The following is a 113596-nucleotide window of genomic DNA, read 5'->3' as shown; positions in this document are numbered from 1 at the left end:
TGGTCCCTCCCCTCACGCCCGGCCGGCTGCGGCGTCGCGCCGCCCGACCTGGATGGGACGCCGGCGGCGCCGGTCCGGTTCCCATCGTGCCCCGGCTCACTGTGAGCCTCCCGCAAGTCGCGGAGGGCGAGCGCCATCCGGGCGCGCCCGCGGGCGCAGCGGCTCTTCACGGTGCCCTCGGCGATGCCCAGCATGGCGGCTGCCTCGGCCACCCCGTAACCCTGCACGTCGACCAGCACGATCGCGGCCCGCTGCTCGACCGGCAGGGCGGCCAGCGCCTCCCGGACCAGCAGCACGGTGTCCTGGTCGGGGGTGGGCGCGACGGGTTCCGGGGCGGACCGGCGGTCGTCGCCGGAGTGGTGGTCGGGCAGCGGGACGGTCGGGTGGGCCTGGCGGCGGCGGATCCGGTCGAGGCAGGCGTTCACCACGATGCGGTGCAGCCAGGTGGTGACCGCCGAGTCGCCGCGGAATCCGGCGGCCGCGCGGTGCGCCGACAGCAGCGCGTCCTGCACCGCGTCGGCGGCCTCCTCCCGGTCGCCGGTGGTGCGCAGGGCGACCGCCCAGAGCCGGTCCCGGTGCCGGCGGACCAGCTCGGCGAACGCCTCCCGATCGCCGGCCACGTGGGCACGGACCAGCTCGGCGTCACTCGGCACGGGATCGCCCGCGCCGAGGCCGCCGGGCGGTACGTCCCGGAGTGTCACGCCAGCAATCTATGCCATCGGGCCGGCCCCCGGCGTTCCCCCACGTCACGTTCCGGCATCCGCCCGCCGGAAACGCTCACGGCACTCGTGAGCGGGAGCCGGGACCGGGCGCGAGGGAACGCGTGAGGGGCGGCTCCCCGGCAGGAAACCGCCCCTCACTCAGCGCTGTTCAGCGGCTCAGTACCCGTACAACTCAATCTCGTTGACGTTGACCTGGTAGCCCGGGGTGTCCTCGTTGCGCGGCAGCTTGGTGAGGAAGACCAGCACGTACTGATATTTCTTGTCCGGGTCGAAACCGTTCAGGATCGGCTGGTCGCCGGTGCTTACGTCGGTGCTGTCCGCGTCACTGAGCTTCTTGTACGTCTTGACGATGGTGTCGTCGCCGGCGCTGTTGTCGCCCGGGTCCTTGTCACCGACCCGCAGGTCGAGGACCGCGCCGGGGGCGGAGAGCGAGACCCGCACCTCGGACAGCGCCCGCGGCTCCTTCAGGTGGATCAGCACGCCCATGCCGGGCTTGCGGCCACCGAAGTTGGGCTGCAGGTAGTACGAAAGCTTCCAGGCGGTGTCCGGGTTGCCGTCGACCACGGCGTCGGACTCGCCGGAGTCCTTCCGCTCGCCCTGCGGCGGGTCGACGATGCGGACCATGTCGGCGGTCAGCGGGATCTTCTTCGGCTGGCCCAGCGGCGCGCCGCTGGCCGTGCCGGCGCTGCTGGGCTGGGCGCCCGCACCGGCCTGGACCGGCGACGACGGCGACGCCTCGGGATGGCTCGACTTGTTGATCGCGCGGATGCCGAAGACCAGGCCGACGATCGCGATGATCACCAGCGCGCCGACCCCGACCAGGATCTTGCGGGTGCTCCGGGCCGGCTCGGTGGGTGTGCCACCGCCCTGCACGAAGCGCAGCGGCCCGACGTCCTCGAAGTCCTCGTCCTCGGCGGCGGCGTCGAGCCGGCCGAGCTCGGCGGTGAGCGCCTCGGCCGGCGGGGCGGCGATCCGGCCGTCCAGCAGGTCCATGGTGAGGTCGTCGAGGTAGGCCGGGACGCCGGCCCGGGCCTGCCGCGGGGCGGCCGGCGCGCCGGAGCCGTCCCGGGTGGCGTCGGGCAGCGCGGACCGGCCGACCTCGGCGTGCGGCCAGCGTCCGGTGAGCGCGAAGTAGAGCAGGCCGCCGACCGCCCGGACGTCGGCCTCCGAGCTGTCCGCGGCGTCGGCGCGGGCGTCGGCCAGCACGACCCGGCCGTCGTCGCCGATCAGTGTGGTGCCCGGGTGCACATTGCCGTGGATCATGCCGGTGGCGTGCACCGCGGCGAGCGCGTCGGAGACCGAGTGGGCGATCGCGATCGCCCGGGCCGGGTCGAGCGGGCCCTCGGAGGCGATCAGATCGCGCAGCGACTCGCCGTCGACCCACTCGCGCACCACGTACGCCCGCTGTTGCTCGTCGATGGCGTCGTAGACGCCGACCAGATTGGGGTGGATCACCCGGCTGGCCGCAACCGCGGCCTGCAGCATCTCGGTGGCCGAGTCGCCGCCCGGGTGCCGGAGCACGACTGCGACCGGCCGGCGCAGCACCACGTCGATCCCGCGCCAGACCTGCCGGCCGGCGCTGTCGTTGTTGACGTGCTGCTCCAGCTGATAGCGCTCGGCCAGGATCTCCCCGACGGCGGGCTCACCGAAGGTCAAGACCGGTCCGGCCTCGTCGGCCGCGGTCTCGTGGCCTTCGCCGACCTGGGTCACCAGTCCTCCCTAGGTGGTACATGACTCGGTGCTCGGGGCAAGGGTGCTCCCGAGCACATGCCGACAACGACCATACCCGCACTCGGCCATGGACCGGCAGGTCGTCCCCCGGCGCGGCATTGGCGCGGCCTTGTACGAACGGGTGGTTTTCCGGGCAGCTCGGTGGAATCACTGCTGTTCCGGGCGGTGCGTGGCGGTGCGGCGGAGAAAAGGGAGTGGGATCAGCGGCCGAGCTTGCGGCGCACCATGCCGATCACCTGACCGACCTCCGGCACCCGCAGCAGCGTCGCGGCGATCACGAACGCGCCGAGGCCGAGCACCCCCTCCACGGCCAGCACCACCGCGGTCAGCGGGAAACTGTCATGGAGGTGCGGGGTGACCGTGTGGTGGATCAGGAACACCACGAGCAGGGTGGCCAGGCTGGCCAGCCCGGCCTTGGAGATCACCCGGAACAGCGCCCCGCCGCCCAGCCGGCCGAGTCGCCGGCGCAGCACGACGACCGAGATCACGCAGCCGCAGGCCCACGCCACCCCCTGCGCGCCGGCGATGCCCAGCACGACGTCGGCGGTCGGCAGGACCCGGGAGAGCAGGAAGGCGGTGAGGCCGCCGACGCCGGTCGAGCCCAGCGCGATCATCGCCGGGGTCCGGGTGTCGCCGAGCGCGTAGAAACCGCGCTGCAGCAGCTGCAGGACCGCGAACGGGGTGAGCGCCACGGCGAACACCCGCAGCACCCCGGCCACCATCGCGGCGTCGGCCGGCGACGACTTGCCGTGCGCGAAGACCACCAGACAGATCTCGCCGGCCGCGCCGAAGAGCACGGCCACCGCCGGCAGCATCAGGGTGAGCGACAGGCCGAGCCCCTCGCGCAGCTCGGTGACCAGCCGGTCGAAGCGGCCCTCGGCGGCGCTCTGGGTCATCTTCGGCAGGATCGCCGTGATGATCGAGATGGCGACCACGGCGTACGGCAGCTGGAAGAACATGTAGGCGTTGGTCCACGGGGTGAGGCCGACGCCGTACCTGATCCCCTCCTTGACGCCCTGCGCGCCGGCCGCGTTGGCCAGGTTGGTGTAGACCAGCAGCGCGACCTGCTGGGCCAGCACGTAGACCAGGGTCCAGCTGGCCATCCCCCAGATCTGGGTGAGCTCGGCGCGGCGGAAGTCGAAGCGCAGCCGCCAGTTGAAGCCCATCCGGTGCATCGCCGGGATCAGGCCGAGGGCCTGCACGGCCACGCCGGCGGTCACCCCGATGCCGAGGTAGGTCACCTGGCCGTCGGTGATGTTGTCCGGGGTGAGCTTGCCGTGCGTCACCGCCATGAAGGCGCCCAGCACACCGATCACCACGACGTTGTTCAGCACCGGGGTCCACATCGCGGCGGCGAACCGGCCGCGGGAGTTGAGCGAGGCGCCGGCCACGGCGCTGAACCCGTAGAAGAAGATCTGCGGCAGGAAGAAGAGCAGGAACATCGACGCGACCCGGTGCTGGGCCGGCGGGAACCTGCTCGCGTACAGGTCGATCAGCCACGGGGCGGCGATCATCGCGCCCGCGGTGATCAGCGCGAGCAGGCCCAGCAGGATGGTGAACAGCCGCTGCTCGAACTCCTCACCGTACTCGGCGGACCGGTTGCGGGCGCGGATCAGCAGCGGCACGTGCGCCGCGGTCAGCACGCCGCCGAGCAGGATGTCGTACACGATGTTGGGCATCGTGTTGGCGGTGTTGAACGCGTCCCCGAGGGCCGCGCTGCCCAGCGCCGCGACCAGCAGCGTGGTGCGCAGGAAGCCGGTGACCCGGGAGGCCAGCGTGCCGATCGCCATGATCGCGCTGGAGCGCAGCAGGCCACCACCACCCGCCTCCGGCGCCTCGGGCACCTCCGGCTCGGCGACCGAGCCGTCGGCCGGCATCGAGCTGTAGCCCGCGGGGCTCGGCGGGACGGCGTCCGCGGACGGGGGCAGGCCCGCGGAGTGGGCGCTGCGGTAGAGACCGTCGTCGCCCCGGGCCGTGTCGCTGCCGCGGTACAGGCCGCCGTTCACTGATGCCTCCAGAGCCGTACCGAGATTGTTGGAAGCCACCATAAGAGAAAAGGTCACACGTGGTGCTGCTGGAGGGTGCCCGGTTCAGCTCCGGCGAGGGTCTCCACCACCCAGCATGCCTCCAGCGGGACAAGGGGCTCACTCAGCGCGTCGAGGATCGTCGGATGATCACAACCGGCCTCGGTCAGCGCCGCCAGCAGATCGGGCACCGCGTCCAGGTGCCCGGCGTGCACCATGCGGCGGGCCAGCGGGCTCACGGCGGCGTACCAGGGTTGCAAGGGGAGGTGGGCCAGGTGTGTGGTGGCACGGCGGATCAGGTCCGTCAGATCCTCATGCGGGAACCGTCGGTCCGCGCGGACCTGGTCACCGATCTCCCCCGGGCCGCTCAGGGCCGCGATGGCGGCCTCGTCCAGCACCTGCGGTGACGGCACGGGCGGCGCCGGCCACCAGCGGTCGTCGGTGAACAGCGGCAGCGGCGCCTGCTCCGGACCGGACGGCGGCGGCGGTGGCACCGCCCGGCGCAGCGACCGGTACGCGGTCTCGCGCATCGCCGCGATCAGCGGCCCCTCGTCCGGCGCGGCGGCCGGGGCGAACGGTCCGAGCAGCGCGACCACCAGCCCGGGATGCGGCAACGTCGGGTCGGCCAGCGCGATCACCCGGGCGCACACCTCCAGCTCGGGCCAGCGCAGCGCGGCCGGGAACGGGCCGCCGCCGGGCGCCGAGCCGAGGTGGACCGGATCGCTGGCGGCCGGCCGGCGCAGGCCGAGGGCCCGCTCGTCGCCGGGCAGCTCGATCTCCAGGACGAACGCGTAACCGTCGAGCACCGGCAGCGACACCCGGAGGAACTCGGGTTCGGTGAGTTCACCGGTCCAGAACAGCGGGTCGAGGCTCAGCCGGCTCAACGCCTCAGAAACGGGCACGGGCCCCATCGTGCCCGGCGGCACTGGCGGTCACCAAGCCCGATACCCTGGTAATCCCATGTCTGTGTTGAACAATGCGTCTGTGTTGAACGAAGCCCAGCAGAACGCGGTCGCCGAGTTGCTCCGCGTCTCACCCGTCGCCGACGAGCTGGGGCGCCGCTTCGGCGCCGCCGGCCACGAGTTGCACCTGGTGGGTGGCTCGGTACGGGACGCGCTGCTCGGCCGTCTCGGGGATGACCTCGACTTCTGCACCGACGCGCACCCCGAGCAGACCCTGGCCGTGGTGAAGAGCTGGGCCGACGCGATCTGGGAGACCGGCCGCGAGTTCGGCACGATCGGCATCCAGAAGAACGGCCTGCGGATCGAGATCACCACGTTCCGCGCCGAGGCGTACGACGGGGTCACCCGCAACCCGGTGGTGTCCTACGGCACCTCGCTGCTCGACGATCTCTCCCGCCGTGACTTCACGATCAACGCGATGGCCGTGTCGGTGCCCGGCCATGATTTCACCGACCCGTTCGGCGGGCTGGCCGACCTGGCGTCCCGGGTGATCCGGACGCCGGCCGCGCCGGAGCAGTCCTTCGGCGACGACCCGCTGCGGATGCTGCGGGCCGCCCGCTTCGCGGCCAAACTGCAGTTCACCGTCGCCGAGCCGGTGATCGCCGCGATGCGCGACATGGCGGCCGACCTGGACCGGATCACCGCCGAGCGGATCCGGGACGAGTTCACCAAGCTGATGTGCGGCACCGACCCGATCGCCGGCCTGCGTCTGCTGGTCGACACCGGGCTGGCCGACCGCTTCCTGCCGGAGATCTCCGGGCTGAAGCTGGAGATCGACGAGCACGCCCAGCACAAGGACGTCTACGAGCACACGCTGATCGTGGTGATGAACGCGATGCGGCTGGAGGGCGACACCGCGCCCGACTTCGCGCTGCGGATGGCCGCGCTGATGCACGACGTCGGCAAGCCGGCCACCAAGGCGGTGGGCCGGGACGGCCGGGTCAGCTTCCACCACCACGAGGTGGTCGGCGCGCGGCTCACCAAGCAGCGGATGAAGGCCCTGAAGTACCCCAAGGACGTCACCTCCGAGGTGGTCGGGCTGGTCGCCCTGCACCTGCGGTTCTACGGGTACGGCCGGGGCGAGTGGACCGATTCGGCGGTGCGCCGCTACGTCACCGACGCCGGCCCGCTGCTGTCCCGCCTGCACAAGCTGACCCGATCCGACGTGACCACCCGCAACCGGCGCAAGGCGGCCCAGCTGGCCGCCGACTACGACGCGCTGGAGGAGCGGATCGCCCGGATCGAGGCCGAGGAGGACCTGGCCAAGGTCCGCCCCGACCTGGACGGAAACGCGATCATGGAGCTGCTCGGTGTGCCGCCGGGCCCGATCGTCGGCCAGGCCTGGCGCCACCTGAAGGAGCTCCGCCTGGACCGGGGGCCGCTGGATCGCGACGAGGCCGAGGCGGAGCTCTTCCGATGGGCCCGCGAGCGGGGCCACATCTCCTGACCTACTCGACGCCGAAGGCGACGTCGCGGTCGGCGAAGTCGTCGGGCAGTCGCATGCCGGCCAGCTTCTTGCCGGTCAGGTCGTAATAGTTCAGGTCCAGCCCCTCGGCGGTCAGGATCCGGTCGTTGCCGATGAATCGGATCTGATCGCTGACCGCCGGGTAGTCGAACCGGAAACCGGGGATGGTGCCGACCACCCGGCCGGTCGCCGTCTCGATCACCCGCAGGCCGTCCGGCTGGCTGGCGTCGGGCAGCACGACGACGTATCGGCCGTCCGCCGACCAGGCCGCCGAGCCGGCCGGGACGCCGTGGACCGGCAGCGTGCGCGACAGCTGACCGGTCGACGCCGAGTAGACCTTGACGCTCCCGACCGTGTCGGGCCGGTCCTCGGACTGCGGGACGGCCGGATCCACCTGCCCGATGGCGACCTCCTTCTCCCCCGGCAGCCAGGTGTAGAAGCAGTAGTCCGGGCAGCCGGTGTCCGGGATGGTCACATCGGTCTCCTGGCCGGTCTTCGCGTCGATGGTCCGGATGCCGCCGGCATTGAGCGACAGCAGCATCCGCTGGCCGTCGGCGGACCACTGCATGGCGCCACTGCCAGTGCCGTGGTGAAGCTGCCGGACGCCGCCGGTCTGCACGTTCAGGATGCCGACTCCGCCAACGGTCCCGTCGACCCGCACGTATCGACCGGTCGGCGCCGCGACGAACTCCTGATAGTCGATGGGGTAGACGCGGTAACGGCCGGTGGCCCGGTCCAGCGCCACGTTCCCCTCGTGCACCGTCCGGCCCGCCGACGCGGGGATGCTGTCCAGGCTGTTGAACGAGCCACGCCGGCTCACCGAGGTGATCACCACGCCGCCGGGCAACGTGATCGGCGCCTTCCACCAGTCGGTGCGGATCGCCGCGACCGGCGGCGGTGTGCTGCTCGGTGTCACACTCGGCACGACGGCCGGCGGGGCCGGCTCGGCGTGCCGCCGGAAGACGGCGAACGGCGTGATCGCCAGGCCGGCCAGCACCAGCACGGCCGCGCCGAGCGCGGTCTGCCGGCGGCGGCGGATCCGGCGGCCGCGGATCCGGGCGACCATGGCGAGGTCGTTCAGCGGTGGCGCTCCGGCGGCCAGGTCGGCGACGGTGACGCGCAGGTCACGATCCAGGTTCCTCATCGGGTGGCCTCCGTCCAGTCGTCGACGCCGAACACGTCGCGCAGCTTGGCCAGCGCGCGGGACGCCTGACTGGCCACCGTCCCGGGCCGGCAGCCGAGCACCTCGGCCGTCTCCTCGACGGTGCGGTCCTCCAGGTAACGCATCACCAGCACGGCGCGTTGCCGGACGGGCAGTGAAAGCAGCGCGGCGCGCAGTGCCAGGCGCGAGGTCACCTCCTGCTCGTGCCGTCCGGCCTGCGGCCGGTCCGGCACCTCGGCGACGGTCACCTCGTTGCGGTTGCCGGCCCGGCGCCAGGTGGAGATCCGGTCGTTGTAGATGATTCTGCGTACGTACGCCTCGGCCTCCCCGTGAATCCGCGGCCACCGTGCGTATGCCTTGGCGAGCGCGCCCTGCACCAGGTCCTCCGCGGCCTGCCGATCCCCCGTCATGGCGTGCGCGATCCGGAGCAGGGCCTGCCCCCGATCCGCCACGAACGCGGTGAACTCAGCTTCGAGCGCTTGTTTCACCGGTCACCTCCCCCCCGAATAGACGCCGACGCCCGCGAAAACCTTGCATGAGTTTCAGATCACAGCCAGTGACCAACCGGGCAGCCGTCCAGCAACGGAGCAAATGCCGTCGGGTAGCCGGGCAGGAATAGCAATAATTACCCCTTAATCGGCTCATATTCGATGTGTCTGAAAGGTTGATGCAATGCCGTTCTGAGCCTCCCTAACCTGCACTCCTGCCCGCGTCACCTGCTATTTCGCGGCGCGGGGGAAGAGGGGGGTCGAGCGGCGTGGCGGAAGAAACGGTAAGCACCGCCGCGAGACTGCTGAGCACCGGGCAGAAGGCGCTCGCCGGTGCGGCCCTGGCCGTGCTGACCGCCGGCCTGGTCGTCGCCCCCCGGGTCACCGCGGCCGTGACGGTCGGCGCCTGCGTGCTGTTCTATCTGCTCTTCGCCCTGTTCAAGGTGCTGGTCACGACAGCCGGGCGCGGGCACCGGATGCTGCTCACCGAGGTCCTGTCCTCGTCGACCCGCCAGCTGCCGCACTACGGCGTGCTGCTGCCGGTGCACCGCGAGGCGAACATGCTGCGCCGTCTGGTGGCCCGGGTCAGTCAGCTGGACTATCCGCGCGACCGGCTGCACGTCTATCTGCTGATCGAGCACGACGACGAGAAGACGCTGGCCGCCGCGGCCGCGATCGGGCTGCGCGTGCACGGCGACGGCACGGCCGCCGAGGGCCCGCTCGGCCACGTTGTGGTGGTGGTCGTTCCGCCGGGCGGCCCGAAGACCAAGCCGAATGCGATGAACGTGGCATTCCCCATTCTGGTTGCGGACGGTTGCCGCTACGTCACCATCTATGACGCCGAGGACCGGCCCGATCCGGAGCAATTGCGGCTGGCCGTCGCGACATTCCGTCTAGCCCGTCGTGACGTTGTGTGTCTGCAGGCCGAATTGGTCTTCTGGAACGACGACACGAACTGGGTCTCCGCTCTGTACTGGGTCGGTTACAAAGTGCATTTCCGGCACTTCCTGCCCGGCCTCGCCCGGCTCGGCCTGCCCGTGCCACTGGGCGGCACGTCCAACCATTTCAAGGTCAACGCGCTGCTCGAGGTGGCCCTGCCGGGCGGCCTGATCTGGGATCCGCACAACCTGACCGAGGACGCCGACCTGGGCGCCCGCCTGGCCACCGCCGGATACCGGGTCGACCTGATGGCGTCGGTGACCCTGGAGGAGGCCCCGGTCTCCAGTCGGGTGGTGGACAAGCAGCAGCGCCGCTGGAAGGGCGGCTATCTGCAGACCGCGCTGGTGCACAGCCGCCGGCCGTGGCGCGCGGCGGCCCGGATGGGCGTGCACCGGTGGCTGGCGTTCCTGCTGATGACCTACGGCACGCCGCTCACCTTCCTGCTCAACCCGCTGTTCCTGGCGCTGGCCGGGGTGTGGTTCGCGAGCGGCTCCGAGGTGATCGTCGACCTGTTCCCGGCGCCGGTCTACTACACCGCGACCGGGCTGCTGGTGGTCGGCAACTTCGGGATCATGTTGGAGCTGGTCCAGACGACGCTGGCCGAGGCGTCCCGCACCAGGGGGCGCTTCGGGCTGCTCAAGTACATGTTCATGGCCCAGGTGATGTGGCTGTGGATGAGCTTCTCGACCTACGTGGCGGTGTTCGAGATGGTCACCGGCAAGCGGGGCTGGCACAAGACGCCGCACGGGCATGCCGAGACCGACGACGACCTGGTGCTCGTGCTGCAGGGCGCGTCGTGAGAGCCCGTACGCGGATGATCGCTCTCGTTCTCGGGGCGACGCAGCTGGCGGCCTGCGGGCGGCTCGCGCCGAGCATCCCCGCGGCGCCTCCCGTCACCACGGCGGCGGCGCCGGCGGCGTCGGTCTCCCCGGCGGTGCGGACTCCGGCGCAGCTGGGTGTGCAGATCTTCTGGCACGACGTCAAGCCGGAGCAGCTGCGGGAGAACGCCGGCCGGCTGCTCGACTACGTGGCCGGGCTCGGCGCGAACAGCGTCGGGCTGACCTTTCCGATCTACACCGACGGCCCGAAGCCGACCCGTGTCTACATCAAACCGGGCAATACGCCGACTCCGGCGGACATCGCGGCGCTGACCGCGGCGGCGCGCGAGCGTGGCCTGCGGGTCCTGGTCCGGCCGCTGTTCGACGAGGTCAACCTGCGTCCCGCCAAGGTGTGGCGCGGCTCCATCAAACCGTCCGATCCCGACAATTGGTTCAAGTCGTATTCGACCGTGTTGGCCCCGTACCTGACCGCGGCACAGACCGCACATGCGGACGGCTTCGTCATGGGATCCGAACTGGACTCGATGACCACCCACCCGGCGCAGTGGCGGACCGCGATGGCGGCCGCCGGCACCCTGTTCCGCGGACGGCTGATGTACGCCGACAACTGGGGTGCCTGGATCGCCGGCCGGGGCGGGGTGCCCGGAGCGGACCCTGGCGTCGACGCGTACCCCCGCTTCGATCTTCCGGACACGGCCAGCGTCGCCCAGCTCACCGACGCCTGGACGAACTGGCTGCGGACCCGGCGGGACGGCCGGCTCGGCGAGACCGTGATCCAGGAGGTCGGGATCACCGCCACGCCCGGCGCGTACGCCAAGTCGAACGCCTGGCCCGAGCCGGGCCAGAAGCTGGTGCCGCAGATCCAGGCGAACTGGTTCGCCGGCGCCTGTGCGGCCGCCCGGTCGCTGGGGATGGCCGGAATCTACTTCTGGACCCTGGGCGAACCCGGCCGACGCCACCGGGTACGACGCCGGCTCCTTCATCGGCCGTGGCGATCAGGCGATCAAGGAGTGCTTCGCGTCCGGATGGCCGGGCCGGTGAGCACCACCGAGCGGCACCTGTCGCTGACCCAGGAGATCCGGATCCGCAACGTGCAGCGGCTGCGGCGCGTCGAGGACCGCCGGACCCGCCGGCGCGCCGACCCGGCGATGATCGGCGTCGGGCTGGCCGCGACCGTGCTGGCCGTCGCCGCGTGCGTGTACTTCTACCGCGCCGGGCGAATCCTGGGATACCACGACACGTACTCGCACCTGGAGATCAGCCGGCGCCTGCTGGTCGGGCGGACCACCGGCATCGCCCAGCTCGGGGCGATCTGGCTGCCCCTGCCCCACCTGCTGCAGGCGCTGTTCGCCTGGAACACCTGGCTGTACACCACCGGGCTGGCCGGCTCCATCGTGTCGATGACCGCGTACGTCGCCTCATCGGTGCTGATCTACCGGATGGTGCGGGTGTACAGCCCCGGGCGGGCGGCACCGGCGGTCGCCGGCGCGGCCGTCTTCATGCTCGGCGCCAACGTGCTGCACCACCAGTCGACCTCGATGGACGAGCTGCCGTTCTACGCGTTCGCGCTGGCCGCGACATACGGGCTGATGCGCTGGGCGGACAGCCGGCAGCCGACCTACCTGCTGCACGCGGCGATGGCCAGCATGCTGGCCATGCTCTGCCGGTACGAGGGATGGTTCCTGGCCGGGGTGTTCACCCTCGCGGTGCCGGTGATCGCCCGCCGTCTCGGCCACTCCTGGCCCGATACCCGGGGCCTGACCGGCATGTTCGCCGCCTTCGGGCTGTTCACCTCGGCCGCCGGTTGGATGCTCTACAACTGGATGATCGCCGGCTCGCCGCTGAACTTCCTGACCGGACCGAACTCCAGCGCCGACCAGATGTCGCGACGCACCACCGACGTGGAGACCGGGGATCTGGGCAGGACCCTGCACGCGTACGCGGGGGCGCTGGTCGCCGACCACGGATTCGTCGTGTTGGGCCTCGCGGTGGCCGGACTCGTCGCCTTCCTGCTCGGCGAACGGCTGTCGGCGCGATCGCTGCCGGTCTTCGCGCTCGGCTCGGTGATGCCGTTCTTCCTCTACACGATCTATCGCGGGCAGGCCCCGATCGGCATGCCGCCGGTCAACGAATACGTGCTCAACGCGCGGTTCGGCTTGATCGCGGCGCTGCCGGCGGCGGTGCTGGCCGGATATCTGATCGCCCGGCTGCCGGGGCGGACGGCGCTGGCGGCGTCGATCCTGGTGATCGCGGCGCTCGGTGGGCTGACCACGGTCACCTTCCGGCAGGACGCGCTGGTCAGCGTGCGGGAGGTGACCGACGACCTGTCGTCGCAACAGGACCAGGTGCGGGTGGCCGCCTTCCTGGCTGGGCACACCAGCGGGCCGATCATGCTGGACCTGGTCGGGAACGAGCGGGCGGCGTTCCCGGTGCTGGACCGGGTCATCTACGACGGTACGAAGGTGGGGCGGCGCAATGTCTGGCGGGAGGCGCTGACGTCGCCGCGGTCGGTGGGTGCCGAGGTCGTGCTGATGCGCGGATCCGGGGCGCGGGGCCGGGACGCCGTCTACAACGCGCTGCACGACGCCTCGGCGATGCAGGGATACCGGGCGGTCTACGAAGCGGACGGATACACCGTCTACCAGTTGTCGTGACCTCGAATCTGTCGTACCGGCGAGGCAGACTGGGGGCATGTTCGTCGTCGAGTCACCGATCGGGCCGCTCGGCGTCGCCGTCGAGGGCGATGTCGTGGTCGGGGTGCGCTTCGGCGCGGCGCCCGGGCCGGCCGCCGAGCATCCGGCTGCGGCCCAGCTGACCGCCTATTTCGCGGGCGAGTCGACCGCCTTCACCGTGCCGGTGCGGATGCGCGGCGGATCCGATTTCGAGCGCGCCGTCTGGACCGAGATCGCGAAAATCCCCTACGGCGAAATGATGACGTACGGCGCGATCGCCACCGCCCTGGGCGACCCCGGTGCGGCGCGCGCGGTGGGCACGGCCTGCAACCACAACCCGGTGCCGGTGATCGTGCCGTGCCATCGGGTGGTCGGCGCCGGCGGCAGGATGGTCGGCTTCGGGGGCGGGCTGGAGCGAAAACGCCGGCTGCTGGAGCTGGAGGCGCGGGTGGCGCTGACGCGCGCCTGGAGCTGAGGGAGCGGGGTGGTGGCTTGCTGACGACGTACAGGCAAGCAAATGTTTTGATCTTGCCTCGGATAACCTGCTCGGGTGCATAGATCCGTTGCGGGGGCCCTGACGGTGGCGATGATGGTGGTGGCCGTCGCCGGATGCGACGGCGCCAAGGGCAAGCCACCGGCGGCGGTGCAGCAGGATCCGGCACAGCTGATCGCCGAGCTGACCAGGGGGATCTCCCCGTCGAACCCGTATCGGGATCCGAAGGCGGACGAGCGCACCACGATCCGCCAGGCGGCCCGGGCGATCGCCGATCAGGACGCGAACGGCAACCGGGACAGGCTGTTCAGCGATCTCGGCTTCGTCGTGCACCGCGGGACGGACCCGGCGACCGGCCGCGCCTTCGACATGTACATCGCGACCGGCACCGACAAGCGCACCTGGGGCGCGGTGCTGATCGACACCACCAGGAAACCCGGCATCGTGCTGGAGGTGCCGCACACCGGCTTCGACCTCAACACCGAGAAGCTGGGGCTGGCCCTGCACCGCGAGGTGGACAGCAGCGTGCTGCTGGTGGCCGGGGCGCACCGGCAGGCGGCCGGCGGCCTGGGCGACGTGGCCCACAACGACAAGTCGCTGTTCCACCTGTTCGCCACCGAGCTGGCGGGCAAGGGGCTGGAGCAGTTGCAGCTGCACGGCTACGCCGACAAGAACCTGCCCGACTCCGAGGCCGTGGTGTCGACCGGAAAGGCCCGAGTCGGCCCGCTGGCGCGCGAGGTGGCCGACGCTCTGGCCGACGCCGGCGTCGACATCTGCCGGGCCTGGAAACGCAGGTGCGGTGAACTGGAGGGCAAGACCAACGCGCAGGGCAGGGTGGCCTCGCTGGAGGGCGACCAGTTCGTGCACGTGGAGATGAGCTACTCGATCCGGCGCGACCCGGGCTCCTGGGACCGGCTGGTTCCGGACCTGGCCGCCCGGATCAACGAAGGCTGACCCGGGCGGCCGGGCGTCAGATGCGCCGGGCGGTGCGCCAGAGTTCGGCCCAGTGACCGGTGCCGTCCAGGATGGACTCGCCGCCCGCGTCGCCCATGGTCGGGCCGTTCGCCTTGGTGCGGCTGGAGATGAAGCGGTAGTGCCCGCGGTCGTCGACACCCAGGAACATCCCGGAGTGCTCGATGTGCGTGCCCTTGATCGGACCGGCGTTGAAGAACACCATGTCACCGGGGAGCAGCCGGTCCAGGTTCACCGCCCGCTTGCCGGTGTTCGGCATCAGCAGCGTGCCCGGCCCGACCGCGGCCAGCCCGGCGGCCTGACGCGGCAGACCCGGACCGGGGTTGTTGGTGCCGCGCAGCGGGTAGCCGAGCCGGTAACCGTAGACCATCCGCAGGAAGCCGGAGCAGTCCAGGCTGCGGATGTGGCTCGCCGACGGCTTCTCCTTCTTGTCCGGGAAGGTCCACGGGACGCCCAGGTAGTCGTAGAAGTCGGAGTTCTCCGCGCGCCCGTCCGGGTCGATGTCGGACAGCGGGCCGAACGCCGCGTCCCCGGAGTACTGCCGGCCGGTGGCGTCCTTCTTCGGCTTCGCGGTGTACGTGTACTCGAAGGCGAGCGCCAGCACGTCCGGTGACCGGTCGGTGCGCGCCTTGGTGAACCAGTCGACGAACCACTTCTCGGTCTCGGCGCCCTTGTGCCAGGGTTTCGGGGCGAGCCGCACCCAGTACTCGGTGACCAGCTTGGCCTTGGTGAACCGGGCCTCGGCGAAGGTGCGCTCCGGCCCGTTCAGGTGCACGGTCCGCGAGGTGTCGGTCATGGTCGCCATGACCTTGCCGGTGGCGTCGAGGAATTCGGTGCGGGCCGGATCCACGCCCCGCCGCACCCGGTAGCCGAGTCCGGCCGCGACCGAGCCCTGGTCCTCGGAGCCGAGACTGATCTCGACCGCCTCGGGCATCGTCGAGCGGGCCGCCGCGTACGCGACGGAGCCACCCCCGACCAGCACCAGCAGGATGGCCAGCGTGACCAGGGTGGCCTGGCTGCGCGTATAGGTCTGGTAATTCATCTCGTTCCCGTCAGGTCGTCGGCACGAGACCGGCCACGATGCCGCTGAACGCGACGCCGTAGGTCATGGCGGTGACCAGGCCGGTGGCCAGCAGTGTCGCCTTGGGCGGCTGCCGGACCAGCTGATAGGTGATCAGGCCCGGGGCGACGAAGCCCAGGGTCTGGTGGGCGAACAGCAGTGGCAGGTCCTGCTGGACCAGCACGAAGAGGGTGAGCTGCAGGAAGACGCTGAGCAGCACGATCGCCGCGAACAGCCGCTTGCCGTAGAGGATCACCATGCGCTGCAGGACCTTGGTGAGCGTGTAGGTGACCACGGTCATCCCGACGATCACCGCGGCGTGCATCTTGTCCTCGATCAGGGCCAGCGCGATCCACCCGGGGGTGATCATTCCGCCCGGGGAGAGGTTGGTGGTCAGGTAGCAGAGCAGCGCGAAGACCAGACCGATGCCGAGGCAGGCGGTGGAAAGCTGGGCACTGAGTTCTCCCCCGAAGGTCACCGGTGGGTCCTTTCCAGAAAAACTGTCTCGGCGAGCACGTCGAAGCCGGGCGTGGTGGAGACCCGCAGCATCGAGTCGGAGCGGCCGCTGCCCTGCGGCTCCCAGCTGGGCAGCGCCGCCAGCTCGTGCAGCAGCACCTCGCCCTGGCCGTGGATGTTGCCGACCGCGACGATCGACGCGTCGGGGCCGACCACCGCCATCAGCTCGGCGAGCATCCGGTCGCCGGGCATCTTGCCCAGATCGGTCACCCGGTCCTGCAGGCCGGCCGGGACGGCGACCTTGGCGCTGCGGGTCATCTCACCGATCAGCACGATGTGCTGCGGTTGCACCCGCTCGGCCAGGGCGCCCATCTGCCCGTTGCGCTCCACCCGGTCGGGCCGGCAGTTGATCACCATGGTCAGTGGCCGGGAGATCAGGCCCTGCTTCTCCAGTTGCGCGATGTTCATGAACGTCGACTCGGGGTCGTTGGCCGCGAAGATGTTGGCGAACCGAACCCGCTTGTCCCGGTACAGCACCCGGGCCACCGACAGCACGCCCGGGTCCGGCGGTGCGGCCCACATGCCGGCCAGCGCGCTCTGCCGGTCGACGCCGAGCTGCGCGGCGACGGCCAGCGCGATCGCCACGTTCTCCTTGAAGGTGATCCAGCCGAAACCGGCCATCTCCCGGTCCGTCACCGACTCCGGGTCGACCGCGATCAGCCGGCACTTCCGCTTGTCCGCCTCCTCCTGCAGGATCGCCAGGCGGTCCTTCTCGGCGGTGATGCAGACGCCGCCCTCGGGCATCGAGCGGCTCAGTGAGCGGGCCACGTCGTCCAGGGTCGGGCCCATCTCGGCCAGGTGGTCCTCGCGCACGTTGCAGAGCACCCCGATGTTCGACTGGATCAGCTTGCTCTGATTGATCTCCTGCAGTGCCGGCATGACCGCCATGCACTCGATCACCAGCGCGTCCGGGTGGTACACGGCGGCCCGCCGGACGATGCCGATCTGCTCCACCACGTTGGCGATGCCGAACTTGCGGTGCACCGGCTCCTCGCTGGCGTCCGGGAAGATGAAGCGGGCCGCGGTCCCGGTCGTCTTGGCCACCACCACCTTGTTGCCGCCGCGCAGCGCGCCGGCGCAGAGCCGGGTGATCGAGCTCTTGCCGCGGATGCCGTTGACCAGCACCCGGCTCGGCATCAGCTTGAGGTTGCGGTAGTGGTTGCGTTGCTCGATCACGCCGGCCGCCAGCAGCGCCAGGCAGCAGACCGAGAAGACAGCGTAGAGATACAGCACGATCAGCCCTTCGACGAGCGGCTGTGGGACCGGACGGCGCGGTCGGCGAGGGACAGGACGGTGGTGCGGTCCGGGCCTTCGCCGCGCAACCGGAGCGCGCCGCCGAAGCGGGCCGAGCCGGTGTGCCGCACCTGACGGCAGATCTCCAGGCAGATGGCGACCGCGCCGATGTCGTCGTGGCGCTGCGGCGGCACCGGGTGGTCCAGGTCGCCGCTGCTCATCTTGTCGGCGAAGAATGCCAGGCGGCGCAGCGGCACCACGAAGATGTAGAACTGCCACATGTGGGTGACCAGCACGATGCCCACCACCACGGCGGCGACCAGCAGCAGCCAGCGGTGCTCGACCATCTCCGGCAGCCGCACGCCGGACACGTCCTGCTCGACCACCACGGCCCACTCCAGGTGGGCGACGCTGGCCGGTTCCACCATGCCGACCGCGGCGGCCAGCTCCGGGTGACCGTCAGCGGCGGCGCCCCGGCCGACGGTCACGCCGGGCAGCGCCTCCACCGCGACCTCCCGGGCCAGCCGGCCGGTCAGCGGCTGGTAGGCCACGTAACCCCGGGAGTCGAGCAGCGTCCGCAGCTCCGAGTCGACCACCCGGACCCGGCCCTTGACCCGGCCGATCTGTCCGAGCAGACGGTCCGGGTCGAACTCGCCGATCACCGCGTACCCGCTGGGCAGCTCGTTGTAGGCGTAGACCACCGGCAGCCGGCCGATCGCGTCGTCGAGGTGGATGCCCACCTCGCCGGGGACCGGCACCGGGGTGCGCAGCGGCTGCCGGCCGGTCTTGCTGAGCACCTCGCCCTTCTCGTCCACCAGGTACAGCGCGCGCAGCCGGTCGTCGTCGGCGAGGGCGCGCTGCAACGTGTGGCCGGTCGCCGCCAGGTCGTCGGTCTTCACCAGCCGGGAGGTGCGGGAGACGGTGGCCAGGCCGTCGTCGAGGAAGTGGCCCAGGGTGAACCCGGCGCTCTCGGCCCGGGTCTCGCCGTCCCGCACCAGCTGCGCCGGCAGTTGCGGGTCCGGGGACCGCCAGACCATCGCCACCGCGGCGGCCGGCCAGAGCAGGGCGATCACCGCGGCCAGCGCCAGCCCCTGGGTCACCGACGGCCGCCACCGGCGGCCCTCCGGGAACTCGGCGCCGACGGTGGTGGCGAGCGCCTTGGCGATCCGGTGCGCCTCCCGGACACCGAGCGGCCGGCGTTCCCTGGTGGTGGCCCCGCTGGCGTCCTCCTTGGCCTGGTTGAGCAGCTCGCGGACCGGGCGGACCAGCGACTTGCGCATGATCAGGAAGCTGAGCAGGGCCACGGCGAGCAGGCTCGCCCCGATCAGGAGGCCCTTGGTCACCGTGGTGCCCTTGGCGACCGGGGCGGTCAGCAGGGAGACCACGACCAGCCCGGTGCGACCCACCGGGGCCGCCGCGGCGATCAGCCGGGTGTCCGGCCACTCGTCGACGATCACCTCGCGGACCTTGGACGAGGTGATCCCGTACAGGCCGTCGAACACCTTCGCCTGGTGCGCCACGTCGATCGCGTGGGCGCCCTGCAGCAGGCTGCTCTTGCCGTCCCCGGTGAGCAGGTGGATGCCGTGCTTGGCGTCCGGGTTGAGGCGCAGCGTGCGCATGAAGATCGGCTGGACGGCCAGCAGCGACTGCGTTCCGTCCAGAGCCGCGCTGTAGACCAGCATGGGCCCGTCGGCGGTGGTCACCGCGACCGGATGGCCGGACGGCAGCGGGTTGGGCAGTGCGTCCAACGGCACGGCGTCACCCTTGGCGACGACCGACTTACGCGTTGTCATGTCCACAATGGCGGCGCCGGTCACCCGGTTGCCGTCGGCGATCGCGCGCACCAGCAGATCGGCCTGCGAGAGGCTGCCACGGCTCTGCAGGATCCGGTCCAGCACCGTGGTCTCCTGGTGGATCTCCGCCTCGAAGCCGTTGGCCAGCTTGATCGCGATGTCCCGCTGCGAGTCGGCGATCGCCGGCAGGGCGCCGGTGTGCGCGTTGACGGTGAGCCCCAGCACCGCGGCCACCACCACGAAGAAGCTGGCCCAGAGGTACGCCAGAGACGGCGCGCTGGTGCCGGCCGGGAAGGCGGCCGCCGGCAGTTGCTGAGTGAGCGCGCGGCGCCGCCAGGCCAGCAGCTCTTCCTGCTCCTGAGCGAGCTCCGCCGCCCGGGACGTAACGGTTTGAGCCGACCGGCTTGACACGAATCCCTACCATCCCCGCTGACCTGGCGCTCGCCCTGACGAGCCGCCAGATGCTAGCAACCTTCGGCTTTCCCGGGGCTCAGGAGGATTTACCGGTTCCGTGGACGATCAGCCCTGCGGCACTGGCCCCATGGGTCAGGAGATTACCGTCGATGCGATCGACGGCCGCCTCGTAGATCTTCCGCTGCGGGGCCGAAAGATCGGGTTTCGCCAGTTCGCGCGGCAGGTCGACGAGCCGGATGTTCGGATTGAGGTCCACAAAGGTGGGAATCGCCTCCAGAGCCATCACCTTCCACCGGCCCGGAACCGAGGATGGGCCGAATGTGACCTTCATCATCGCTCCGTCTCGATTGGAGTTGATCGGCTCGGCATGCCGGGCGATCTGGTTGCCCATGCCATAGATGATCCAGGTATTTCCGATCTTCTCGACCGGCTGTACGACGTGGGCATGGTGACCGAAGACGATGTCCACGTCCTTGATCTGGGCGATGGCCCGGGCCCAGGTCTGCTGGTCCACGTCGGGCTCGTGCTCGTACTCGGTGCCCCAGTGCATGCTGACGATCACGATCTGTGCACCGGCCTTGCGCGCCGCCGCGGCGTCCTTACGGATCTTCGTGACGTTGATCTGGTTGGCCACCCATGCCTTGCCGGCCGGCGGCTTCAACCCGTTGAAGTCCTTGGTGTAGCTCAGATGCGCGATCTTCACGCCCTTGGCCGTGTAGATCTTCGGCTTCGCCGCGTCGGCCGCGGTCCGGTAGCTGCCGGTGTGCCCCAGGCCCGCCGCGTCCAGCGCGTCCAGGGTCCGCTGCACGCCCTCGAAACCCTGGTCGATGCTGTGGTTCGACGCGGTGGAGCAGCCGTCGTACCCGAGGCTCTTGATGCCCTGCACGACCTCCCGGGGGACGCTGAACTTCGGGAAGCCGATGTACGGCCCGCCGGGTGGCGCCACCGCGGTCTCCATGTGGCACAGGGCCAGGTCGGCCCCGGAGACCGTCTCCTTGGCCGAGGCCATCATCGGCGCGAAGTCCATCGTCCCGTTGCCGTCCCGGCGAGCCTGGTCCCACAGTTCCGGATGGGCCAGGATGTCCCCCGCGGCGAGCACCGACACCGTACGGCCGGGCACCGACACCGGCGGGTCCAGCGGGCGGGCGGCGCTGGCCAGGTCCGGAGTGTCGGCTGACCAGGGTCCGAACGCGTAGAGCGCACCGGCCGAGACCGCCACCGCGGTCAGGCAACTGAGGACCGCTTTGAGCGGAGAAGTCGACTGGGGGTTACTCGCCACCGCGACAGGTTAGATGGATCATGCCGGGAACAGAAAAAGCCGGCCCAGGGACGGGCCGGCTTCCGCTGTCGGGTCGGAGAGCGGGTCAGCGCTCGGTCTCGCCCTTGATGAACGCCTCGACGGCGTTGTGCGCGTCGTGGTCGCTGTACTGCACCGGCGGGGACTTCATGAAGTACGACGAGGCCGACAGGATCGGGCCACCGATGCCGCGGTCCTTGGCGATCTTCGCGGCGCGAACCGCGTCGATGATCACACCGGCCGAGTTCGGCGAGTCCCACACCTCGAGCTTGAGCTCGGCGTTCAGCGGGGTGTCGCCGAACGAGCGGCCCTCGAGCCGGATGTACGCCCACTTGCGGTCGTCGAGCCACGGCACGTGGTCCGACGGGCCGATGTGCACGTCGCTCTTGATCATCTCGTGCGGGATCTGGGAGGTGACCGACTGGGTCTTCGAGATCTTCTTCGAGACCAGGCGGTTGCGCTCCAGCATGTTCATGAAGTCCATGTTGCCGCCGAAGTTCAGCTGGTACGTGCGCAGCAGCTCGACGCCGCGGTCCTCGAACAGCTTCGCCAGCGCGCGGTGCACGATGGTGGCGCCGACCTGGCTCTTGATGTCGTCACCGACGATCGGCACACCGGCGTCGGCGAACTTCTGCGCCCACTCCGGGTCGGAGGCGATGAAGACCGGCAGCGCGTTCACGAACGCCACACCGGCGTCGATCGCGGCCTGCGCGTAGAACTTGTCGGCCTGCTCGGAGCCCACCGGGAGGTAGGAGACCAGCACGTCGACCTCGGCGTCCCTGAGCACCTGGACGACGTCGACCGGCTCGGCCTCCGACTCCTCGATGATCTCGCGGTAGTACGTGCCCAGACCGTCGAAGGTCGGGCCGCGCTGCACGGTGACGCCGGTCGGCGGCACGTCGGTCAGCTTGATGGTGTTGTTCTCGCTGGCGACGATCGCCTCGCTCAGGTCCATGCCGACCTTCTTGGCGTCCACATCGAACGCCGCGACGAACTTCACGTCGGAGACGTGATAGTCGCCGAAGGTCACGTGCATGAGACCCGGGACGCGGTCGTTGGGGTCGGCGTTCTTGTAGTACTCCACGCCCTGCACGAGGGACGAGGCGCAGTTACCCACACCGACGATGGCGACGCGGACGGAGCCCATCGCGTTTGCCTCCTTGTTGTTCATCACGGCCGGTCCAGGTGCGGACGCGGTGGTTCCGAGGGGGATTCCGCAGCCGGGTGGGCGGCGGAGTCGGGGTAAGCGCCGGCCAGGCCGGCGCGTTGGCGGAATGCCGGGGTGCGGCCGGAGCGCTCGTTGGTGATCAGCTCCTCCAGCCAGCGGACCTCGCGCTCACACGCGTCCAGTCCGTGCCGCTGCAGCTCGAGCGTGTACGCGTCGAGGCGGTCGGCGGCGCGGGCGAGAATCTCCCGCAGCCCCTCCCGGCGCTCCTCGACACGCCTCCGCCGGCCCTCCAGGATCCGCAACCGGGTAGCCCGGTCGGTGCGGGAGAAGAAGGCGAAGTGCACCCCGAAGCCGGCGTCGTCGTACGTCTCCGGTCCGGCGGTGGCCAGCAGCTCGGAGAAGCGCTCCTTGCCGTCCGCCGTGATCTTGTAGACAACCCGGCCCCGTTTGCTGGTCATCGGGGGAACAATTTCGTTGTTGTTCGCCACGGCTTCGCTGATCCAGCCGGCCAGCTTCAACCGCTTCAGCGTCGGGTACAGCGTCCCGTAGCTGATCGCGGCGCGCAGCGTGCCGAGTTTGGTGGCCAGCTCCTTGCGGAGCTCGTAACCGTGCATCGGGGCTTCCTGCAGAAGCCCGAGGATCGCCAACTCCAGCACCTCGACCCTCCTCCAGTGTGTGCCCCGATGTATCGGCCCGATACATCGTCACCGTAGATCGGGATCCGGTGAGGCGCAACTCGGCCATCCCTGCGCTGTCGCCACGCCACGCTCAGTGATGACGGTCGCCGTGCGAGCGGGGACCGCGTACTCTCTTCGCCATGCGCACGCAGCGACAGGTGGTGGACTACTCGCTTCAGAGGCGAGCTGTCCTGCGTGACGTGCGCAATGGCCGGATCAGTCCCCTCGAGGTCTGCGACGCCTCGCCGTACCTGAAGAACGCTGCGACGTTCCACGGCGAGCCGACCGATGAGCGGTGTCCGATCTGCCGCCGGGAGAACCTGACGCTGGTGCACTACGTCTATGGCGACGAGCTCAAGCAGTCGGCCGGCCAGGCGCACAAAGCCGCCGAGTTGCCGGTCCTTGCGATGACGCTGCGTGAGTGCCAGGTGTTCGTGGTGGAGGTCTGCCGCTCCTGCTCGTGGAACCACCTGATCGAGCGCTACGTCCTGGGTAGGGACGCGCTCGATGCGGACGAGCCGCCCATGCAGTGGAAAACAGGTTCGGTGTCACACGTCGGGGAGGGCCGGCGGTGAACCGGATCGATGCCAGTAACGTGGACATGTTCAGGACCGACTCGGGCAGCCAGCGCCGCAATCGGTCATTTCAGACGAACGCCCGCTCGTGGCACGGTCGCCCGGGAGATTTCCCGGACAGCCCGGCCGCGCCCCCGCGAACGGTAGGTGTGAAGGAATGAATCCGTACGGCGAACCGCAGAATCCGCGTGCCCGGGCCCGAGTGCCCGGGCCTTCCGCTGCTTCCGGACCGGACGAGCAGGACCGCCCCGCCCCGGACGCGTACCGGCGGTCCGCCGGTTCCGCGGCGGTCGGTGGCCGCGCCTCGGTGGGAGCCGCCTCCGTCGGTGCCGCTTCGGTCGGCGCCGCGTCGGTGGGTTCGGCCGCGGTCGGTGGCCGCGCGTCGGTCGGGTCGGCCTCGGTGGGTGCCGCCTCCGTCGGCTCGGCGGCGGTCGGTGGCCGCGCGTCGGTCGGATCCGCCTCGATCGGCGGGCGTGCCTCGGTGCCCCCGCCGCCGCCCCCGGGTGGCGGCGGCTCAGGCGGGTCGGGTGGCGGTGACGGCGGCGGCGGCAAGCGTCCGCGCACCAAGGCCGACAAGAAGTACCGCCGGGCGAACATCCTGACCGCCGCGGCCGCGGTGCTGGTCATCATGATCGGCGCGGGCATCGTCGGCGGCACGTACTTCTTCGACGACGTCGAGCTGCCGGTCCCCAAGCCCGAAGCGCAGATGAACCTCATCTACAACGCCACGGGCGGTCTCCTGGCGCAGGAGGGTGACCCCCGGGTCAACGTGCCGTACCAGGACATCAGCGACAACATGGCGCACGCCGTCGCCGCCGCTGAGGACAAGAACTTCTACACCCACAACGGCATCGACCTGAAGGGCATCGCCCGCGCCGCCTGGAACAACTTCACCGGCGGCGACAAGCAGGGCGCGTCCACCATCACCCAGCAGTACGCGCGGCACGTCGCCGACCTCAAGGCGATCAGCTACAGCCGCAAGCTGCGCGAGGCGGTGATCGCCCGCAAGCTGGAGTCGAAGTACAACAAGGCCCAGATCATGGGGCTGTACCTGAACTACATCGACCTCGGTGAGGGCCGGCTCGGCGCGGAGGCCGCGGCCCGGGGCTACTTCAACGCCACCATCAAGAAGGGTGGCGACGGCAAGCTCAAGGAGATCACCCCGTACCAGGCCGCGGTGATCGCCTCGATCATCAAGCAGCCGTACCCGAACTCCGTGCACAAGGGTTACGACCCGCTGGTCAACGAGCCCGCCTCGCGGGACCGGTGGGAATACACCATGAAGAACATGCTGGACATGCACTGGATCAACCAGCAGCAGTACGACCAGCGGCAATACCCGAAGGCCCAGGCGAAGACCCCGGCCTGCAAGACCTGTGCCGACGGCAAGCCGGTCGGCATGATCATGCGACACGTCACCTACGAGCTGCACCAGCTCGGCATCACCGACGACATCATCCGCAAGGGCGGCCTGTCGATCACCACGACGATCGACCCGGACATCCAGGCCGCGGCCGAGGCGGCCGGCTCCCGCAACAGCGCGACCTCGCCGTTGCACACCCGGCCCAGCACCTACCAGTCCGCGGTGATCGGCATCGACCCGACCGACGGTGAGGTGCTCGGCTACTACGCCGGTGACGATCCCGAGGGCATCGACTACGGCGGCTACATGGCCGGTGACGGCAGTGGCGTGATGGAGAGTGGTGGGCAGTCCCCCGCCTCGTCCTTCAAGATCTACACACTGTCCGCGGCGCTGAAGGCGAACTACTCGTTCAACACGCTCTGGGACGGCAACAAGGAGCGCGTCGGCGGCGGCAAGATCAGCAACGCCGGCCAGGACGGCGGCAAGACCTGTAACGACAACGGCCACAGCGTCTCCAGCTGTGACCTGGAGCAGGCCACCGTCAAGTCGTACAACTTCCCGTTCTACTGGATCGCCGACCAGCTGCACCCGGACAAGGTCGTCGCGGCCGCCAAGGCGGCCGGCATCCACTACATCTGGAACAACGACGGCAAGCGCATCGACCTCGACCACACCGACGCCTCGACCTGGGACAAGTACTTCAGCGACGAGATCGGCTTCGGTCAGTTCCGGGTGCTCCCGCTGGACCACGCCAGTGGTGTCGCGACCATCGTCGCCCAGGGCGTCCGGCACCAGACGCACTTCATCAAGGCGATCAAGTCGGTCGACCCGACCAGCGGCAAGCAGACCAACCTGAAGACCATTCCCAAGGACGGCACCCGGGTCTTCGACGCGGCCCAGATGTCCGACCTGACCGCGGTGCTCAAGAGGATCCCGGGGCACGCCAACCACACCCTCGCCGGTGGCCGCGAGGCGGTCGGCAAGTCGGGTTCCTGGGAGCTCAACCAGAAGGAGAGCACCAAGAACGGCGACGCCTGGTTCGTCGGCGGCATCCCGCAGCTGGCTGCCACGGTCTGGGTCGGCGGCAAGAAGAACCGGGTTCCGCTGGTCAACGGCAACGGCGGCAAGATGTTCGGCGCCAACGAGCCGGCCGCGATCTGGAAGAAGTTCATCGACGCCGTCGCCGAGAAGAAGAATTGGGAAAAGAAGGACTTCCCGCCGCGGCAGCCCGGTGGCGACGACAGCCTGGGCAACGGCAAGCCCCTGCCGGTGCAGCAGCCGACGCAGGACAACAGCCAGGTCTGTGGTGCGCTGTCGTTCCTCTGCGGTGGCAACAACAACGGTGGCGGTAACAACAACGGCGGTGGCAACAACAACGGTGGTGGCAACAACGGCGGTGGCAACAACAACGGTGGTGGCAACAACGGCGGTGGCAACACCGGCGGCGGCCCCGGCACCGGCCCCGGCGGCACCGGCACCGGGACGACGAACAACGACGGGACGACGACCAACAACGGCGGTTGATGTCCTGACCGACTGACGACGGCGCCCACCTCATCGAGGTGGGCGCCGTCTTCTGTTCCGGTCCACTCGGTGCGCCGCGTCCGGGTGAGGTCCGATCTCCGGGCTTCATGCGGCATGATGCCAAGACATGAGCGCGCAACCGTCCACCGACCGGCCCGACGTCCCGAGCGCGACCTCGGACGGTTTCGTGCGGGGACTGTCGCAGATCATCGGCGGGCCGCTGGGCTCGCATGCGACCCGCCCGGACGCCCGGCCCCACCGATTCTGGACCGCCCCGCGGTTCGTCCTGGCCCTCACCTGCCTGATCCTGGCGCTGTCCTGGGTGCAGAAGTCGCCCTGCATGAGCGGCGACTGGCAGAAGAACATGCAGTACACCCGGTTCTGCTACACCGACGTGCTGGCCCTGTACTACGCCGAAGGGCTCAGCGACGGCCAGGTGCCCTACGTCGGCCATGAGGTGGAGTACCCGGTCGTCACCGGCTACTTCATGGGCGCGATCGGGCTGCCGGTGCACTGGTACGGGACGACGCAGAACACGAAGATCAATCAGGGCAGCTGGTTCTACAACATCAACGCGCTGATCCTGTCGATCCTGGCGGTCGCCACCGCGGCGGTCCTGCTCGCCCTCCGCCGGCGACGACCATGGGATGCGGCGATCTTCGCGCTCTCCCCCATCCTGCTGGTCACCGCAACGGTCAACTGGGACTTCCTGGCCATCGGGTTTGCCGCCGTCGGGCTGTACCTGTGGGTGCGCCGGCAGCCGGCCTGGGCCGGCATCCTCCTCGGGCTGGGCGCGGCGGCCAAACTGTGGCCGCTGTTCCTGCTCGGGCCGCTGCTGGTGCTGGCGATGCGCAGCGGACGGATCCGGGCGTTCGTGGAAGCGGCGCTCGGAACGGTCGCCGCGTGGGCGGTGGTCAACTTCCCGGTCTGGTACTGGCATCACGAGGCCTGGCTCAAGTTCTTCCGGCTCAACTCGGAACGCCCGGTGGACTGGGGCACACTCTGGTACGTCGGGCGATACCTGGACGGCAAGTGGAAGAGCGGGGCGGCCGGCGACCAGGGCCCGTTCCAGTGGCTCAGCGACCACGTCCCCACCCTGAACTGGGTGACCTACGCGCTGTTCGGGCTGGCCTGCCTCGCGCTCGTGGCGGTCGGGCTGCTCGCCCCGAAGCCGCCGCGGCTGGCCCAGATGGCGTTCCTGGTCGTCGCGTTCTTCCTGCTGACCAGCAAGGTGTGGTCGCAGCAGTACGTGCTCTGGCTGCTGCCGCTGGTGGTGTTGGCCCGGCCCAAGTGGGGGGCGATCCTGGCCTGGACGGTGGCCGAGATCGGGTACTTCGCCGCCTTCTACGCCGAGCTGATCGGTGCCGGCGGCAAGCCGGTCATCCCCGAGGGCACGTTCGTGCTGGCCTCCGCGCTGCGCCTGATCACCGTGGCGGTCCTGTGCGGCCTGGTGATCCGTGAGATCTGGCGGCCCGAGCTGGACGTCGTCCGGCAGACCTACGGCGGGGCGGATCCGGACGCCGGCGAGCTGGACGGGCCGGACGCGCCGTGGATCGAGCGGATGCGGCTCGGCTTCGGCTTGATCAAGCCGACCGGGCCGGTCGAGCTGGTGCCCCCGGACGACCCGGTCGTCATGAAGGCCTAGCAATCCTCATGGAGCGGGGCGCACCGTCAGGTGCGCCCCGTTCTTTTCGTCCTGCGGCGCCCGCTCTCTCGTTGTGTGGCGCCCGCTCTCTCGTTGTGTGGCGCCCGCTCTCTCGTTGTGTGGCGCCCACTCTCGCTCCGGCGGAATCCGGTCGTTCGGTTCTGCGGCGCGCCGGTCCGGCTCTGCCGGGGCCGGTCAGTCCAGGTGGAAGACCACGGCGTCGGGCAGGTCCTCGCGGCGGATGCCGAGCGAGTCGACCGGCAGATCGCCGGCCTGCTCCCATGGCGTGCCGGCGACCTCGGAACGGATCAGCAGCACCGTGCTGATCTTGTTCGACCGCAGATATTCGATGCTGGTCAGATCGGGGAACGAGGCGACCTTTCCACGCATCTCCGCCTGGCGGACCGCCGCGACCCGGCCGCCGCCGTTGGCCACCTGCTGATAGCGCGAGGTGGTCCAGAGCTGCACGGTCTGATCGGTGACCTCGGCCGTCGGCAGCACCAGCAGGGGGCCACCCACGGTCCGCATCGCGGCCGGCTGGGCCGGGGCCACCGGGTGCGCGGTCGCGTTCCAGCCCTCGAGGATCACGAGCAGCAACGGTACGAGGGTGGCCAGGCGCAACCAGGGGCTCGGCCACGGCGGGGTCCGCTGCGCGGCGAAGTGGTCGATTCGCCGGACGAACTCGTCGACCGCCCCGGCCGCCAGGATCGCCAGCACCAGCGTCACCCAGATCATCAGCCGGCCGGGCACCAGCAGGTCGAACGAGGCCGGCAAATGCCCGAACAGCGGAAGGTACGTCCAGCGGCCGGCGAAGAATGTCGTGCCCAGCGTCAGGATCATCGCCACGGCCAGTCCGAGGATCAGGAACAGCCGCTGCCGCCACCGCCAGATCGAGAAGATCAGCCCGGCCAGTGCCAGCGCGTACAGCATGAACCCGGGAAGCAGCGACATCTCCGCCGCCGCACCGAGCGAACCGCGCGGGGTGGCGTGCGCCGTCCCCCAGATCCGCGACTCGGCGGGCCCGATCAGCAGGCTGCGCACCGGCGGCGAGAGCAGCCCGATCTGCTTCCACCGCTCCGGCACGTCCGGCACCCGCAGATACGGGATGGCGAGGACCACACCCATCCCGGCGAACAGCAGTACGCCGAGGAAGTCGGCCAGCAGAAGCCGCCATCCGAGCACCGCGTGGCTGGGCCGGGCATTCTCCTTCCGATGCCGCGCCCCCCGCCGCCTGCGCCGCCCGCCCGCTCCAGCCCGCCTACCGCGACGCTTACCGACGTCCTTCGTCCCGGCTCCGGCGTCCTTCCCGGCCCCGGCGTCCTTCGTCCCGGCTTCAGCGTTCTTGCCGGCTTCAGCGTTCTTGCCGGCTTCAGCGTCTTTGCCGTCCTCAGCCGTCTTCCTCGCGCCGCCCGCCTCAGCCCCGGTGTCTTTCTTGCCCTCCGCGCCCGCCTCCGCGGCATTCCCCGCCTCAGCGCCTGTTGCCGCGCCTGCGGCCTTCTCCGCCCCGGCAGGCTGCTTCGCCTCCGGGGCCTTCTCCGTCTCGGCAGGATTCTCTACGCCCGGGGCCTTCCCCGACTCACCGGCGGTCGTCGAGCCAGCGGCCTTCTCACCGACAGAGCCTTTGCCGGCGTCATCGGTCCTGCCGGCGTCATCGGCCTTGGCATCCGAGCCGGCCTTGTCACCGCCATCGGCCTTGATCTCATCGGCGGACGCGACCTTGACCCTGCCGCCCGCTGCCGTGTCCTCGGCCCCCGGCTGCTCCCTGTCGACCGCATCCGCCTTGACGCCGGTTTTCGCGAGTGTCACACCCTCGCTGGCAACCGCGCCCTTCTTGTCATCCGCGGCGAAACCCGGAGCTGCCGGAACCTCCCCGCCCTCAACCGGATCTTCTCCCGTTTCGGACTTCTCGTCGGCCGCGGGCATGTCGGTGGCCTTGGCGGGTCCCTTCGCGGTCGCGGGATTCTCGCCGCCCGCGGCCTCGGAGCCAGGCAGGGCATGTTCGCCGCCAGCGGAGTCCTTAACGCCGGCAGGGTCCTCAACGCCGGCAGAGTCTTTGGCACCCGCAGAGTCTTTGGAACCTGCGGAGTCCTTGGCACCGGCAGAGTGTTTGGTACCGGCGGAGTCCTTGGCACCGGCAGAGTCTTTGGTACCTGCGGAGTCCTGGGCACCTGAAGGATCCTTGCCGTCCGCAGCGGTCTTGCTGACTGCGGCCTCCGCACCGGACACGGCGGGTTTGCCGGTGTCGACGCCGCTCTCCCCCGCCGCCGTCGCGGTGGCTGCCGCGAGCGCCGCCGCCTTCTTCCGGCGGCGCCGCTGCACCAGCCGTCGGATCGGCACCGCCACCAGCATGAACAGCACCACAGCCGCCAGCACGAAGGCGAACGGCAACCCCAACGAGAAGCCGAGACTGAGCTGCCAGACCGCCACCAGCCAGCCCAGCGCCGCCCACCCGGCGTGCCGTTTCCCCGGCCGGAACCCGTACCGGATCGACCATCCGTGCCCCCGGGCCAGCAGCGCCAGCGCCAGCGGGATGGCCCCCGCCGACACGATGTCGAGGTGCCCTTCCTGGGCAAGGCGCCACGGCGCGTACGCGAAGGCGGCCGCCCCCACCGCCGCCCCGGTCGGCCGGGCGCCGAGCTGCCGCACCAGCGCGTACGCCCCGAACAGCAGCAGTGCGTGGGCCAGCACGAAGAGGATGTTGTAGCGCAGCACCGCCGACTCGGGCCCGGCGCCGAGCAGCCCGGCCGGCGCATAGCCCAGCAGGCTGTCGCCGTAGGCGAAGCTGTCCCCGGTCGGGAAGTACGCGTTGGACTGCCAGATCTTGACGGGATTGGTCCGCAGCACGTGCCCCAGCCAGGCGACCTGCCACGCCTGCCGGGACGGGTCGCCGAGGTCGTGCGGCAGGGTGTGCAGCGGATATCGCAGGGTGGGCCAGGTCAGCCCGACCGCCAGCAGCGAGCAGGCGTAGATCGCCAGCCGGTATTCGTGGATGAACCACCGCCCGGTCGCCCGCAGTCCGCGGCGGATCCGGCCGGGCGGTTTCTCCGGGATGGCAGCGAATGCGCGCCACGGGTCCTGGGGCACTCCGGGTGGGCGCGTCTCGGGCAGCTCCTTACGCTTGCGCGTCCCCTGTGGAGTCGCGGCGGCACTCTTCGCGGCCGTCCCGTCCGCTTCCTGCGTACCGCCGCTGTGCTTGTGGTCCGTCGAGTCCGCGGACCCGGCGCGTTTTTCGTCGGTCTTGCCGTCCCCGTCTTTTCCGGCGATCTCGGCCCCGGCTTCATCGGCGACATCGGCTGAAGAAGCACGCTTTTCGGTTTGTCCGGACGCCGGCCCGTCCGGAGCCGGTGCATCGGCCGATTTCGGATCGGAGGCCTCGGCGGCCGCCGGCACCGCTGCGCCGACGGCTTTCCCGTCCCCCGCCGCATCGACATCCTTGATCGCCTCGGCGCCACCCGAAGTGGCCGGCTCCGACGCGATCGGGAGCGGGGCCGGAGCCGGTTTCCCCTCCGGTGCCGAAGCCGGTTGTGCAGGTGGCGACGGAGTCACGCCCTTTTCGTCGGCGCGCTTGGACCCGAAGATCCCGAAAAGTCGCTTCCTCCTCGGCTTCCCCGACCCCGGCGTTTCCGCGCCGTCGTCAGCGGATGTGGTCGAGAGCGGTTGCGGCTGCTCGGTCATGACCCTCCCCGGACCCAGGTATCTCAGGAGCCCGACCGCTCCCGCAGTAGGGCGATGTCGGCGCTCTGCCCGGCCACCCCGCCCGGAGTCTCCACAATGGCCGTGGCCCCGGAGGCGCGGATGGCGGCGACCACCAACTCGGGGTCGATCTTCCCACTCCCCAGGTTGTCGTGCCGGTCCTGGCCCGAGTCGAAACCACCCTTGGAATCGTTGGCGTGGATCAGGTCGATCCGCCCGGTGATCGCCTTGACCCGGTCGACGATGCCGGTCAGGTCCTCCCCGCCGGCGAACGCGTGGCACGTGTCCAGGCAGAAACCGGCCCCGAACGAGCCGACCGCGTCCCACAGCCGGGCCAGGTCGTCGAACCGTCGGGCGCACGCGTTGTCGCCGCCCGCGGTGTTCTCGATCAGGATCGGGAGGGGGAGGCCGCCGTCCTTCTCCGCGTACTCGAAGGCTTTGCGCCAGTTGTCGAAGCCGACGGTGAGATCGCCGCCCTCGACGTGGCCGCCGTGCACGATCAACCCTTTCGCCCCGATCTCGGCGGCCGCGCGGGCATGCGTCATCAGCAGCTTGCGGCTCGGGATGCGGATCCGGTTGTTGGGCGAGGCGACGTTCAGCCGGTAGGGCGCGTGGATGTAGATGTCCACCTCGGAAGCGCGGAGCTGCTCGACGTCGGCACGGGGTGCCGGGTTCTTGTAGCTCTGCGGGTCGGACAGGAAGAACTGCACCGCCTCGGCGCCGCGGGCGGCGGCCTCGGCCAGCGGGTCGGCGGAATCGACATGGGCTCCGATGCGCATGGGACGAGCCTACGACGCGGGTCCGACACTTTCCGGCGAGCGTCACCGGGCTCCGCCACGCGTCGTTAGCCCCATCGATCACGTTTGACCGATTCCGGTCCCGGCCGGTGACGTACTGGGGAGATGGTCGATGTCGCGGCAGTTCCGATACCGGATGGCGGCGCTGGTGGCCAGCGGTCTGATCTTCGGCGTGCCGCTGCTCACCAATGGCACGGCGAACGCCGACCAGCTCGAACCCGGGGCGCGCCGGGTCACCTTTGACGGTGGCATGCTGGGCCTGTCCTGCGGCTCGAAGCCGAGCGTGGAGAGACTCCGGGTGCCGGCCGAGAGCACCCTGCACGTGGTCAACCGGACCGGGCACAACGCCCGGCTGGAGCTGGCCGGCGCGCCGCGTGGCGTGATCCCGGAGAACGGCGCCGCCGAGGTGGTGTTCCGCCGCGGCACCACGCCGGTGGTCCTCGACCCGGACTGCGCCGGCTCGGACGACCCGGTGCCGATGCTGGTCACCGCGGTGCCCTCGACCCCCTCGGCGCTGCCTGACCCGGCGCCCGGCGGCTCGAACGCCGGCACGCTGCCGGCGATCGTCGCGGGCTCGGCGGGGCAGTCGGTGGCCGGCTCGGCCCTTCCGGACGACGACGCCACCGGGTCCCGGCCCCCGCATCAGGTAGCCGGCCCGCGCGGGGTCCGCGATCCGGACCGGCGCCGGACCGCCAAGGTGCACGCCGCCGGCGAAACGCCGCGGCAGGATACCGATCAGAAGGTCAAAAACGATGGATCGCGTACGTCGGTAGCGGGCGGACCGACATTCGCGGGCATGCCGCCGGGGGAGCGCAAGACCGTACTTCCGGCGGACCGCGCCGCGGTGGTGACCGCCTCCCCGGCCGGTACCGCCCCCGCCGCGGAGTCTCCCGCGGCAGCCGAGCCGCCCATCCTCACCGAGCCGGCGGCGGAACCGGTGGCCGCGATCCGGCCGATGCGGACCACCCATCCGATCGGTCTGCTCGGACTCACCGCGATCGTCTGCGTGCTGGGGGTACTGACCGCCGCGATTCGGGCAATCGTGTCGCAACGTGCATCTCGGTCAAATCTGGCGTAAGATTCTTGTCGTAAGGCTCCGCGGGGCGACCGCGTCCACCTCATCGGTGTGGTCGTTCCTCCCCAGGTCCCACCCAACGAACCGGACCGGACGCCCCGCGGCTCTGCGTCACGAAGACCCCGTCCACCCGGACGGGGTCTTCGTTTTGGGCTGTGCACCCGACCTGGGTATGCTGGCTCGGTTCGCAGACTGTTCGCCGTGGGGCGTGATGGTTCCCACGGCTTTCTTCTGCGTGCGGCACAAGACCTCCTGCCACGGAAAGACCGTGGCCGTATAGCCCACAGGAGGTGAATGTCTTGCGTCATTACGAACTCATGGTGATCCTCGACCCTTCGCTCGAGGAACGCACCGTGGCCCCGTCGCTCGACCAGTACCTGAACGTGATCAGGACCGCGGGTGGCTCGGTGGAGAAGCTCGACGTCTGGGGCCGTCGCCGGCTCTCGTTCGAGATCAACAAGAAGGCCGAAGGCATCTACGCGGTCGTCGACCTGCAGGCGACGCCCGAGGCCGTGGCCGAGCTGGACCGTCAGCTCCGGCTCAACGAGTCCATCCTGCGGACCAAGGTCATCCGTCCCGAGACCCGCTGAGGCGTTTTTGTCAGAGGGTCCTGAGACCCTTTGCGTCAACGACTTGAGCGGCGAGGAGAAGTTTCATGGCTGGAGAAACCGTAATCACCGTTGTTGGCAACCTTGTCAACGACCCTGAGCTGCGCTTCACCCAATCCGGGGCGGCGGTCTGCTCGTTCCGCATCGCCTCCACTCCGCGGACCTTGGACCGGCAGTCGGGCGACTGGAAAGACGGCGAGCCACTCTTCCTCTCGTGCAGCGTCTGGCGTGACGCGGCCGAGCACGTCTCCGAGTCGCTGCAGCGCGGCGCCCGGGTGATCGTGCAGGGCCGGCTGCGTCAGCGGTCGTACGACACCAAAGAGGGAGAGAAGCGCACCGTCATCGAGCTCGAGGTCGACGAGATCGGTCCGTCCCTGCGCTACGCCACGGCGAAGGTGCAGAAGGCGAGCAGGTCCGGCGGCGGCGGGGGTGGCTTCGGCGCCTCCGGCGGCGGTGGCGGCGGCAACCGGCAGTTCAGCGGTGGCAACAACAGCGGGGGCGGCGGTGGTCGGGGCAACAGCAACGACTACGACGACCCGTGGGCCACGGCAGCACCGGCCTCCAGCGGCGGCCGCTCCGGCGGCGGCAACTCCTCGTTCGACGACGAGCCTCCTTTCTAAGCCCCACCAGGCTTCCACTGCCGGCGGTCCGCCGCCGGCAAGGATCACCACTTCAGGAGTTCTGAGCAATGGCTAAGGCTGCTGCGCTTCGCAAGCCGAAGAAGAAGGTGAACCCGCTCGACAAGGACGGGATCACCTACATCGACTACAAGGACACCGCGCTGCTGCGCAAGTTCATCTCCGACCGCGGCAAGATCCGTGCCCGCCGCGTCACCGGGGTGACCTCTCAGCAGCAGCGGCAGATCGCCCGCGCGGTCAAGAACGCCCGCGAGATGGCGCTCCTGCCGTACACGGCGACGGCGCGCTGAGGAGGATCACCCAAATGAAGATCATCCTCACGCAGGAGGTGTCGGGCCTCGGCACCCCCGGCGACATCGTCGAGGTGAAGAACGGCTACGGCCGTAACTACCTGCTGCCGCAGGGCTTCGCCATCCAGTGGACCAAGGGCGCCGAGAAGCAGGTCGCGGTCATCAAGCGGGCCCGCGAGGCGCGCGAGATCCGTGACCTGGGCCAGGCCAACGAGGTCAAGGGCCAGCTGGCCGGCCTCAAGGTCACGCTGAGCGCGCGGACCGGCAACGGCGGCCGCCTGTTCGGCTCGATCACCCCGGCCGAGATCGTGGACGCCGTCAAGACCGCCGGTGGCCCGTCGCTGGACCGCCGTCGTCTCGAGCTCCCGGGTCACATCAAGACCACGGGCTCGTACAACGTCCAGGTCAAGCTGCACCCCGAGGTGACCGCCACGTTCCCGGTGAACGTGGTCGCCGCCAAGTAAGTCCTTCCGCACCACCACAACGGCATGCCGGCCCGCCCGGCATGCCGTTCGTGTTTCTCCACCCCTTTCGTATCGCCACGCTCCGCCTCTCCGCCCTGCCGCCGCGGTCTTGCGGGGGTCGCTCCGCTTGTTCTCGCGTCGCGCTCGCTGGTGCCGGCCCGCGCCTCCTGCTTCACCCGCGCCCATCCGCGCTGATTGCCCTGCCGGCCCGTACCCCGGCGCCCGCCCCGCGTCCGCCCGGTCCGGCGCTCGCGGCCTTGTGTCGGTCTGGTCTTGTGTCGGTCTGGCCTCGTGCCGGTCTGGCCTTGTGTCGGTCTGGCCTCGTGTCGGTCTGGTCTTGTGTCGGTCTGGCCTCGTGTCGGTCTGGTCTTGTGTCGGCCTGGTCTTGTGTCGGCCCGGCCTCGTGCCGGCCCGGCCTTGCGCCTGCGACCATGTGGGCACTCGGCCCCCGACGCCTGCCTGACCTTGCGGCCCGCGCTGGCCGGCCCGGCCCGCGGCCTCGCGCCGGCCCAGCCTCGCGCCGGCCCAGCCTCGCGCTTGTCTGGCCTCGCGCCTGTCTGGCCTTAAGCGCGACCGGACTCGCGCGCCAGTCTGCGCCGAGGTGGTGCGAGAAGTCGGTCTGCGCCAAAGTCGGGCGCCGGCGAGGTGTGCGTCGAGGCGGTGCCCCTGAGGCGGGTGTATTCCAGAGAGGGTGCACCAGGGCCGGTCTGCGCCGCGGCGGGTGCGCCGAGCCGGCCTGTGTCGAGCTGGGTGCGCCGGAGCGGTGTGAGCCGAGGTGGCTCAGTGGGGCCCGCGGCGGAGCCGGTGAGGTGGGGTCAGCTGAGGCTGTTGCCGGTGATGGCGGAGCTGAGGACGGTGGCCAGGCCGCCGCCGACTACCGCGGCGGCCAGGCCGACGCTGGCGGATTTCCATGAGCTGGTGGCGAAGCGGAGACCGAAGGCCACGATGATGCTCAACGTGAGCGAGATGCCGAATTCCGGGGCGGCGTTGGCCAGGGTTTGCAGGGCGTGGGCACGCTGGCCGCTGTTGAGCAGGAGCATTCCGGCGATGAACAGGACGACCGGGACGCCGTACCAGACGACGGTGTAGCCGACCGCGGCCAGCGGGCTGCTGGAGGTTTCCGGCTCGTCCTCGTCGTCCGGGTTGAGCAGGTCGTTCTGGCGGCTGGAGAGCACGCCGCTGCTGACCGGACGGCGCTCGTAGGAGCCGGTGTTCTCGAACAGTGCACCGCTGACCTGGCGGCGCGGCGGCCAGGAGGTGTCCTCTTCGACGGCTGCGGTGCCGGCTTGGCGGCGTGGCGGCCAGGAGGTGTCCTCTTCGACGGCTGCGGTGCCGGGCTGGCGGCGTGGCGGCCAGGAGGTGTCCTCTTCGACGGCCGCGGTGCCGGCTTGGCGGCGCGGCGGCCAGGAAGTGTCTTCCTCGGCGGCCGCGGTGCCGGGCTGGCGGCGTGGCGGCCACGGGGTGTCCGCGGTGAGGGGAGCCTCCGCGGGGCTGGCCGGGGGGACGGCGATCACCGAGGTGGCGCTCAGCGCCAGGTTGGCGGCGCCCTCGACGGCGGCGGAACCGCTCGGCCGGAAGGGCGGGAAGTCGGAGGTGCTGAAACGCTGCGGATCGCCGTCGGCGGGGGCGGACTCGCGGGCCATCTCCCGGCGCCAGTCGTCGGCCGCGGGAGCCGGGGTGCCGGGTGGGCGGTAGCCGGTGGCGCCGGAGACCGGGGCGGTCGCGCCCACGGTCGGAGCGGCGCCCATGTCGGCGCGCCAATCGGTGCCGGCCGCGGCGGAGGCCCGGTATCCGGCGGCGCTGGACGTGGGGGCGGCCGTCGAGCCGTTCATCTGGGCGCGCCAGTCGGCGACCGGAGCCGAGCCGGCACCCGGAACACTCGACGTGGGGGCGGCGCCGTTGAGCTCGGCGCGCCAGTCGCCGGCCGGTCCCGGGACGGAGGCGGCGGGTGGCGTTGCGGCGGCACGGTAGCCGGCCGTCCCGGAGACCGGAGCGGCGGTGAGCGAGGTTCCCCCTGCGGGGCCGGTGGTTACGGCGGCGCCACCATCATGGCCGGCGCCGCCGTTGAGGTCCGCGCGCCAGTCACCGCCCGGACCGGCGGGGCGATAACCCCCGCCGCCAGTGTCGGGGCCGGTGCGGTAACCGGGGGTTCCGGGGGAGACGTCCCGGCGATAGCCGCCGGATCCGTCCCAGGACGAAGGTTCGGAGCCGTTCCAGGCGGACGGGCGCCGATCGTTCTGGCCACGGCCGCCGGTGCCGCCGTACGGCGGGTCGTCACGGTCGTCGCGGCGACGCGGATCGGCGTACCGTCCGGGTTCGTCCTGGTAGTCATCGGTGCCGGGCCAGGGGGTCGGACCGCTGGGAAGTTCGCGCTGCGCGCCGTAGGCGGGTTTGCGCGGATCCCGCGGCTCGCCGGACGGCGCCCGGTCCCGGGTCGGCTCGCCGTAACCGTTCGACCGCCAGGAGGTGTCGTCGTCCCGCCGCTCCGGGGCCGCGGGCAGCTCTCGCATGCCGTAGGACGGCTCGACCGGCACCGCCCGCGCCCCGCTCACCCGGCGGGTGTCGGACCAGCCGTCGCCGTCGGGCGCACCACCGCGGCGCGAGCCACGCCCGGACGCGTCGTCGGGCCGGCCCGCGCGGCGGGTGCCACCCCAGCTGCCGGTATCCGCACCGCCGCGACCCGCGTCGTGCCAGCCGCCGGTGTCCGGGCCATCAGCACGGCGCGGGTCGCCCCAGCTGCCGGTGTCCGGTGCGCCGCCGCGACGGGAATCGTTCCAGCTGCCGGTGTCGGAGCCGTCGGCGCGACGGGAGCCGGGCCACGCCGCGTCGTCGGGTCCACCGGCTCGGCGGGCGTCGCTCCAGTCGCCGGGGTCTGCTCCACCGGCACGGCGACGGTCCCTCCAGTCACCGGTGTCCGATCCACCGGCACGGCGTGAGTGGCCCCGCGAAGCCTCGTCGGGCCCGCCGGCACGCCGCGAGCCATCCCAGCCGGGCCCCTCGCCACGGCCGGAGTCTCCCCAGCCGGCGAAAGCCGCACGCCCGGGGTCGTTCCAGGAGGCACCGTCGCCACGCCCGGACCCGTTCCCGGTGGCACCCGCGCCGCGGCCGGGGTCGCTCCAGGAGGCACCGTCGCCACGCCCGGGGTCGCCCCAGGTGGCACCGTCGCCACGCCCGAACCCGTTCCAGGAGGCGCCGTCGTCGCGGCCGGAGTCACCCCGGCTGGCGTCCGGCTGCCCGGCGCGCCGGGCGTCGCCCCAGCCGCCGGCATCCGGACCGTCGGCGCGGCGCGGGTCGGGCCGGCCGCCGGGCACGTCGCCGCGGCGCGCGTCGGTCCAGGCGGCGTCAGCGGGGCCGGTGGACCGCGGGTCGGACCAGCTGTTGCCGACCGGGTCAGCGGACCGCGGGTCGGACCAGCCGGCGTTGCCACCGGTGGCCCGACGCAGATCGAACGTCCCGTCCGTCTCCGGGGCGCCGGTCCGGCGCGGCGTCTCGTATCCGTACTGCCGGGCGCCGTAGCCGGCCTGCTCCTGGCCGCGATCCGGCCAGCTCTGCTCCGGGGTGGTGGAGCCGGACGGCCCGGCCGGAAGCTCACGCGGGCCGGCCTGCTGCGGCCAGCCGGAACGCCCGGCGGGAAGGGCGCGGGGCGGCATCGGTCCCTGCCGCCGGCCATCCGCGGCGTAGTCGTCCTCCGGACCCGTGGGGCGGCCCTGCCGGGCGTCCCAGGACCCGCTGTCGGCTTCCGGGGCGCGCCGCCGGCCACCGCTGTCGTACTGCTCGGCACCGAAGCGTCCGGGGCCCTGATCGGCCCGGATCCGCCCGGAGGTGTAGGCGTCGGGCTGGTCCGCGTGGATCCGCCCGGACGAGTAGGGATCGGGCTGGTCGGCGCCGTTCCACGGGGCGCCGCCGGCCGCCCACCCGGCGCCACCGCTGGACGGCGTCGCGCTGCGCTGCGACGGCATCGCGCTGCGCTGGGAGGGCATGGCACTGCGTTGAGACGGCATGGCGCTGCGCGGCGCCGGCATGGCGCTGCGCGGCGCCGGCATGGCGCTGCGCGGCCGCGACCCCGGCCCGTCCGGAACGGCACTGCTCGGCAGCGGCCCGCCGGGCACCCCACCGATCGGCCCGCTCGGCTCGTCGTCCCACTGTCCGCGCCGGCCGCCCCAGCCCACCGCACCGTCCGGCGTGGGCTGCTCGCCCCGGCCCGGCTGCTCATCGGCGTCGCCCTGCCGCATCTGGTCCCGGCGGGCCGCCTCGGCGCGCCAGGCCAGCACGCGCGGATCGTCCTCGGCCCGGCTCCACTGCCCGGTGTCCGGGTCGCGGGTCCAGTTGCTGGTGTCCGGTTCGGCGTCCCAGGACGCGGTGTCCTCGCGCCAGTTCGTCGGGTTGGCGTTGTACCGCTGCGGGCCGCGCCCACGGCGGCTCTGACCCCGCTGGCGTTCGGGCTGACCCGCGGAGGCGGCGCCGGTGTCGATCGGGCCGCTCGGGCCCTCGTCGGGCGCGGCGCGGCGTGACCCGGGTCGTACGCCGAACTGAATGGGGGTCTGCCCACGCTGCGCAGCAGCGGCGTCGTCCGGCGGCGGAGGCTGCGGGCCGCGGCGCACCGACCGGCTGCCGAAGGAGGGTGCCGAGGTCGGCGCGTACGAGATGTTGCCGGTGTCGGCGTGGCCGGCCCAGTTGTCCGTCTCGTCGCCGCTGGACCAGCCGGAGCCGCCGGAGGGCTGCTCGTCGGGCTCGGGCGCGCGACGACGGCCGCGCCGGGTGGACCACTCGGTGTCGGCCTGCCGCCACGCCGCCCGGTCGTCCTCGCGGACGTAGTGCCGGCCGTCGTCGCGCGGACCGCTCTGCCAGCCGGAGCCGCCGGAACGGTCCCAGCCGGCGACGTCGGTCGTGTTCTCCCCGGGGGTGCGGCGGCCGCTGTCCCACGAGGTGGCGGGCTGCTGCCAGGACGGGGTCCCGGAGCTGCTCCAGGTCTGCTCGACCGGTTTGGTCGCGGACCAGCTCGACGACACGTCCCGGGTGTTGTCCTCGGGGGTTGGCCAGGCGGTGCCGGAAATGGTCGGCTGCTGCTGTTCGTCGTCGTCGCCGGGCTGCCAGGCCTCGGTGGTGGAGCGCCAGACGTGTGAGCCGGTCGACGAGCGCCACTCGGTGGTCTGCCGCCAGCGCGCCCCGGTGGCCCGCCACTCCGAGGTCTGGGTGCGCCAGCCGGTGCCGTCGGCGGGGAAGGTGGGCCGGCCGGTGGCGGCCACGTCGGACCACCGGTTGGCCGGCTCGACGGCCTGGCCGCCACCGCCCGAATACGGCTCGATCTCGCTCTGCTGCGCCCAGGCGTCGGCGCGGCGCTGCCAGGTGAGCGCCTCCGGGCTGGGCGTCATGCTGCCGGTGTCGGTGAGGGCGGACCAGCGCGGCTCGGCGTCGTCGATCTCCGCTTCCCGTTCACGGGTGAGCCAAGGGTCCGCAGCACGCCTCTCGCGTGACATGCGGGCACCGTAGTCCCACTCCCGTTGGTCCACCTGAAAAGGGTGACGTGCCGGAGGCGGAATCGCAACGCCTCACAGCGACGGCCTGCTCACCCGACCAAGTATTTCTGCAGATCCATCAGCTTTTCTGCCCTCCACAGGAAGCGGCTGGAAAAGTGCTGCTGAGGCTCTTTCCCCAAGAGTTGTCCACATGCTGTGCACAGGCCTGCCCACAGGTTCCGGGCCCCCTGTCCACAACTTGTCCACGACTCGTCCACCGCGGCAGTTGGGCAGGTGGCGGCCAGGTTCGTAGAGTGGGCGAGCCCGCTGATCGACCGCTTCTGCTGAAGTCGTGACGGGACCGGCCGAAAGGTCGGGTGAGGGCGGTCCGATCGTGATGGCGGCATGGTCAGTTTGGGGGGATGTCCCGGTGTCGATCACCGATGACGCACGACCGGATCCGCGGCCACCATCTCAGCCGTCCGGGGGACCCCAGAGTGGCGGATCCGGCCGGTCCGACGCGCCGACCGGCGGTTCGTTCGATAAGGCGCCCCCGCAGGACGTCGCCGCCGAGCAGGGCGTGCTGGGCGGCATGTTGCTGTCCAAGGACGCCATCGCCGACGTCGTGGAGATCCTCAAGACCGGCGATTTCTACCGCCCGATCCACGCCACCGTCTTCGACGTCATCCTCGATCTGTACGGGCGCGGTGAGCCGGCCGACGCGCTGACCGTCGCGGCCGCCCTGGCCGACAGCGGTGACCTGCAGCGCGTTGGTGGCGTACCCTATCTGCACACCCTGATCGAGAGCGTGCCGACCGCGGCGAACGCCTCCTACTACGCCCGGATCGTCGCCGACCGGGCGATCCTGCGTCGCCTGGTCGAGGCCGGCACCAAGATCGTCCAGTTGGGCTACGGCGCCGGCGGCAACGGCGGCCGCGACGTCGACGACATCGTCGACCGCGCCCAGCAGGCGATCTACGACGTCACCGAGAAACGGGTCAGCGAGGATTTCGCGGCGCTCGGCGACATGCTGCAGCCGACTCTGGACGAGATCGAGGCGGTCGGTGCCTCCGGCGGCGTCATGCAGGGTGTCCCGACCGGCTTCCAGGATCTGGATCGCCTGCTCAACGGTCTGCACCCGGGCCAGCTGATCATCGTGGCCGGCCGTCCCGGTCTCGGTAAGTCGACCGCGAGCATGGACTTCGCGCGCAATGCGGCGATCCGGCACGGGTGCGCCAGCGCCATCTTCTCGCTGGAAATGAGCAAGATCGAGATGGTGATGCGGCTGCTCTCCGCGGAGGCGCGGGTGCCGCTGCACACGCTGCGGTCCGGCCAGCTCTCCGACGACGACTGGACCAAACTGGCCCGCTGCATGGGTGAGATCAGCGAGGCCCCGATCTTCGTCGACGACACGCCGAACATGAACCTCATGGAGATCCGCGCGAAGGCCCGCCGCCTCAAGCAGCGGCACAACCTGAAGCTGCTGGTCATCGACTATCTCCAGCTGATGTCCTCGCCGAAGAAGACGGAGAGCCGCCAGCAGGAGGTCTCTGAGCTGTCCCGTGGCCTCAAGCTTCTGGCCAAGGAGGTGGAGTGCCCGGTGATCGGCGTCAGCCAGCTGAACCGTGGCCCCGAGCAGCGCACCGACAAGCGCCCGCAGCTGTCCGACCTGCGTGAGTCCGGCTCGATCGAGCAGGACGCGGACGTGGTGATCCTGCTGCACCGCGACGACTACTACGACAAGGAGTCGCCGCGCGCCGGCGAGGCCGATTTCATCGTCGCCAAGCACCGTAACGGTCCCACCGACACGATCACGGTCGCGGCGCAGCTGCACCTGTCCCGGTTCGTCGACATGGCGATCTAGGCGAGGTCCGCCGCTGGTCCCGGCCCGCTGCCCGGCGCGGCGCGGCGCCGGCTCCGTCAACTGCTTGCGGCGTACGTCGATAGCCCACCCTGCCGTGACCAGGCTCCGCGCCGTGGGCCGAGCCCGCCTGCCTGCCCGCTGCCGATGGCCGTGGCGTGGCATGGCGTGTGGTCGGTGCGGCTGCTCCGGGAGGGTTGGTGATGCCCGGCACGCCGGGTCGCGGTCGGTGCCGCGGCCCCCGTCCGGCGTGCGACGGGCATCGGGATGAGCCGTCGTGTCCGGCGGCTCGCGGTGGGGTCAGGCGGTCTCGTCCGGCGGGCGGTGCGTGGTGACCAGCTGTTCGACCTGGCGGTGCTTGCCGGCGGACGCGTGCTGCACCGTCTCGACGATCACCCGGGCCAGCGTCTCCACATTCCACTCGCGGCAGGCCTGCTGGTCGAGACGCAGGTCGACGAGGTCGCCGTCGGCGTTCACGGTGGCGCGCACGAGGCCGTCCGGGGATGTGGCGCTCACCTGCATCGTGGCCAGGCTGCGCTGTAGTTCGTCCACTCCGGAGCGTAATTCTTCGTAGCGGCCGTAGACGTTTGCAAGATCGTTCCGCAGCGCCTGGTCAGCCGCACGATCAGTGGTTTCAGTCACGGTTCTTCCTCCGTTCGCCGCGACAGGGGGCGACGTGACAATACCCAAGATCCGCGACGTTGCGTATTCCAGCGACTTCGTAACGCGAACGTAAAGAGAGCCTTATCGAAATAGCTCGCTTTAAAGTGACGGGATGACTCCGGTTTGTGGTCACCGAGCGTGACGAATGCCACTGTGGCTGGTCGAGGTGCTCATCAGCGTCGACCCTGCGCTGATCAGTAGTCGCAGGTGACGGCGCGAGAACCGGTGGCATCGGGACGGGCCGCCCGCGGCGCCGCGCCGTTGCACTCCGTCAGTGCCGCACGGCTCGTTGGTCTCAGTGACATCTCGCGCCCGTCCCCATTCGCGGGCAGACGAGTCCCGCGCGGCCCGGCCGGAAACTGTCGAATGGGCTGGTGAGTGGCCTGTCGGCCGATCCGTGCCGATTCGGGTGACACGTCGGCGCCACGGCCCGTACGGCCGATTCGATGATCAGGGCAGTGAACGGTGAGCGGGGGTGGCCCGAGGGGCTGGCCCCGGGCGGCCAGGTCCGGATGGCACGAGGGGCCCGCGCCGAACCCGGGCCGTCGGTGGTCACGACTCGGCGAAGCCCGGATGGCCCGAGGGGCCCGCGTCGAACCCGGGCCGTCGGTGGTCACGAACTTCGGCGAAGTCCGGATGGCACGAGGGGCCCGCTCCGGATGGAGCGAGCCCCTCGTGGAGGATCAGCAAATGAGCTAGCCGTCAGACGGAACGGATCCCGGCGCCGGCGACCGCGCCCGTCAGTCGAACAGATCGTGCAGGAAGCTGCGCCGGTGGTGGTAGTGACCGTGGTAGCCGTGATGCCGGTAATGACCGTGATGTCCGTAGTGCACCACCGGCTGGTGGATCACCGGCGGCGGGTAGTGCGCGGCTGGAGCGTGGTGCACCGGGGCGCCGTAACCCGGCGGCGGCGGGGGCGGGGGCGGCGGCGGGTAGCCGTGACCGCCACCGTGCACCGGCGGCGGCGGGGGAGGCGGCGGCGTGTGGGCCGCCGGCCCGGGCGCCTGCGCCGGACGGTTGTTGTAGGTTGCCTCGGCCGCGAAGAGCTTCTCCAGCTCGCCCCGGTCGAGGAAGATGCCGCGGCACTCCGTGCACTGGTCGATCGTGACGCCGCTGCGCTCGTAGACCCGCATCTCGCCGTGGCACTTGGGACAGGTCATCTGCATTCCATTGACGGTACAAGGCCATGTCATGCCATGGGGCGGAAGGACCTGTGCGTCTCCTGAACGGGATCGGCGGCGGCGACCCCGGCGTCGGCGGTGGCGCCGGGATCGGCGGCGGTGGTGGCGGCGGTGGCGCCGGGATGGGCGGTGGTGGCGGTGGTGGCGCCGGGATCGGCGGTGGTGGAGCCGGGATGAGCGGTGGTGGCGGTGGTGGCGCCGGGGTCGGCGGTGGTGGAGCCGGGATGAGCGGTGGTGGCGGTGGCGGCGCCGGGATCGGCGGTGGTGGCGCCGGCATTGGCCGTGGCGGCTCCGCGATCGGCCGTCGCATCGCCGGGCCGCAGGGTATGTGCCCACACCAGGAACGCCGCCGGATACAGCAGGTAGCCGAACCGGGTCGTCGGCATCAGCAGGATGGCCGCGAGCAACCCCCACCCGCAGTATGCCGCGGCCGCCCCCGCATCCCGGGGCGGCCGCCGCAGGAGCAGCCATCCGATCACCAGCACCGCCCCGCCCAACAGCCCGGCCGCCAGCACGTGACCGGCCGGCAGATGCTGCGCCACCAGATATCCGGGGAACGGCGACTGCGCCGGGCTGGTCACCAGCCCATGCCCCAGCGGGAACCGCAGCACGTTCTCCACCAGCGAATCCGCGTTCACCAGCAGCGGCGGCACCAGGGCCAGCAGTGGCAGCCCGACCGCCCCGGGCAGCAGCCGGCGGCCGCGACCGCTGACCAGGGCCAGCACGGCGAGAACCGCCACCACCGGGAAGGCGAACAGCTTGGCGCCGGCCGCCGCGCCCACGGCGATTCCGGCCCACCCGAACCGGTCGGTGGCGGCCAGTGCCAGGGCGAGCAGGCAGAGGGCGAGCACCGGAATGTCGTCGCCGCCGGTCGCCAGGGTCAGCGCCGTCACCGGGAGCACGGTGGCCGCCTGCAACCCGCGTACCGGGAAAGGGTGTGCGGCGCGGAGGACCGCGACGGCCGAGCCGACCGCGAGGATCGCGGTGATCGCGAACCAGACCCGCGCATCCGTCCACCAATGGTCACCGGCGATGGCCCGCGGAAGCCCGAAGACCGCCATGCCTGGCTGGTACGGCCGGTAGCCCAGCAGCCGCTCGTCGACCGGCAGCGCGGCGATGCCGGCCCGGCTCAGATACGGCGTGCCGTGGTCGAGCAGTGACCTGCCCATCGCCTCGACGACCAGCACCTCGTCCTGGGCCCGGTCGGTGCGCCCGCCGGCCCGCTGCACCGCCTCCACCACCAGGGGCACGAGGGCGACAGCGGCCCAGGTGAGCCACGCCTGCCAGGTGCGGAACCGATCGGACACCGGCCGGCCGGTGAGAAGTTGCCCGGCGACCATCAGGGTGGCGGCCAGGTAGCCCCAGAAGGCGGTCAGGCCCCATCCGCGATGCGGCGACAGTGTCGAGGTCAGCCCGGTGACCAGCGCGAACGCCGCAGAGATCAGATAGAGGCCGAGGTCGGCCGTGAGTCCGTCGGCGCGTTTGGTCACGCCGGCAAGTGTGGCAGAGATGATCCGGCGACCCGGCGGGCCGGCATCCGGACCACCGCACCGACCTCGTGCAACGCCGTGGCGAGCACGCCGGGCCGGCCGCCGGAACCGCGCCGCAGGGTACTCAGGAAGCGGGCCGAGGAGAGCGGCCGGGCGAACAGGTGGCCCTGCCCGGCGAGGCAGCCGAGCTCCCACAGCGCCCGCCGCTGCGGCTCGCTCTCGACACCCTCGGCGACCACCGTGAGCTGCAGGTTGCGGGCCAGGTCGACGGTGGTCCGGATGACCGCGGCGGCCTCGGCGGAGGTCTCCACCGCGGCCACGAACCCGCGGTCGATCTTGAGTTGGTGCACCGGGATCCGGGAGAGCACGGAGAGCGACGACACCCCGGTCCCGAAGTCGTCGACGGCCAGCCGCACGCCGGCGTCGCGCAGCTCGGCGAGGGTCCGCTCGACCACGTCGATCTGGCTGAGCGTGAGCGTCTCGGTCAACTCCAGCACCAGCTGCCCGGGCGGCACGTCGTGGCGTTCCAGCCGGGCCAGCACGGTGGCCGGGAAGTGCGGGTCGAGCAGGCTGCGCGGCGACACGTTGACCGCCACCGGCAGGTCGAATCCGGCCGCCCGCCACGCCTGCATGGCCAGCAGCGATTCCTCCAGCACCGCGTCGGCGAAGGCCGGCAGCTGCCCGGAGCGTTCGACCGCCTCGAGGAACCGGCCAGGGGAGAGGTCGCCCTGGTCGGGGTGCCGCCAGCGGGCCAGCGCCTCGGCCGAGACCACCTCGCCGCTGCCGAGGTCGACGATCGGCTGGAAGTCCACAGTGAACTCGTGCTCGCTGACCGCGCGGCGCAACTCGCCGGTCAGCATCAGCCGCTCGACGTCCGCGGTGTCCCGCGCGTGTGCGTAGATCGTGGTCGGCTCACCGGCGCGTTTCGCCTGGTACATGGCGATGTCGGCGCGGCGCATCAGCTCCTCGACGCCGCCCGCGCCGGCGGCCAGTGCGATCCCACCGGCCGCCTCGACGGTGATCATCATGCCCTCGACCTCGATGCCCGGCTCGAGTGCGCCCAGCATGGCGGCCGCCCGGTGGCTGGCCAGCGCGGGCGTGGGCAGGGCGGTGAGCAGCACCGCGAACTCGTCGCCGCCGAGCCGGGCCACCAGGTCGCCGGGCTCGGCCGCGCCGCTGAGCCGGCGGGCCACCTCGCGCAGCACGTCGTCGCCGGCCGCGTGCCCGAGTGTGTCGTTGACCTCTTTGAAGTGGTTCAGGTCGATCAGCAGGAGCGCGGCCAGGCCGTCGTGACCGCCGTCGGCGAACAGGTGGCCGGCCTGCTCGTAGAGCTGGCGCCGGTTGGGCAGGCCGGTGAGCGGATCGTGGGTCGCGGCGTGCGCGTTCTCCGCGGCGATCCGGGCGAGTTCGGCGTACGCCTGCGCGTTGCGGATCGCGGTGCAGACGGCCGACGCGAAGGTACGCAGTTTGTACTGCTCCACCTCGGTGAGCCGGACCGTGCCGCCGAAACGCAGGCGCAGCACACCGACGCGCAGCCCACCGTCGTGGGCGACCAGATCCACAGTGGTCTCGTCGGGCAGCGTCGGGCCGGCCGTCCGGGGGCTGTCGGTGAGCACGTGCGCCCCGGTCGCGCGTACCGTCCGATCGGCTCCTCCGGCCGTCAGGTCGATGGCGGCCTCGGCCGCCGAGAAGATCTGCGCCGCGCGGGTCGTCGCGGAATGCAGCACCTGGGTCAGGTCGACCGCGTTCAGCTCGTCGGTGGCCTTGGCCAGGCGTTGCCAGGACTCGCGCTCCTGCCGGGTGCGGGTGGTGCGCGACTGCCAGAGGTGCATGCAAGCCACAACGAGCGGGACGACCAGCAGAAGCATGACGTTCGCGTCGGTGGCCAGCACCCAGAGCACGAGCAGGCAGGCGACGAACTGGCCGAGGTGGCTGATCACCTTGCCGAGCAGATTCTGCCGGGCGGCCTGCAGGATGCCGATGTGCGAGTTGGTGGCCACGATCGGGGCGAAGACCAGGTCGTCGACGAACGCGTAGGCCAGCAGGCCGGCGGTGATGGCGAGAATCGGCAGGGCCGGGGCGGTCAGGTCGGGCCGGATCCCCAGCGCCAGAAAGGCGGCCGCCGCCGCGCTCACCGCGAGCGTCTCCTTGGCGACCGCGAACGCGGTCTTGCGCAGGCCGGCCCGCACCGCGATCCGCAGGATGGCGTGCCCGGCGGCGGCGCAGAGCAGCAGCCACACCGGGGGGATCAGGGTCAGGCCGACGAGGACCGGAACCTCGTCCCAGGCGGTGCCGAAGAAGTTGGACCGGATCCGGACGAAGACCCGCAGCTTGTTGGTGGTCACCACGGCGGCCAGCAGGAGCGCCAGGACGAAGAGCGGGGGGCGGGGCTGCGGGGCGTGGTACGCGTACACCGCCCAGATGGCGCCGACGCCGGCAGCCAGCATGACGACGAGACCGACGAGCAGCTGGAGCCGCTGATCGGTCGCGTCGTCGTTGGTGCCAGTCTCAGACATGGTGTCCCCGTCGCTCTGTCCTGCCGGCTGGGTCCTGATTGCCGACCGCGACTGAGTGGTAGCTCAGGGTTCAAGGCTATTCATGCGCGCCGCTCCGCGCATCCCCGTCTTTTTCAGCTCCAGTCGTTGTTGCTGCGCATGGCGCTACTCCTCACCGTTGGCGTCAGGTGGCTCCCTCGTCCCCCAACGACTCTTGATGCGGTCCGTCGCGACAGGGCAGAACGCTAGGCCGCGTTCATTCCCTTTTCCAGTGGATCGTGTCGTTATGAGCATAATGCGGGAACAGATTCGAGGATGGTCACTGACGGTTTCCGAATGGCAACTGAATGCGATCAAAATGTGCTGCCGGATACAATTTTCATTGTCATTGCAGGGGCCCTGGCCAGTGCGGGAACCCTGCGGAGCCGGTATGGACAAAGTGTGAAGCCGATCTGCCGGAGATGCGAACGCGTGTCCCCCGATCGCTCGATAAGCTCCCGATATGCCCCAGGAATCGCATCTGACCCACGTCGACGAGTCGGGCGCCGCCCGGATGGTCGACGTGTCCGGCAAAACGGTGAGCGACCGCCGTGCCGTCGCCGCCGGCGCGGTGCACACCACCGCCGAAGTGATCGACCTGCTCCGGGGTGACAACCTCCCCAAGGGCGACGCCCTCGCGGTGGCCCGCCTCGCCGGGATCATGGGCGCCAAGAAGACCCCCGACCTGATTCCCCTCTGTCACCCGATCGGGCTGCACGGCGTCAAGGTCCAGCTGGAACTCGGTGCCGACGTCGTGCACATCACCGCCGTCACCAAGACCGCGGACCGCACCGGCGTCGAGATGGAGGCGCTCACCGCGGTCGCCACCGCCGGCCTCGCGATGATCGACATGATCAAGGCGGTGGACCCGGCCGCGAGCCTCGACGCGGTCCGCGTGCTCCGCAAAGAGGGCGGGAAGACCGGCGACTGGGTGCGACCGGAGAACCGCCCGTGACCATCCGGGCCCGGGTCATCGTCGCCTCCAACCGCGCGGCGGCCGGCGTCTACGCCGACACCAGCGGCCCCCGCCTCGTCACCGGCCTGCGCGAGCTGGGCTGCGAGGTCGGCGAACCGGTCGTCGTCCCGGACGGCGAGCCGGTCGCCGAAGCCCTGCGCGCCGCCGTCGCCGACCGCATCGACGTCGTCCTGACCAGTGGCGGGACCGGGGTCACCCCGACCGACCGCACCCCGGAGGCGACCCGCGGCCTGCTCGACTTCGAGATTCCGGGCATCGCCGAGGCGATCCGCGCCTACAGCCGTGACCGGGTCCCGGCCGCCGCCCTCTCCCGAGGTCTTGCCGGGGTCGCCGGCCGCACCCTGATCGTCAACCTGCCCGGCTCCACCGGCGGCGCCAAGGACGGCTTGGCCGTCCTCGGCCCCCTGCTGGCACACACCGTCGACCAGATCCGCGGCGGCGACCACTGAGTCCTGTCCCGCGCCGGGGTGCTGTCCCGTGCGGATTAGGCTCGACCGGTGAGCACTCCTGCGATTGGCTGGGACCGGGCCCGCGAGCTCGCCCACCAGGCCGGCCTGACCGCCGCCACCGGCGTCGAGCGGATCCCGCTCGCTGACGGCGACGGACGCACCCTGGCCGAGCCGCTGCGCGCCCTGACCGCCCTGCCCGCGTTCGCCACCTCCAGCATCGACGGCTGGGCGGTCCGCGGCGACGGCCCCTGGCGCCGGGCCGGTCAGGTGCTGGCCGGCGGCACCCCGCCCCCGCTCACCGAGGACGGCACCTGCGTCGAGATCGCCACCGGTGCGATGGTCCCGGCCGGCGCCGCCGCCCTGATCCGGGTCGAGGAGTCGGAGATCGGCGCTGACGGCACGGTCACCGGCACCCCTCGTCCCAGCCCGGAGTGGCGCCTGCCCGGTGAGGAGGCCGCCCTCGGTGAGGAACTCCTGCCGGCCGGCACGCCGGTGGACCCGGCGGTCATCGGCGTCGCGGCCACCTGCGGTCACGAGCTTCTGGCGGTACGCCGTCAGCCCCGCGCCGCCCTGCTCGTCTTCGGCGACGAACTGCTGACCTCGGGCCGGCCCGGCGACGGCCGCGTCCGCGACTCGCTCGGCCCGCAGGTCCCGTCCTGGCTGCGGCGCTGCGGCGCCACGGTCACCTCGGTCAGCGGCCCGGTCAAGGACACCCTGGACGCCCACGTCGAAGCCGTCCGCGCCGCCCTGGACACCGCCGACCTGATCTGCACCACCGGCGGCACCATGCACGGCCCGGTCGACCACCTGCATCCCGCCCTGACCGAGCTCGGCGCGGAGTACGTGGTCAACACGGTCGGCGTCCGCCCCGGCTTCCCGATGCTGCTGGCCCGGATCCCCGGCCCCGACGGCCGCCCCCGCTTCCTGGCCGGTCTCCCGGGCAACCCGCAGTCCGCGGTGATCGCCCTGATCAGCCTGGTAGCCCCACTGCTCACCGGCCTGGCCGGCCGCCCGTTCCGCGCCGACCTTCCGCTGGTGACCGCGGCCCGGCCGATCCCGGGCCGCGGCCGCGACACCCACCTGGCCCTGGCCACCCTGGATCACACCGGCCGCATCGCCACCCCGGCCGGCCACGTCGGCTCCGCGATGCTGCGTGGCCTGGCCACCGCCCACGGCTTCGCCGTGATCCGGCCCGGCGTCCGGGTCGAGGCCGGCGACGACGTCCCGTTCCTGCCTCTCCCGCTGCTTCCCGGCGAGCGCCCGTGACCACCCTGAACCGCCGATTCCTTCCTGGAGAGCGCGCATGACCAGTCCCGCAGCGGCCACGCCGGAGACCGGCCCGGACGTCGAACCGGTGGACACCGCCGAACGGCGGTCACGGGTCGTCCTCGCCGAGGTGCTGGACACCCCACTGGATCTGGCCGCGCACGAGGCCGCCGTCACCGACCGCCGCGCCGGCGCGGTCGTCTCCTTCCAGGGCGTGGTCCGGGACCACGACCACGGCAGGGGAGTGACCCTCCTCGAATACGAAGGTCACCCGTCAGCACCCGCCGTGCTGCGCGAGGTCGCCGAGGAGATCGCCGCCGACCCCGCCGTCTACGCGATCGCCGTCTCGCACCGCATCGGCCCGCTGGAGATCGGCGACGTGGCCCTGGTCGCCTCGGTCAGCACCGCCCACCGCGCGGCCGCCTTCGCGGCGTGCGCCCGCCTGGTCGACGAGGTCAAGGCCCGCCTGCCGATCTGGAAACGCCAGCTGTTCACCGACGGCGCCGAGGAATGGGTGAACTGCCCGTAGGCGGGTCAACCACCCCGAGGCCCCGGGATCGCCGCCGCCCGGCGCCCCGGCCCGGGCCGATCCCACATCGGCCCCGGCCGCCAGGGCAGCATTCCCACCAGCACGAACAACGCCACCGCGTACCCGTCCCAGCGGAGCAGCACCCCCGGCGTGGCGATCAGCAGCGCGTATCCCCCCACGGTCAGCCCGCCGAGCACCGCCCGCCCCGCCCGCCCACACCCGGTCCCGCCCGCCATGCGGCGGCCCACCACCCGGTCGGCCATCACCAGCACGGCGGGCAGCAGCCACAGCATCTCGGCCGGCGTCGTCATCGGTCCGAAGCCGGCCGCGGTCAGCCCGATCAGGGTGAAGGCGGCCACCTCGTCGCCGGCCAGGTTCGCGGTCCGGGCCCGGATGAGGCCGACGGCGAGCAGCATCGCGCCGAAGGAGAGCCAGACCAGTACGGGTGGCGCCGGGTAGCCGTAGATGCGCGCGAGCATTCCGGCGAGTGCCTGGTTGTCGGATGCGTTCAGGGGTTCGGTGCGGTTGAGTTCCCACAGGGTGTCGCCGAACCAGGTGACCGTCTCGCGGGGTGCGAAGAGCAGCCCGGCGAGGGTGACGGTGATCGTGGTGGCCAGCGCGGTGACCGCGGCCCGGCGTTGGCGCAGCACGAGGAGCCCGGCGAGGAAGAACAGGGGGGTCACGGAGAAGGCGGCGGCGAGTCCGGTCCCGACGCCCGCCCATGATCCTTCGGTCCAGCCCTGGCGCAGCCGTTCCGGCAGGTGGTCGGGTGGGTGCCGGTCTGCCGGGGTGGGCCAGTGCAGTTGCCGGCGCAGGGCGACGAGGTCGGCGACGATCAGGCCGAACAGCAGCAACTCGGGCCGGCCTTCGCCGAGGGTCGCCCGGACGGGTTCGGTGAGCAGGGCGAGGGCGGCCGCGGTGAGGGCGATCGGGGTGCGCCGCCGCCGGTGTCGCCGGGCGATCGGGGTGGTGAGAACGACGGCGGAGAGCAGTAGTGCGGCGACGCTGGTGAGGGCGAGTAGCCAGCCGGCCGCCTTCAGCGGCAGCAGGGCGAGGGGCGCCAGGATGATGGCGAGTCCGGGCGGCAGCGCGGCACCGGCCTGTGTTCCGGGTTGGCGGTACGTGTACAGCCCGCCGCCGCCGAGCCAGTCCCGCACCGCCGCGTGGGTCACCGCGAGGGTGCTCAGCCCGTACCGGGAAAGCGTCAGTGAGATGAGCGCGAGGGTTCCGAGTGCGCCGACGGTGACCAGTGCGGATCTGGTTCTGGTGGCGCGTGGAGCGCGTCGCTGGGTGACCGGCATGGCGCGACCCCCGTCTCGTCCTCCGGGCATGGCACCGCCTGCCTCTGGTGCACGGTGGCCGGTGGTGACCGGGCGGGTACGAGCCGGCCGGGTCGGGTGATCCGGCCAGCTCGAAGACCGTCCGTGCGGCCCCTCGTCCGCTTTAACGCAAAGGTCGGCTCAAGGTTGTTTTCCGGACAATTTGGACATTGGGTCGTACGGGTCGAGGGCGGGGGTGTTCAGCCGGGCAGCTTGCGTGCCGCGCCGGCGGAGAGCGCCGCGATCTTCGCCTCCCGCTTCGCGGTCCGCACCGCGCGACGCACCTCGCGGCGTGACCGGTCCACCGCATGGGTGAGCGTCCGCTGTCCGCGATCGACCGCGTGGGTCGTGCGATACCGCAGACCCGGCTCGCCCTCGGTGTCGGCCGCGGCGAGCAACAACCCGCCGAGCAGCCCCAGGTTCTTCAAGAAGTGCACCTGCTGCTCGGCGCGCTGCTCCGGCGGAGCCGCCCAGAACGGATGACCGGCGTACGTCGTCGGCAGCAGACCGGCGGCCAGCACGGCCGCCGCGGGCCGGGTGAGCCGGCCGGTGGCCAGGGCCAGACCGGCCAGCACGTCGGTGCCGGCCTTGAGCCGGACCAGGGTGGCCGGGTCGGTGGGCAGGCGCGGGTCGGCCTTCTCCAGCAGCGGCGTGAACCGGTCGGTGACCCGGCGGGCCGCCTGTATCCGGCCCTCACCGGGCTTGATCAGCACGCGGACCCCGCTGATCACGAAGATCGAGGCGAGCATGGCTCGGGCGGCGGTGCGGACGGGCTTCATGAACTCCCTTATACCCGTCCGGGGCCGATCACACCGGCTGTGTTCGGAGGTACCGGCCGAAGTGCGGGACGGTGAAGGCCACCGTGCCCCGCTCGCCCGAGTAGATGAGTCCTTTCTTGATCAGGGCGTCGCGGGCCGGCGACAGGCTGGCCGGCTTGCGTCCGAGCGAGGTGGCGATGTCCGAGGTCGGCACCGCGGCGTCCATGTCGTTACCCGGGTCGCCGGAGAGGACGGCCATTGCCCGCATGTACTCCCGCTCGGCCGGGGTGGCGCGCTCGAACCGGGAGCCGAAGAAGCCGACCGCCAGTTCGCTCTCCGCCTCGGGCGCCGCCATCTGCACGTCGCCGGCGGTGATCGGGGACTGCGGCGCGTGATCCCAGGTGGCCTTCCCGTACGCCTGCACGAAGTACGGGTAGCCGCCCGACTTCTCGTAGAGCAGGTCGAGCGCCTCCTGGTCGTAGTCGACGCCCTCCCGTTCGGCCGGCACGCCCAGGGCCAGGTCGGCCGCGTCCCGGTCGAGCCGGTCGATGCGCTGGTAGCGGAAGAGGCGCTCGGAGTAGGACTTGGCCGCGGACAGCACCGCGGGCAGGTGGGGCAGCCCGGCCCCGACCACGATCAGCGGCGCGCCGAGCTGGGACAGTTCGTGGCAGGCGGCGCAGAGCGCGGACACGTCGGTGCCGCTGAGGTCCTGCATCTCGTCGATGAACAGGGCGATGCCGGTGCCCACGTCGGTGGCCAACGACGCGGCGTCGGTGAAGAGCTCGACCAGATCGATTTCGATGTCGCCGGAGTCGGCACGACCCCGAGCCGGCGGTACGTCGATGCCGGGCGCCCACCGGTCCCGCAGTTTCCCGGTGCTGTCGTTGGCCCGCAACGCGAACGCCTTCAGCACGCCGAGCACCTCGTCGACCCGGTCCGGGTCGCGGTGGTGCGGGGCGAGCTCGCGGATCGCCATGTGCAGGGCGCCGGAAACCGGGCGGCGCAGCGACTGGTCCGGCCGGGCCTCGATCTTGCCGGTGCCCCAGAGCCGGCCGATCGCCGCCGAGCGCAGGGTATTGAGCAGCACCGTCTTGCCGACGCCGCGGAGCCCGGTGAGCACCAGGCTGCGTTCCGGGCGGCCGCGGGCGACCCGCTCCAGGACGACGTCGAAGGCGTCCAGTTCGCGGCCGCGCCCGGCCAACTCGGGTGGACGCTGGCCGGCGCCGGGAGCATACGGGTTCCGCACCGGATCCATGACGTAGCACCGTATCGGGCCATCTAGGACGAACGCTAGAGTCCGCTCGATATGTCGCTCTAAAGCTGTCTAGCGCCTCCGCTAGACAGGGCTAGAGCGGGTCATAGTCACTCCGGTTGGTACTCGCGCAGGCACAGCACGAAGTCGACATCGTCGTACTCGGTGTCGTAGTAGTACCACTTGGTGTACCCGGGAACCTTCGCGCACTTGGCGATCGCGTCCTTTTCGCCCGTGGTCCGGCCGTCGACCCGCTTCAGCACCTCGTAGGTGTTCGCCGCGCAGGCCACGATCCGCAGCTGAGGTTCCGCGTTGGTGCCCTCGTTGCGGATGCACTGCCCCCGGTTGGCGAACCGCGCGTCGGCGCTGGGCTGCACCCGGGGCACGGTCACCCCGGCCGGCGGCGTCGAGGCCGCGGTGCCCGCCCGGTCCTTGCGGCCCAGCACGTACCAGACCGTGGTGGCGAGCCCGCCGCCGACCAGCACGCTGAGCACCGCGATCAGGGCGCCGACCGCGAAGCCGCGCCGGCTCGGCCCGGACCTTCCGGCGGCCGGCCCGGGCGCCGAGGCCGCCGGGGAACCGGAGAACTGCTGGTGGGGGATCTGCGGGGAGCCCCATGCCGGATCGTTGACAGCGCGGCTGCTCTCACCCCAGGGATCGGAGGGTTCCGCATACGGCTCCTCGGGCCGCCCGCCGGACCAGGGCGGACCGGAGTATGGGCCGTTGTGCGACATCGGAAATCCTCCAGAAGCGGGCAACGCTGCCTGTCACGGTAGCGTGCGCCGCCTGTGGAAACCGCGCCGGAATGCGGGTCCGGTTGTCCACAACCCGACCTGCACCGAGCCGGCGCGGCCGTTACCTTCCCGGGCTGTGTCCCCACTACTCGTGATCTCGGCCGGGGCGGCCGGCGGTGTGACGGCGTACCTCATGACCCGTCAATTCTATGGTGTTTTGTCGGGTTTTCTGGTTTCCGCCCTACTGGCTGCACGCTGTGGCCCGGTTCCCCAGCTCGCGGTGCTGCTGCCCGCGGCCGCCATCGGCGTGCGGCTGGCGCTGACCGACCTGCGCACCCTCCGGCTGCCCGATCCGCTGGTCGTCGCGCTGGCCCTGGTCACCGGGCTTCCGCTGGCCGTGCTGGCGCCCGGCCGGATCCTGCCGGCCCTGGCCTCGGCCGTGCTGGTCGGCCTCACCTACCTGGTGCTCGCGCTGCTGCCCGGACGCGGTCTCGGGCTCGGCGACGTGAAACTCGGCGCGGTCCTCGCCCTGCTGCTCGGGCTGTTCGGCGGATGGCCCGCGGTGCTCACCGGCTTCGCGGTCGCCCACCTGGTCGGCGGGCTGACCGCGGCCTACCTCATGATCACCGGGCGGGGCCGGGTGTTCCCGTTCGGCCCGGCACTGCTGCTCGGCGCGCTCGCCGCGATCACAGCAGCCTGAGCTGCCGATCCTTCGGTTTCGCCGGGGCTGCCTCGCCCAACCGCTCGAACAACCCGGAGTCGATCACGTCGAGGAACGGCGTCGGCTGTTGCTCCCGCTCACTGCCGTGCCGCGACCGCTTCGCCGAGTGGCTCACGTAGAGCCGGTCCTGCGCCCGGGTCAACCCGACGAAGAACAACCGCCGCTCCTCGGCGATCTCCTCATCGGTCGGCGTCGCACCGGGCCAGCGCAGCGGCAGCAAGCCGTCCTCGCAGCCGACCAGGAACACCACCGGGAACTCCAGGCCCTTCGCGGCGTGCAGGGTCAGCAGGTTGACCGCCTCGGCGCGCGGATCCAGCGCGTCCACCTCGGCGCCGGTCTCCAACTGCTGCAGGAACAGCGGAAGGTCGTCGCCGGCCCGCTGGGCCAGCGGGGTGAGCAGGTCGGCCGCCGACCAGATGTCCTCCGGGGCGATCTGGCCACCGTCCAGGGTCGGGGCGGCATACCGCTGGGCCAGCCCCTGGGCGGCCTGCCTGACCCGGGCGGCGAGGGGGCCGCTGAGACCGCCGGCGTGCCGCAGCTCGCGGGCGATCACCTCGACGCCGGGCCGGTCCCGCAGCCGGTTGTGCGACCGCTTCTGTACCGGGATGCCGGCCCGGGAGAGCGCCTCCAGGATCGGCCCGGACTGCGCGTCGGTGCGGTACAGCACCGCCACGTCGGAGAAGGACAGCGCCCCGGCGGTGGCCGCGCGCGAATCCACCCGGCCCGAGTCCAACGACCGGTGGGACAGGCCGCCGACCAGCTCGTCGATGGTGCGGACCACGAAGTCGGCCTCGTCCGAGACGCTGCGGGCCGGATAGCGGCCGACCAGCTGCGCCTCCGGGTCGAGCCGGGCCGGATCCAACCGGCGGCCGCTGACCAGTGACGACGGGGCGATCGCCTGCACCGCGGCGGCCAGGATCGGCGCCGACGAGCGGTAGTTGCGGGTCAGCCGGACCAGCCGGGCGTCGACGAAATCCTGGTTGAAGCGCAGGAAGTAGCGCACGTCCGCGCCGCGGAACGAGTAGATCGCCTGGTCCGGGTCGCCGATCGCGCACAGGTTCCCGTCCGCCGGGGACAGCAGCCGGAGCAACTCGTACTGCAGTTCGTCGACGTCCTGATACTCGTCGACGAAGATCCATTGCCAGCGTTTCCGATACCGCTCGACCAGGGCAGGATCCTCGCGCAGCAGCGCCACCGGCACGCTGATCAGATCGTCCAGGTCGACCAGATCCTGCTGGCGCAGCAGCTTCCGGTATGCGCTCTCGTCGTCGCCGGCCTGCTCCCGCGCCTGCTTCTGCTCGGGCTCCTCGGCGATCCGCCAGCCGGCGGTCAACCCGGCCGCCTTGGCGTTCTCCTTCAGGATGGTCAGGCCCAGCGAGTGGAAGGTGCCCACGGTGATGTCCTCGGCCACGTCGCCGAGCAGGCTCTCCAGGCGCTCGCGCAGCTCGGCCGCGGCCCGCCGGGTGAACGTGATCGCCAGGCAGCGCTCCGGGAAGACGCCGAGCTCGGCGCAGAGATACGCGATCCGGTGGGTCAGCGTGCGGGTTTTGCCGGTACCCGGGCCGGCCACGATCAGCAGCGGACCGCCGGGGGCCGAGGCGGCCACCCGCTGCATCGCGTCCAGCCGGTCGAGCAGGCCGGTGCCGACCTCCTCCATCCCGGCCAGCATCGGCTCGAACGGCTCGTGCGGGCTGGGCGGCGGGGCGATCGGCGGCGGCGCCGGTTTCGCCTTGACCGGCTTGGCCTTGGGCTTCGGCTTCTCCGCGGCGGGCCGGGCCGGCGCCTTCGGCTCGGGGAACATGTCGAACAGCGTCTCGACCTGCGGGGCGCTCGACCGGTTGCGCAGCTCACCCGGCTCGAACAGGGTGATCACCCCGTACTCGCCGTCGTAGCCGGCAACCCGTCGCACGTCGCCGCGCCGCAGCCGGGTGATCGCCTCCCGCAGCTCGTCGCCGCCGGCCTTGCCGATCTCGTCGACCGGCACCTTGCGCAGGATGTCCAGCTCCGCGCCGAGCGTCGCGACCAGGTGGGTGAGTTGCGACTCGACGGTCTTCGACTTCGGGCCGACGCCGTGGATCTCGCCGAGGATCTCGTGCAGCTGGATCAGGTGCTCGACGTGGACGTCCCGGGTGAAACCCTCCGGGCGGTCGGCCAGGTCCTCGACCCGGCTGAGCACGCCGACGGTCAGCGGGCGGCCGCACTCCGGGCAGAGGCCGCCGGCCGCACGGGTGCGTTCCGGCTCCCAGTTGACGTTGCAGGCGCGGTGGCCGTCGGCGTGATACTTGCCCTCCTCGGGGAAGAATTCGAGGGTGCCGGCCAGGCCGATGCCGTCCCGGACGGCGAAGTAGTCCGGGGCGCCGGTGAACAGGGTGGCCTCGCGGGCCAGGGCGCCGGGGGAGTGGGCGTCCGAGTTCGACACCAGGCGGTAGCGGTCGAGGCTGGAGACCCGCCAGTTCATCGCCGGGTCGGAGGACAGGCCGGTCTCCACCGCGGTGATGTGGTCGGCCAGGTCGGCGTAGCAGTCGGCGATCGCGTCGAAGCCGGATTTCGAACCGAGCGCGGAGAACCACGGGGTCCAGATGTGCGCCGGGATCAGGTAACCGCCGGCCTCCAGGGTGATCTCCAGCAGGTCGCGGGAGTCCAGCCCGAGGATCGGGCGGCCGTCGGCGGTCAGGTTCCCGATCCGGCCGAGCGCGGTGTTGATCCGGCCGGCCGACTCGAAGTCGGGGGCATAGAGCAGGTGGTGCACCTTGCGGGTGCGGTCGTCCCGCTTGTAGATCGTGGAGATCTCCACGCTCAGCATGAACCGGGCCGGTGCGGTGCCCTGCAGCGAACCCGGCAGTCGCCGGGTGACCGGCTGCTCGTCGCCGAGCCGGAACAGGCCGGACTCGGCGGGCTCCAGGCTCTCCCGCAGATGCTCGAACCAGGCCGGGTGAGTGAAGTCACCGGTGCCCAGCAGCGCGATGCCCTTGCGCCGAGCCCACCAGGCCAGGTTGGGCAGCGTCAGGTCACGGCTGCAGGCCCGCGAGTACCGCGAGTGAATGTGCAGGTCCGCGACGTATGTGTCCGGGCTGACCTCCACGTCTCGCATCCTGTCACGGCCGTCGGTTCCGCCACGAATCGCCACGCTCAAACACACTTACCGATCTTGATGAGTTACGCCACGCGGAGTTCGACCACCGTGACCTGCGGTGGCGCCCCCACGCGGACCGGTGGGCCCCAGAAACCCGCGCCGTTGGTCACGTAAACCGGCACGCCGTCCACCTGTCCGAAGCCGGAGACTACCGGTTGCTGAAGCTTCACGACGAAGTTGAACGGGGCCATCTGGCCGCCATGGGTGTGCCCGGACACCTGCAGGTCCACGCCGTAGGGCGCGGCCTGCCGGGCGGCCAGCGGCTGATGCGCCATCAGCACCACCGGCCGGCTGACGTCCCGGTCACCGAGTGCCCTGCCGAAGTCGGCCGGATCGCCGTAGTCCTCCCCACCCAGGTCGTTCACTCCGGCCAGGTCCAGCCCGTCGATCGCGACCCGCTCGTTGCGCAGCGGCCGCATGCCGAGCTCGGCCACCTCGTCGATCCACGGCCGGAAGCCGGAGTAGTACTCGTGGTTGCCGGTCACGAAGTACGCGCCGCGTCGCGACTCGATCCCGCGCAGCGGCTCGGCGAGCCGCCCCAGTTCCGCGACAGTGCCGTCCACAAGGTCACCGACGACGCACACCACGTCCGCGTTCACCGCATTGATCACCCGGGTGATGCGCTCGGTGTGCCCGATCCCGGTCAGCGGCCCCAGATGGATGTCGGACACCACGGCCAGGCGGGTCCCGTCCATGCTGCGCGGCAACTTGGCGATCGGGATCCGCACCCGGTCGATCCGTGGTGCCCCGGTGGCCTCCCGCACCCCGTAGCCGGTGACACCCGCCGCGGTCAGCCCTGCGAAGATCGCCGCACCGCGCGCCAGAACCAGCCGCCGGTCGATCCCCGCAGGCGGCCCGCCGTCCGCCGGCGCCTCGCCGGCTGCCGTCGGCAGCGGTGCACCCGGCGCACCGCTCGGATCCGCCGCGCCGGACCCGGTCACTCCGGCGCTGCCCTCGGCCGGGACGGCCCCGGCCGGCTGCAACTCACCGTCCGCGACGCCGCCCCGGACCAGCGGTCCTGCGGCGCTTGCGGCGGTACGCCCCCGGTCTGCCCACAGCACCCGCAGCACCAGCCGCGGGATCTCCAGCACGGCCAGAGTGATCACCAGGTAGAACAGCACGGCGATCCACAGGTAACCCGGCCAGGCCAGCCACTTCACGTGTCCGGCCCGCACCCCGATCAGCGTCGCCGGTACCAGCAGCGCGAGCACCAGGGCCACCACCGTGCCCACCCGCCGCCCCCACCGGGATCGCAGCGTGTCCCGGACGAGCCGTTTCCACACGTAGGCACAGATCAGGGCGAAGAGCAGCAAGATGATCACTGCGACGAACGCCACCACATCCCCCTCCGAGCGAGCCGGACCAAGTCTCCCCGACCCGCCCCGCTCTCACACACCGCACCCACGCACCTAACGACCGTCCCGTCGCGACCGGGCGTCCATCCCAGCCACTGGTGATCGGGCGCCGGTCATCCCGGTCGTAAGGGATGGCGGAACGCGGCAGGTCGCCCGCAGGCCGGCGTCCGGAGCGGGCCGGGGCCCGCCGGTGACGGCACGGGTGGCCGGTCAGCCGCCGGCGAAGGGCGGCAGGATGTCGACCGTCGCCCCGGCCTGCAGCGGCGCCCGCCGGTCATGTCGGGTGAGCCCGTCCACCAGGAAGCTGGCCGCCGTCAGGACGAGCCCGAGGCGCTCCCCGTGCCGGTCGGTCAGCAGTCGGCTCAGCTCGTCCAGCGAGCCGGCCGCCACCTCCTCGGCCGACACCCCGCCGGCGGCCGCCCGGGCTCCGGCGAAATAGCGAACGGTGACCAACAGGCTCATCCTCCGATGGCGGACATGGGTCGGGCGGGCTGCAGGAACGCCGGGTCGTCGATGCCGTGACCGGCTCGCTTGCCCGACATCGCGACCCGCCAGGACTCGGCGATCTCCACGTCCGGCGCCCCGTCGCGCAGCAGCTTGCGCAGGTCGCTCTCCTCGGTGGCGAACAGGCAGTTGCGCACCTGGCCGTCGGCGGTCAGCCGGGTGCGGTCGCAGTCACCGCAGAACGGGCGGGTCACGCTGCCGATCACGCCGACCCGAGCCGGCGCGCCGGCCGCGTCGACGAAGCCGGGGACCAGCCAGGTCTCGGCCGGAGCCGTTCCACGTGAAACCACGTCGGGACACAGATCGAAGGGCTTGAGCGCGGCCAGGATCTCGTCGGCGGTCACCATGGTGTGCCGGTCCCACTGATGCTGCGCGTCCAGCGGCATCTGCTCGATGAAGCGCAGCTGATAGCCGTGCTCCAGCGCGAACCGCAGCAGCGGCGCGGCCTCGTCGTCGTTCACCCCCCGCATCAGCACAGTGTTGATCTTCACCGGGGTCAAGCCGGCCTCGGCGGCGGCGCGCAGGCCGCGCAACACGTCGGCGTGCCGGTCGCGCCGGGTCAGCGATCGGAAGCGGGCCGGGTCGAGCGTGTCGAGCGAGACGTTGACCCGGTCGAGGCCGGCCTCGCGCAGCGGCCCGGCGAGCCGCTCCAACCCGATCCCGTTGGTGGTCACCGACATCCGGGGGCGCGGCCGCAGCCCGGCCGTCGCGGCCACGATGCCGACCAGGCCGCGGCGGATCAGCGGCTCGCCGCCGGTGAATCGGACCCCGGTCACCCCGAGCCGCTCGACCGCGATCCGCACCAGCCGGATCACCTCGTCGTCGGTGAGCTGCTCGGGCTGCGGCATCCAGGCCAAGCCCTCGGCGGGCATGCAGTAGGTGCACCGCAGGTTGCACCGGTCGGTGAGGGAGACGCGCAGGTCGGTCGCGACCCGGCCGAAGCGGTCGGCGAGCGCGATCACGGCCGCCACCGGGCCCGTTCGGCTGTTCTCCACATCTCGCTCACGAATGCGAATCTAGCCGCTTCCCGGCCCGGTTGCCGCTAGGCATATCGGCCGGTGGACGATGGCCCCTCGACCCTCATCCGCGCAGGACGGCGCGGGCGGCCGCCACCACCGCATCGCGGTAGCCCGCCCCGAAGGCCGCGGTGTGCACGAGCAGCAGGTGCAGCTGGTGCAACGGGATCCGCCGTTCCCACCCGTCGGCCAGCGGCCATTCGGCCCGGTATGCGCCGAGGATCACATCGGCGTGCGCCACGCCGCCGAAGAGCGACATCGTCGCGAGGTCGGTCTCCCGATGACCCCCGTGCGCCGCCGGATCCACCAGCCACGCGCGCCCGTCGGCCCCCCACAGCAGGTTCCCCGGCCACAGGTCACCGTGGATGCGCGCCGGCGGTTCCTCCACGGCGTACGCCGCAATCGTCTTGATGATCTCCTCGACCAGTGCGGCGTCGGCGCCGGAGAGCGCACCGCGATCGACCGAGGCCCTCAGGTAGGGCAGCAGCCGGGTGTCGGCGAACCAGCTGCTCCACGGCCCCGCGGAGGGCGTGTTGTCGAGCGGGAGCGGCCCGATCCAGCCGGGCCAGGGCGCGCCGAAGGTCTCCGCGCCGCTGCGGTGCAGCGCGGCCAGGCCGCGCCCGAAGGTCTCCGCGGCCGCACGGCCGGCGGCACCGGGTTCGATCCATTCCATCGCGATCATGCCGGGCAGCGCCACCACGATTTCCGGTACGGGTGTCGCCCCCGCCGCGCGCAGCCAGCGCAGTCCCGCCGCCTCCGCGGCGCACGACGTCGCGGTCTTCGCGAACAGCGACGTCCCGTCGTCGAGGGTCAGCCGGGACGTCGAGGTGACTCCGCGATGGATCGGTGTCTCCCGGATCCGCTGGTGGGTGAGAAATGTCGGGAGGTGCTCCGGGTGCGCGCGCAGATACGCCATGTCCACCCGGTTATCTTGCGCTTCGGGTGACGGACATCCCATTTCAGAGGCAAAATGTCGGCATGGCCCCTGTCGTAGTGCGTTCGTACCGGCCGAGTGACCACTCCGCTGGCCGGCGGCTGTGGGCTGAGCTCACCCGGCAGCAGCATCAGATGTACGGCGAGTCCGATGACGACGGTGGCGCCGGTTTCGAGGAGTATCTGACCCGTCTCGACCTGTCCGGCCTGTGGGTCGCCGACCACGCCGACGACGGGGTGATCGGGATGGTCGGGCTGATCATGCGCAACCGGGCCGGTGAGGTCGAGCCGGTGGTGGTCACCATCACCCATCGGCACAAGGGCGTGGGCCGCCGCCTGCTGCAGCACGTCGCCGGCGAGGCGAAGAAGCGGAACATGACCTCGCTGACCATCTCCCCGTCGTCGCGCAACGTGGAGGCGATCCGCAGCCTGCATGCCGCCGGTTACGACGTGGTGTCGTCGATCGAGCTCACCATGGATCTGGACCGCCACGCCCACGCCTGGCAGCAGGAGGGTCTGGAGCTGCAAGGCCTGCCGTTCCGCAACTGACGGCCGCGCCCGGCCTGTGGACGAGTTGTCCACAGGCGCGCCGGATGGCACGCGCCGCTCCCGGCCGCCGGGCCACGCTGCCCCGCATGACACCCGACTGCCGCCTCGCCATCCGCAACCCGTCCGAGCTCATCGCCGTCGTGCCGTTCCTGATGGGCTATCACCCGAGTGACTGCGTGGCCCTGGTCGGCCTCGCCCGGGACCGGGTCGACTTCGCTCTCTGCCACGACCTGCCCGGCCCGGACTGGACCGACGGCGACGCCCGGGCCGCGGCCGGTTCGGTGGCCGACGCCGTGGCCCGGCAGCGGGCCCGCACCGTGGTGGTGATCGGCTACGGCCCGCCCGGCCGGGTCAGCCCGGCGGTGCTCAGCACCGCCCAGGCGGTCCAGGACCGCGGGGTGGAGGTGCTGGAGATGATTCGGGTCACCGACGGCCGCTGGTGGTCCTACACCTGTGCCGACCCGCTCTGCTGCCCACCCGAGGGCATCCGCTGCCTGCCGGGCGACAGTCTGGTCGCGGCCGAGGCGACCTATCACGGCAGGGTCGCGCTGCCCAGCCGCCGGGCGCTGACCGCGCAGGTGGCCGCGGTCGGCGGGGCGGAGCGCGAGGCGATGGCGGCGGCCACCGAGCGGGCCCGGCGCCGGTTCACCGACCTGATCGCCGACGATCTGAGCGCCGACCGCTACGGCAGGCTGATTCGCCAGCAGGGCGAGGCCGCGGTGCGCGCCGCGGAGAAACGCTACCGCGCGGGCTCCCGCCTGGACCCGGACGAGACCGCCTGGCTGGGCGTGCTCCTGGTGAACCGCAAGGTGGAGGATCTCGCGCTGGACCGGGTGACCGGACAGGGCTGGCAGATCCAGCTCTGGACCGATGTGCTGCGCCGCGCCGAGCCGGCCTATGTCGCGCCACCGGCCTGCCTGCTGGCGTTCAGCGCGTGGCGGGCCGGGCACGGCTCACTGGCCCGGGTGGCGGTCGACCGGGCGCTGGCCGAGGAGCCGGAGCATCAGCTGGCCGGCCTGCTGCACAACGTGCTGGGCCACGGTCTGGCCCCGCACATGGTGGTGCTGCCACCGCGAGGGGCTGGCCCGTGGCGGCCGTTCAGACGGTGACCCGCTCCGCCCGAGAGTAGACGTTCATCGTCGACCCGCGCAGGAAGCCGACCAGCGTCATCCCGGACTCGTCGGCCAGCTCGGCCGCGAGCGTGCTCGGCGCCGACACCGCGGCCAGCATCGGCAGCCCGGCCATCCAGGCTTTCTGGGTGAGCTCGAAACTGGCCCGCCCGGAGACCATCAGCACGTGCCCGGCCAGCGGCAGGCGCCCGTCGCGCAGGGCCCATCCGAGCACCTTGTCCACCGCGTTGTGCCGGCCCACGTCCTCGCGCAGGACGAGGAGCTCGCCGGCCGCGGTGAACAGGCCGGCCGCGTGCAGCCCACCGGTCCGGTCGAAGGTGCGCTGCGCCGCCCGCAGCCGGCCGGGCAGCTCGACCAGCGTGGCGGCCGGCACCCGTAGCGGGTCGGCGGCCACGTCGAAACGCGACCGGGTGCGCACCGCGTCGATGCTGGCCTTTCCGCACACTCCGCACGAGCTGGTGGTGTAGAAGTTGCGGCTCAGATCGGTGACCGGCGGCGGCACGTGCGCGGCGAGCACGACATCCACCACGTTGTACGTGTTGGGGGTGTCCGTCCCGGCGCACAGCTGAGCCGTGACCACGTCCTCGGCGGCGCCGATCATGCCCTCGCTGAGCAGGAAACCCATCGTCAGGTCGATGTCGTGCCCGGGGGTGCGCATGGTGACCGCGAGCGGTTGCCGGCGCACCCGGATCTCCAGCGGCTCCTCGGCCGCGAGCTCGTCGGGGCGCTGCCGGCGATCGCCCGGAGCCGCACCGAGATCGATGCGCACCACCGGCCGCCGCGCCGAATTCCTCCCCATGAGGCGGAGCTTACGACCCACGCTGTCCGAGCGCGTGGTCACGTCCGCCACCCGGTCGGGATACGGTACTCACGTGGGGGGATTTGCGGCGGTGGTCCTGGCCGGTGGTGCGGCGCGGCGGATGGGTGGAGCGGACAAGCCGACGCTGGCCGTTGCCGGCCAGTCGATGCTGACCCGGGTGCTGGCCGCGGTGCACGACGCTGACCCGCGGGTGGTGGTCGGCCGGGTCTCCGCCGACCTGCCCGTTCCGGTGCACGTGACCCGGGAGGAGCCACCCGGTGGCGGCCCGGTGGCGGCCGCGGCGGCCGGGCTCGCGCTGGTCCCCGAGACCATCGCGTACACCGCGCTGCTCGCCGCGGACCTGCCGTTCCTCACCGGAGAGGCGATCGACGTGCTGCGCCTGACCATGGAGTCGGCGCCGATGGAGGGCGCGGTCTACCGGGACACCGACGGCCGGCTGCAGATCCTCTGCGGGGTGTGGCGCACGGCTGCCCTGCGCGCCGCGATCGACCGGCTCGCCGAGCGGCGCGGCGGCCTGCACGGCGCCCCGGTCCGGGAGCTGGTCGAGCAGTTGCGGGTCGCCGAGGTGTCCTGGCGCCGCCCCGGCCCGCCGCCCTGGTTCGACTGCGACACCGACGACGACCTGCGCACTGCCGAGGAGTGGGCGAGATGAGCGAGCTGGACAGGTGGGTCGCCGCGGCGAGCGCCGAGCTGGGCGTGCCGCGCGAGGACGTGGCGGTCACGACGGTGCTCGACATGGCGCGCGACGTCGCGCACAGCGTGGTCCGCCCCGGCGCGCCGGTCACCGCGTACCTGATGGGCCTGGCCGTCGGCCGGGGCGCCGACCTGACCGAGGTCGCCGAGCGGGTCACCGCGATGGCGCTGAGCTGGACACCGGCCACCGAACAGGCCTAGGCCGTCCACAGCACGGCCGCGCTCGATAGGGTGACGGGAACGGAGGTGCGATCATGACGGCAGAAGGCGTGGCGGCGGGCGACTCACCCGAGGGCGTGTTGCTCGACGAACCGACCACGGCCGACCTACGGGCCAAGGTCACCGAGGCGTGGCGGGAGTTCGCCGGCGCTCTGGCCGGGGTCCTGTCCCGCCTGCAACCCGGCGCCCAGGTCGACCTCACTCTCGACCCCACCGCGTCCGGCACCGGCACCGCGGTCTATTCGGTCAGCATCCGGGTGCTGCCCGACGGCGTGACCGAGGCGCTCGCGGTCGGCAACGCCGCGCTGCCCGCCGAGTTCCGGATGAATCGGGCCGCCGTCGCCGACATGGTCGCGCTCGGCTGGTCCCCGCCCGGCGTGCTGGCCGGCTCCGGCGACTTCTTCGGCCTGCGGTCCGAGCAGGCCAAGGCGACCGCCCTGGCCACCATCGTGTCCCGCACGCTGCGGGACGTCTACGGTGCGCCGCACCCGGCCTTCCTGGTCTACCTGGTGCACGACGACGAGGACGAGCCGATCGACGCCGGCCCGCTGGCCACCGCCCGGCCCGAGGCCGGTCTGGACGCCGGGCTCGACCTGCGCGAGCTCGATGACGACCCGCTGCTCGGCGACATGGTGGCCGACGAGGTGGTGCCGCTCGACGAGCGGGTCCGCACGGTGATCGCCACCATGTCGAAGACGACGGTCGACCAGCTCCAGGTCGACGCGGACGGTGACGTCGGGATCCGGGCCGGCTCGGCGATGGTCTTCGTCCGGGTCCGGGACAACCCGCCGCTGGTCGACGTCTTCTCCCCGATCCTGACCGAGGTGGAGCCGACCGAGCAGCTTTACGTGAAGCTGTCCGAGCTGACCAACCGGATGCCGATCGGCCGGCTCTACTGCGCGCAGGACACGGTGTGGGCCTCCATCCCGGTGTTCGGCCGCAACTTCCAGGCCGTGCACCTGATGCTGGCGGTGCAGGTGATGACCGGCCTGGCCGACGAGTTGGACGACCGGCTGCACGGCGAGTTCGGCGGCAAGCGGTTCTTCGGCGAGGGCGACAAGCCGGCCGCGCCCAAGGCGAGCGACGGCGAGCACCGCACCGGGATGTATCTCTAGTAGGCGATCAGAACGGCATCTCGATCAGCCGGGACAACACGATCATGCTGCGCGTCGAGGTCACGAAGGGCTCGGCGCGCAGCCGTTCCAACGCCTGCTCCAGGTGACCGATGTCGGCCGCGCGCAGGTGCACCAGCGCATCCGCCTGACCCGACACGGTGTACGCGCCGACCACCTCGGGGTGCCGCCGGGTGGCCACGGTGATCTGCGCCGGGGTGGTCCGCCCGGTGCAGAACAGTTCGACGAAGGCCTCGGTCGTCCACCCCAGTGCCTCGGGTTCGATCACGGCGGTGAATCCCTTGATCACCCCGACCGCGCGCAGGCGGTCCACCCGGCGTTTCACGGCCGGGGCGGACAATGAGACCTTGGCGCCGATCTCCGCGTACGAGGCGCGGGCGTCCGCGACGAGCAACGCAATGATTCGCTGGTCGACGGCGTCCATCTGCAACGATTCGCCTCCGAGGAGCAAGATTTCGAGCTGTTTGACGCCTCGCAGCCTACCTACGCTAAAACCTCATGAGCCAGCAGGAGCGAAAGCCGCGTACCAGGACATACTTGATGTGTCCCCCGGAGCACTTCACGGTGGAGTACGCGATCAACCCGTGGATGGACACCGCGGTCGCGGTCGACGCCGCCCGCGCCGTGAAGCAGTGGGAGTCGCTCCGCAGCACCCTGATCGATCTCGGCCACGTGGTGCACGTGCTCGACGCCCGTCCCGGCCTGCCCGACATGGTCTACTCGGCCAACGGGGCGTTCTCGGTGGACGGCACCGTCTACGGCGCGCGCTTCCGGTACCCGCAGCGGGCCGACGAGGCGAGCGCGCACCGCCTCTTCTACGAGGCGGCCGGCACCTGGAAGTTCATCGCCCCGGAGCACGTCAACGAGGGTGAGGGCGACTTCGCGTACCTGCCCGCCGCGTACGGCGGGATCGTGCTGGCCGGCTACGGCTTCCGTACCGACCCGGCCGCGCACGCCGAGGCGCAGGAGGTGCTGGGCCGGCCGGTGATCTCGCTGCGACTGGTCGATCCCGCCTTCTACCACCTGGACACCGCGCTGGCGGCGCTCGACGACCGGCACGTCACGTACTACCCGGAGGCGTTCTCGCCGGCCTCGCAGCAGGTGCTCGCCCAGCTCTTCCCGGACGCGGTGCTCGCCGACCGGGCGGACGCCGAGGCGTTCGGGCTGAACCTGGTCAGCGACGGCCGCCATGTGATCCTGAACACCGACGCGGTCGGGATGGGCCGCAAGGTCCGCGACGCCGGCTACCAGCCGGTCCACGTCGACCTCTCCGAGCTCAAGCGTGGTGGCGGTTCGGTCAAATGCGCCGTGGCTGAGCTGCGCGGCTGACGCCGCGCGCCAATGCGAAGATGGGACGCATGACTGACGACTCCCGCACCACCGAGCACAAGGAAGACGGCTCTGTCATCGTCATGGGCCCCGACGGCCGCCCGATGGGCACCATCGAGGAGGACGGCACCATGAGTCCCGAGGAGCCGGGCAACCTCATCGAGCAGCCCGCGAAGGTCATGCGCATCGGCAGCATGATCAAGCAGCTGCTGGAGGAGGTGCGGGCCGCTCCGCTCGACGAGGCCAGCCGGGGCCGGCTGCGGGAGATCCACCAGCGTTCGATCAAGGAGCTGGAGGACGGCCTGGCCCCCGAGCTGCGCGAGGAGCTGGAGCGGCTCTCGCTGCCGTTCGAGGGGGAGACCCCGCCCAGCGAGCCCGAGCTGCGGATCGCCCAGGCCCAGCTGGTCGGCTGGCTGGAGGGCCTGTTCCACGGCATCCAGGCCGCCCTGGTGGCCCAGCAGATGGCCGCCCGCCTGCAGCTGGAGCAGATGCGCGGCGGCCAGGGCCGCCCGGCGCTGCCGATGGGCGGCATCCCGGGCAAGGAGCGCCCCACCGGGCAGTATCTCTAGAGCCCGTACAGCTCGCGGAGATAGACCGCGACGCCGTCGTCGACGTTCGCCAGCGTGACGTCGTCGGCGACGGCCCGCACCGCCGGGTGCGCGTTGCCCATCGCCACCGCCCGCCCGGCCCAGGTCAGCATCGGGATGTCGTTGGGCATGTCACCGAAGGCGACCACCTCGTCAGCGGTGATCCCCTCCCGCTCGCAGTACCACGCGAGCCCGGCCGCCTTGGTCACCCCGGCCGCCGAGATCTCCACCAGCGCCGAGGACGACGACCGGGTCGCTTCGGCCACCCCGTCGAGCGCCTTGGTGACCAGCTCCAGGAAGTCGTCCGGGTCGGCGGTGCCGGAGCGGGCCAGCAGCTTGATCGCCGGCGCCGAGGTGAGCTCCTCGGGCGCGGCGATCACCCGGACCCGCGGGTCGGGCCAGCGCAGTGGCCAGGCCGGCTCGTGCCGGAAGGCTCCGTCGACCATCTCGACGGCGAGGGTCAGGTCGGGCGCCGCGTTCCGCAGCCGCTCGACGACGTCGACCAGCACCTCGCTGGTGAGCGACGCGCTCCACAACACCTCACCGGTGTGCGGGTCGTGGATCACCGCCCCGTTCGCGCAGACCGCCGGCAGCGGGGCCGGCAGCTGGGCGTAGAGCTCCTCGACCCAGCGCAGCGGCCGACCGGTGACCAGGACGACGCGCGCCGGGACGGCGGCCAGCACGTCGAGGGTGACCTGGCTGATCCGCCGCTCGTCGTCGACCAGAGTGCCGTCGATGTCGGTCGCGATCAGCCGGTAGTTCCCCATCACCTGGACAATAGCCGGTCCAGGAACACGGCCACGCCGTCCTCGTCGTTGGTGAGCGTCACCTCGTCGGCGACCGCCAGCAGCTCGGGGTGCGCGTTCGCGACGGCGACCCGGCCCCAGCCGGCCCAGCCGAACATCGGCAGGTCGTTCGGCATGTCCCCGAAGACGAGCACGTCGGCCGGGTCGACGCCGACCGCCTCGGCGACCACCGCGAGCCCGGTGCCCTTGTCGACGTGCGCCGGGCAGATCTCCACGTAGTCCAGGCCGGCCTGGGTGACCGTCGCGACGTCGGTCGGAACCACCCGCCGGGCGATCGCCAGCAGTTCGTCGACGTGATGCTGGAAGGACCGGGCGAACGCCTTGATCACGTCACCGTCGAGGCACTCGGCCCGGGTGCGCGCCTCCACGGTGACCGGGTAGCGCCAGGTCGGGTCGTAGTCGCCCCAGAGCGGGGAGTCGTCGTGCTCCAGCGCCTCGAACATCACCGAGAGCGGGCCGGCGACCGACTCCATCGCGGCGAGCACGTCGGCCAGAACCCGGCCGGGCAGCCGGGCCTGCCGCAGGTATCGCGCCTCGGTCTGGTCGAGCACCCAGCCACCCTGGGCGAGCACCAGGTAGTCGGCGACCCGGATGTCGTTGCGGGTCAGTGCGGTCAGGCGGGGGCCCCGGCCGGTCGCGGCGACGATCCGGATGCCGGCGTCATGGACCCGACCCAGCACCTCGTGCGTGTAGGCGGACACCGTGTCGTCGCTGCGGACGAGGGTGCCATCGAGATCCGTGGCGATGAGCTTGGGAAGCCCAGGCTTGAGCATCGGAACCTCCGAGGGTTGAGCAACCCCCGCGGAGGGCGGAAGGAGAACGGTACACCTGCCCGGCCACCAGCGGCTATGACGACTGGTGACCGGGTGGTGTCGAGATCGTCAACGGCTGGGTTCGAGGATTTCCCGGCCGCCGAGGAAGGGCTGCAACGCCTTCGGCACCCGCACCGAGCCGTCCGGCTGCTGGTGGTTCTCCAGGATCGGGATCAGCCACCGGGTGGTCGCGAGCGTGCCGTTCAGGGTGGCCGCGGTCTGCGGCTTGCCGTTCTCGTCGCGGTACCGGATGTTGAGCCGGCGCGCCTGGAACGTGGTGCAGTTCGACGTGGAGGTGACCTCCCGGTACCGCCCCTGCGACGGCACCCACGCCTCGCAGTCGAACTTGCGCACCGCGCTGGAGCCGAGGTCACCGGCGGCCACGTCGATCACCCGGTACGGGATCTCGACCTTGGCCAGCATCTCCTCCTCCATGGCGAGCAGGCGCTGGTGCTCCTCGGCGGCGTCCTCCGGCCGGCAGAAGGAGAACATCTCCACCTTGTCGAACTGGTGGACGCGCAGGATGCCACGCACGTCCTTGCCGTGCGAGCCGGCTTCCCGCCGGTAGCAGGTGGACCAGCCGGCGAACCGGGACGGCCCGGCCGACAGGTCGAGGATCTCGTTCGAGTGGTACGCCGCGAGCGCCACCTCGGAGGTGCCGACCAGGTAGAGGTCGTCCGCCTCGAGCCGGTAGATCTCGCTGGCGTGCGCGCCGAGGAAGCCGGTGCCCTCCATCGACTCCGGCCGGACCAGGGTCGGCGTGATCGACGGGGTGAAGCCGTGCTCCACCGCCTGCTGGATGGCCAGCTGCAGCATGCCGAGCTGGAGCAGCGCGCCGACGCCGGTGAGGAAGTAGAACCGCGAGCCGGACACCTTGGCGCCGCGCTCGGTGTCGATCGCGGCGAGCGCCTCGCCGATCTCCAGGTGGTCCTTCGGTTCCGCGATCTCCGGGATCGGACCCACCTCGCGCAGCACCACGAAGTCGTCCTCGCCGCCGGGCGGGGCGCCGTCGACCACGTTCGGCACCGCGAGGTGCGCGCGCTTGAGTGCCTGCTCGGCCTCACCGGCCGCGGCCTCGGCCGCCTTGACCGCGGCGGCCAGCTCCTTGGTGCGCGTCAGCAGGGCGGCCCGCTCGTCCCCGGAAGCCTTGGCGACCTCCTTGCCGATGGACCTCTGCTCGGCGCGGACCGTCTCGAACCGCTGGGTGGCGGAACGGCGCTCCTCATCGGCACGCAGCAGGTCGTCGACCAGCTCGGTGGACTCGCCGCGCAGCCGCTGGCTGGCGCGGATCAGGTCGGGGTCGTCGCGAAGCAGACGCAGGTCAATCACAGGGGTCAAGCTTACGCGGTGCGGCCTCTCATTATCGGAGGTGTGGTTTGTCCCGATTGTCGAGCGTGTGGGCGAACGGCGCGGTCGGCGTGATGCTCAACTCCAGCGGCTCGTCGTCCGGCGCCGCCACAGCCCGCGCCGCGACCGGCGGGGCGGGTGCGGTGGCACGCCCGGACAGCCAGAGCGCGAGCATCGCGGCGGTCACCCCGGCCACGGCGCACCACAGCCCGCGGCCCAGGGCGACCTTCAGATGCCCGGTGTCGATCTCGATCAGGTAGAACCGGGAGATCAGCCGGCTCTGCCCGCTGAGCATCCGGAACATCGCCGCCAGCAGCGCCAGCAGCGTCCCGCCGACGCCCAGCCCGGCCAGCCGGGCATACCGCTGCCCGGCCGCCGGTCCGCGCACCGCCAGCAGCACCGCGACAACCAGGATCAACAGCCCGACGGTGTACGCCGCGCCGACCCCGTCCAGGTCGAACAGGTCGGTCGGCAGCTTCTTGGTGGCGCCCACCTCGTCCGACCCGAACGCCAGCCCGTCCACCGTGGTCACCTGCCACTCGGAGATCAGCGACCCGAACGCGGCCACCGCGGCCAGCCCGCCCACCAGCGGCGCGACCCGGTGATCGCGCCCCAGCCCGCGCAGGAATCCGGCCCGTTCCGGGGCGCCGAACTCGACCACGGCCCCCGTATCCATCTCCGACATGTGAACCATGATGAGCCTTGGGTTGTCGGACACTCCATCGAGCCCCGGATGGGTTAGCGTTTTGTCCATGCCTATTCGTTCTGCCACGGCCCGCTGGGAAGGGAACCTCACCGAGGGTTCCGGCACGGTTAAGACTGGTAAGGGTGGCCTGCAGGGGAGCTACTCCTTCAAGTCACGCTTCGAGGAGGGCGAGGGGACCAACCCCGAGGAGCTGATCGCCGCCGCGCACTCCGGCTGCTTCTCGATGGCGTTCTCCAAGGGCCTCGCCGACGCGGGCTTCACGCCCACGTCGGTCGAGACGGTCGCCAAGGTGCACATGGACAAGACCGACGCCGGTTTCGGTGTCTCCCGGATCGACCTGGAGACCGTCGGCGACGTCCCCGGCATCGACGAGGCCACCTTCCAGAAGATCGCCGAGGGTGCCAAGGAGAACTGCCCGATCTCCCGCCTGCTCAGCCCCGGCGCCCCGATCAGCCTCACCGCCAAGCTGGTCTGACCTTCTCCACCCCGGCCGGCGCACCCGCGCCGGCCGGCAGCTACCCGCCGGCGCGCCCTCCCGGGGCCGCGCCGGCGGCGGCACAATGGTCGGCGTGCCGGTGGAGATGAGTCGCGAGCGCTTCGAGGAGCTCGTCGGTGAGGCCCTCGACGAGGTGCCGCCCGAGCTGCTGGCCCTGATGAGCAACGTGGTCTTCCTGGTCGAGGACGCCCCGCCGGACGGCAGCGACGACCTGCTCGGCCTCTACGAGGGCACCGCCCTGACCGACCGCGGCTGGGACTACGCCGGCGTCCTGCCGGACCGGATCACCATCTACCGCCTGGCCACCCTCCGGGTCTGCGACTCCGAGCAGGACGTCGTCGAGGAGGTCGCCGTCACGGTCGTCCACGAGATCGCCCACCACTTCGGCATCGACGACGACCGCCTCCACGCCCTGGGATGGGGATAAACCCCCGAAAATCCGATTGCGACGGTACGCCGTCAGCCGCCCCCGCCGCGCAGCGCGCCGGCCTCGCCTCCAGGTCGTCTTGCCGCTGCTCCGGCAGCGTGCCCGGGCCGCGTGCGGTTCATCGGTGGCTGCCCGCAACCCCGGATGGGCCGGCACCTGGTGGCCGGTCCGGCCCGGCGGGGCCGGTCGGCGCCGGGTGGCAGGCCGGACCTGTTGACTGGGCGGCGCCCCGGGTCAGCCGGGCTCGCCGGCGCGCAGGCGGCGCAGCCAGGCGGCGGAGTCGGCGAAGTCGGTGTCGGAGAGGCCGGCCGGCGCCCGCACCGGTGGTTCCGGCTGCAGCCGGTGCCGGGCGTAGCTGCCCAGGAAGCGGACCTCGGCGCAGATCCGGCGCAGGCCCTGCAGCGCCTCGCCCAGGCGGGCCTCGGCCACGTGCCCGGTGCAGTCGAGGAAGAAGAAGTAGGTGCCCAGCTGCTCGCCGGTGGGCCGGGATTCGATCCGGGAGAGGTTGACTCCGCGTACGGCCAGTTCGGTGAGCACCGCCAGCAGCGCGCCGACCTGGTCGTGCCGGATCGACACAGCCAGGGAGGTGACGTCGTCACCGGTCGGCGGCGGCGGCGCGGCGGGCCGGGTGAGCAGCGCGAACCGGGTGACCGCCTCGGCCCGGTCGGCGACCTTCTCGGCGAGTACGGTGAGCCGGTTGCGCGGGACGCCGATCGGGGCGCAGAGGGCCGCGTCGTACTCCCCGGCGGCCGCGCTGATCGCCGCGGCCGCGTTGGACAACACGTCGACCACGACCGCGTCCGGGACGTTGGCCAGCAGCCAGCGCCGGCACTGCGCGGACGCCTGCGGGTGCGCCGCGACGGTGCGGAGCCCGGCCAGCGGTTTCAGCGTGTCCGCCGCCAGCACGAACTCGACCGGCAGCAGCACCTCCCGGGCGATCATCAGGGGCGCGCCGGTGACCAGCTCGTCCAGGGTGACCGGGATGGCTCCGCCGACCGAGTTCTCCAGCGGCACCAGGGCGGCGTCGGCCTCTCCGGACCGGACCGCCTCGATCGCCTCGGGCACGCTGCGAGCCGGCGTACGCAGCCCGTGCTCGGCGGCCGGGATGGTGCGCAGGGCGGCCTCGGTGAAGGTGCCCTCCGGGCCGAGGTAGGTGAAACGGGCGGGCGGCGTTCCGGGCATCCCGTCAGTCTAGGGCGCACAAACCCCGCCCCCACGCCCGAGCGGCCCGTCGATCCAGGGCGCACCAGCCCCGGCCCTACGCCCGAGCGGCCCGTCAGTCTGGGGGTTGAACAAGCCCCCGCCCGTTCTGCCGGTCTGGAGCGTACAGTCCTGATCCCGCGCCCCAGCGTTGCGTCAATGAGAGATGCCCGCCTGCCGGCATCACGCCCCTGTGAGACGGGACGGCGGGGGTGCGGGAGCGGTCAGAAGCCGCAGGCCATGACGCGGATCCCGGCCGGGGCGGCCTGCACCTGCGCGTTGCACACGTCGGAGCCGGCGGCGACCAGGGCCAGCGTGGCGGCTTTCCCGGTGGCCACCACCATGAGCGGCTCCATCTGGTCCGTACCGGATCCGGCCAGTTTCACCGTGGTGAACGACCACGTCCCCGAGCAGAACGGCCCGTCCTGCACCTGCAGCGTCTTGGACGGGATCCCGGGCTTGCCCTTGATCAGGGCCAGGATGTCCGCCGGGCTCGGCTGCCCGCCGCACTTGGCGGCGTGCGCCGGGGTCGGCGTCGGCGACTTGGTCAGCGGCCCCTCGGCCGGCGTCGTGGTCGGCAGCGTGTAACCGGGGTGGTAACCCGGGTTGTAGCCGGGATTGGGGTAACCCGGGTTGGGCATCGTGTATCCGGGGTTGGGCATCGTGTATCCGGGGTTGGGCATCGTGTATCCCGGCACCGGCACGGATGCCCCCGGCAGCGGTCCGGCGCCGGAGGGCTGCGGGCCGATCGTGTACGACGGCGTGCCGGCGGGCTCGGATCCGGCCGGCGATCCGCAGGCCGCCGTCAGTAGAGCGGCGCCCACGACGAGAGGGACGAAGCGGGTGTGCGGGGACACGCGCCCATGGTAGGCCCTACCCCCGGAGTCGGCTGGGCACGAATCGGCGGCGGATCAGCCGGCGATGCGGTGACCGGCGGCGACCAGCGTGTTGACCGCCTCGGTCAGCCGGACCGTCGGCACGAGCAGATAGTCGGTGTCGTAGGTGGAGAACGTGACGATGTTGACCCGGGCCTCGGCCAGCGGCACCGCCAGCGACGCGATCACCCCGGTCATCGCCAGGTCGAGCTCGGCCACGCGCAGACATCGCCATGCCGTGTCGACCTCGGCGCCGTCCGGCACCCGGTGGGACGGGCAGATGATCGAGATCTCGTCGAGGCCCCAGGTCACCGAGATGACGCTCTTGTCGTCCGGACCCGTGGTCAGGGAGGTGGGAAGGGGTGAACCGGCCGAGAGGCGGCACACCGCGTACTCCCCTGGTAACAGGTCTAGATCGAGCATGACGGCAGACTACGTTACGGATAGGTAACACCCAATGGTTGTCGGATGCGGCGAACACCACACCGGCACGAACAAACCGGATGTCAGTAGTGCACAGGCGACAGAAACGTCATCGAACCGGCCACCCGGTCGCCGGCGAGCAGGGGTGTGGCGATCGCGTCGACGGTCAGCGGCGGTTTCCCGGCGTCCGGCACGACGCGCATCAGACCGCGGGCCAGCCGCTCACTGCGAACCGCGAGCAGCGGCGGAATCTTCTCCGCTTCGGGCTCGTCGAGCGGGCCGGCGCCGGCCGTGAAGTCGATCAGCCGCAGGGCGGTGGACAGCAGCTTGCCGATCGCGTCGCCCGGCTTGCCCAGCCCGAGCAGCTCACTGCAGGACGGCGAGACGGCCACGATGGCGCCGCCGGCGTCGATGATCAGGCAGGGCTCGTCGGCCACCGCCACGGTGCCGGCCCAGCGCTCGATGCTGCCGACGAACTCGGCCTCGGCCGGTGTGCGTGCCTGGGGGACGAACGCTCCCGAGAGGGAGAGCTCAACATGCGCCACCCGCTCCTCCTCGCTTCCGTCGCGCCGACCGGGGCGCCCCGATGGGGCCGGGGCGCCGCCGTCGACTTCGTCGCAAGGAACGTTACCGGCGGGTCGGCCGCTTGTCAGCGGCCGTCTGTCCGTTGCTGTACCAACGGTAGTCGCCAGCCGGCCGGTAGGGCGCGTTCGCCCAGGTGGCCGGGTTCTCGGCGACGGCCGACAGTTTGCTGGCGGTGGCCGCCGAGATGCGGGCACCACCCGCGAGGAGCAACCGGTCGAGCTCTTTGTCGGTGGCGACGAGGCAGTCCTTGGGCAGGCCGTGCACGCTGATCACACCGGAGCCGACGAAGGTCAGGACCGGGGTCACCGGCACGTTCAGCCCGACGGCCGCGGACAGCGCCTTGGCGGCCCGGCGGGCGTCCCGGCGAGCCTCCGCGACGTACCCCGGCCGCTTGCCGTTGATCTGCACCACGTCACCGGCGATCAGGACGCGGGAACGCCCGTGGTCGGCGACGGTCACCGCGTAGACGCCACCGGGGCCGATGGCGAGGAAACCGGCGCGGTCGTCGGCCGGGTCGGGCTCGTAGTAAGACTGGGACAGGTCGGCGCGCGGCCAGTCCACGATGCGCCAGGCGGAGCCGAGGCGGTCGAGTCGGGTCAGCGCGCGGGCGCCGGCCGCCTCCATCCGCCGGGCCCCTCGTTCGGCACGACGACGCCGCGCCCACTCCACCGGAGTGAGGCGATCCAGTGTGGGCGACGGGGTCGGGCCGGGTGGCAGGGCTCGGTTGGTGGCGGGCACGGGCAGAGCAGGGCGGGTGGGGAAGACAGTCACTGCGACCTCCGGCAAAAGGTCAATCGGGCTGGCTCTCTGGTTTTCCAACTACCGTACGTGCTCGGGTCCTCACGGAACAGGGTGACGGCAGTGAAAGAAAGAGAAAGAAGTGTGGATGAATGCCGCATTCACGGACAACGTCTTCTTGCGGATGGTGCATCCCGACGCGGTTTCGTCGCACTCTGACAACGTATCTCTTAGGTGACCCATGGTGCATGGCCGTCCCAAGATCTAGTCAGAACGTCACCGGGCGGTAGCGGTTCGTAGGGGTTACCGTCGGCACCGTGTACGTCGACAGTGAAGTCAGCCAACTGCGCACCGTCCTGCTGCATCGGCCCGGCAAGGAGCTTGCCCGGCTCACCCCGAGGAACAGTGGATCACTGCTCTTCGACGGCATCCCCTGGGTCGGACGGGCCCAGGAGGAGCACGACGCGTTCGCCGGGGCGCTGCGCTCCCGCGGCGTCGAGGTGCTCCACCTCGACCGGTTGCTCGCCGAGACCCTGGCCGTGCCCCGGGCACGGGAGGAGCTGACCGCCGGGGTGCTCGCCGACCCGCGGCTCGGCGACGGCCTGCGCGCCGGGGTGGCCGGCTACCTGGCCGATCAGGACCCGGAGCGGTTGGCCGAGGTGCTCATCGCCGGGCTGGCCCACGAGGAGGTCAAGCCGGGCGGTGGCAGCCTGGTCTACGAGATGTTGGAGCGCCACGACTTCGTCATCGACCCGCTGCCCAACCTGCTGTTCACCCGGGACTCCTCGGTCTGGGTGCGCGACCGGGTGGCGGTGACCAGCCTGGCGATGCCGGCCCGGCGCCGGGAGACCACGCTCACCCACGCGATCTACCGGTTCCATCCGCGCTTCGCCGGCGGCGACCTGCTCTACGACCCCGGACTGGAGCACGTCGAGGGCGGCGACGTGCTGGTGCTGGCCCCGCAGGTGATCGCCATCGGGGTGGGCGAGCGGACCACCCCGGCCGGCGCCGAGCGGCTGGCCCGCCGGGTGCTGCTGGCCGGCCTGGCGCATACCGTGCTGGTCGTGCCGATCGCCCAGGAGCGCGCCACCATGCACCTGGACACGGTCTGCACGATGGTCGACGCGGACGCCGTGGTGATGTACCCGGTGGTCGCCGACACCCTGCGGGCCTGGACCGTCACCGCGGACGGCGAAGAGCTGATCGTCCGGCCGCCCCGGCCGTTTCTGGAGGCGGCGGCCGAGGCGATGGGCATCGAGCGGCTCCGGGTGATCGACACCGGCCTCGACCCGGTCACCGCCGAGCGCGAGCAGTGGGACGACGGCAACAACACGCTGGCCGTGGCGCCTCGGGTGTGCCTGGCCTACGAGCGCAACATCGAGACGAACGCGCAGCTGGAGCGGGCCGGCATCGAGGTGATCCGGATCCGCGGCTCGGAGCTGGGCAGTGGCCGGGGCGGCCCGCGCTGCATGAGCTGCCCGATCGAGCGGGTGCCGATCTGAGCCGGGATTCGACGACGTCCGTTCGGCGGCGACGAGGCGATCGGCCTGACCGTGCGCCGCTACGACCGGGCTGCCGGTCTGTGGTCGCGGTACCGGGTGCGCAGCGGCACCGGTGAGCTCGTCCGGCCGCCGACGGCGGCCGGACCTGGGAACCCCGCTGGATCGCCGGGTTCACCAGGTCCCGCGGACGCGCGTCGCGGCGCCGGAGAGCGCCCCGGTCAGCGCAGCGTCAGCTGACGGCCGATCAGACCCTGCTTGGCCCGGCGCCCCGCCGCGTCGAGCGGCTCGGTGATCGCCAGTGTGTCCTGGTAGCGCTTGGCGAAATCGGCCAGCGGCGCCTCCCAGTCGGCCGCCTCCGGCTCGCCGGGGATGTCCCAGACCGGCACCAGCAGCCCGTGCGCCCGGAACATCCCGGCGAACTTGGTGTCGTCGCGCAGCAGCAGCTCGCCGGCCGCGGAGAGCCGGGCCAGCGCGTCCAGCGCCGGGTCCTCGCCCTCGCCGAGCACCCAGCGGACGTGCCCCTTGTCCGGCGCGATCCGGCACCAGTACGCCGCCTTGGCCGCGCTCAGCCGCTCGGTGGGGTAGATCGAGGCGTTGGCCCGCTCCAGCGACGCCTTGACCGTGGCGTCGTGCAGCTGGTCCGCGTCCAGCCAGTACTCGAAGCCGTCCTGCATGGTGATCTCGAGCGGGCCGTCGGCCAGCACGTCCTGCAGGCGGGGGCCCTCGCCGGGCAAGGCCGGCACCGACACCGGGTCGCCCGGGGCGGTCCGCAGCGCGGCGAGGATGGCCACCGCCAGGTCCCGGGAGACGTCACCGGACTGCAGGTGCCGCTGGAGGCCGATGAAGACCTGCCCGTCCCGGCGGGACATGGCCGGCCAGGCCATCGGGAGCACGGTGGAGAGGGTGACCGGACGGTCCCCGTACTCCTCGATGATCTCCGGCTTCAGGGTCAGTGGCGCCGAGGCGGCCGGGACCAGCTCGCGCAGGGCGACCCACTCCGGCTCGTCGGCGAGACCCTCGAAGGGGCGGGCGACGAAGATGTCGCGCACCTTGGTCCTGGGCTCCGACTGTGACTTACGACGCTTGCTCACGAGGGACCAGCGTAGGCGGTGCCGTCGGAAACGCGGCGAGGTGGGCGCTTCCAGCGCGGCGAAAAACGAGCAAAAGCGCAAAAAATCGCTCAGGCGCGTCGTAGTCGCACCTCGGCGACCGTCCCGCCGCCCTCCCGCGGCCGCAGCGACACCCAGCCGTGCTGCTGCTCGACGATCCGGCGGACCAGGTAGAGCCCCAGCCCGGCGCCCGGATGGTGGTGCCGGTCGCCGCCCTCGGCCTGCCAGTACCGTTCGAAGGCCCGCTCGACGTGCTCCGGCGCGATCCCGGCTCCCCGGTCGGAGACCCGGAAGCGCAGCGTGTCGTCGTCCGCCCCGGCGCAGACCTCCACCGTGGTGTCCGGCGGTGAGTACTTCTCCGCGTTCGTGGTCAGCTCGGTGAGGATGGTCGCGATCGAGGCGCGATCGCCGTACGCCGGCGGCAGGCCGGCCGGCAGGTGCGCGAGCTTGAGCCGCCGCCGCAGGTCGGCCGGCAGCTCGTCGACCGCCTCCCGGAGCGCTTCGACCAGGTCGAACGGCCCGGCCGGGGTGGCGCCGGCCACCCCGTCGCTGGCCGCCGAGAGCAGCCGGTCGACCAGCCGGGCCAGCTCGCCGGCGCGGTTGCCGATCACCCGGACCGCCTCCCGGCGCCCCGGCTCGCCGAGCGTCTCCCAGTGGTTGGTGAGCGTGTCCGCGTACCCCTTGATCACGGTGACCGGGGTGCGCAGCTCGTGGCTGGTGACCGCGACCCAGAGGTCCCGGTCGGCCTGGGCCGGCGGCGCGGCCGGGTGCACCGGCAACCCGGCGCCGCGGGTGTAGAGCTGCCCGATCTGGCCGGCCAGCAGCTCCAGCACGGCGTGGTGCTCCGGGCCGGGCGGGCCGTCGGCGCCGCCGAAGTAGACGTGCAGCGAACCGGCGAAGGCGCCCCCGGACTCGCACCGGGCGCCGAGCATGTGCCGCAGGTCGCCGCCTTCGATCTGCCGGGCGAACTCGTCGTTGATCGAGTCCAGGGCCGGGTCCAGCGGCACCAGCAGGGTGCGGCCGGCGGACTCCAGCGGGCGGTCGACCCGACGGCCGACGGCCGGCTCGCACACCCCGGTGCCGGCGATGATCCGGCCGCGGCCCTCCGAGTACTCCGCGAAGCCGGCGCCGCGTGCGCCGAGAGCCTCCTGGGCCAGGCGGACCAGCCGCTGCAACACGGGCAGGCCGGACTCCCCGGCGTTGACGCGGTCGAGGACCGCGATCTGACCCCGGGTCAGCGAGGGATAGTCGGGACGATCCGGCATGTCTGCGAGTCTGCCTCGGCGCTCACGATTCCGATGATGTGTCGGCGGTCACACATGGTCGAGCTCGGCCAGCCGGTCCAGCACGAACTTGGGCCGGTCGCTGATCACGCCGTCGACCCGGTGCCGCAGGACCAGGTCCAGGTCGTCGGGCCGGTTGACGGTCCAGACGTACGTCTGGTGGCCGGCCGCGCGCATCGCGGCCGGCAGCCCGGATCGGGCCCGGACCAGGTCGACGCCCGGGCCGGCGATCCGCGCGCCGAACGGCAGGCGCCCCTTGCCGACCATCGGCGGGAGCACCTCCAGCAGGTACACGGTGGGCAGGCCGGGGGCCTGGGCGCGGATCCGACGCAGCGCCAGGGCGGCGAAGGACATCACGGTCACCTGCACCGGGTCGTCCGGCTTCGGGTCGGCCAGACCGTAGCGGCGCAGCAGTTTCACCAGGCGACGCTCGACCTCCGCGCCGTACACCGAAGGGTGCTTGGTCTCGATCAGCAACCGCACCGCGCGGCCGCAGTCGCGCACCGCCTCCAGCAGGCGTTCCAGGGTGAGCAGCCGGCTGAGGTCCTCGTCCGGCTCGTCGGCGGGGTACCCGGGGTGCCAGGAGCCGTAGTCCAGCTCGTCGAGCTCCGCGAGTGTCCGCCGGCTGACCAGGCCCCGGCCGTTGCTGGTGCGGTCCAGCTTGCGGTCGTGGAAGCAGACCAGGTGACCGTCGCGGGTCAGCCGGACGTCGCACTCCAGCCCGTCGACCCCGTCCTGCAGGGCGCGCAGGTATGCCCCGAGGGTGTGCTCGGGCAGCGCGTCGGCGCCCCCGCGGTGCGCGAACACCAGGGGGCGATAGCCGGTGCTCACACCACCCGGGCCGGCTGCCCGTCCTCGCTGACCATGTCCTTGCCGGCGGCGGCCCAGGACTTCATGCCACCGTCGAGGTTGCGCACGTTGTCCCAGCCGTTGTTCATCAGATAGGCGACGACCTGGCCGGACCGGCCGCCGGCCCGGCAGATCACCACCACCTCGCCGTCGCTGGGCACCTCGGCCATCCGGGCCGGCACCTCCATCATCGGCAGGTGGTGGGCGCCGGGCGCGTGGCCGGCCGTCCACTCGTCCGACTCGCGGACGTCGAGCAGATAGGCGTTGGAGTCGACCTGATCCGGGGTCACGCTGGGTACCTGAGGTCCGAACACGGGATCCAGTTTATGGCTGCCGGTCAGCTCTTCTTGACCGGGTTGGCCGTCATCCACTCGGACATCCGGTCCGCGGACATCGCCTGGAACAGGGCCAGCGCCTTCTCCCGGTCGGAGACCACCACGGACTGCCCGGCGATCGTCTCGCTGCCCTTGTTCGGGCTGGTCAGGAACGTCAGGTTGTCGCCGCGCAGGCTGTGGAACTGCTCGACCATGTCCTTGAGCGAGAAATCCTGGTCGACGGTGACCGCGGCGGCCACCGCGTTCAGGAAGTCGTTGAGCTTGCCCGGGCTGGTCAGCGTGCCGCCACTGGCCGCCTTGTCCATCAGCGCCTTGAGGAACTCCTGCTGATGCTGCATCCGGGCGAAGTCGCCGCGGGCGAACTGCTTGCGCTGCCGCACCCAGTCCAGGGCCTGCGCCCCGTCCATGTGCATCATGCCCTTGGTGAACACCCGGTGCGGCGGGTGGATCGAGGTGATGCTCTGGTCCACCTTCAGGTCGACACCGCCGAGCGCGTCGGTGACCTCCTTGAAGCCGCCGAAGTCGACCGCCATCACGTGATCGATCTTCACGTCGGTCAGGCACTCGACGGTGTGCACCGCGCGGGGCAGGCCACCGAAGGCGAACGACGCGTTGATCTTGGCGCGACTGCCGTCGCTGCATGCCGCGTCGTTGCTGCGCGGCACCACCACCCACAGGTCCCGCGGGATCGACACCAGCTGGGCGGTCTTGTGGTCGGCCGGCACGTGCATGATCATCAGCGTGTCCGCGCGCCAGGCGTTGGCCTGGTCGTCCTTGGTGTCCGGATCCCGCGAGTCGCTGCCCACCAGCAGGATGTTGAACGCGCCGTCGATCGGCTTGGCCGGCCGGTCCTTGGACAGCCCGGAGAAGGCGTTGGTCCGCTTCAGGTCGCCGTCGATCTTGTTCACGTAGTGGAACGCGTAGATCGTGCCGACCAGCGCCAGCAGGACCACCGTGGCGCCGGTGACCAGGGCGATCCGGCCCCAGCGCGGGCGGGTGCGGCCACCCCGGTAGGGGCGCCCCGGGCCCGGCTCTCGCCCGTACGGCGGTGGGACGGAAGCCCGTCCAGAGGAGTTGCCGCTGGAAGAGGTGGTCGCAGACATGCTGACCACATTAGGTCGCCAGGGGTGATGATCCCGGTGCCCGAACCCGGTTCGGCACGAAGGTGGGAGTAGGGCCCGGGCCGGCGCGGCGACGACGCCGGCCCGGGTACTTTCCGGAGGAAGGTTCAGTGCGCGCCGTGCCCGGTCAGCGACCGGACCTCCAGCTCGGCGTACTTGTCGGCGGCGGACTCCTTGCTGAGCACGGTGCCCAGCCAGCCGAAGAAGAAGCCCAGCGGGATCGAGATGATGCCCGGGTTGGACAGCGGGAACCAGTGCCAGTCCTCGTGCGGGAACATCGCGGTGGGCGAGCCGGACACCACCGGTGAGAAGAACACCAGGATCACCGCGGTGAGCAGGCCGCCGTAGATCGACCAGAGCGCGCCCGAGGTGTTGAACCGCCGCCAGAACAGGCTGTACAGCACCGCCGGCAGGTTCGCCGAGGCGGCCACCGCGAAGGCGAGGGCCACCAGGAACGCCACGTTCAGGCTCTGCGCGAAGATCGACAGGGCGATCGCGATGGCGCCGATCACCAGGGCGGCGACCCGGGCCACCCGCACCTCGTCCCGCTCGGACGCGGTGCCCTTCTTGATCACGCTGGCGTAGAAGTCGTGCGCGGTGCTCGACGACGACGCCAGGGTCAGCCCGGCCACCACGGCCAGGATGGTGGCGAAGGCGACCGCCGCGATGATCGCCAGCAGCACCGCCCCGCCGGTGTCCCCGCCCAGGTAGTCGATGCCGAGCTTCTGCGCCAGCTGCGGCGCCGCGGTGTTGCCCGCCTTGTCCTGCGCGGTGATCGCCTTGCCGCCCACCAGGGCCGCCGCGCCGAAGCCCAGGGCCAGGGTGAACAGGTAGAAGACACCGATGATGCCGATCGCCCAGAGCACGCTCTTGCGGGCCACCCGGGCGGTCGGCACGGTGTAGAACCGGGTCAGGATGTGCGGCAGACCGGCGGTGCCGAGGACCAGCGCCAGACCCAGCGAGAGCAGGTCCATCTTGCTGTAGAAGGTCTTCGTCGCGTCGCCGGCCGTCTCCACCCCGTACCGCAGGCCGGGTTCGAGGAAGGCGCTGCCCTTGCCGGACTGCGCGGCGGCGTCACCCAGCAGCGTCGACAGGTTGAACCGGTAGTGCGCCAGCACCATCAGGGTCATCACCAGCGCACCGGTCATCAGCATGAAGGCCTTGACGATCTGGACGTACGTCGTGCCCTTCATCCCGCCGACCACCACGTAGACGATCATCAGGGCGCCGACCAGAATGATCGTGAACACCTTGGCGGTGCTCGCGTCCATGCCCAGGAACTTCTCGTCGGCGCTGATCCCGAGCAGCAGCGAGACCAGCGCGCCGGCGCCGACCATCTGGGCGATCAGGTAGAAGATCGACACCACCACGGTGGAGACCGACGCGGCGGTGCGCACCGGGCGCTGACGCATCCGGAACGCCAGCACGTCGGCCATCGTGTACCGGCCGGAGTTGCGCAGGAACTCGGCGACCAGCAGCAGCGCCACCAGCCAGGCGACCAGGAAGCCGATCGAATACAGGAAGCCGTCGTAGCCGTACAGCGCGATCAGGCCGGCGATGCCGAGGAACGACGCGGCCGACATGTAGTCGCCGCCGATCGCCATGCCGTTCTGGAAGCCGGAGAACTGGCGGCCACCGGCGTAGAAGTCGGTCGCGGTCTTGGTCTGCCGGCTGGCCCAGATGGTGATCGCCAGGGTGATCGCCACGAAGATCAGGAAGAGCGTGATGGTCAGCGTCCGGGAGGTGCTGGACGTGCCCGCGGCGGCCATCAGCATCAGAGCACGCTCCCCTCGTCGGCGGGGGCGTTCTCGATCTGCCGGTGGATGTCGTCGGCGACCGGGTCGATCCTGCGCGCCGCGAACCGCGCGTAGTACCAGGCGATCACGAACGTCGAGACGAACTGCAACAGCCCGAAGAGCAGGGCGACGTTGACGTTGCCGACCAGCTTGATCGCCATGAAGTCACGGGCGTACGCGGACAGCAGGACGTAGAGGGCGTACCAGAGGATGAACGCGACGGTCGTCGGGAAGATGAAACGGCGAAGGGTGTGGCGCAGACGCCCGAATTCGTCGGAGTTCTGCACCTCGAGATATCTCTCGGGGGTGGCCGGCACGGTGTCACCACCTTCGTGGGCGAGTGGACTTTCCGGCACGGTACGAAGGAAACCCGCCCACCCCGTCGCGCCGGTCAGCGCCTGCGCTGAGTGGTGGTCTGACTGCGCTGAGCGGTTGTCAGCGCAGTTCGCGGTAACTCCCGCGGTGGTGCACCAGCGGCGCGCCGGGCGCCTCGAAGGTCACCGCCTCGATCACCGCCTCGACCAGCATCGCCCACCCGCACGGCCGGGAGTCCACCAACCGGCACTGCGCCCAGGCGGTGGCGTGCGCCGGCACCGGCCCGTACGCGGTCTCCCGCCACCCGCCGGTGGCGAACAGCCCGCCCGGGGCCGGCATCAGGCCGGCGAACCGATCGGCCAGCTGTCGGTCGGCCGGGACCAACGGGACCACGGTGAACCGCCCGGCCCGCTCGGCCGCCGCCCAGAAATCGCTCTCCTCGTCGATCAGGCCGAGCACCCGACCCGGATCGCCGTCGGCGACCAGCGTGGACGAGACGGTCAGCCCGGCCGGCCCGGGCGCGGTCCAGATCGTCACCGGCGCGGCCAGGCGCCCGCGGAACCGGCGGACCGCCGATTTCTCCTCGTCCGGCACCGCGAACGGATCAGTGGAATGGATCGTCATCGGACCATTGTCCCGATTACAGATCGTGCACGCCGCTATCGGTTTTAATTGATCACCGGCTATTTTCCTCTGGGGACCTCCGGCGGAAGGGGATGGCGCATGCCTCAGGTGGTGTTGCGACCGGGTGACGTCGTGCACGTCGGGGCCGAGGCGAGCGTGCAGTTCTCCGGCGAGCGGGCGCTGACCTTCCGGATCATCCGGGTCGACCCCCGGGTCACCTACGACGGCTGGATCTGGCTGGACGGCTACGTGGTCGGTCCGGCCGGCAACGCGCTGCAGCGGCGCCGCATCTTCGTGCGGCAGGACGGCCTGCGGGCGATCCGGGTCAACCGGGTGCCCGCGCCACGGAGCGGATCCCGTCCCGTCGGTCGCCCCTGATCGGCGGAGAAAATGCGCTGAGCTATCGCGGCGTCACCGCGGCGAGCACTTCCGGCATGCGGCGGTCGAGCAGATCCCCGGCCATTCCGGAACCGACCAGATAAGCGGCTGCCCCGTAACCCAGGCCGATCGGCAGCCCGGCCCAGATCCAGGCCGGCCCCAGCAGAAATCCGGCCAACACCACGGGCAGCGCGCCGAATATTCCGCCGGCCATTCCGGCCAGGCTCGGCAGTCCCTTTCCCAGGCCGCCGCCGGACGATATCGAGAACGGGCTGGCCGATTCGGGCAGTGCGTAGGCGGCGCGAACCGAGATCGGCAGAAGCACCGCCAGCCCGGTGCCGTACACCGCGAGCAGCGTGCCGAGTTGCGCCGGAATTCGGGCCGGGTCGCCGGAGAGCATCCCGGTGACCACCGCGACCAGGGTCAGCAGCGGCACGGTGAACAGGGCGTGCGCCGCCGCCCGGGAGTGGACCTCCAGCCGTCCCGGCACGCCGGCCGCCAGGTTCGTGGCGTACGCGCCGCCGTCGTAACCGAACTGGTTGGCCAGTGCGATCGGCGCGACCGCACCGGCCACGAAGGCCATTCCACCGGTCAGTCCGGCGCCCGGACCCAGCGCCGAGGTCAGCGGCAACACCAGCCCGGCCATGGTCAGCGCGACCAGCCCGGCCCGTCGCCGGTTCTCCCGCCACCAGTACCGCGTCTCGCGCGCCACCAGGGCGGTGAACCTGTTCCGTGGCCACCAGGGGAACATCAGCCGGTCGACCGGGCCGCGGCCGTCCGCCCGGACCCGCGCGTGCCGCCCGGCCGTCGCGGTGCCGGCCATCGCCTGCTCCAGCGTCCGGCTCCACCACCACAGCAGGCCGCCGACGGCGGCCAGCACGATCAGCAGTTTCAGCGGTACGGCCCAGGCCCGGCCCGGCCCGTCGCGACGTCCAGTCCCAGGGTGTACGGCGCGCCGAGCGGAGTCCAGCCGATCACCTCGGCGATCCCGGCGACGTCGGTCCAGTCCGCCCGGTCGAGCAGCCCGAGCAGCAGCAACTGCAGCGGCGCCACCGAGGTGGCCACCACGGCGAGCAGGATGGTGGCCAGGTCCCGGGCCCGCCGCGACCGCAGCGCGGTGGCGAACGCACTGGTCACCGCCCGGCTCACGGCCACGCACAGGAGCAGGCCGCCGAGTACCCCGGCGGTCTCGGCGACCCCGGCGACCGGCCCGCCGAGCCGGGCCGCGGTGTCCGTCATCCCGGCCGTGGCGGCCAGTGTGGCGAGGGCGGGCAGACCGGCGAGAGCGGCCGTGCCGAGCCCGGCGACCAGGGTCCGCCGGGGCAGCGGGAGCAGGGCGAACCGGGCCGGGTCGAGCGACTCGTCGACCCCGAAGAACAGCAGCGGCAGGAACAGCCAGCCGAGCAGCAGCACCGCGCCACCGAACGGCAGCAGCATCCCGGCCAGGTGCGCGTCGTGCAGGTGCCCGGGCAGCGCGAAGACCGCGTAGCCGAGGACGGCGAGCAGGCTGGCGGCGCACGAGCCCAGCACGAACAGCACGACCCGGGTCGGCCGGCCGCGCAGCCCGTTCGCGGTGATCCGCAGCTTGAGCCGGACGAAGTGGCGCGGGCTCACAGCCACGCCAGCTCCGAGCCGGTGGCCACCCGGCCCCCCACCACCTGCACGAAGACGTCGGAGAGTGACCGGCCGCCGCGTACCGAGGCCATCGTGCCGTGCATCCGCAGCACGCCGTCCGACATGATCGCCACGTGTGAGCAGAGCCGCTCGACGACCTCCAGCACGTGACTGGAGAAGATCACGGTGCCGCCACCGGCGACGTACCGCTGCAGGATGTCGCGGATCAGCGCGGCCGCGACCGGGTCGACCGCCTCGAACGGCTCGTCGAGCACCAGCAGCCGCGGCGCGTGCAGCAGGGCGCAGGCGAGGCCGATCTTCTTCTTCATGCCGGCCGAGTAGTCGACCACCAGGGTGCGGTTGTCCACCCCGAGGTCCAGCACCTCGAGCAGGTCACGGGCGCGTTGATCGACCACGGCGGCCGGCATGCCGCGCAGCAGGCCCTGGTAGGCGAGCAACTCGGGGCCGCTGAGCCGGTCGAACATCCGGGCGCCGTCGGGCAGCACGCCGACCAGGGCTTTGGCCTCCGTGGGCGCGCTCCATACGTCGTACCCCAGCAGATGGGCCCGGCCCGCGTCGGGCCGTAACAGGCCGACGGCCATCGAGAGGGTGGTGGTCTTGCCGGCCCCGTTGGGGCCGAGCAGACCGTAGAAGGAACCGGCCGGAACGTCCAGACTGACCCCGGAAACGGCGAGTTTGGTGTCGAAACGCCGGATCAGGCCGCGCAGCGACATCGCCGGCACCGGCGACTCGTCCGGGGGTGCTGCCGGCGTCGTCATGTCTCAGCAACGTAGTCGCGCATCCGGCCCGCGACCAGCCTGTTCACCGCGGGAGGCGGGCGATGTGGCCCTCCGGGCAGAACGGTCTGCCGGTTCGGCCGATCGGGAGCCGTTCCACTATGGAGGAATTGTCGCTCAATTAGTTCAGTTAATTGACATTCTTGACCGGCTGTCACGATGGTCACAGCGGCGGTTTCTGACTTGCCCAAATGATCCGGAGCGGCGCAAGATTCGGCGCGGTCGTCGAGATCCACCTATGCGAAAAGGGTAGATCTTTGCTGCGTCACGGAAATAATCGGGGCGCAATTCGGGCGCCGAACGGTCCCGGGTGTTCCGCGTCGAAACGGGGGAAACGCGGAACACCCGGACCCATCAGCCGACCCGTTCGATGACCGCGCGGCGAATCAGGAATTTGCCCGCCTCGCGCACCTGCTCGAAAGCTGCGTTGTTGAGCAGCACGCAGCTTCCCGAGGTGCTCTGGACGGTCACCGTGATGCTCTTGTTGTTGTCCAGGTTGGTGACCTTGAGCCGGGTGCCGATCGGGAAGGTGCCGCTGGAGGCGAACGGGGCGCCGGCCTCGCCGGACAGGGTGACCGTGGAGCCCTTGCAGACGACCTCACCGGCGCCGGTCCCTCCGGTCGCCGCCGGCGGCTTCGCGGCGGGGGCGGTGCTGGCCACCGGCGGCTTCGCGGTCGGTGCCGTGGTGGCCCTGGTCGGTTTCGCCGGAGCCGGCTGGGCGACCTGGCCGGTGCACCCCGCCTGACGGCGCTGCACGTTGATCAGGTCGACCACCGCCTGACGGTTGGCCAGCACGGCGTCGGTCTGCGCGTTCGGGTGCGCCTGCTGATCGGCCATGAAGGACAGGTTCCGCTGCAGCGCCTCATCCAGGCCGTCACACGTGGTGGACGCGTGACTCATCCCGGTGCCGACGGCCACCGCGCCACCGGCCACCACGGCGAGTACGGCGCCAAGAGCGATCTTGCGGGTTCGGGGGGATCCGTTCCTACGAAATCTCTTCATGCCCCTGATTACGAGCGCGGGTTCATCGGCGGCCGGGGACCGTACCTTAAAGATCCTTAATTCATGATCGCAGCGACTCGGGGGCGTGCAGCCGCAGCATCGTCGCACCGACATCGGCCGGCACCCGGCGGCCGGTCAGCAGCGACACCACCACCATCACCAGGAAGGCCAGCGGCACCGTCCAGGCGGCCGGCTGCCCGATGAACTCGGCCAGCCCACTCGGCAGATCGGCGCCGAACACGGTGACGAAGACCGCCACCACCGCCGCGCCACCGCCGATGAGGATCCCGGCGATCGCCCCGGCGTCGGTCAGCCGGCGCCACCAGATCCCCAGCACCAGCAGCGGGCAGAAACTCGACGCGGCCACCGCGAAGGCCAGCCCGACCACCCGCGAGACGTCCATGTCGGACACGACCGTCGCCATCCCGATCGGCACCACCGCGGCCAGCAGCGTCGCCAGCCGGAAGTCGCGCACCGAGCCGGACCGCCCGGGCCGCAGCACATCCGTGAAGATCACCCCGGCCACGCTGGTCAGCAGCCCCGACGAGGTGGACAGGAAGGCGGCCAGCGCCCCGGCGGTGACCAGGGCACCCAGCAGCCGGCCCAGGTGCCCGCCGCCCAGTGCGGCCTCCGGCAGCAGCAGCACCACGGCATCGGTGTGCCCGGTCATCAACAGCTGCGGGGTGTAGATCCGGCCGAGCACGCCGTACAACGTCGGCAGAAGATAGAAGAGACCCACCATCGCCAGTACGACGAGGGTGGTCCGCCGCGCCGACGCCCCGTCCGGATTGGTATAGAAACGCACCAGCACGTGCGGCAGCCCCATCGTGCCCAGGAACGTCGCCAGGATCAGCGAATACGTGCTGAACAGGTGCGACCCGCCGGGCTGCAGCCAGTCCGCGCCGAACTTCGCGTCGACCGTGCTCACCGCCGGCACCGCGGCGCCGGCCGCGAAGTGCAGCGTCTGCCCCGCCGTCACCGGGCCGATCCCGTCGACCACGGCGTCCCGCTCGATCGTCACGCTGACCGCGGCCGGGAAGACCGCCCCGGCCGGCGGGGTCACCGAGGGACGCCCGTCCGCCTGCCACTGGAAGATCAGGAAGATGATCGGCACGGCCAGCGCGGTGAGCTTCAGCCAGTACTGGAAAGCCTGCACGAAGGTGATCGCCCGCATCCCGCCGAACGCCACGTTGCCGGTGACCACCACCCCGATCAACAGCGCACCCCAGGCGTACGACCCGCCGGTCACCGTGGCGAACGTCAGCCCCGCCCCCTGCAGTTGCGGCAGCAGGTAGAGACAGCCGATGAACAGCACGAACGCGGTGGCCAGCCGGCGCAACCGGGTCGACGAGAGCCGCACCTCACAGAAGTCCGGCAGGGTGAACGCGCCCGAGCGGCGCAGCGGGGCGGCCACGAACAGCAGCAGTGCCAGATAGCCGGCGGCGAACCCGACCGGATACCAGAGCACCTCGACGCCGTACCGCAGGACCAGGCCGGCCACCCCGAGGAAGGAGGCGGCCGACAGATACTCCCCGCTGATCGCGGCGGCGTTCCAACTCGGGCTGACACTGCGCGAGGCGACCAGGAAATCCGAGGTGGTGCGGGCGAAACGCAGACCGTACGCGCCGATCGCCACGGTCATCAGGACGACCACGACCAGGCCCGGGACCAGGTACGGATTCATCGGCCGGGGCGCCGGACCACGGCGGTGAAGTCCTGCTCGTTGCGTTCCGCCCCGTGCACGTACGCCGCACCGACGAGCACCAGGAACGGGAACGACAACACGCCGAGGACCAGCCACGGCAGGCGCATGCCGAAGACGTCGACCCGGCCGACCGCCGGGGCGGCCGCGAACAGCAGCGGCAGCGCGCCGAGGCCGGCCACCACCACCAGCGACAGCCGCAGTGCGAGCGCCAGCTGGGCCCGGACCAGGCCCCGGACCAGGGCCTCACCGACCGGCGTCTGCTGCGCCAGGTCGGTGCGGGAGGGGTCGGCGGCGCGCCTGGCGTCGCCCAGCACCACCCGGGTGCGCGGGGGCGGCGATTCGTCGGCCATGTCCGGCAGTCTTGCCGCCCCCGGCGGAATGTCAATAGGCGCCGCATCGATCATGAGCCATGGGTGGCAGCTGTCCGATGATGTCCCGGGCGGCCGCCCGGCCGTAGTTCCACTCGTACCACCGGTCATCCGGCATGGTCATCCTGATCCGGTAGAGCACGCAGACCCGTTGCGGACCGTCCACACCGGTCAGCGCGGGCACCGCGTCCGGCGACAGCCCGGACAGGTAACCGGCGTCCACCCGGTCCGGCGACCGGTGCATCTGGTTGCGGGCGATCATCAGGTCCGGGTTCGCCGCCGCCAGCCCGATCAGCGCCAGCACGCCGGCCGCGATCGCCGCCCGGGGCAGCCACGGCGCCCGGGTGCGCGTCCCGGCCAGCAGCACCAACAGCAGGATCACCCCGAACCACCCCTCACAGCAGGCGACCAGCAGGCGGAGCCGGGTCAGGCCGTACGTGTCGATGTACACCTGCATCCGGAACAGCGCCGAAGCGACGATGACCAGGGTGAGCAGCGTGAGCGAGCCGAGCACGGCGCGGAACACGGCCCGGTCGCCGGGCGCCTCCCGGGGCGCCCAGCGGGCGGCGCCGGCCAGCACCAGCAGGGTCAGCCCGGTGACGATGCAGAGCTGCCAGAAGCCACCCCGGGCATACGCGGCGTAGGTCAGGCCGGCCGTGGTCCGCACGTGCCGGTCGCCGCCGAACAGCACGGTCAGCTGCACCGCGACGAACGCCGCGAAGAGCAGGGTGAGCAGGCCCAGCGGCACGGCCGCCTCGAGCCGGCCGACCCTCATCCCCTCGGTGTGGTCGAGATCGGTAAGCCGGGGCGGGGCGATCCACATGTAGGCGACGCCGCTCAGCAGCGGCGCGGACAGCCCGGCCAGGAAGATCCAGCGCGCCACGCCGTCCAGGCTCACCTCCGGGAGCACCGCGCTGATCACCGACGCGAAGGTGGCGTCGGCCGAGGCGAACAGCAGACCGAAAACGACCAGCAGCAGGACGGAGACCGCGGCGGTCGCGGCGATCCGGAACGGCGCGGCGCCCCGCGGCCGGCGCACCCGCGCCAGACCGCGGACCAGCCAGGGCCCGGCCCGCAACACCGCGACCGGCCCGAGCGTGTACGTCGTGAGCACCGCCCGCATCGACCGACCGGCGCCGATCGCCAGGGCGAAGGTCAGTGTCGCGGTGCCCACGCAGAGGGCGAAGAGCCAGCCGGCCGAGCGGAACGTGCCCACGCTCAGCAGGCCGATCGTGGCGGCGGCCCACGGGAGGCGGGCGCCGAGCCGCGGTGCGCCGGCCGCGGGCACCGGTGGGAAGGCCGGCCCGGCGGTCGGGCGGGCGGTGAGCAGGACGGCCAGCCAGGCGACCGCGGTGATCAGCCAGCCGACGCCGGTGACGCCCAGCGGCAGGGTGAGCGCGGTGACCGCGACCCCGGCGACGATCGCCAGGATGGTGCCCGGAGCAGCCGGACCGGCGGGACCCGGCAGGCGGCGGCGGAACAGCCGAGTGTCCGGCCACGGCCCGTGAAGCGGACCTTTTGTCAGGTTTTGTACCGTCGGTAGCGCTGGGGGTGCCGTGGACATGGCGTTTTCTCCTTAGAGGGGGAGGCGAACCTGGATCTGGGCGCCGCGCCGGTCGGCCGGCTCGACCGCGGCGATCGTCCCGTCGTGCAGTTGCACCACCCAGCGGGCGATGGCCAAGCCCAGCCCGGTGCCGCCACCGGCCGGGCGCTCACCCCGGGTGAAGCGTTCGAAAACCCGTTCCCGCTCGGCCACCGGGATGCCGTCACCCTCGTCGGTGACCGCCAGCAGCACCTGCCCGTCCCGGCGTTCGGCGCGCAGCGTGACCAGGCCACCGGCCGGACTGTGCCGGGCCGCGTTGTCCAGCAGGTTGGCGAATACCTGGTGCAGCCGTGCCCGGTCGCCGGGCAGCACCAGAGCCGGGGCGGCGACCGAGAACCGGACATCCTGGCCGATCCCGTCCGCGTTCACCTTCGCCTCCCGGACCACCTCGTCGAGGAACTCCGGAACGCTGATCAGCTCGCGGCGCAGCGGGACCACGCCGGCGTCCAGACGGGACAGATCGAGCAGGTCATCGACCAGCCGGCTGAGGCGTTCGGTCTGCGACAGGGCGGTGCGCATGGTTTCCGGGTCGGTGGCGGCCACCCCGTCGACGATGTTCTCCAGCAGGCCCCGCAGGGCGGTGATCGGCGTACGCAGCTCGTGCGAGACGTTGGCGATCAGCTCCCGCCGCTGCCGGTCGGCGGCGGCCAGATCCGCGGCCATCTGGTTGAAGGCCTGGGCCAGCTCGCCCACCTCGTCCTGGGAGCGGGTCCGGATCCGGTGCGTGTAGTCACCGCGCGCCATCTGCCGTGCCGCGACGGTCATCTCGCGCAGCGGAATCGTCGCTCCGTGCGCCATCACCTGTAGCGTGACCAGCCCCAGCGCGGCGGCGATCGCGATCCAGAGCACGTCGACCCGGTAGAAGTCGATGCTCCACAGAAAGACCAGCAGCCCGATCCCGCCGGCGAAACCGAGCGCCAGCGACAGCTTCGCCTTGATCGACCGCACCGGGTCCAGCGGCCGGGGCAGCCACCGGAACAGCCGGGCCGCCACATCGTGCACCGCCTGCATCAGCCGCGCCCTCACCGCCCCACCCGCCACATCCCCATCGCCGGCGCCGCCACCCGCGATCCGCACCCGGCGCGCGTGCTCCTCACCCGATCGGCGGGCCGTGATCCGGGTGCGGCGGGTGTGCTGCTCGCCCGGTCCGTGGGCCGTGATCCCGGTGCGGCGGGTGTGCTGCTCGCCCGGTCCGTGGGCCGTGATCCCGATGCGGCGCGCGTGCTGCTCGCCCGATCCGTGGTGCGCGATCCGCGTTTGGCAGGCGTGCTCATCGTTCGATGTCCAGGGCGTAGCCGACCCCGTGCACGGTGCGGATCAGGTCGGCGCCCAGCTTACGGCGCAGGCCTTTGATGTGGCTGTCGACGGTCCGCGTGCCGGACGCGTCCGCCCAGCCCCAGACCTCGGCCAGCAGCCGCTCCCGGGGCAGCACCGTCCGCGGGGTCCGGGCGAGGTGCACGAGCAGGTCGAACTCGGTCGGCGTCAGATGCGCCTCAGCCCCGCCGCGAAGCACCCGCCGCTCCGCCTGGTTGATCTCCAGGTCCCCGAGCCGCAGCGTCGGCGGCCCGGCCGGCGCCGCCACCCGGGCCGCTCCGGTCTTGCCGACCCGCCGGAGCAGCGCATGCACCCGGGCGGCGAGTTCGCGCATCGAGAACGGCTTGGCCATGTAGTCGTCGGCCCCCACCGCGAGCCCGACGAGCAGGTCGGTCTCGTCCCCACGGGCGGTCAGCATCAGCACCGGCACCGGCCGTTCGGCCTGGATCCGCCGGCACACCTCCAGTCCGTCGAACCCGGGCAGCATCACGTCGAGCACGACCACATCCGGCGGGACCCGCCGAGCCGCCTCCACCGCGCTGGGCCCGTCCCCGACCACCTGCACCAGAAACCCCTCGGCGCGCAGCCGCGCGGCCACCGCATCCGCGATGGCCCGCTCATCCTCGACGACCAGAACCCGCCGCTCCGTCATCGTCTCCACGCCGACTCCCCTCCACCGAACAAATTCCCCGCACCCACCGCCGACCCAAGCCGGGCTGCGGCCGAAGCCGGGCCGCGACCCAAGCCGGGCCGCGACCCAAGCCGGGCCGCGACCCAAGCCGGGCCGCGACCCAAGCCGAGCCGCGACCCAAGCCGAGCCGCGACCCAAGCCGGGCTGCGGCCGAAGCCGCGCCGTGGCCGAAGCCGCGCCGCGACCGAAGCCGGGCTGCGAGCCAAGCCGGGCCGAAGCCGGGCAGCGACCCAATCCAACCCGCGGTCGAAGCCGCGCCGTGGCCGAAGCCGGGCCGCGCCCCAAGCCGGGCCGCGATCCGAAGCGAGCCTGAACCGCCCTGCGTCGCCGCCGGACCCAGGGACGTCGCGCCGTGACCGGTGCGCCCCCGTGACCCACCGGCCCGCGCCGTGTGGGCAGCAGCCTATTGACCGATCGCGGAGGCCTGGCGGGGGAGTTGTGAACGAACTGTGGAGAAGAGCCACAGACAGGGATCAGGAACGGACAGCCCGCCCCCTCAGATCCAGCCGTCACCCACCCGCTGACCGGCCGACACCCCGCTGACCTGTGGATAACCGGCCTCGAACGGTTCCCCGGACGCTTAAGCCGCGCTTGCGGTTATCCCCCGCCAGCCTGTGGATAACTCAGTGGATAAGCCTGTGAGGCTGTGGATAAGCGTGTGGATTAGCGCCCCCAATCATGCTTGGCCGCCCGGATGAGCCGGTCTTTCAGCTCCCGGGTGTGCCGCCGGCTGACCGGGAGCTCCACCCCGCCGACCGCCACCACATAGCCCGAACCGGTCAGCCGCAGCTCGGTGACCAGCCGCAGCTGTACCAGGAACGACCGGTGGATCCGCACGAACCCGGCATTCGCCCATCGCTCGGCCAGCGTCGCGAGCGACACCCGGACCAGGTGCGAGGCATCCGCGGTGTGCAGCCGCGCATAGTCGCCCTGTGCCTCCACCCACCGGACCGACGATCGCGGCAGCATCCGGGTCGTCCCGGCCAGCTCGACCGGGATCGCCGCCTCGTCGGCCGGGACCGCCGTGGCCGGCGCCGCCCGTAGCCCGGCCACCCGGCGCAGCGACTCGCCGAGCCGTTCGGCCCGCACCGGTTTCCGCACGTAGTCGGTGACCCCCAGATCGAACGCGTCCACCGCCCCGTCGTCGTAGGCGGTGACGAAGACGATCGCCGGCGGATGCGCGAACCGGCGCAGGATGCGCGCCAGCTCCATGCCGTCCAGCCCGGGCATCCGGATGTCCAGGAAGACCGCGTCGACCTCGGTGTCGCGCAGCACCCGCAACGCCTCGGTCGCGTCCCCGGCCCGGTGCACATGCGCCACCCGGCCGTCCGCGTTCAGCAGGTAGGCCAGCTCGTCCAGGGCCGGCGGCTCGTCGTCGACGGCCAGCACGACGAGGCTCATGCCCGCACCTGCGGATGGAATTTCGGGACCCGCATGCTCACCCTCGTCCCCGCGCCGGGGGCGGTCTCGACGACCAGCCCGTGATGATCGCCGAACACCGACCGCAGGCGCTCGTCCACATTGACCAGGCCGACGTGCTGGCCGTCCTCGCTGTCCGCGCTGTCCTGCCCGAAGACCGTCGGATCCATCCCGACGCCGTCGTCCTCGACGGTGATGTGGCACTCGGCGCCGGCGTCCCGGGCCTCGATGCTCACCATACCGACGCCGGGTTTGCGGGACAGGCCGTGCCGGACGGCGTTCTCCACCAGCGGCTGCAGGCAGAGGAAGGGCAGGCCGACCGGCAGCACCTCGGGCGCGATCTGCAACCGCACCTGCAGCCGGTCGCCGAACCGGGCGCGTTCGATGGTGAGATAGCGGTCGATCGAACGCAGCTCCTCGGCGAGGGTGGTGAACTCGCCGTGGGCGCGGAACGAGTATCGCGTGAACTCGGCGAACTCCAGGATCAGCTCGCGGGCCCGCTCCGGATCGGTGCGGACGAACGAGGCGATCGCGGTGAGCGCGTTGTAGATGAAGTGTGGGCTGATCTGCGCCCGCAGCGCGCGCACCTCGGCCCGGGCCAGCCGCTCCCGGGACGAGTCGAGCTCGGCCAGGGCCAGCTGCGAGCCGGCCCACCGGGCGGCCTCCAGCGCGGCCTGGACCAGGCCCGGCGCCGGCGGGTCGTCGGCGACCGCGACCAGGGCGGCGGCGGCCGCGCCGTCCGGACCGGGCAGGGGCGCCACCACGGCGCCACGGACCACGCAGTCGACCCGGTCGCAGGGCAGCTCGGCGGCGGTGAGCACGATCGAACGCCGGGCGCTCAGGGCGCGCTGGGCGGCCGCGGTCAGCTGGGCGGTGTGATGGCCGCCGCGGCCGTCGTGGGCCAGGCAGCGCTCGTCGTCGGCGATGCTGAGCCCGGCCGCGCCGATCAGGGTGCGCAGGTGGCGGGCCGCCTTGGCGGCGGTGGCGGGGGTCAGCCCGGCCCGCAGCGGCTCGGCGGCCAGCGAGGCGGTGTGCAGCACCTCGTAGGTCGCCCGCTGCATGGTGGTCGCGATGCCGCGCCGGGCCCGCAGCCGGAGCACGGCCACCACCGCGGCGGCCAGCGCCGCCAGCACGGCGACGACCGCCAGCACACTCCCGATCTGCCCAGCCACGGCTCAGATCCTGACGTCTCCGGGCCGGTCGCGCCATGCCTGATTCCGGACCTGTGGACAACCGGGCACCGGCCGGCGGACGGGCGACGAGACGGGCCGCCGCCCACAGTGGACGACGGCCCGGGGCCGGGCGGGTCAGCCGGCGACGGCGAGCAGGCCGATCCCGCTGGTGAGCGACGATTCCGTCCGGGTGGTCAGCACCTTGCGGGCGGGCGAGAGCAGGGTCAGCGTCCAGGTCGAGCCGGACCTGCTGCGGACCAGCACGTTGCCGTCGGCCCGGAACAGGATCTGCTCCACCGCGCCCTTGACCGGGAGCGCGAGCACCCGGCCGGTCGCCCGCCCGATCAGGGTGTTGGCCAGCGACGAGCCGACCGACCGGTCGTACTCGAAGCTGTCCCAGGTGTTGACGGCCAGCATGTCGCCGGTGGCGTCGGAGCTGATGATGTCGACCGCGCGCAGGTGCCTCGGGTTCTTCTTCAGGCTGCGGTCGCCGATGATCGGCGTCTTGACGATGTGGGTGCCGTCCAGGTCGGCGGAGGCGAAGGAGACGCCGTCGGCGATGTACAGGTAGTGCTTGCCGTCCGGGGTCATCCGGAAGTGCAGGCCACCCTGCAGCGACTTGGGCAGCGCGGTGAAACTCCCGTCGGCGATCCGCACGGTGCCGTACACGATCGGCTGGTTCGGCGCGGCGTTGCGGGTGGCGATCAGGCCGGTGCCGTCGGCGGTCCAGTCGATGCTGTAGTTCATCTCGTTCACCGGGGCGCCGGCCCGGCGGCGGTCGGTGCCGTCCACGTTCGCGACCCAGAGGCTTCGGTCCTTCGCCGCGACCCAGGCGATCCTGTGGCCGTCCGGGGCGACCGCCGTGTTGCCGTAGTAGACCTCGGAGCCCTTCAGCGCGACCTTGGCCTGGCCGTTGTGCACGTAGAGATAGTTCTCGTGCTTGGGGTCCCAGCCGAAGAAGCTGATGCCGAGCCGGGGCGCGACCGCCGCGGCCGCCACCGGGGCGCTTGCCGCGGCGGTCGGCACGACGGCCGTGTCGACGGCCGAGCCCGGCACGGTCGAGAGGCTCTGCGTCCGGCTGCCCCCGTGGCAGCCGGACAGCAGGGTGGTGACGACGGCGGCGGTCGCGATGATCAGGTGGGTCTTGGTGAGGCGCATGGCGTGCTCCGGTTTCTTTCCGCTCAGTGACTGACGCCTGTGTAGACGCGGGTCCGCGCGAATCCGGGTGACACCTTCGCCGAAGTTTTGTCCAGAAAATCGAAATGACCCGTGACCAGGACGGTCACGGGCCAGTCGAGCGACAGATGTCAGTAGGCGCCCTTGCGCTTGAGGACGACGCCGATGGTGCGCCAGAGGATGCTCAGGTCGTAGGTCAGCGACCAGTTGTCGACGTAGTAGAGGTCGAGCCGGACCGCCTCGTCCCAGGAGAGGTCCGAGCGGCCGGAGACCTGCCACAGGCCGGTGATGCCCGGGCGGACCAGCAGCCGGCGGCGTACGTCGCCGAGGTAGTCGCCGTCGTCGGCGGGCAGCGGCCGCGGGCCCACCAGCGACATCTCGCCCTTGAGCACGTTGATCAGCTGGGGCAGCTCGTCGAGCGAGGTGGCCCGCAGTTTCTGCCCGAAGGCGAAGATCCGCGGGTCGTGCTTCATCTTGAAGAGCATGCCGTCGGACTCGTTGAGCTCTTCGAGGGTGGCCTTGCGCTCCTCGGCGTCGACGTACATGGTCCGGAATTTCCAGACCTTGAACGTCTGGCCGTCGTGCCCGACCCGGGTCTGCCGGAAGAAGACCGGACCGGGGTCGGAGAGCCGGATGCCGAGCGCGATGATCCCCAGGATCGGGCTGATCAGCAGCAGCCCGAGGGCCGCGGTGACCCGGTCGAGCAGGTTCTTGATCAGCCAGCCGGGGCCGGAGAGAGTCGGCTCCTCGACGTGCAGCAGCGGCAGGCCCTCGATCGGACGGATGTGCACCCGGGGGCCGGCGATGTCGGTGAGCTGCGGCGCGACCACCAGGTCGACGCCGGTGCCCTCCAGCTGCCAGGCCAGCCGGCGCAGCTCGCCGGGCTCGGCGCTGGCCGAGCCGCACACCGCGATGGTGTCCGCGCCGACCTCGCGCACCAGCGAGAGCACGTCCCGCCCGGTGTAGACCGGGATCGGCGTCTCGATGCCACGGGTCGCGGCGTAGCCGTCGGTGATGTGGATGGCGACCGGGATCAGGCCGGCGGCCGGGCTGCGGGTGACCGCGGTGTAGACCTCGAGCGCCTCGGGCAGCGTGCCGACCAGGATCATCCGGTGCGCGCCGTGCCCGGTGCGGCGCCGGGCCAGGTGCAGCACCTGCCGGGCGCCGACCCGGCCGATCAGGATGAAGGCGAGCGCGCTCAGCGACACCGCGGCGACCGTGCCGCGGGAGAGCGCGGTCTTGGTGGCGAACGCGAGCAGCGACACGGCGGCCACCACGGTGACCGAGGTGCGCACGATCCGCTTGAACTCCTCGCTGCCCAGGCCCAGGTAACGGCGGTCGTACGTGCCGTTGGTCCAGAGCAGGAGCAGCCAGCCGAGCGGGAGCACCAGGTACGCGAAGAAGTTGAAGAGCGCGCCGTTGGAGAAGAACCACCAGCTCTTGTCCTGGAAGCCACTCTGCGATTTCTCCAGCAGCGAGGCGATCCAGCTGGCGCCGAGCGTGGAGATCAGGTCCAGAACGATCAGGACCGCGGTGTAGGGCCGATGCCACCGGGAAACTCGGCGGTGCTGACGGGTCCACGCCGATCGGGGGACACCGTTGCTCGGTGGCTGCTGATCCTGCTGCGGCCACTCGAAGCTGTCGTACCGCACGGGCTTACTCCGGCTGCTGTCGGTCGTTGGGCGATGCAGGCTAGTCGTCACTTCGCCTACGTCCTCCCGCATCCGGAAAAAGATTACGCACCGCCACGACCTCGGGGCCGTCGGCGGGTCCGCCGATACCCGTTCGCGTCACAACGGTGTCCAGGGACCGGGCCACTATACCGATGGATCGGCCCGAAAGAAGGTGCCGTTGGGGTCCCAATCCTTACCAATACGGACGGTGACCGATCAGTGGCGGTGCTCACCGCACCAACTTGGACAGGCGGCGGTCGGCGAGCGGTTTGCCGCCGGTCTGGCACGTCGCGCAGTACTGCAGGCTCTTGTCGGCGAACGAGACCTCGCGCACGGTGTCGCCGCAAACCGGGCACGGCAGGCCGGTCCGGGCGTGCACCCGCATGCCGGCCCGTTTCTCGCCCTTGAGCTCGGCCGCCTTCTGTCCGACGGATCGTTGCACGGCGTCGGTCTCCACTTCGCGCATCGCTTCGTACAACGTGGTGAGCTGCTCCTCGGTGAGCTTCCCGGTCAACGCGAACGGTGACATCTTCGCCACATGCAGGATCTCGTCGGAGTACGCATTACCGATCCCGGCGAGCACCTCCTGATCGGTGAGCACGCCCTTGACCTGGCCGTTGCGTGACCGGATCAGCCGGGCGAACTCGTCGCGGGTGACCGCGAGCGCGTCCGGGCCGAGCCGGGACACCCCCGGAACCTCGGTCTGCGGGTCGCGGACCAGGTAGGCCGCGAGCGACTTCTGGGTGCCGGCCTCGGTCAGGTCGAAGCCGGAGCCGTCGTCGAGCCGCAGCCGGATCGCGATCGGCCCGCTGCCCGGTTTGAGCGGGGCCGGCGACTTGAACGTGTCGCGGTAGTGCAGCCAGCCGGCCCGGGCCAGGTGCACGACCAGGTGCACGTCCAGGCCGATGCCGATGTCCAGGAACTTGCCGTGCCGGCCGGCCGAGGTGATCGGCAGGCCGGTCAGGGCGGAGGGCGCCGGATCGTACGTCTTCAGCGCGCTGAACGAGGCGACCTCGAGGCGCTGCACGGAGTGGCCGACCGCACGCTCCCGCAGGTAAGCAGCGAGCGCCTCGACCTCGGGGAGTTCGGGCACCCCCTCACGGTAGCGTTTGCGACCGTGAAGGTGGTGGTTGCACACAACCGGTATCGCGAGGCGATCCCCTCCGGGGAGAACGTCATCGTCGACACCGAGATCGAGCAGTTGCGCGCGGCCGGCGTGGCCGTGGTGCCGTTCCAGCGGAGTTCCGACTCGATCTCCGGGATGCCGGCCAGGCAGAAAGCGCTGCTGCCGATGGCCCCGATGCTGGGCGGGGCCGCTCAGCGCGATCTTGCCGCGCTGATCGAATCCGAAAAACCGGACTTGCTCCATCTCCATAACCCTTACCCGCTCTTATCGCCCAGAGTGATCCGGACCGCGCACGCCCACGGCATCCCGGTCGTCCAGACCGTGCACAACTACCGCCAGGTCTGCTCCTCGGGGCTGTATTTCCGGGACGGCCACAACTGCCAGGACTGTCGCGGCAAGCTGCTGGGCTGGCCGGCGATCAGAAACAGGTGCTACCGCGGATCCGCGGCGCAGAGCGCGATCATGGCGACCACGCTGGCCGTGCACCGTCCCACCTGGCACTCGGTCGACCGCTACATCGCGCTGACCGACAAGATCGCCGCGCATCTGGACGACTACGGCGTCCCGGCCGACCGCATCGTGATCAAGCCGAACGGCCTGCCCGACCCAGGCGACCCGGCCCCGCCCGGCGACGGGTTCCTCTACGCCGCCCGGCTCTCCCCGGAGAAGGGCCTCGGCCTGCTGCTCGACGCCTGGCGACGGCATCCGGACGGCTCACTCGGCCCGCTGCGCATCGCCGGTGACGGCGAACTGCGCCCGCTGGCCGAGCGGGCCGCCGCCGAGCGTGCCGACGTCACCTACCTGGGCCCGCTGGATCGGGCCGGGATGACCGCGGCGCGCACCGCCGCGTCGGTCGTGGTGGCCGTTCCGACCTGGGAGGACGTGCTGCCGACGGTGATCCTGGAGGCGATGGCGGCGGGGCGGCCGGTGCTCGGCACGGCGGTCGGCGGGGTGCCGTACCTGATCGGGGAATCCGGTTGGCTCGCCGAGCCGGACCCGGCGGCGCTGGCCGCGGTGCTGCCGCGAGCCCGGGCCGAGGCCGCCGGGCGGGCGGTGGCGGCCCGCGAGCGCTATCTGGTCCACTTCCATCCGGATGTGCTCACCCGGCGTTTGATCGAGATCTACACGGGCATGATTTCGGATTCCCAGCGTATGTCGAGGTAGTTCGCGGCCGATCGGGGAAGACTCGCGTCTGTGATCTCCCGTCGTGCTCTCCTCGCCGGCTCCGCCGCGGCCGTCGCCGCCGGTGGAGCCGGATTCGCCCTCGGCCGCATCCCGGCCGCACCGGCCGCCCCCGAGCAGAAGACCCCGGTGGCGGCCCCGAAGTATCGCTCCCGGCCCGATTTGCAGGCCCTGCCGGACGTCACGATCACCACTCCGGCGAACCGGACGGTGCCCGGCTACATCCTGCTCACCCCGGCCTCCGGGCACGGGCTGTGGGGGCCGCTGATGGTCGACGAGACCGGGTCGCCGGTGTGGTTCCGCAAGGTGCCCGACCCGGCCACCGTGGCGATCGATCTCAAGGCCCAGATCTATCGCGACAAACCGGTGCTGACCTGGTGGGAGGGGACCATCGGGGGAACCGGCGGGCAGGGTGTCGGCCAGGGTGAGTTCGTCATCGCCGATCAGCAGTACCGGGAGATCACCCGGGTCCGGGCGGCCGGCACCGAGCAGGCCGACCAGCACGACTTCGTGATCACCCCGCGGGACACCGCGCTGTTCTGGGTGTACGACCCGATCGCCTACGACCTGTCCCCGGTCGGTGGCCCGGCCGACGGGGTGCTGCACGACGGGGTGCTCCAGGAGATCGACATCGCCACCGGCAAACGGCTGTTCCAGTGGCGGGCCAGCGAACACGTCACGCTGGCCGAGTCGTACGCGCCGCTGCCGCAGGGTGATGCGGCGCATCTGCCCTACGACTACCTGCACCCCAACTCGGTGGGCCTGGACGCGGACGGGCATCTGCTGCTCTCCGCCCGGCACACCTGGACCGTCTACAAGGTCCACAAGCAGACGGGCGCGGTGCTCTGGCGGGCCGGCGGCAAGAAGTCCGATTTCGCGGTCGAGGAGCGGGCCGCCTTCCACTGGCAGCACGACTTCCGCCGGCGCCGGGACGGCAGCTACAGCGTCTTCGACAACGGGGCCGGGATCACCAAGGAGCGCGATTACTCCCGCGGCCTGGTGTTCACCGTGGACGAGGCCGCCAAAAAGATCAACTTCATGGCGGAGTACGTGCACCCGGACCGGGTGTCGGCGCCGACCCAGGGCAACTTCCGGGAACTGGGCGACGGCGGCTCGTTCATCGGGTGGGGTCAGGACCCGCACTTCACCGAGCACAACGCGGACGGGTCGGTGCGGCTGGCCGGGCATCTGCCGCTGGACAACCAGTCGTACCGGGCGTACAAGGCGGAGTGGACCGGCACGCCGCACGATCAACCGGCGCTGGGGCTGCGGGTCGAGGGCGGCAACGTGATCGTCACCGCGAGCTGGAACGGGCACACCGGCATCGCCCGGTGGCGGGCCCGGGCCGGCGGTCAGCCGCAGGAGCTGAGCACCACAGTGGAGGCGGCCCGGACCGGTTTCGAGACCACGCTGACCGTCCAGGGCACCCCGGAGTACGTGGTGGCCGAGGCGCTGGCCGCGAACGGCACCGTCCTCGGGTCGTCGTCAGCCATCCCGGTGCGCGTCTAGGTGCAGCGCGGTGCGGCCGGTGAACGCGATGCTGGCCGCCAGAAAACCGCCGTTGACCAGCGTGAAGACTCCGATGAACCAGACCGTGAGCTGGGGCGCCGCGGCCAGCACCGCCCCGGCCACGGCGATCACCGCCCCGTAGTCGCGGATCAGCTTCACCGCCCGCACCGGCAACGACCGGCTGGTCACCATGCTCGACGCCTGGCCACCGCCCTGCATCACCGAGGTCACCAGGTTGACCATCCAGGTCGCCGCGAACGCCGAGAGCAGCCACGCCGGGGTGCCCGGCTCCTGCACCTTGGCGGTCGCCGCGAGCGAGGCGACCAGGGCGGACTGCACCGCCACGTCACACAGCACGTCGAGGCGCCCGCCGGCCGAACTGCTGCGCCCGGTGACCCGGGCGAGCTGCCCGTCCGCACAGTCGAACGCGTACGCCAGCTGCCAACCGGCCAGCGCCAGCACGCCGACCAGCCAGCCCCACACCCGGCCGTCGGCGACCGCCTCGGCGGCGCTGATCACCACGAACGAGGTGAGCAGCCCGATGCTGAGGTTGACGATGGTCAGCAGGGTGGGGCTGAGGTCGCGGCGGAAGGCGAAGACCGCGATCCGGGAACCGATCCGCTGGCTGACCGCCTCGCTGAACAGCCCGCCCCCACGGTTGACCGCGTAGTAGTCGGCCGCGGTCGGCTGCCGGGGCTGGCGGGTTTCAACGGGATACAAGTGCGTCTTCATACTCGGCCAGCCTTTGACGTATCTCGTCCGGCGTCAGCGCCAGATGTTCGAGAATGGTGTAGCGATCCGGTCGGGTCCGCGGAGCGAAGTCGATGACCTGGACGAACTGCTCCACGGTCAGACCAACGTCGTACGGTGATCGGGGAAGTTGGTGACGGGCCAGGCAGTCAGCCATCTGACCGAAGCGCCGCCGGTCGCCCCGCAGGAACGTGCAGAACAGCGCGCCCAGTCCGGCCAGTTCGCCGTGCGACGCGGTGCCCGGGTACAACGCGTCGGCCGCGTGGATGATCTCGTGGCAGCCACCGCTGCACGGCCGGCTGCTGCCACAGACCGCCATCGCCAGCCCGCTCGCGATCAGCGCCTCGGCGAGCACCGTGACGAACGCGTCGTCGTTCAGGTCGCCGGGCATGGTCAGCACCGCCTCGGCGCCCATCCGGGCCAGCGACGCGGCGATCCCGTCGACCGGCTCGCCGCGCACCTGCCGGCCCAGCTCCCAGTCGGCCAGCGCGCTGAGGTTGCTGATCACGTCGCCGATGCCGGCCCGGTTCACCCGCTCCGGGCCGGTCTCGACGAAGTCCAGGTCGACGATCACCCCGAACGGGATGTGCACCCCGTACGACCCCTTGATCCCGTCGTTGACCAGGCTGGCCACCGGTGAGGCGACACCGTCGTTGGCCAGGCTGGTGGCGACCGAGACCATCGGCAGCCCCCAGCGGCTGGCGGCGTACTTGGCGGTGTCCACGGTGCGGCCGCCGCCGATTCCCACCACCGCGTCGTAGTTGCCGGCGCGCAGCTTGCCGGCCAGCTCCAGGGCGGCGTCCAGGGTGCCGCCGGCGGTGACGTGCACGGTCGCCGACCGCAGCGTGGGCCGCAGCAGGTCGACGATCCGCTCGCCGAGGCCGGGCCCGACGACGATGGCGACGTCGCCGCCGGCCGAGATCCGCCCGTCGGCGAGGATCCGGCCGAGGTCGGCCACCGCGCCCCGCCGCACCTCGATGTGCAGCGGGGTCTGCACGCTGCGGGCTAGCAGCGGCATGCGATCTCCCGGGCCTTGACCAGGTCGTCGAGGTTGTCCACCTCGACCCAGTCGAGCTTGCCGATCTCCGCCGCGCGGATCTCGCCGCCCCGCTCGGCGTACTCCTGGAAGCCGTCCTCGTAGAACCGGCCCGGGTCGCGCACCCAGGTCGCCCGCAGTGCGTCGGCCAGCGCCGCCGCGGCGGAGGCCTCGATGATGGTGGCGCCGATGTACTCGCCGTACGCCTCGGAGGGATCCATCAGTTTGGTGATCCTCGTCAGTTGGCCGTTCGGGTCAAATACCGTCTTCATCTCTTCGTCAGCCAACTCCTTAACGGTGTCGACGGCGAGCAGGATGCTGGGGCCGCGCTCGGCGAGCAGGATCCGTTCCACCTCGACCGGGTGCACGGTGTCCCCGTTGATCACCAGCGCGCCCCGCGCGAAGTGGTCCCTGGCCAGCCACAACGAGTACGCGTTGTTCCACTCTTCGGCCCGGTCGTTGTGCACCAGGGTGATGGTCACGCCGTACCGCCGCTCGAAGGTCTCGACCCGCTCCTCGATCGTGTCCGCGCGGTAACCGACCACGATCGTCACCTCGCGCAGCCCCGCCGCGGACAGGTTGCGCAGCGTGATGTCGAGGATCGTGGTGTCGCCGTCGACCGGGACGAGAGCTTTCGGCAGTGTGTCGGTGTGCGGGCGCAGCCGTCGCCCGGCGCCGGCGGCGAGCACAAGTCCGATCATGAGAGGTCCCCTTCGGCCCAGCTGGAATTCGCTACGGGGTGGTCAACGAGCGGGGGAGGTAAAGAAATGGGACAGACGCTGCTTCTAAGCTGGCACCATGACCGCTGAGCAGCTCATCTCGTTCGCCCGTGGCGCTCCGTCGCTGGACATCGTCGACGTGGAGGGCCTGAAGGCCGCCGCCGCCCGCGCCTTCGACGCCGACCCGGCCGGGGTCACCGCGTACGGCACGTCCGTCGGCTACCTCCCGCTGCGCAGGTGGATCGCCGACAAGCACGGCGTCTCCCCGGACCAGGTCATCGTGACCAACGGTTCGCTGCAGGCCGACGCGTTCCTCTTCGGCCACCTGGTGCAGCCGGGCGACGACGTGGTCGTGGAGAAGCCCACGTACGACCGCACCCTGCTGAACCTGCAGAACCTGGGCGCCAAGGTGCACCAGGTGACGCTGCGGCCGGACGGCATCGACGTCGACGAGCTGCGCGCGCTGCTGGAGTCCGGGGTCCGCCCGAAGCTGGCGCACATCATCCCGAACTACCAGAACCCGGCCGGCCTCACGCTCTCCGAGGAGAAGCGGCGGGCGCTGCTCGCCCTGGCCGAGCAGTACGAGTTCATCATCTTCGAGGACGACCCGTACGTGGACATCCGGTTCCGCGGCGAGCCGCTGCCCTCGATGCTGTCGCTGGACACCAACAACCTGGTGGTGCACGCCTCCAGCTTCACCAAGACGGTCTGCCCGGGTGTCCGGGTGGGTTACCTGGTCGGTCCGGCCGCGCTGATCGACGCGATCGCGAAGAAGGCGACCAACCTGTACATCTCCCCGGGCATGGTCTCCGAGGCGATCGTGCACCAGTTCTGCGTCTCCGGCGACATCGAGAAGTCGGTCCGCAAGGTCAGCGAGGCGTTGGGCGAGCGGGCCCGGGTGCTGGCCGAGGCGATCCGCGACCGGATCCCGGGCGCCACCTTCACCGAGCCGGACGGCGGCTACTTCCTCTGGGTGGACCTGCCGGCCGACATCGATGTGGAGAAGCTGTTCCCGGCCGCCATGAAGAAGGGCGTCGCGATCGTCAAGGGCAGCGACTTCCTGCTGGAGGGCGGCCGCAACTCGGTGCGCCTGGCGTACTCCGCGGTCACCGTCGACCAGATCGACGAGGGTGTCCGCCGCCTGGCCGAGGCGATCGACGAGGTCCGGGGCCGGTAGAACGGCGGTTTCCACCCGGACGGATCGGGGCACTGACAGTCCGTCCGGGTGGGCCCCGCTGTCCGACCCCCCGCCGCCCGGCGGCGGCCCGCCCGGCCGTACCTGCTGCCGGCCCGACGAAGTAGCCTCAGTTGGTTTGTCGGTGCAACCCGGGGGAGGTCGGCATGAGCGAACAGAACGGTGCGTTCAGTCGCAACCGGCCGTTGTCCAAGGCCTGGGCGGCCCGGGCGATGAATCGGATCCTCGGCGCCAACGAGACGCATCGGCATCCGGACGACGCGGACGCCCAGGACTCCGCGGTCGTCGACTGCGGTGTCTATGTGGCCGGTGAGCGGATTCCCGGCCTGTTCACCCCGGACGAGGCGTTCGCCGAGGTCCGCCGGCGTGACGACGCGTTCGTCTGGCTGGGCCTGCACCAGCCGTCCGAGCGCGAGATGATCGGCATCGCGCGCACCTACGGCCTGCACGAGCTGAGCGTCGAGGACGCGGTCAAGGCCGAGCAGCGGCCCAAACTGGAACAGTTCAACGACGTGCACTTCCTGGTGCTGCGCACCGCCCGGTACGTGCCGCACCAGGAGCTGACCGAGAGCTCTCAGGTGGTGGAGACCGGCCAGATGATGGTCTTCGTGGGCGACCGGTTCGTCATCACCGTGCGGCACGGCGAGGCCTCCGAGATGTCGCCGGTCCGGGCCGACCTGGAGAAACAGCGGGCGAACCTGTTGCAGCAGGGTCCATGGGCGGTCGCCTACGCGGTCACCGACCGGGTGGTCGACCACTACCTGGAGGTGGCCGAGCAGGTCGAGGCGGACCTGGACCTGATCGAGGAGGGTGTCTTCTCGCGCGACCGTAGCGCCCCGATCCAGCAGGTCTACCAGCTGAAGCGGGAACTGGTGGAGTTCCGCCGGGCGGTGGTGCCGCTGCAGCGCCCGCTGGCCGGGATCATCGCCAGCCAGGGCGTGGTGCCCAAGGAGATCCGGCGGTACTTCCGGGACGTGCAGGACCACCTCACGCGTACCGTCGAGCAGGTCTCCTCCTACGACGACCTGCTCAACTCGATTCTGCAGGCCCGGCTCGCGCAGCTCTCCGTCGACCAGAACGACGACATGCGCAAGATCGCCGCCTGGGCCGGTATCGCCACCGTGTGGACCGCGGCGGCCGGCGTCTACGGGATGAACTTCAAATACATGCCGGAAACCCATTGGCGGTACGGGTATCCGGGGCTGATGGCGCTGCTCGCGGTGATCACGGTGATCCTCTACCGGGCCTTCCGGCGCAACGGCTGGCTCTAGACTCCCATCCGTGGGGGATATTCATCATCACCGACTGGTGGACGCGGTGGCCGGGCACGACGGCGATCCGCCCCGCCGGCGATGGCTGCGCCTGCCGGTCCCGTCGCTGCTCACCGGCGTGATGATCGCCGCGCTCACGGCCGGTGGCCTGGCCGCCTACGCGATGATCACCGGCCGCTGCTGACGGCAACGCCGACCGGCCCGCTCCCGGGTCGGGAACGGGCCGGTCGGCATCGGCTCACTTGGCCGGGCCGGTCTTACCGGTCTTGTCAACGCTCGCCGCCGTGCCGTTCGACGTGGTGTACACCGTCGGCTCCAGCGGCTCGAACGCCGCGTCGTCGGCGGCGGCCGTGCTGGTCACCGGGTTGGGAGCGGCGTCGTACTCCTCCCACTGCGCCTGGTTGCGACGCTTGGCGTACCACGCGGCGCCGAGGCCCACGGCGGTGCCCAGCAGCGCGTACCCGGCGAGCTTGCTGCCCCGGCCGCTCTTCTCGCGGCCGAGCGCCTTGTCCGCCTTGCGCTGCAGCTTGTCGGCGCGCTTGCGCTGCGCCTTGAGCTCGCGCTTGGACACCTTCTTGCCGGTCCTGCCCGCCTGCCGCACGTTGTCGGCAGCGGCCGCGACCAGGGGAGTCAGCGCCGCGAGAGCACTGTCCCAGCTCTGCGTCGCGACGTCCTTCGCCTTGTCGGCGGCCGGCTGAACCCGCTCGACCGCGGCGTTGAGCCGGGGTCCGACCGTCGCGGTGGTCTCCTGAGCGGCGATCGAAGCGGCGCGCTTCAAGTGATCCACGCTCTGACCGAGCTCACCACGCATCTTCGCGCTCCGGCGCTTGCGGCGCATCGTTGCGAACACCAGTGCCCACCTCCTGTGGTTTCTCCGGACCCATGTTGCCTTCTCGGGTACCCCCGCGCGGCCGGATCAGACACATGGGGCAGGATCCGAACTGACGAGACTGTTCCCATCCGACACAGACGGGAGTACCCGTGGCCGAGACGATTTACGCCACCCTGCACACCAACCACGGTCCGATCCGGCTCCAGCTGTTCCCGGACCACGCTCCGGCGACGGTCCGGAACTTCGTGGAGTTGGCCGACGGCACCAAGGCGTACACCGACCCGCGGACCGGCCAGCCCGGCAACGGGCCGTACTACGACGGCACCATCTCGCACCGGGTGATCGCCGGTTTCATGATCCAGCTGGGTGACCCGACCGGCACCGGCCGCGGTGGCCCGGGCTTCCAGTTCGGTGACGAGTTCCACCCGGAGCTCTCCTTCGACCGGCCGTACCTGCTGGCCATGGCAAACGCCGGGCCGGGCACCAACGGCTCGCAGTTCTTCATCACGGTGGCGCCGACCCCGCACCTGAACCGCCGGCACACCATCTTCGGCCAGGTCGCGGACGAGCAGTCGGCCAAGGTCGTCGACTCGATCGCGAACACCCCGACCGGCCCGGGCGACCGGCCGCGCGAGGACGTCGTGGTGGAGCGGGTGGAGATCGAGCGCGCCTGAGCACTCACGGTACCTTTGGTGCCATGAGTGAGGCTCCTTCCACGTCGCCGGTGTGCTATCGGCACCCTTCGCGGGAGACCGTGCTCCGATGCAGCCGGTGCGAGAAACCGATCTGCACCTCGTGCATGAACGAGGCGACGGTCGGCCATCAGTGCCCCGACTGCGTCAAAGAGGGACGTCGTGGTCAGCGGCGCGCGCTCACCGCCTTCGGCGGTGACGCGGCCGCTGGTCGCGCCGGTTACGCCGTGACCGGCCTGGTGGTGGTCAACTGCCTGGTGATGGTCCTGTCGGTGGCTTTCGGCGGGCTCAAGTCGATCGCCGGCTCGGGCGGTTTCATGGGTCTGGGCGGCTCCGGCACCCGGGTCACCGACGCCCTCGAGGTGATCGGCCTGGCGGTCTATCCGGACGGCGCGTGGCACGGTGTCGCGCACGGCGAGTGGTATCGGTTGTTCACCGCGATGTTCGTCCACTACGGCGTCGTGCACCTGCTGCTCAACATGATGGTGCTGCTGCAGCTCGGCCGCTATCTGGAGGCCCGGCTGGGCCCGATCCGCTTCCTGGCGCTCTACCTGCTCGCCGGCTTCGGCGGCAACGTGGCGTGTTACCTGCTGACCCCGCAGAATCAGCCTTCCGGCGGCGCCTCGACCGCCGTCTTCGGGCTGATCATCGGCATCATCATCGTGAACCGGAAGCTCGCCCTGGACGTCCGGTCACTGATACCGCTGCTGGTCGTCAACGTGATCTTCACGTTCTCCATCGCGGGGATCTCCAAAGAGGGACACCTGGGCGGTCTCCTGGTCGGCGCGCTGGCCACCATCGCCCTGGTCTATCCGGCGCCGCCGCACCGGACGGTGAAACAGGCGATCGGATGGTCGGTGATCTTCCTGGCGCTGGTGGTCCTCGCCGTCTGGCGCACCACGCAGCTCACCTAGACCCGGAGATCCGACAACGTCAGCAGTACGTCTTCGGGAAGCGCGCCCAGCTCCTGCGCGCTGAACAGATAGATCGCGTCGCCCGCGTCGATCTCCAGCAGCTCGCTGCGCAGGCCGCGGCGGACCGTCCGGTCGACGCGCAGCCGCTCCACCTCCGACCAGCGCAGATGCCGCCGGCGGGCGAACCCGGTGACCACCGTGACCCCGTCGCTGTCGGCCG

100 protein-coding genes and 3 pseudogenes (2 of these 103 running past the window's edge) are annotated in these 113596 nt (G+C 71.4%); 37 read left to right on the top strand and 66 right to left on the bottom strand.

The annotated features are described in order from the left end of the window. The 4 genes from sigM to ACSP50_RS41305 form a co-directional block, all read right to left on the bottom strand. Nucleotides 1-701: the 5' portion of an RNA polymerase sigma factor SigM gene (sigM, locus tag ACSP50_RS41320; RefSeq protein ID WP_052311851.1), read on the bottom strand. It extends 7 nt beyond the left edge of the window; the window shows 701 of its 708 coding nt (coding positions 1-701); it begins with the start codon at nucleotides 699-701; the stop codon falls past the left edge of the window. A gap of 177 nt (nucleotides 702-878) precedes the next feature. Continuing rightward, a complete protein-coding gene (locus ACSP50_RS41315; RefSeq protein ID WP_014695296.1) occupies nucleotides 879-2432 on the bottom strand; it encodes a protein kinase family protein in 1554 nt (517 codons plus the stop codon). Between the two features lie 221 nt (nucleotides 2433-2653). After that, complete coding sequence (murJ, locus tag ACSP50_RS41310) at nucleotides 2654-4501, bottom strand: murein biosynthesis integral membrane protein MurJ (RefSeq protein ID WP_197688111.1); 1848 nt, start codon at nucleotides 4499-4501, stop codon at nucleotides 2654-2656. Between the two features lie 11 nt (nucleotides 4502-4512). Continuing rightward, nucleotides 4513-5388, bottom strand: coding sequence for a hypothetical protein (locus ACSP50_RS41305; protein WP_014695294.1), 876 nt, complete (start codon nucleotides 5386-5388; stop codon nucleotides 4513-4515). A 49-nt stretch (nucleotides 5389-5437) separates the two neighbouring features. Between ACSP50_RS41305 and ACSP50_RS41300 the strand changes: the two genes are divergently transcribed. Further along, complete coding sequence (locus ACSP50_RS41300) at nucleotides 5438-6886, top strand: CCA tRNA nucleotidyltransferase (RefSeq protein ID WP_014695293.1); 1449 nt, start codon at nucleotides 5438-5440, stop codon at nucleotides 6884-6886. A gap of 1 nt (nucleotide 6887) precedes the next feature. On the opposite strand, the gene ACSP50_RS41295 is transcribed toward ACSP50_RS41300, so the two are convergent. Beyond that, nucleotides 6888-8048 (bottom strand): WD40 repeat domain-containing protein, encoded by a 1161-nt coding sequence (locus tag ACSP50_RS41295; RefSeq protein WP_014695292.1) that lies wholly within the window; start codon nucleotides 8046-8048, stop codon nucleotides 6888-6890. Then, on the bottom strand, nucleotides 8045-8554 hold the full coding sequence (locus tag ACSP50_RS41290; RefSeq protein WP_014695291.1) for a SigE family RNA polymerase sigma factor: 510 nt from the start codon (nucleotides 8552-8554) through the stop codon (nucleotides 8045-8047). Before ACSP50_RS41290 ends, ACSP50_RS41295 begins: the two co-directional genes overlap by 4 nt. 269 nt (nucleotides 8555-8823) lie before the next feature. Between ACSP50_RS41290 and ACSP50_RS41285 the strand changes: the two genes are divergently transcribed. From ACSP50_RS41285 to ACSP50_RS41270, 4 genes are all read left to right on the top strand, one after another. Continuing rightward, nucleotides 8824-10293 (top strand): glycosyltransferase family 2 protein, encoded by a 1470-nt coding sequence (locus ACSP50_RS41285; protein ID WP_014695290.1) that lies wholly within the window; start codon nucleotides 8824-8826, stop codon nucleotides 10291-10293. A gap of 14 nt (nucleotides 10294-10307) precedes the next feature. Then, nucleotides 10308-12986 (top strand): glycosyltransferase family 39 protein, encoded by a 2679-nt coding sequence (locus ACSP50_RS41280; protein WP_014695289.1) that lies wholly within the window; start codon nucleotides 10308-10310, stop codon nucleotides 12984-12986. A gap of 37 nt (nucleotides 12987-13023) precedes the next feature. Next, nucleotides 13024-13479 (top strand): methylated-DNA--[protein]-cysteine S-methyltransferase, encoded by a 456-nt coding sequence (locus ACSP50_RS41275; RefSeq protein ID WP_014695288.1) that lies wholly within the window; start codon nucleotides 13024-13026, stop codon nucleotides 13477-13479. A gap of 75 nt (nucleotides 13480-13554) precedes the next feature. Next, complete coding sequence (locus ACSP50_RS41270; RefSeq protein ID WP_231956823.1) at nucleotides 13555-14451, top strand: hypothetical protein; 897 nt, start codon at nucleotides 13555-13557, stop codon at nucleotides 14449-14451. A gap of 16 nt (nucleotides 14452-14467) precedes the next feature. Here the strand turns inward: ACSP50_RS41270 and ACSP50_RS41265 are convergent, their stop codons facing one another. The 7 genes from ACSP50_RS41265 to ACSP50_RS41235 form a co-directional block, all read right to left on the bottom strand. Next, nucleotides 14468-15511, bottom strand: coding sequence for an NlpC/P60 family protein (locus ACSP50_RS41265; RefSeq protein WP_014695286.1), 1044 nt, complete (start codon nucleotides 15509-15511; stop codon nucleotides 14468-14470). Between the two features lie 10 nt (nucleotides 15512-15521). Continuing rightward, nucleotides 15522-16007: a poly-gamma-glutamate biosynthesis protein PgsC/CapC gene (locus ACSP50_RS41260; RefSeq protein ID WP_014695285.1), complete on the bottom strand. Its 486-nt coding sequence runs from the start codon at nucleotides 16005-16007 to the stop codon at nucleotides 15522-15524. Next, nucleotides 16004-17278, bottom strand: a complete 1275-nt coding sequence (gene pgsB, locus ACSP50_RS41255) for a poly-gamma-glutamate synthase PgsB (RefSeq protein ID WP_014695284.1) — start codon at nucleotides 17276-17278, stop codon at nucleotides 16004-16006. Before pgsB ends, ACSP50_RS41260 begins: the two co-directional genes overlap by 4 nt. Before the next feature lie 2 nt (nucleotides 17279-17280). Next, complete coding sequence (locus tag ACSP50_RS41250) at nucleotides 17281-19482, bottom strand: HAMP domain-containing protein (protein ID WP_014695283.1); 2202 nt, start codon at nucleotides 19480-19482, stop codon at nucleotides 17281-17283. 79 nt (nucleotides 19483-19561) lie between these two features. Beyond that, nucleotides 19562-20764, bottom strand: a complete 1203-nt coding sequence (locus tag ACSP50_RS41245) for a CapA family protein (protein WP_014695282.1) — start codon at nucleotides 20762-20764, stop codon at nucleotides 19562-19564. Between the two features lie 85 nt (nucleotides 20765-20849). Beyond that, nucleotides 20850-21929, bottom strand: coding sequence for an inositol-3-phosphate synthase (locus tag ACSP50_RS41240; RefSeq protein WP_043513219.1), 1080 nt, complete (start codon nucleotides 21927-21929; stop codon nucleotides 20850-20852). A gap of 23 nt (nucleotides 21930-21952) precedes the next feature. Next, nucleotides 21953-22606, bottom strand: coding sequence for a PadR family transcriptional regulator (locus ACSP50_RS41235; RefSeq protein WP_014695280.1), 654 nt, complete (start codon nucleotides 22604-22606; stop codon nucleotides 21953-21955). Nucleotides 22607-22767: 161 nt separating this feature from the next. Between ACSP50_RS41235 and ACSP50_RS41230 the strand changes: the two genes are divergently transcribed. From ACSP50_RS41230 to ACSP50_RS41220, 3 genes are all read left to right on the top strand, one after another. After that, nucleotides 22768-23202, top strand: a complete 435-nt coding sequence (locus ACSP50_RS41230; RefSeq protein WP_014695279.1) for a DUF5318 domain-containing protein — start codon at nucleotides 22768-22770, stop codon at nucleotides 23200-23202. Nucleotides 23203-23359: 157 nt separating this feature from the next. Then, on the top strand, nucleotides 23360-26089 hold the full coding sequence (locus tag ACSP50_RS41225) for a transglycosylase domain-containing protein (protein ID WP_014695278.1): 2730 nt from the start codon (nucleotides 23360-23362) through the stop codon (nucleotides 26087-26089). Nucleotides 26090-26216: 127 nt separating this feature from the next. Continuing rightward, the gene (locus ACSP50_RS41220; RefSeq protein ID WP_014695277.1) at nucleotides 26217-27734 is read left to right on the top strand and encodes a glycosyltransferase family 87 protein; all 1518 of its coding nucleotides are present in this window, start codon (nucleotides 26217-26219) and stop codon (nucleotides 27732-27734) included. Nucleotides 27735-27929: 195 nt separating this feature from the next. Here ACSP50_RS41220 and ACSP50_RS43635 read toward each other — a convergent pair whose 3' ends face one another. Both ACSP50_RS43635 and ACSP50_RS41210 read right to left on the bottom strand, forming a co-directional pair. Continuing rightward, on the bottom strand, nucleotides 27930-30818 hold the full coding sequence (locus ACSP50_RS43635; protein ID WP_197688110.1) for a hypothetical protein: 2889 nt from the start codon (nucleotides 30816-30818) through the stop codon (nucleotides 27930-27932). 614 nt (nucleotides 30819-31432) lie between these two features. Continuing rightward, nucleotides 31433-32206 carry a deoxyribonuclease IV gene (locus tag ACSP50_RS41210; RefSeq protein ID WP_014695275.1) on the bottom strand — a complete coding sequence of 258 codons (774 nt, stop codon included), beginning with the start codon at nucleotides 32204-32206 and terminating at the stop codon, nucleotides 31433-31435. Between the two features lie 130 nt (nucleotides 32207-32336). Here ACSP50_RS41210 and ACSP50_RS41205 point away from each other — a divergent pair, with 130 nt between their 5' ends. The 5 genes from ACSP50_RS41205 to rplI all read left to right on the top strand — a co-directional run bounded on the left by ACSP50_RS41205 (nucleotide 32337) and on the right by rplI (nucleotide 35299). Next, nucleotides 32337-33302 (top strand): hypothetical protein, encoded by a 966-nt coding sequence (locus tag ACSP50_RS41205; RefSeq protein ID WP_014695274.1) that lies wholly within the window; start codon nucleotides 32337-32339, stop codon nucleotides 33300-33302. A gap of 296 nt (nucleotides 33303-33598) precedes the next feature. After that, nucleotides 33599-33889 carry a 30S ribosomal protein S6 gene (gene rpsF / locus ACSP50_RS41200; protein ID WP_014448192.1) on the top strand — a complete coding sequence of 97 codons (291 nt, stop codon included), beginning with the start codon at nucleotides 33599-33601 and terminating at the stop codon, nucleotides 33887-33889. Nucleotides 33890-33954: 65 nt separating this feature from the next. Beyond that, nucleotides 33955-34527, top strand: a complete 573-nt coding sequence (locus ACSP50_RS41195) for a single-stranded DNA-binding protein (RefSeq protein ID WP_014695273.1) — start codon at nucleotides 33955-33957, stop codon at nucleotides 34525-34527. Between the two features lie 68 nt (nucleotides 34528-34595). Then, complete coding sequence (gene rpsR, locus ACSP50_RS41190) at nucleotides 34596-34835, top strand: 30S ribosomal protein S18 (RefSeq protein ID WP_007073789.1); 240 nt, start codon at nucleotides 34596-34598, stop codon at nucleotides 34833-34835. Nucleotides 34836-34849: 14 nt separating this feature from the next. Next, nucleotides 34850-35299 carry a 50S ribosomal protein L9 gene (gene rplI / locus ACSP50_RS41185; RefSeq protein ID WP_014695272.1) on the top strand — a complete coding sequence of 150 codons (450 nt, stop codon included), beginning with the start codon at nucleotides 34850-34852 and terminating at the stop codon, nucleotides 35297-35299. Between the two features lie 815 nt (nucleotides 35300-36114). Here rplI and ACSP50_RS41180 read toward each other — a convergent pair. Then, nucleotides 36115-40776 (bottom strand): hypothetical protein, encoded by a 4662-nt coding sequence (locus tag ACSP50_RS41180; RefSeq protein WP_155123732.1) that lies wholly within the window; start codon nucleotides 40774-40776, stop codon nucleotides 36115-36117. Nucleotides 40777-41185: 409 nt separating this feature from the next. Between ACSP50_RS41180 and dnaB the strand changes: the two genes are divergently transcribed. Then, the gene (dnaB, locus tag ACSP50_RS41175) at nucleotides 41186-42619 is read left to right on the top strand and encodes a replicative DNA helicase (protein ID WP_043513213.1); all 1434 of its coding nucleotides are present in this window, start codon (nucleotides 41186-41188) and stop codon (nucleotides 42617-42619) included. A gap of 297 nt (nucleotides 42620-42916) precedes the next feature. Here the strand turns inward: dnaB and ACSP50_RS41170 are convergent, their stop codons facing one another. The 4 genes and pseudogenes from ACSP50_RS41170 to ACSP50_RS41155 all read right to left on the bottom strand — a co-directional run bounded on the left by ACSP50_RS41170 (nucleotide 42917) and on the right by ACSP50_RS41155 (nucleotide 48466). Then, nucleotides 42917-43258, bottom strand: coding sequence for a YbaB/EbfC family nucleoid-associated protein (locus ACSP50_RS41170; RefSeq protein WP_014695267.1), 342 nt, complete (start codon nucleotides 43256-43258; stop codon nucleotides 42917-42919). Between the two features lie 761 nt (nucleotides 43259-44019). After that, nucleotides 44020-44445 (bottom strand): zf-TFIIB domain-containing protein, encoded by a 426-nt coding sequence (locus ACSP50_RS41165; protein WP_043513208.1) that lies wholly within the window; start codon nucleotides 44443-44445, stop codon nucleotides 44020-44022. 296 nt (nucleotides 44446-44741) lie between these two features. Then, nucleotides 44742-45971 (bottom strand): annotated as a pseudogene (locus ACSP50_RS41160) (glycosyltransferase 87 family protein); the annotation flags it as partial. Beyond that, complete coding sequence (locus tag ACSP50_RS41155) at nucleotides 45947-48466, bottom strand: bifunctional diguanylate cyclase/phosphodiesterase (protein ID WP_014695264.1); 2520 nt, start codon at nucleotides 48464-48466, stop codon at nucleotides 45947-45949. The gene ACSP50_RS41155 and the pseudogene ACSP50_RS41160, both read right to left, overlap by 25 nt. Before the next feature lie 532 nt (nucleotides 48467-48998). Here ACSP50_RS41155 and moaC point away from each other — a divergent pair. The 4 genes from moaC to ACSP50_RS41135 are packed head-to-tail and all read left to right on the top strand — an operon-like array spanning nucleotide 48999 to nucleotide 51704. Further along, nucleotides 48999-49439 (top strand): cyclic pyranopterin monophosphate synthase MoaC, encoded by a 441-nt coding sequence (gene moaC, locus ACSP50_RS41150; protein WP_369793985.1) that lies wholly within the window; start codon nucleotides 48999-49001, stop codon nucleotides 49437-49439. After that, a complete protein-coding gene (locus ACSP50_RS41145) occupies nucleotides 49436-49909 on the top strand; it encodes a molybdenum cofactor biosynthesis protein B (RefSeq protein WP_014695262.1) in 474 nt (157 codons plus the stop codon). Before moaC ends, ACSP50_RS41145 begins: the two co-directional genes overlap by 4 nt. A gap of 48 nt (nucleotides 49910-49957) precedes the next feature. Beyond that, entirely contained in the window at nucleotides 49958-51175 is a 1218-nt protein-coding gene (locus ACSP50_RS41140; RefSeq protein WP_014695261.1) for a molybdopterin molybdotransferase MoeA, read from the top strand. 37 nt (nucleotides 51176-51212) lie between these two features. Next, nucleotides 51213-51704, top strand: coding sequence for a molybdenum cofactor biosynthesis protein MoaE (locus ACSP50_RS41135; RefSeq protein ID WP_014695260.1), 492 nt, complete (start codon nucleotides 51213-51215; stop codon nucleotides 51702-51704). 5 nt (nucleotides 51705-51709) lie between these two features. Here the strand turns inward: ACSP50_RS41135 and ACSP50_RS41130 are convergent, their stop codons facing one another. From ACSP50_RS41130 to ACSP50_RS41115, 4 genes are all read right to left on the bottom strand, one after another. Continuing rightward, nucleotides 51710-53005 carry a glycosyltransferase family 87 protein gene (locus tag ACSP50_RS41130; protein WP_157432821.1) on the bottom strand — a complete coding sequence of 432 codons (1296 nt, stop codon included), beginning with the start codon at nucleotides 53003-53005 and terminating at the stop codon, nucleotides 51710-51712. Nucleotides 53006-53223: 218 nt separating this feature from the next. Further along, nucleotides 53224-53802, bottom strand: a complete 579-nt coding sequence (locus ACSP50_RS41125; protein ID WP_014695258.1) for a DoxX family membrane protein — start codon at nucleotides 53800-53802, stop codon at nucleotides 53224-53226. A gap of 28 nt (nucleotides 53803-53830) precedes the next feature. Further along, nucleotides 53831-55036 carry an ATP-binding protein gene (locus ACSP50_RS41120; protein ID WP_014695257.1) on the bottom strand — a complete coding sequence of 402 codons (1206 nt, stop codon included), beginning with the start codon at nucleotides 55034-55036 and terminating at the stop codon, nucleotides 53831-53833. A 107-nt stretch (nucleotides 55037-55143) separates the two neighbouring features. Then, nucleotides 55144-55767 (bottom strand): hypothetical protein, encoded by a 624-nt coding sequence (locus tag ACSP50_RS41115; protein WP_014695256.1) that lies wholly within the window; start codon nucleotides 55765-55767, stop codon nucleotides 55144-55146. 280 nt (nucleotides 55768-56047) lie between these two features. Here ACSP50_RS41115 and ACSP50_RS41110 point away from each other — a divergent pair, with 280 nt between their 5' ends. Then, nucleotides 56048-56467, top strand: a complete 420-nt coding sequence (locus tag ACSP50_RS41110; RefSeq protein ID WP_014695255.1) for a prepilin peptidase — start codon at nucleotides 56048-56050, stop codon at nucleotides 56465-56467. Here the strand turns inward: ACSP50_RS41110 and ACSP50_RS41105 are convergent. The 5 genes from ACSP50_RS41105 to ACSP50_RS41085 all read right to left on the bottom strand — a co-directional run bounded on the left by ACSP50_RS41105 (nucleotide 56454) and on the right by ACSP50_RS41085 (nucleotide 63418). After that, entirely contained in the window at nucleotides 56454-59579 is a 3126-nt protein-coding gene (locus ACSP50_RS41105) for a UvrD-helicase domain-containing protein (protein WP_043516486.1), read from the bottom strand. The two genes, ACSP50_RS41110 and ACSP50_RS41105, sit on opposite strands and share 14 nt — an antisense overlap. Nucleotides 59580-59644: 65 nt before the next feature. Beyond that, complete coding sequence (locus ACSP50_RS41100) at nucleotides 59645-60958, bottom strand: metallophosphoesterase (protein ID WP_014695253.1); 1314 nt, start codon at nucleotides 60956-60958, stop codon at nucleotides 59645-59647. Nucleotides 60959-61186: 228 nt separating this feature from the next. Continuing rightward, nucleotides 61187-61438: a MoaD/ThiS family protein gene (locus ACSP50_RS41095; RefSeq protein WP_014695252.1), complete on the bottom strand. Its 252-nt coding sequence runs from the start codon at nucleotides 61436-61438 to the stop codon at nucleotides 61187-61189. Beyond that, nucleotides 61435-62451 carry a GTP 3',8-cyclase MoaA gene (gene moaA / locus ACSP50_RS41090; protein WP_043513205.1) on the bottom strand — a complete coding sequence of 339 codons (1017 nt, stop codon included), beginning with the start codon at nucleotides 62449-62451 and terminating at the stop codon, nucleotides 61435-61437. Before moaA ends, ACSP50_RS41095 begins: the two co-directional genes overlap by 4 nt. 109 nt (nucleotides 62452-62560) lie before the next feature. Next, entirely contained in the window at nucleotides 62561-63418 is an 858-nt protein-coding gene (locus tag ACSP50_RS41085) for a fructosamine kinase family protein (protein WP_043513203.1), read from the bottom strand. 56 nt (nucleotides 63419-63474) lie between these two features. On the opposite strand from ACSP50_RS41085, the gene ACSP50_RS41080 reads away from it, so the two are divergent. Together ACSP50_RS41080 and ACSP50_RS41075 are read left to right on the top strand one after the other, a co-directional pair. Then, on the top strand, nucleotides 63475-63978 hold the full coding sequence (locus ACSP50_RS41080; protein ID WP_014695249.1) for a GNAT family N-acetyltransferase: 504 nt from the start codon (nucleotides 63475-63477) through the stop codon (nucleotides 63976-63978). A gap of 86 nt (nucleotides 63979-64064) precedes the next feature. Further along, nucleotides 64065-65087, top strand: a complete 1023-nt coding sequence (locus ACSP50_RS41075; RefSeq protein ID WP_043516482.1) for a DUF4192 domain-containing protein — start codon at nucleotides 64065-64067, stop codon at nucleotides 65085-65087. On the opposite strand, the gene fdhD is transcribed toward ACSP50_RS41075, so the two are convergent. Beyond that, entirely contained in the window at nucleotides 65077-65907 is an 831-nt protein-coding gene (gene fdhD / locus ACSP50_RS41070) for a formate dehydrogenase accessory sulfurtransferase FdhD (protein WP_043513200.1), read from the bottom strand. The two genes, ACSP50_RS41075 and fdhD, sit on opposite strands and share 11 nt — an antisense overlap. 91 nt (nucleotides 65908-65998) lie before the next feature. On the opposite strand from fdhD, the gene ACSP50_RS41065 reads away from it, so the two are divergent. Genes ACSP50_RS41065 through ACSP50_RS41055 form a run of 3 tightly spaced genes read left to right on the top strand, consistent with a single transcriptional unit; the run spans nucleotide 65999 to nucleotide 67955 of the window. Continuing rightward, nucleotides 65999-66580 carry a molybdenum cofactor guanylyltransferase gene (locus ACSP50_RS41065; protein ID WP_014695246.1) on the top strand — a complete coding sequence of 194 codons (582 nt, stop codon included), beginning with the start codon at nucleotides 65999-66001 and terminating at the stop codon, nucleotides 66578-66580. Continuing rightward, nucleotides 66577-66822 carry a DUF6457 domain-containing protein gene (locus tag ACSP50_RS41060; RefSeq protein WP_014695245.1) on the top strand — a complete coding sequence of 82 codons (246 nt, stop codon included), beginning with the start codon at nucleotides 66577-66579 and terminating at the stop codon, nucleotides 66820-66822. The genes ACSP50_RS41065 and ACSP50_RS41060 overlap by 4 nt, the downstream gene beginning before the upstream one ends. Before the next feature lie 53 nt (nucleotides 66823-66875). Beyond that, the gene (locus ACSP50_RS41055) at nucleotides 66876-67955 is read left to right on the top strand and encodes a hypothetical protein (protein ID WP_014695244.1); all 1080 of its coding nucleotides are present in this window, start codon (nucleotides 66876-66878) and stop codon (nucleotides 67953-67955) included. A 7-nt stretch (nucleotides 67956-67962) separates the two neighbouring features. On the opposite strand, the gene ACSP50_RS41050 is transcribed toward ACSP50_RS41055, so the two are convergent. Next, nucleotides 67963-68403: an Lrp/AsnC family transcriptional regulator gene (locus tag ACSP50_RS41050; RefSeq protein WP_014695243.1), complete on the bottom strand. Its 441-nt coding sequence runs from the start codon at nucleotides 68401-68403 to the stop codon at nucleotides 67963-67965. Between the two features lie 68 nt (nucleotides 68404-68471). Between ACSP50_RS41050 and ddaH the strand changes: the two genes are divergently transcribed. Together ddaH and ACSP50_RS41040 are read left to right on the top strand one after the other, a co-directional pair. After that, on the top strand, nucleotides 68472-69302 hold the full coding sequence (gene ddaH, locus ACSP50_RS41045) for a dimethylargininase (protein WP_080128169.1): 831 nt from the start codon (nucleotides 68472-68474) through the stop codon (nucleotides 69300-69302). Nucleotides 69303-69331: 29 nt separating this feature from the next. Continuing rightward, complete coding sequence (locus ACSP50_RS41040) at nucleotides 69332-69871, top strand: bacterial proteasome activator family protein (RefSeq protein ID WP_014695241.1); 540 nt, start codon at nucleotides 69332-69334, stop codon at nucleotides 69869-69871. Here the strand turns inward: ACSP50_RS41040 and ACSP50_RS41035 are convergent. The 4 genes from ACSP50_RS41035 to ACSP50_RS41020 form a co-directional block, all read right to left on the bottom strand. After that, nucleotides 69868-70656, bottom strand: coding sequence for a Cof-type HAD-IIB family hydrolase (locus ACSP50_RS41035; RefSeq protein WP_014695240.1), 789 nt, complete (start codon nucleotides 70654-70656; stop codon nucleotides 69868-69870). The two genes, ACSP50_RS41040 and ACSP50_RS41035, sit on opposite strands and share 4 nt — an antisense overlap. Next, entirely contained in the window at nucleotides 70656-71468 is an 813-nt protein-coding gene (locus ACSP50_RS41030; protein WP_014695239.1) for an HAD family hydrolase, read from the bottom strand. Before ACSP50_RS41030 ends, ACSP50_RS41035 begins: the two co-directional genes overlap by 1 nt. 108 nt (nucleotides 71469-71576) lie before the next feature. Further along, nucleotides 71577-72836 (bottom strand): serine--tRNA ligase, encoded by a 1260-nt coding sequence (gene serS, locus ACSP50_RS41025; RefSeq protein ID WP_014695238.1) that lies wholly within the window; start codon nucleotides 72834-72836, stop codon nucleotides 71577-71579. Between the two features lie 31 nt (nucleotides 72837-72867). Next, complete coding sequence (locus ACSP50_RS41020) at nucleotides 72868-73539, bottom strand: hypothetical protein (RefSeq protein ID WP_052311849.1); 672 nt, start codon at nucleotides 73537-73539, stop codon at nucleotides 72868-72870. A 67-nt stretch (nucleotides 73540-73606) separates the two neighbouring features. Here ACSP50_RS41020 and ACSP50_RS41015 point away from each other — a divergent pair, with 67 nt between their 5' ends. Continuing rightward, nucleotides 73607-74035: an OsmC family protein gene (locus ACSP50_RS41015; protein ID WP_014695236.1), complete on the top strand. Its 429-nt coding sequence runs from the start codon at nucleotides 73607-73609 to the stop codon at nucleotides 74033-74035. Nucleotides 74036-74135: 100 nt separating this feature from the next. Next, a complete protein-coding gene (locus ACSP50_RS41010; RefSeq protein ID WP_172898948.1) occupies nucleotides 74136-74483 on the top strand; it encodes a metallopeptidase family protein in 348 nt (115 codons plus the stop codon). 234 nt (nucleotides 74484-74717) lie between these two features. On the opposite strand, the gene pheA is transcribed toward ACSP50_RS41010, so the two are convergent. The 5 genes from pheA to ACSP50_RS40985 all read right to left on the bottom strand — a co-directional run bounded on the left by pheA (nucleotide 74718) and on the right by ACSP50_RS40985 (nucleotide 78337). Continuing rightward, nucleotides 74718-75665: a prephenate dehydratase gene (gene pheA / locus ACSP50_RS41005; protein WP_014695234.1), complete on the bottom strand. Its 948-nt coding sequence runs from the start codon at nucleotides 75663-75665 to the stop codon at nucleotides 74718-74720. Nucleotides 75666-75907: 242 nt separating this feature from the next. After that, nucleotides 75908-76540 (bottom strand): hypothetical protein, encoded by a 633-nt coding sequence (locus ACSP50_RS44965; protein ID WP_014695233.1) that lies wholly within the window; start codon nucleotides 76538-76540, stop codon nucleotides 75908-75910. Nucleotides 76541-76594: 54 nt separating this feature from the next. Continuing rightward, nucleotides 76595-76981 carry an ACT domain-containing protein gene (locus tag ACSP50_RS40995; protein WP_014695232.1) on the bottom strand — a complete coding sequence of 129 codons (387 nt, stop codon included), beginning with the start codon at nucleotides 76979-76981 and terminating at the stop codon, nucleotides 76595-76597. Nucleotides 76982-77064: 83 nt separating this feature from the next. Beyond that, nucleotides 77065-77526: a hypothetical protein gene (locus tag ACSP50_RS40990; RefSeq protein ID WP_014695231.1), complete on the bottom strand. Its 462-nt coding sequence runs from the start codon at nucleotides 77524-77526 to the stop codon at nucleotides 77065-77067. Nucleotides 77527-77608: 82 nt separating this feature from the next. Then, on the bottom strand, nucleotides 77609-78337 hold the full coding sequence (locus ACSP50_RS40985) for a hypothetical protein (RefSeq protein ID WP_043513193.1): 729 nt from the start codon (nucleotides 78335-78337) through the stop codon (nucleotides 77609-77611). Between the two features lie 284 nt (nucleotides 78338-78621). Here ACSP50_RS40985 and ACSP50_RS40980 point away from each other — a divergent pair, with 284 nt between their 5' ends. After that, on the top strand, nucleotides 78622-79806 hold the full coding sequence (locus ACSP50_RS40980; RefSeq protein WP_014695229.1) for an arginine deiminase: 1185 nt from the start codon (nucleotides 78622-78624) through the stop codon (nucleotides 79804-79806). 218 nt (nucleotides 79807-80024) lie between these two features. On the opposite strand, the gene ACSP50_RS40975 is transcribed toward ACSP50_RS40980, so the two are convergent. The 8 genes and pseudogenes from ACSP50_RS40975 to ACSP50_RS40940 all read right to left on the bottom strand — a co-directional run. Next, a complete protein-coding gene (locus tag ACSP50_RS40975; protein ID WP_043513191.1) occupies nucleotides 80025-80897 on the bottom strand; it encodes a DUF5926 family protein in 873 nt (290 codons plus the stop codon). 89 nt (nucleotides 80898-80986) lie between these two features. Further along, entirely contained in the window at nucleotides 80987-82180 is a 1194-nt protein-coding gene (locus ACSP50_RS40970; RefSeq protein WP_014695227.1) for a sensor histidine kinase KdpD, read from the bottom strand. 48 nt (nucleotides 82181-82228) lie between these two features. After that, nucleotides 82229-83029: a glycerophosphodiester phosphodiesterase family protein gene (locus ACSP50_RS40965; RefSeq protein ID WP_014695226.1), complete on the bottom strand. Its 801-nt coding sequence runs from the start codon at nucleotides 83027-83029 to the stop codon at nucleotides 82229-82231. Further along, entirely contained in the window at nucleotides 83026-83361 is a 336-nt protein-coding gene (locus tag ACSP50_RS40960; RefSeq protein WP_043513188.1) for a rhodanese-like domain-containing protein, read from the bottom strand. Before ACSP50_RS40960 ends, ACSP50_RS40965 begins: the two co-directional genes overlap by 4 nt. Before the next feature lie 23 nt (nucleotides 83362-83384). After that, a complete protein-coding gene (locus tag ACSP50_RS40955; protein ID WP_014695224.1) occupies nucleotides 83385-84485 on the bottom strand; it encodes an LCP family protein in 1101 nt (366 codons plus the stop codon). 125 nt (nucleotides 84486-84610) lie between these two features. Then, on the bottom strand, nucleotides 84611-86278 hold the full coding sequence (locus tag ACSP50_RS40950) for a cation acetate symporter (protein ID WP_014695223.1): 1668 nt from the start codon (nucleotides 86276-86278) through the stop codon (nucleotides 84611-84613). Further along, nucleotides 86278-86616 (bottom strand): DUF485 domain-containing protein, encoded by a 339-nt coding sequence (locus ACSP50_RS40945; protein ID WP_014695222.1) that lies wholly within the window; start codon nucleotides 86614-86616, stop codon nucleotides 86278-86280. The genes ACSP50_RS40950 and ACSP50_RS40945 overlap by 1 nt, the downstream gene beginning before the upstream one ends. Before the next feature lie 118 nt (nucleotides 86617-86734). Further along, nucleotides 86735-87232: pseudogene (locus ACSP50_RS40940) on the bottom strand (flavin reductase family protein); the annotation flags it as partial. 105 nt (nucleotides 87233-87337) lie between these two features. Here ACSP50_RS40940 and ACSP50_RS40935 point away from each other — a divergent pair. Beyond that, entirely contained in the window at nucleotides 87338-87616 is a 279-nt protein-coding gene (locus tag ACSP50_RS40935) for a hypothetical protein (protein ID WP_014695220.1), read from the top strand. Between the two features lie 22 nt (nucleotides 87617-87638). Here ACSP50_RS40935 and ACSP50_RS40930 read toward each other — a convergent pair. The 13 genes and pseudogenes from ACSP50_RS40930 to ACSP50_RS40870 all read right to left on the bottom strand — a co-directional run bounded on the left by ACSP50_RS40930 (nucleotide 87639) and on the right by ACSP50_RS40870 (nucleotide 103243). Further along, nucleotides 87639-89230, bottom strand: a pseudogene (locus tag ACSP50_RS40930) (ABC transporter permease). Beyond that, nucleotides 89227-90009 carry an ABC transporter ATP-binding protein gene (locus ACSP50_RS40925; protein WP_014695219.1) on the bottom strand — a complete coding sequence of 261 codons (783 nt, stop codon included), beginning with the start codon at nucleotides 90007-90009 and terminating at the stop codon, nucleotides 89227-89229. The pseudogene ACSP50_RS40930 and the gene ACSP50_RS40925 overlap by 4 nt, the downstream one beginning before the upstream one ends. Nucleotides 90010-90381: 372 nt before the next feature. After that, complete coding sequence (locus ACSP50_RS40920) at nucleotides 90382-91029, bottom strand: hypothetical protein (RefSeq protein WP_014695218.1); 648 nt, start codon at nucleotides 91027-91029, stop codon at nucleotides 90382-90384. Between the two features lie 61 nt (nucleotides 91030-91090). Next, nucleotides 91091-92713 (bottom strand): cation acetate symporter, encoded by a 1623-nt coding sequence (locus ACSP50_RS40915; RefSeq protein WP_014695217.1) that lies wholly within the window; start codon nucleotides 92711-92713, stop codon nucleotides 91091-91093. Continuing rightward, the gene (locus tag ACSP50_RS40910; protein WP_014695216.1) at nucleotides 92710-93084 is read right to left on the bottom strand and encodes a hypothetical protein; all 375 of its coding nucleotides are present in this window, start codon (nucleotides 93082-93084) and stop codon (nucleotides 92710-92712) included. Before ACSP50_RS40910 ends, ACSP50_RS40915 begins: the two co-directional genes overlap by 4 nt. Nucleotides 93085-93115: 31 nt before the next feature. Further along, nucleotides 93116-94666 (bottom strand): DUF4153 domain-containing protein, encoded by a 1551-nt coding sequence (locus ACSP50_RS40905; RefSeq protein ID WP_014695215.1) that lies wholly within the window; start codon nucleotides 94664-94666, stop codon nucleotides 93116-93118. A gap of 12 nt (nucleotides 94667-94678) precedes the next feature. Further along, nucleotides 94679-95716: an ATP-binding protein gene (locus tag ACSP50_RS40900; protein WP_014695214.1), complete on the bottom strand. Its 1038-nt coding sequence runs from the start codon at nucleotides 95714-95716 to the stop codon at nucleotides 94679-94681. Nucleotides 95717-95975: 259 nt separating this feature from the next. Continuing rightward, nucleotides 95976-96671, bottom strand: coding sequence for a response regulator transcription factor (locus ACSP50_RS40895; protein WP_043516470.1), 696 nt, complete (start codon nucleotides 96669-96671; stop codon nucleotides 95976-95978). 702 nt (nucleotides 96672-97373) lie between these two features. Beyond that, nucleotides 97374-98111: a LytTR family DNA-binding domain-containing protein gene (locus ACSP50_RS40890; protein ID WP_014695212.1), complete on the bottom strand. Its 738-nt coding sequence runs from the start codon at nucleotides 98109-98111 to the stop codon at nucleotides 97374-97376. After that, entirely contained in the window at nucleotides 98108-99301 is a 1194-nt protein-coding gene (locus ACSP50_RS40885) for a sensor histidine kinase (protein ID WP_014695211.1), read from the bottom strand. The genes ACSP50_RS40890 and ACSP50_RS40885 overlap by 4 nt, the downstream gene beginning before the upstream one ends. 135 nt (nucleotides 99302-99436) lie before the next feature. Beyond that, nucleotides 99437-100459, bottom strand: coding sequence for a hypothetical protein (locus tag ACSP50_RS40880; RefSeq protein WP_014695210.1), 1023 nt, complete (start codon nucleotides 100457-100459; stop codon nucleotides 99437-99439). Between the two features lie 149 nt (nucleotides 100460-100608). Further along, nucleotides 100609-102201, bottom strand: a complete 1593-nt coding sequence (locus tag ACSP50_RS40875; protein ID WP_043513186.1) for a sugar transferase — start codon at nucleotides 102199-102201, stop codon at nucleotides 100609-100611. Nucleotides 102202-102379: 178 nt separating this feature from the next. Beyond that, entirely contained in the window at nucleotides 102380-103243 is an 864-nt protein-coding gene (locus tag ACSP50_RS40870; protein ID WP_043513185.1) for an Fpg/Nei family DNA glycosylase, read from the bottom strand. Between the two features lie 24 nt (nucleotides 103244-103267). Between ACSP50_RS40870 and ACSP50_RS40865 the strand changes: the two genes are divergently transcribed. Continuing rightward, nucleotides 103268-104440: a glycosyltransferase family 4 protein gene (locus ACSP50_RS40865; protein ID WP_043513182.1), complete on the top strand. Its 1173-nt coding sequence runs from the start codon at nucleotides 103268-103270 to the stop codon at nucleotides 104438-104440. 30 nt (nucleotides 104441-104470) lie between these two features. After that, the gene (locus ACSP50_RS40860) at nucleotides 104471-105967 is read left to right on the top strand and encodes an arylsulfotransferase family protein (RefSeq protein ID WP_014695206.1); all 1497 of its coding nucleotides are present in this window, start codon (nucleotides 104471-104473) and stop codon (nucleotides 105965-105967) included. On the opposite strand, the gene ACSP50_RS40855 is transcribed toward ACSP50_RS40860, so the two are convergent. From ACSP50_RS40855 to ACSP50_RS40845, 3 genes are read right to left on the bottom strand one after another with little or no spacing between them, the layout of a single operon-like run. Continuing rightward, nucleotides 105944-106699 (bottom strand): CDP-alcohol phosphatidyltransferase family protein, encoded by a 756-nt coding sequence (locus tag ACSP50_RS40855; RefSeq protein ID WP_014695205.1) that lies wholly within the window; start codon nucleotides 106697-106699, stop codon nucleotides 105944-105946. The genes ACSP50_RS40860 and ACSP50_RS40855 overlap by 24 nt on opposite strands. After that, entirely contained in the window at nucleotides 106674-107735 is a 1062-nt protein-coding gene (locus ACSP50_RS40850; protein ID WP_014695204.1) for an iron-containing alcohol dehydrogenase family protein, read from the bottom strand. The genes ACSP50_RS40855 and ACSP50_RS40850 overlap by 26 nt, the downstream gene beginning before the upstream one ends. Then, on the bottom strand, nucleotides 107723-108454 hold the full coding sequence (locus ACSP50_RS40845; protein ID WP_014695203.1) for a sugar phosphate nucleotidyltransferase: 732 nt from the start codon (nucleotides 108452-108454) through the stop codon (nucleotides 107723-107725). The genes ACSP50_RS40850 and ACSP50_RS40845 overlap by 13 nt, the downstream gene beginning before the upstream one ends. Before the next feature lie 97 nt (nucleotides 108455-108551). Between ACSP50_RS40845 and ACSP50_RS40840 the strand changes: the two genes are divergently transcribed. The 3 genes from ACSP50_RS40840 (at nucleotide 108552) to ACSP50_RS42890 (ending at nucleotide 111122) form a co-directional block, all read left to right on the top strand. Next, entirely contained in the window at nucleotides 108552-109649 is a 1098-nt protein-coding gene (locus tag ACSP50_RS40840) for a PLP-dependent aminotransferase family protein (protein WP_014695202.1), read from the top strand. Nucleotides 109650-109813: 164 nt separating this feature from the next. Continuing rightward, nucleotides 109814-110938, top strand: a complete 1125-nt coding sequence (corA, locus tag ACSP50_RS40835; RefSeq protein WP_014695201.1) for a magnesium/cobalt transporter CorA — start codon at nucleotides 109814-109816, stop codon at nucleotides 110936-110938. Between the two features lie 10 nt (nucleotides 110939-110948). After that, nucleotides 110949-111122 carry a hypothetical protein gene (locus ACSP50_RS42890; RefSeq protein WP_155123731.1) on the top strand — a complete coding sequence of 58 codons (174 nt, stop codon included), beginning with the start codon at nucleotides 110949-110951 and terminating at the stop codon, nucleotides 111120-111122. Between the two features lie 54 nt (nucleotides 111123-111176). On the opposite strand, the gene ACSP50_RS40830 is transcribed toward ACSP50_RS42890, so the two are convergent. After that, nucleotides 111177-111725 (bottom strand): hypothetical protein, encoded by a 549-nt coding sequence (locus ACSP50_RS40830; protein WP_231956819.1) that lies wholly within the window; start codon nucleotides 111723-111725, stop codon nucleotides 111177-111179. A 194-nt stretch (nucleotides 111726-111919) separates the two neighbouring features. On the opposite strand from ACSP50_RS40830, the gene ACSP50_RS40825 reads away from it, so the two are divergent. Both ACSP50_RS40825 and ACSP50_RS40820 read left to right on the top strand, forming a co-directional pair. Further along, nucleotides 111920-112444: a peptidylprolyl isomerase gene (locus ACSP50_RS40825; protein WP_014695198.1), complete on the top strand. Its 525-nt coding sequence runs from the start codon at nucleotides 111920-111922 to the stop codon at nucleotides 112442-112444. A 23-nt stretch (nucleotides 112445-112467) separates the two neighbouring features. Then, nucleotides 112468-113376, top strand: coding sequence for a rhomboid family intramembrane serine protease (locus ACSP50_RS40820; protein ID WP_043513178.1), 909 nt, complete (start codon nucleotides 112468-112470; stop codon nucleotides 113374-113376). Here the strand turns inward: ACSP50_RS40820 and ACSP50_RS40815 are convergent. Next, nucleotides 113373-113596 carry the 3' portion of a PH domain-containing protein gene (locus ACSP50_RS40815; RefSeq protein ID WP_014695196.1) on the bottom strand. The gene runs 178 nt beyond the window's last position, so 224 of the gene's 402 nt are visible here — the last part of the coding sequence; its start codon lies beyond the right edge, outside the window; it ends in the stop codon at nucleotides 113373-113375. The two genes, ACSP50_RS40820 and ACSP50_RS40815, sit on opposite strands and share 4 nt — an antisense overlap.

It is taken from the genome of Actinoplanes sp. SE50/110 (assembly GCF_900119315.1).
GTDB lineage: Bacteria > Actinomycetota > Actinomycetes > Mycobacteriales > Micromonosporaceae > Actinoplanes.
This window is presented reverse-complemented; position numbering and strand designations above follow the sequence as displayed.

What these genes read in the sequence shown, in the direction of transcription:
- murJ (WP_197688111.1), bottom strand. Translation starts at nt 4,501, where the DNA reads ATGGTGGCTTCCAACAATCTCGGTACGGCTCTGGAGGCATCAGTGAAC.
- ACSP50_RS41305 (WP_014695294.1), bottom strand. Translation starts at nt 5,388, where the DNA reads ATGGGGCCCGTGCCCGTTTCTGAGGCGTTGAGCCGGCTGAGCCTCGAC.
- ACSP50_RS41300 (WP_014695293.1), top strand. Translation starts at nt 5,438, where the DNA reads ATGTCTGTGTTGAACAATGCGTCTGTGTTGAACGAAGCCCAGCAGAAC.
- ACSP50_RS41295 (WP_014695292.1), bottom strand. Translation starts at nt 8,048, where the DNA reads ATGAGGAACCTGGATCGTGACCTGCGCGTCACCGTCGCCGACCTGGCC.
- ACSP50_RS41280 (WP_014695289.1), top strand. Translation starts at nt 10,308, where the DNA reads ATGATCGCTCTCGTTCTCGGGGCGACGCAGCTGGCGGCCTGCGGGCGG.
- ACSP50_RS41275 (WP_014695288.1), top strand. Translation starts at nt 13,024, where the DNA reads ATGTTCGTCGTCGAGTCACCGATCGGGCCGCTCGGCGTCGCCGTCGAG.
- ACSP50_RS41265 (WP_014695286.1), bottom strand. Translation starts at nt 15,511, where the DNA reads ATGAATTACCAGACCTATACGCGCAGCCAGGCCACCCTGGTCACGCTG.
- ACSP50_RS41240 (WP_043513219.1), bottom strand. Translation starts at nt 21,929, where the DNA reads ATGGGCTCCGTCCGCGTCGCCATCGTCGGTGTGGGTAACTGCGCCTCG.
- ACSP50_RS41230 (WP_014695279.1), top strand. Translation starts at nt 22,768, where the DNA reads ATGCGCACGCAGCGACAGGTGGTGGACTACTCGCTTCAGAGGCGAGCT.
- ACSP50_RS41225 (WP_014695278.1), top strand. Translation starts at nt 23,360, where the DNA reads ATGAATCCGTACGGCGAACCGCAGAATCCGCGTGCCCGGGCCCGAGTG.
- ACSP50_RS41220 (WP_014695277.1), top strand. Translation starts at nt 26,217, where the DNA reads ATGAGCGCGCAACCGTCCACCGACCGGCCCGACGTCCCGAGCGCGACC.
- ACSP50_RS41210 (WP_014695275.1), bottom strand. Translation starts at nt 32,206, where the DNA reads ATGCGCATCGGAGCCCATGTCGATTCCGCCGACCCGCTGGCCGAGGCC.
- ACSP50_RS41205 (WP_014695274.1), top strand. Translation starts at nt 32,337, where the DNA reads ATGTCGCGGCAGTTCCGATACCGGATGGCGGCGCTGGTGGCCAGCGGT.
- ACSP50_RS41195 (WP_014695273.1), top strand. Translation starts at nt 33,955, where the DNA reads ATGGCTGGAGAAACCGTAATCACCGTTGTTGGCAACCTTGTCAACGAC.
- rpsR (WP_007073789.1), top strand. Translation starts at nt 34,596, where the DNA reads ATGGCTAAGGCTGCTGCGCTTCGCAAGCCGAAGAAGAAGGTGAACCCG.
- rplI (WP_014695272.1), top strand. Translation starts at nt 34,850, where the DNA reads ATGAAGATCATCCTCACGCAGGAGGTGTCGGGCCTCGGCACCCCCGGC.
- ACSP50_RS41180 (WP_155123732.1), bottom strand. Translation starts at nt 40,776, where the DNA reads ATGTCACGCGAGAGGCGTGCTGCGGACCCTTGGCTCACCCGTGAACGG.
- ACSP50_RS41165 (WP_043513208.1), bottom strand. Translation starts at nt 44,445, where the DNA reads ATGCAGATGACCTGTCCCAAGTGCCACGGCGAGATGCGGGTCTACGAG.
- ACSP50_RS41155 (WP_014695264.1), bottom strand. Translation starts at nt 48,466, where the DNA reads ATGTCTGAGACTGGCACCAACGACGACGCGACCGATCAGCGGCTCCAG.
- moaC (WP_369793985.1), top strand. Translation starts at nt 48,999, where the DNA reads ATGGTCGACGTGTCCGGCAAAACGGTGAGCGACCGCCGTGCCGTCGCC.
- ACSP50_RS41135 (WP_014695260.1), top strand. Translation starts at nt 51,213, where the DNA reads ATGACCAGTCCCGCAGCGGCCACGCCGGAGACCGGCCCGGACGTCGAA.
- ACSP50_RS41130 (WP_157432821.1), bottom strand. Translation starts at nt 53,005, where the DNA reads ATGCCGGTCACCCAGCGACGCGCTCCACGCGCCACCAGAACCAGATCC.
- ACSP50_RS41125 (WP_014695258.1), bottom strand. Translation starts at nt 53,802, where the DNA reads ATGAAGCCCGTCCGCACCGCCGCCCGAGCCATGCTCGCCTCGATCTTC.
- ACSP50_RS41120 (WP_014695257.1), bottom strand. Translation starts at nt 55,036, where the DNA reads ATGGATCCGGTGCGGAACCCGTATGCTCCCGGCGCCGGCCAGCGTCCA.
- ACSP50_RS41115 (WP_014695256.1), bottom strand. Translation starts at nt 55,767, where the DNA reads ATGTCGCACAACGGCCCATACTCCGGTCCGCCCTGGTCCGGCGGGCGG.
- ACSP50_RS41105 (WP_043516486.1), bottom strand. Translation starts at nt 59,579, where the DNA reads ATGCGAGACGTGGAGGTCAGCCCGGACACATACGTCGCGGACCTGCAC.
- ACSP50_RS41095 (WP_014695252.1), bottom strand. Translation starts at nt 61,438, where the DNA reads ATGAGCCTGTTGGTCACCGTTCGCTATTTCGCCGGAGCCCGGGCGGCC.
- ACSP50_RS41080 (WP_014695249.1), top strand. Translation starts at nt 63,475, where the DNA reads ATGGCCCCTGTCGTAGTGCGTTCGTACCGGCCGAGTGACCACTCCGCT.
- ACSP50_RS41075 (WP_043516482.1), top strand. Translation starts at nt 64,065, where the DNA reads ATGACACCCGACTGCCGCCTCGCCATCCGCAACCCGTCCGAGCTCATC.
- fdhD (WP_043513200.1), bottom strand. Translation starts at nt 65,907, where the DNA reads ATGGGGAGGAATTCGGCGCGGCGGCCGGTGGTGCGCATCGATCTCGGT.
- ACSP50_RS41060 (WP_014695245.1), top strand. Translation starts at nt 66,577, where the DNA reads ATGAGCGAGCTGGACAGGTGGGTCGCCGCGGCGAGCGCCGAGCTGGGC.
- ACSP50_RS41055 (WP_014695244.1), top strand. Translation starts at nt 66,876, where the DNA reads ATGACGGCAGAAGGCGTGGCGGCGGGCGACTCACCCGAGGGCGTGTTG.
- ddaH (WP_080128169.1), top strand. Translation starts at nt 68,472, where the DNA reads ATGAGCCAGCAGGAGCGAAAGCCGCGTACCAGGACATACTTGATGTGT.
- ACSP50_RS41040 (WP_014695241.1), top strand. Translation starts at nt 69,332, where the DNA reads ATGACTGACGACTCCCGCACCACCGAGCACAAGGAAGACGGCTCTGTC.
- ACSP50_RS41035 (WP_014695240.1), bottom strand. Translation starts at nt 70,656, where the DNA reads ATGGGGAACTACCGGCTGATCGCGACCGACATCGACGGCACTCTGGTC.
- ACSP50_RS41030 (WP_014695239.1), bottom strand. Translation starts at nt 71,468, where the DNA reads ATGCTCAAGCCTGGGCTTCCCAAGCTCATCGCCACGGATCTCGATGGC.
- ACSP50_RS41020 (WP_052311849.1), bottom strand. Translation starts at nt 73,539, where the DNA reads ATGTCGGAGATGGATACGGGGGCCGTGGTCGAGTTCGGCGCCCCGGAA.
- ACSP50_RS41015 (WP_014695236.1), top strand. Translation starts at nt 73,607, where the DNA reads ATGCCTATTCGTTCTGCCACGGCCCGCTGGGAAGGGAACCTCACCGAG.
- pheA (WP_014695234.1), bottom strand. Translation starts at nt 75,665, where the DNA reads ATGCCCGGAACGCCGCCCGCCCGTTTCACCTACCTCGGCCCGGAGGGC.
- ACSP50_RS40995 (WP_014695232.1), bottom strand. Translation starts at nt 76,981, where the DNA reads ATGCTCGATCTAGACCTGTTACCAGGGGAGTACGCGGTGTGCCGCCTC.
- ACSP50_RS40970 (WP_014695227.1), bottom strand. Translation starts at nt 82,180, where the DNA reads ATGCCGGATCGTCCCGACTATCCCTCGCTGACCCGGGGTCAGATCGCG.
- ACSP50_RS40955 (WP_014695224.1), bottom strand. Translation starts at nt 84,485, where the DNA reads ATGTCTGCGACCACCTCTTCCAGCGGCAACTCCTCTGGACGGGCTTCC.
- ACSP50_RS40950 (WP_014695223.1), bottom strand. Translation starts at nt 86,278, where the DNA reads ATGCTGATGGCCGCCGCGGGCACGTCCAGCACCTCCCGGACGCTGACC.
- ACSP50_RS40935 (WP_014695220.1), top strand. Translation starts at nt 87,338, where the DNA reads ATGCCTCAGGTGGTGTTGCGACCGGGTGACGTCGTGCACGTCGGGGCC.
- ACSP50_RS40925 (WP_014695219.1), bottom strand. Translation starts at nt 90,009, where the DNA reads ATGACGACGCCGGCAGCACCCCCGGACGAGTCGCCGGTGCCGGCGATG.
- ACSP50_RS40920 (WP_014695218.1), bottom strand. Translation starts at nt 91,029, where the DNA reads ATGAAGAGATTTCGTAGGAACGGATCCCCCCGAACCCGCAAGATCGCT.
- ACSP50_RS40915 (WP_014695217.1), bottom strand. Translation starts at nt 92,713, where the DNA reads ATGAATCCGTACCTGGTCCCGGGCCTGGTCGTGGTCGTCCTGATGACC.
- ACSP50_RS40910 (WP_014695216.1), bottom strand. Translation starts at nt 93,084, where the DNA reads ATGGCCGACGAATCGCCGCCCCCGCGCACCCGGGTGGTGCTGGGCGAC.
- ACSP50_RS40905 (WP_014695215.1), bottom strand. Translation starts at nt 94,666, where the DNA reads ATGTCCACGGCACCCCCAGCGCTACCGACGGTACAAAACCTGACAAAA.
- ACSP50_RS40900 (WP_014695214.1), bottom strand. Translation starts at nt 95,716, where the DNA reads ATGCAGGCGGTGCACGATGTGGCGGCCCGGCTGTTCCGGTGGCTGCCC.
- ACSP50_RS40895 (WP_043516470.1), bottom strand. Translation starts at nt 96,671, where the DNA reads ATGACGGAGCGGCGGGTTCTGGTCGTCGAGGATGAGCGGGCCATCGCG.
- ACSP50_RS40890 (WP_014695212.1), bottom strand. Translation starts at nt 98,111, where the DNA reads ATGAGCCTCGTCGTGCTGGCCGTCGACGACGAGCCGCCGGCCCTGGAC.
- ACSP50_RS40880 (WP_014695210.1), bottom strand. Translation starts at nt 100,459, where the DNA reads ATGCGCCTCACCAAGACCCACCTGATCATCGCGACCGCCGCCGTCGTC.
- ACSP50_RS40875 (WP_043513186.1), bottom strand. Translation starts at nt 102,201, where the DNA reads ATGCGGGAGGACGTAGGCGAAGTGACGACTAGCCTGCATCGCCCAACG.
- ACSP50_RS40855 (WP_014695205.1), bottom strand. Translation starts at nt 106,699, where the DNA reads ATGAAGACGCACTTGTATCCCGTTGAAACCCGCCAGCCCCGGCAGCCG.
- ACSP50_RS40850 (WP_014695204.1), bottom strand. Translation starts at nt 107,735, where the DNA reads ATGCCGCTGCTAGCCCGCAGCGTGCAGACCCCGCTGCACATCGAGGTG.
- ACSP50_RS40845 (WP_014695203.1), bottom strand. Translation starts at nt 108,454, where the DNA reads ATGATCGGACTTGTGCTCGCCGCCGGCGCCGGGCGACGGCTGCGCCCG.
- ACSP50_RS40840 (WP_014695202.1), top strand. Translation starts at nt 108,552, where the DNA reads ATGACCGCTGAGCAGCTCATCTCGTTCGCCCGTGGCGCTCCGTCGCTG.
- corA (WP_014695201.1), top strand. Translation starts at nt 109,814, where the DNA reads ATGAGCGAACAGAACGGTGCGTTCAGTCGCAACCGGCCGTTGTCCAAG.
- ACSP50_RS40820 (WP_043513178.1), top strand. Translation starts at nt 112,468, where the DNA reads ATGAGTGAGGCTCCTTCCACGTCGCCGGTGTGCTATCGGCACCCTTCG.